The sequence below is a fragment of the Deinococcus wulumuqiensis R12 genome (assembly GCF_011067105.1).
GTDB classification, from domain to species: domain Bacteria; phylum Deinococcota; class Deinococci; order Deinococcales; family Deinococcaceae; genus Deinococcus; species Deinococcus wulumuqiensis.
In genome coordinates this window covers 1030886-1145006 of record NZ_CP049357.1, presented here as the reverse complement: position 1 = coordinate 1145006, position 114121 = coordinate 1030886, and the positions used below count along the sequence as shown (strand labels likewise).

Here is a 114121-nt window from a genome sequence, read left to right as displayed (position 1 = left end):
CTGACCGAGCGCGGGGTCAAACTCGGCGTGAGCAGCATCCGTGCCGACACGGTGGACGAGGAACTCGCCGAGATTCTCAAGGCGGGCGGCCTGCGAACCTTTACCGTCGCCAGTGACGCGCCCAGCGAACGCCTGCGCCGCTGGCTGAAGAAGGGCATCACCACCGAGGACCTGCTCAAGACCGCGCAGATCAGCCGCGACCTGGGCTTTTCGGGCCTCAAGGTCTACATGATGATCGGCCTCGGCCCGGAAAACGACGACGACATCTCCGAGCTGATTTCGTTCACGAAGGAACTGAGCCAGATCAACCGCATCGCGCTCGGCATCAGCCCCTTCGTGCCCAAGCGCCACACGCCGCACTTCGCCGACCCCTTCGCGGGCGTCCAGACCATCGAAAAGCGCCTCAAGCGCATCCAGAAGGAACTGCGGACCACCGCCGAGCTGCGCAACGTGTCGGCGAAGTGGGCCTGGGTGGAGAGCGTCATCGCCCGGGGCGGCCCCGAAGTGGGCATGGCCGCCTACCAGATTTACCGCAACGAAAGCATCGGCGCCTGGAAAAAAGCCCTGGACGAGGTGGGCTGGAAGGACGATTTCGAGGCCAACACCCCCAGCATCGGCCTGCCGCCCGGTCAGTACGAGAGCAAGGACGTGAGCGCCCACGCGCAGGGTCTGGCTGTTTAATACGGATTCCGATTGAATCTGGTAGTTTCAGATTCAATCCGACTTGCAAAGCTGCGCAGCAGAGCGGATGCGAGTAGGAAAAAATACGGATTCCGCAATATGGATGCACAGGCGGCGCTTTCCCGACTGTGCAGGAATTAAGCGGAATCCGTATAAGGAAAGGAGGAGGGCGGGACGCGGTGAACCTCTCTGCGTCCCGCCCTCCTTCCTCTGTGCTCAGCGTCCGAAGAGTTGCTTGAAGACCGCGTAGCTGACGAAATACAGCGCCGCGTACAGGGCCACCCCTGCGAGCAGCGCGAAATACCAGGGCCAGGCCAGCCCCAGCCAGCAGCCGAGGACGGCGGCGACGGCGAGGTAGGCGGCGACCAGGGTGGCGAGGCGGCGGGCCTTGTCGGTGGGGGTCCAGGAATCGAGGTTCACGGTTACACCTTGAGCCACTCGGGCATCACGTTGAAAAAGAAAGTGGCGAGCCGGGTAAACTGCCCGGTCAGCATCATCACGCCGACGACGACCAGCACGGCGCCGCCGACCTTTTCGAAGACTCCGGCGTAGCGGTTGAGCCGCCGCAGGTTCAGCCGGTCCCACAGCAGCGCGGCGAGCAGGAAGGGAAAGGCCAGCCCCAGCGTGTAGGCGGCGAGCAACTGCACCCCGCTGCCCAGGCTGGCGCTGCTGGCGGCCAGCCCCAGAATGCTTCCCAGCGTCGGCCCCAGGCAAGGACTCCACCCGAAGGCGAAGGCGGCCCCCAGCGCGACCGGGCCGTAGCCCCCTGCGTCGGCGAGCTGCCGGGTGTCGCGCATGAGCAGGGGCAGCCGGACCACGCCCAGCATCACCAGCCCGAAAAAGACGATGAGCACGGCGGCGACCTGCCCCAGCAGCAGCTTGTGCGGCGCGAGAAAGGCCCCCAGCGTGCTGGCGGTGGCCCCCAGCGCGACAAACACCAGCCCGAACCCCGCGATAAACCCCAGGGCGCGGCCCAGCGGGGCCTGGGCGCCCCCCAGCACGCCGAGGTAACTGGGCACCAGTGGCAGCACACAGGGACTCAGAAAGGAAATCAGCCCCGCCAGAAACGCGACGGTCAGGGAGGGGGCGGCACTCACGTTCACGCCCGGCAGCATAGCGGGTGCGGGGGAGGCGGGTTGTCCCTCATACGGATTCCGATTGAATCTGGTAGTTTCAGATTCAATCCGAGCGGATGCGAGTAGGAAAAAATACGGATTCTGCGATATGGATGCACAGGCGGCGCTTTCCCGACTGTGCAGGAATTAAGCGGAATCCGTATCAGCTTTCCTTTCTGCCTCCCCCGCGCGCAACGGGAAGCGGTTCTCCCAGCTTGACGGGCTGAAACTTCTGGCGCAGGTAGTGGCCCTGCGTGAGCAGCTGGTCGGCAGCGGCGGTGTCACGCCCGAGCGCTTCCTCCACCCCGCGTGAAATGAGTTCGAGTTGTTCGCGCAGCACTTCCTCGGGCAGCTGCCCCTGCGCGGCGAGGCGCTGGCGGGCGGCGGGCGTCAGGTTCAGGTAGCCGCGCAGGGTGGCGGGCAAGTCCTGCTGCCGGGCCTGCGTGACCAGGTAACGGGCGCGGGCGTCGAGGCCCGACAGAGGCGCGTCCTCCAGGCGGCAGAGCAGCGCGAGCGCGTACAGGCGGTGCGGCTCGGGCAGGCGCAGGGCCAGAGCGGGGGCGTCGTCCAGATTGGGCACATCAGGGGCGGGCTGGGACGCTTGCAGGGCACGCTCCTCGCGCAGCCGCTCCATGCGGTGACGGTGGTTCATCTCCCGCCGAACCAGCGGAAACCCGAAAACGATGGCGAAAAATCCCAGCGGCAAGATGATGTCTTCCATAGGTCCCCCAGACAGCCTAGTCCCTGAACGTGAGCGGCGCCCGCCCGCCGGAAGGGTTGGACGGAAACACCCTAGAATCGGCAGCGTGAAGAAGAACGACACCAAGCGGAGGGCGGGCCGATAACCGGCGTCGTCTTCAAGGGCAAGCGCACCCGCGAACTGTCGGCAGACGCCGCCGTGAGCGTGGTGGACGTGTTCAAGAGCTACCGGAACGCGGCGGGCGGCGAAACTCCGGTGCTGCACGACATTGACCTCGATATCCGGCGGGGGGAGTTTTTCAGCCTGCTCGGGCCTTCGGGCTGCGGCAAGACCACGCTGCTGCGGCTGCTGGCGGGCTTCGAGCAACCCGACGCCGGGCAAATCGTCATCGGCGGGCGCGACATGACCGGGATTCCGGCGCACCAGCGGCCCGTGAACACCGTGTTTCAGAGCTACGCGCTCTTTCCGCACCTGAGTGTCGCGGACAACGTGGCGTTCGGCCTGAGGCAAAAGGGCGTGCGCGGCGCGGACCTGAACACGCGGGTCGAGCGGGCGATGGAGACGGTGCAAATCGGGGCGTTCGGGAACCGCAAGCCCGACCAGCTTTCGGGCGGGCAGCGGCAACGGGTGGCCCTGGCCCGCGCCATCGTCAACCAGCCGGAGGTGCTGCTGCTGGACGAACCGCTCTCGGCCCTGGACCTCAAACTTCGCAAGCAGCTTCAGGTCGAACTGTCGAATTTGCAGGAAGAACTCGGCATGACCTTCGTCTTCGTCACCCACGACCAGGAGGAGGCACTGGTCATGAGTGACCGCATCGCCGTGATGAATAAAGGGCGCATCGAGCAACTGGGCCGCGCCGAGGAACTCTACGAGCGCCCGCGCACCGCCTTTGTCGCCAACTTCCTGGGGAGCAGCAACCTGATCGCGGGTCAGGTGACCGAAATACACGGGGGCGAAGCCGTCATCCAGACCGGATTCGGCCCGCTGCGAACCCTGCACGGCGCGGGCCTGAGCGTGGGCCAGAACGTCACCCTCAGCATTCGCCCCGAAAAACTCCGGATGGAGCGCGACATTGATACCGAGGGCAACGAGGTTCGCGCCCGCGTGGACGACATCGTGTACACCGGGGCCGAGAACCAGTACCTGCTCGAAGCGCACGGCGAGCGCCTGGTCGCCTTCCAGCTCAACGCCGACATCGGGGCCGACGAGGACTTCGACTACGAGGAAGAAGTGGCGCTGTACCTGCCGCCCGCGAGTCTGGTGGTGCTGGAGGAGGGGGAATGAGGCGCGTTGCGCCGTTGATGGTTGATGGTTAATGGTTGATGGAAAAAAGCAGTTCTCTATCTACCATCAACTCTCAACGATCATCATGCCGGAGGCATCCATGAAACGCTTCCCCCTCCCCATCCTCCCCGCCACCCTGTGGCTGCTGGCGTTTCTGGTCGTGCCGTCGGCCATCATGTTCGGGTACTCGCTGCTCACGCGCACCGACCTCGCGCAGGTGGGCCTGCCCTGGACGCTGGAAAACTGGGGGCGGGTCTTCGGGTACGACGCGCTGTTTCAGGAATGGGTGCCCGACAACCTGCGGGTGCTGTGGCGCTCGCTGCTGGTCGCGGCGGGCACCACGCTGCTGTGCGTGCTGATGGGCTACCCGCTGGCCTTCTACATCGCCCGGCAGGACGAGCGGCGCAAGAACCTACTTTTGCTGCTGCTCATCATCCCGTTCTGGACGAACTTCCTGATTCGGGTCTATGCCTGGATTCTGATTCTGCGGCCCTTCGACCTCGTGCCCAGCCTGACCGCCACCTTTCTGGGCATGGTCTACGCGCTGCTGCCGTTTTTCGTGCTGCCGGTGTATTCGAGCGTGGAAAAGGTGGACTGGCGGCTGCTCGAAGCGGCGCAGGACCTCGGCGCGTCCCCGGCGCGGGCGTTCCTGGCGGGCGTGTTTCCGCAAACCCTGCCGGGCCTGGTCGCGGGCGTGCTGCTGACCTTCATTCCGGCGCTGGGCATGTTCGTGGTGTCCGACATCCTGGGCGGCGCGAAAACCGCCCTCATCGGCAACCTGATTCAGAACCAGTTTGGGCAGGCGGGCGACTGGCCCTACGGCTCGGCCCTGAGCTTCCTGCTGATGGGCGTGGTGCTGCTGGGCCTGTGGCTCTACGCGCGGTCGGCGGGGCAAAAAGGGCTGGAGGAACTGATATGAGGGGCTTCGCTTTGCAGATGGCGGATAGCCGATGGCCGATGGCAAAAGCAGCTTTGGCCCAGGCTCAAGCTGGCCTTCTGCCTTCGGCCATCTTCCATCCGCTCTGCCGGAGGCAGCCATGAGGCGCTCCCACCCCCTCCTCTCCGCGTGGGCGTGGCTGACCTACGCCTTCCTGTACCTGCCGATTCTCGTGCTCATCGTCTTTTCGTTCAACGATTCCAAGTTCGGGGCGACGTGGCAGGGCTTCACGACGAAGTGGTACTCGGTGCTGTTCGCCCGCTCGGACGTGCGGGAAGCCGTCACGAACACGCTGCTGGTCGCGCTGAGCAGCACGCTGGTGGCGACTGTGCTGGGCACCCTCATCGGCTTCGGGCTGTGGCGGTACTCGCTGCGCTGGCGCACGCCGCTGACCTTTTTGCTGGTCATGCCGATTGTCATTCCCGACGTGGTGATGGGCGTCATGCTGCTGATGTTCTATGCCCTGGTGCGCGGCGGCATGGAACTGACCGGCTGGACCTTCGAAAACGGCTTCTGGACGGTCATGCTGGCGCACGTCACCTTTCAGATCAGCTACGTGTCGCTCACCGTCCGTTCGCGGCTGGCAGGCTACGGGCAGGATTTGATGGAAGCCGCCGCCGACCTGGGGGCCAACACCTGGCAGGGGTTCCGGCAGGTGATTTTGCCGCTGGCCCTGCCGGGCGTGCTGTCGGGGGCGTTGCTGGCCTTTACGCTGTCGCTGGACGACTTCGTGGTGACGTACTTCACCAGTGGCTCGGGCTTCAAGACGCTGCCGGTGCTGATCTACACCTCGGTCAAGAAGGGCGTGACCCCCGACATCAACGCGCTTTCGGCCCTGCTGGTTCTCGCCACTGTCCTGCTGCTGGTGGCAGGCAACGCGCTGACGCGGCCCCGGCGGGTGGAAAGATGAAACGCCATCTGCCTTCCGCCATCTGCCTGCTGCTGCTGCTCACCGCCTGCCACCGCGTCGAGCCGAAGGACACCGCCGCCGAGGGCAACGGCACCACCACCCCGGCCCCCCAGAGCCGCAACGACGGGCGGACGCTGCGGCTGTTCATGTGGTCGGAATACATTGACCCCGAGGTGGTGCGGGCCTTCGAGAAGCAGAACAATGTGAAGGTCGTCATCGACACCTTCGAGAGCAACGAGGCGATGCTGGCGAAGTTGCAGGGCGGCGGCGCGAGCTATGACCTCGCCACCCCGAGCAACTATGTGATTGCGACCATGTTGCGGGCCAAGCTGCTGCAACCGATGGACAAGGCGCAACTGAAGAACTTCGGCAATGTGGCCGCCGGGTTCGTCGATCCGCCGTTCGACCCCGGCAACACCTACACCGTGCCGTACCAGTTCGCGGCGACGGGACTGGCGTACAACTCCGGTCGTTATACCCCCAAGCAGGAAGACTGGTCGCTGATTTTCGGCCCCGAGGACACGGTCAAATTTGCCCTGCTCGACGACCCCCGCGAAGTCATCGGCGCGGCGCTGAAATACCTGGGCTACTCGGTCAACACGCAGAAAGTCGAGGAACTGCGTGAAGCCCGCAATCTCCTGCGGCGCACGGTGCAGAAGCAGGGTTTCGAGTCCTTTGCGGGCGGGCCGGAAATCCGCAACAAGCTGCTGGCCGGGACCATCGACCTGGGGCAGATTTACGTGGGCGACCTGCTCAGCGGGGCCGCCGAGGACGAGCGCCTCAAGGTCTTTTTGCCGACGCCCGGCACCACCATCTCCACCGACCTGCTCGTGCTGCTGCGCGGCAGCCCGAACCCGGCGCTGGCCCGCAGTTTCGTGGACTTCGTGCTGGACGGGGAAAACAGCGCCGCCATTTCCAACTACACCTACTACGGCAACCCCAACCGCGCCGCGCAGCCGCTGCTCGACCCCTTCCTGAAGTCGCAAAAGGCCTTCAGCCCCACCGACGAGGACTTCCAGGCGGGCCGCGTCGAGTTCATCAACGAACTGCCGCAGGGCCGCGTGCCCAGGCTCTACGACCGCATCTGGACGGAACTCAAGAGCCGGTAGCCGTCAGCAAAAACCGCCCCACTCATTCAAGGTGGGGCGGTTTTTCATGCTCTCTCAGTTCTTGCCGACGCTGCCCGCAAAGAGCTGGGTGTCACGGAAGATAAGTTCGCCAGCTGGAAGGGTGGTCATCTTGTAGGCGGTGACCGCGTTGTCGCCTGCGCCGATGGTTTCTTCGACGGCGTTCCAGCCTGCCTTGAGGTCGAGGTCTGCCGAGATAGGGCAGGTGTCGCTGGGCTTGATGCTCACTTTGGCGTCCTGCTTGGCGAACACGCGCATGGTCTTGACCGAAGCCTCGCCTTCCTTGCCACTGTCGGTCTTGTGGAAGTAGTCGCGGCCATTGTTGACCCCGTGGACGTAGCGCACGGCAAAGAACTGGTTGCCCGCCGGAGCCGTCACCGCCGCCGGGTCGAAGCAGCCGAAGGTTTCGCCCGCGCCTTGCAGGTCCTCGAAGCCGTTCATGGTGGCCGCGTCGGGCAGGGTCAGGGCAAAGCGGCCTTCGGCGTCTACCGGAGCCTTCAGGTCGCGCAGGGCGGGCACATCGCTCTGGGCGAGCGCCTGCACATTCACTGCCGAGGGCAGGTCCTGATTGGGGTCGATGTTGCCCAGGATGATACGGGGGTCGCCTACGGCGGGCTGCTCAGGCTCGGGCTGCGGCGCTTCCCCACCTCCACACGAGGCGAGGAACAAAGCCCCACTCAGGAACGCGGCACCGAGGGTCCAGGTCTTGGATGAAGTCATATCTCGATGCTGCCCGCTCCCCACCCCTGGCGGTCGGCGTTTTCCTTGAGCGGCCCGGCCCACTTTTCTCACCTATCGTCAGAACAGTGCGGGCGAGGCTGGCGGGTGTACCCTCGCCTGCGTGACTGCCGCGCCGCCTGCCCCCGCCCCCACGCCCTTTCGTCTCTCCGCCGCGCAGTTTGGCCTGATTGCCGTCACCACGCTGATGTGGGGCGGGTTTTTTCTGGTGATTCCGCTGGTGACGGTGCATTTCGTGGGCGACCTGAAGTGGGCGGCGGCGAGCGTGGGGCTGGTGCTGGGCCTGCGGCAGCTCACGCAGCAGGGGCTGACGGTGTTCGGGGGCGCCTGGGCCGACCGCCTTGGCCCCAGGCCGCTGATTCTGGCCGGGTGCCTGATTCGCACGCTGGGCTTCGGGTGGATGGGCTTTGCGGGCAGCCTCCCCGAACTGCTCGCGGCGTCGGTGCTGGCAGGCATCGGGGGCGGGCTGTTCGACGCGCCCAAGAGCGCGGCCATCACGGCGGTGACGGCGCCCGAGCACCGGCCCCGGATGTTCAGCCTGATCAGCATCGCCGGAAACCTCGGTATGGTGACCGGGCCTCTGCTGGGGGCGTGGCTCATCGTGTTGGGGTTTCAGCGGGCGTCCCTCATCGCGGCGAGTGCCTACGTCGTCGCCTTCGTGCTGCTCGCGCTGACCCTGCCGCGCCTGAAGCCGGCCCAGGTGCCCGCCGATACGTTTTCCGGCTTGAAAGTCGCGCTGCACGACCGGGTGTTTCGCAATTTCACCCTGGTGCTGTGCGGGTATTTCCTGCTGAGCACGCAGCTCAACGTGGCCGTGACCCTCCGGGCCGTCGAACTCGCGGGGCCGGGGGCGACGGGGCCGCTCTACGGCCTCTCGGCGGGGCTGGCGGTGGTGCTCCAGTACCCGCTGCTGCGATTCACCGAGCGGCACCTGCGGGTGCGAACCGTGCTGGTGGGCGCGGTGCTGACCGTGGCGGTGGCCCTGGGGCTGATGGGGCTGGCGCAGACCTTCGCGCAACTGCTCGCCTGCGTCGCCCTCTACAGCCTGGGCACCATGCTCGTCTTTCCCATGCAGCAGACCCTGACGGCGCGGCTGGCGCCCGAAGGACTGGTGGGCAGCTATTTCGGCTTTTCCGCCATCAGTCTGGGACTGGGCGGCGCCGTGGGCAACTTCGTGGGCGGGGCGCTGGTGGACGCCGGGCACCGTTTGGACTTTCACCTGCTGCCCTGGCTCACGCTGCTGCTGGTGGGGCTGGTGACGGCGGCGGGCCTTACGAGGGTGCTGCGCGAGATTCCCACCCGGGAGCAGATGGAAGCGCGGCAGCGTCAGGCTGGCTAGGGCCTGTCTTGGCTAGCGGTTGTCTCGGCTAGGGTCTGTCTCCGTCCACCGCCAGCGTCGGCGCCGTCGTCAGGGCGTCAAGGCCCGCCCGCAGCAACACGTCGTCGCCCTGACTCAGCAACCGCAGCTCGGCCTCGCTCTCAGGCAGCTGCCGGTCGGGGGTCACGCGCACCGGGTAGGCCTCTCCTCCGGGCTTGACATAGTGCGTGATGGTGAGCTGCAGGGCGGCCTCCTCGCCCACCGGAAAGACGCGGGTGGCCGTGTTGCCCACGCCCGCCGTCTGCTCTCCGATGACCGGGCCGCGCCGGGCATACTGCACCTCGTAGGCGAAAAACTCGCTGCACGACGCGCTGACCTCATTGACCAGCACGGCCAGCGGGCCGGTCCAAAGCTGCGGGTTGCGGACGCTGCCACGCAGTTGTCCGTCTTCCAGGCGCCTGCCGCGCTGCACGGTGGTGCGGCTCTGGCCGTCCGCGCTCTGGGCCACCCGCGTGAAGGTGGGCACGAACGCCCCCACCGCGCTGTCGCACTCATTGAGGCTGCCGCCCGTGTTGCCGCGCAGGTCCACGACGATGCCCCGCGCCCCTGCCTTTCGCGCCTGTCCCACCAGGTCATGAACGCGCTGCCCCACGCCGCCCCCGGTCAGAAAGGTCGGAATGCGGATGAGGGCCACGTCGCCCTGCGGCCCCACGTAGCTCAGGCGCGGCAGGTCGCGGGTGCTGCTCTCACGGGCCTGCAAGGTGAGGTCCAGCAGTTGCCCTTGCCGCTCCAGCCCCAGCCGAATCGGGCGCCCCTCACGCCGCGCGGTCTGAAGGTCGGTGTACAGGTAAGGCTTGCCGTCAATGGTGCGCAGCACGTCCCCGCGCCGCAGTCCGGCGGTCTCGGCAGCCCCCTGCGGCACCACCTCGAGGACCAGCCGGTTTTCGCCGTCGAGCGGCGCGAGTTTGACCCCGAACTGCTGGCGGCTGCCGCCCGTGGCACTGGTCACGAAGTCCCGGTAGTCCTCGGGCGTCTGGAAAAAGCTGTGTTCGTCGCCCAGCGCCGTCAGCTCGGCTTCGAGCACCGGGTACGCCTTTTCCTCGGAACAGGTCCGGGGCTGCGGCGCACATACCGCGTTCAGCCGCTCCTGGTACTCGCGGGTGAGTGCCTGGCGGTCTGTCTTGGACAGGCCCCCGTAACGCTCGACAAGCAGGTCGTTGACCTCGTCGAATATCCGCTGGGCCGGGGCGGTGGCCGCCAGCGCCGGGGCAGAGGCCGTTCCCTGGGCGTGGGCGGGCGCCACCAGAGACGCGGTAGGTACGGCCAGCGCGACGAGCAGGCCCAGACGGGTCAGGGAACGCAGGGGGGCGGGTTGCATGGTACGCCCCATTCTGCGCGGCCCAGATGGGAAGAAGGTGGGACGCGAAGGCTGGCCGGGTCACATTCCAGGCAACAAAAACCCGCCCCCCGGGTGGGGAGGCGGGCCGGTCCCTGAAACCGGGGCTTATACGGATTCCGATTGAATCCAGAAATCTGCTGGATTCAATCCGACTGAAAGGAGTAGGAAAAGATACGGATTTCGCGATATGGATGCACAGGCGGTGTAGTTCCGACTGTGCAGGAATTTAGCGGAATCCGTATTACGCCTGCTGCGCGGCCTTGGCCTTGTTGATGGCCTTGGCGAGGCGGCTCTTCTTGCGGGCGGCGGCGTTCTTGTGCAGGGTGCTGCCCTTGGCGGCCTTGTCGATCAGGCTCTCGGCACGCTGCTGCAGGGCGGCGGCGTCCTCGGCAGCGCCCTGTGCGGCGGCGACGGCCTTCTTGCTGAAGGTCTTGATGGTGCTCTTCTTGGCGCGGTTCAGGGCGCGGCGCTTGAGGCTCTGACGGTGACGCTTCTGGGCGGACTTGTGACGCAAGGCCATGGTTGACTCTCCTTTTTCTCCCGCTCTTGCGGGGCGGTTCCCTGCGGGGAACACGAGCGTCCGACGCTGACTTCTGCCAGGTGGCGCGTCCGGCGACGCTGTCACGTCGGGCCGGAGCTGCCCACCACTGGAGGTAGGCAACTTTGCCAGTATGCGTGACAGTGCCCAGCGGGGTCAAGCGTCATACTGCCTGCCATGTACCGCCCCCGCCGCCAGCCGTCCCTCCCCGCACCGGACGCGGAGGCCGAAGCCAGGCCCCGCCGCCCCAAGACCCGCGAGGAGCAGCGCGAGGCCCTGCTCGCCTACGCTTTCCGGGCGCTGGGTGCCCGCGCCGTCACCGAGGCCGAGTTGCGCGGCAAACTGGAGCGGCGTTCGGAAGACCCCGAACTGATTGAGGACGTGCTCCGGCGCGTGCAGGAACTCGGTTACCAGAACGACGCGGAGGTCGCCCGCGCCGAAAACAAGCGCCGGGGTGTGGGCGGCATGCGGGTGCGCCAGACCCTGCGCCGCCGGGGGGTGGGGGCCGAACTCATCGAAGAGACCCTCCAGGCCCGCGACCCCGAGCAGGAGCAGCAGCAGGCCACCGAACTGCTTCTCAGGCGCTGGCCCGCCCTGAGCCGCAAGCGTGACCCCAGGGCCAGTGCCTACGCCTTTCTCGCCCGGCGCGGTTTCGGCGGCAACGTGATCTGGCCGGCCATCCGGGAAGTGGCCGAGCTGTTTCCACCAGACGAAACGGAAGACGAGCAGGGGGCCGGGCGCGGGGCCAGCCCCCGTTGACCCGGCCCCGGCCCTGCGTTACCATCCGCTACGCTGCCCAAGCGCAGTGCAGCGCTCCGCGCCGATATGGCGGAATTGGTAGACGCACTCGACTCAAAATCGAGCGGGAAACCGTAAGGGTTCGAGTCCCTTTATCGGCACCACAGAGAAATCCCCTGTCCTGTACGGGGGATTTTGTTTTCTTTTTGAACGGCTTCGTGGGTCATGACACGGACTTCCGTCTGATGGCGCTGCCCACACTTCGGCTGGCTTTTCGGGTATAGGAACCCGGCGCTCTGTTCCTCGCTTTTCCCCAGCACTCGGCGCAGTTGCACGGCTCGGTTGAGGCGGCCTGCGTCGTAGTGAGTCTGCGTGGTTGCCTGGAAAAGGCCCCCGGCATGGGGAGATGTTGGGCGCCGGCTCATGGGCTACCCTCATCCCGAAAGGGTGATGATGACGGTAGACCTGATACGGATTCACCTCGGGTGCGGCGGCAAATGAGTGTTCAACCGAGGCGCAAACCATGTTGTGGGGGACCTTTTGCTCGGCGCTGTGGAAAGCGATCGGAAGTGAAATCCATCCGGCGAGGGGGGAAATCCACGCGATGACGAGGGCAGGACTGGAAGGCGGAGACCGCTCCCGCGCTCTGCACGGCATTTTTACCTTCCCACTACCGCGAATCTCGCCGCACCCGAGGTGATTCCGATTGAATCTGGTCGTTTCAGATTCAATCGGAATCCGTATTACAAGTGTCGCACTCGCCTCTCCCCACCCACCGGGCGGGTTTGGTGGCGGCGTAAGCCGTGTCAGGCTGGACGCCGGCCCGAATCAGAGGGTCAGCACGTCATAGCCCCGGGGAGTCACGACCAGCGTGTGCTCGAACTGGGCGCTCGGCTGCTTGTCCGCCGTAATGACCGTCCAGCCGTCTTCGAGCAGCCGCGTTTCGGGCGTCCCGAGGTTGATCATCGGTTCGATGGTAAAGACCATGCCCGGCTGCAGCTTCAGGCCCGTGTAGCGCACGCCCTTGTGCCGCACGGTGGGTTCCTCGTGCAGCCGCTTGCCGATGCCGTGCCCGGTGTATTCCTCGACCACGCCGTAGCCGCGCCCTTCCGCGAGGCTCTGAATGGCGTAACCGATGTCGCCCAGCCGCGCTCCGGGCCGCACCACGTCCAGCGCCGCGTTCAGGCAGTCGCGGGTGGTGTCCACCAGCCGGCGCACCTCTTCGCTGACGGTGCCGACGGTGTAGGTCGTGCAGGCGTCGCCGTAGTACCCGTCCAGCAGCACGCCGATGTCCATGCCCAGGATGTCGCCTTCTTTCAGCTCACGTCCGTCGGGAATCCCGTGACAGATCACCTCGTTCACGCTGGCGCAGATGGTGCCGGGAAAGGGATTGTGGCGCGGGCCGTAGCCCAGGTAGGCGGGTTTGGCCCCCTTGCTGCGAATAAATTCCTCGGCCCGCCGGTCGAGTTCCTTGAGGGTCACGCCGGGTTTGACATACGGCTCAAGCACCCGGAAGGTCTCGGCCACCAGACCCCCGGCGCGGCGCATGATTTCGATTTCACGGGCAGACTTCAGCGGGATGCGGCTCATAACGTCCGAGCCTAACACGCCTCCCGTAGTCCAAAAGCCACCTGCCGACCGTTGGTACGTCCTCTGATACGGATTCCGCTTAATTCCTGCACAGTCGGGAAAGCGCCGCCTGTGCATCCATATCGCGGAATCCGTATTTTTTCCTACTCGCATCCGCTCGGATTGAATCTGAAACGACCAGATTCAATCGGAATCCGTATGATTGAATCTCCCGGCAGGGGAGAGGAAATCCGACTGGAAGGAAGAGCGTATACGTTTCCTGCGGTGGGCGTTGGCCCTGAAGTCCTGGCCTACTCCCGCTCCTGCTTGATGCTCAGCACCCGGCTCGCCCCGGTCTGGTCGGTGGTCACGCCCCACAGGGCGGTCGCCACTTCCATCGTCGCCTTCTGGTGGGTGACGAGCAGAAACTGGGTGCCACGTTCGGCAAAGCGCGTCAGGAAGGCGGTAAAGCGGCGAATGTTCGCCTCGTCAAGCGGCGCGTCCACCTCGTCGAGCACGGCCAGCGGCAGGCCGCCCATCCCTTCTTCGCCTCCCGCGTGGTTCAGGGCGAACAGAAAGCCCAGCCCCGCCATCGTCCGCTCGCCTGCCGAGAGCAGGGTCATGGAGCGGGTGCGCTTGCCTCTGGGCTGCACGGCGAGTCGCAGTCCGATGAGGTGGCCCGCGTCGTCCTGCTCGGGTTCGAGTTCGCCCACGCCGCCGAGAAGTTCGGCGCTGTACTTGCGGAAGGCAGCATTCACCCGGTCAAAGGCCTGCCGGGTGGCCCCGCGCTCGGCGTGTTCGAGTTCGCTCAGGTGGGCGCGGAGTTCGGCGGCGGCGGCCTGGGCGTCGGCGGCCTCGCGGCGCTGGGCCTCCAGCACCTCGACTTCGGCGCGGTGGTCGGCCTCGGCGCGGGCATTGACGGGGCCGATTCGGTCCAGTTCGGCGCGGGCGCGGGAGAGTTCGCTGGCCCAGTCCTTCGGGGTGCCGGGCGGTGAGCAGCCGTCGGGCACGGGTTCGGCGCTGCCCTCGCGCCGGGCAATCAGCACGCGCAGGTCGTCCAGCCGCGCCCGGACCCGGTTCTGCTCGCCGATGAGGTTGGCGTAGGCGAGCGCGGCGGCCTCGCGCTCGGCTTCGGCGCGGGGGAATTCCTGCTCGTCCAGCGTGCCGAGGGCGGCTTCGCGGCGGGCGACCTCGGCGGCGGCGCTGTCCAGCCCCCCCTGCTGCGCGGCGGCGGCCTCGGCGTTGATCCGCAGGCGCTCACGCAGGGCGGCGGCGCGGGTCTGCGCGGCGCGGTAGGTGGTCCAGGCGGCCTCAAGCTCGCGGGCCAGCGCCAGGGCTTCCAGCGCTTCACGCTCGGCGGCGCGGCCCGTTTCGGCCTGCTGCCGGGCGGTCCAGACCTGGGCTTCGAGTTCGGCGGGGTCGGCGGTTTCTTCGGCGGGAACAGGCGAGCGGGCGGCGTCGCGTTCCAGCCGGGCCGCGAGTTCGTCGCGGTGGGCACGCAGGCTGCGGGTCTGGGCCGACAGTTCGGTGACGCGCTTTTCGGCCTCGCGTTCGGCCCGCAGGGTTTCGTCACGCAGCCGCAGCAGGCTGTCCCATCCGGCATCGGGCGCCTGCCCCTCCAGTTCGCCCAGTTGCTTTTGAAAGGTGGCCGCCTGCCGCTCGGCCTGTTCCAGTTCCTCGTCGAGTTCCTGAAACCGGCGCTGGTCGGCGAGGACGGCGCCGCCGCTGTCGCGCAGGCGTCCCCCGGTGATGGCTCCGCCGGGTTCGACCACTTCGCCCCCCAGCGTCACGAGGCGCGGGCGGCTCTGGTGGGTGCGGGCCAGCCGGTTGGCGGTGGTCAGGTCCTGCACCAGCAGCGTGTCGGCCAGCACCGCCTCGCCCACCAGCGGCGGGTCGGTGGGGCAGAGGTCGGCGAGGTTGCCGACGACCCCGGCCTCGCGCAGCAGCGGGCCGTCGCGCCGGGGCCGGGGCCGAATCAGGTCGAGCGGCAAAAAAGTGGCGCGGCCCCCCACACGCTTGAGTTCCTCGATAATGTCGCGGGCGTCCTTGCCAGTGTGGACGACCACCTGTTCCAGCCGCCGCCCGAGGGCCGCCGTAATCGCCGTTTCGTACTCGGCAGGCACGGTCAGCACGTCCGCCACGCTGCCCACGATGCCGGGGTGGTCCTGCCGCAGCGCGTTGCGCGCGCCTTCGCCGTAGCGGGCGTAGGAGTTGAGCGCCGTTTCCAGCCGCTCACGTTCGCGCCGCAGTGGAGCGAGCGCCGCCGACACCCGGGCGAGTTCGGCGTGGAGGTGACTGGCCCTGGCCTGCGCCGCCTCGCGCTGCTCGGCCTGGGTGCGGTAACGGGTTTCGGCGTCCTGGCGGGCGGCAGTGGCGGCGGTCAGCGCTTCCTGGGCGCCGTCCAGTCGGGACTGGGCCGTCTCCAGATTGCCCCCGGCGCGTTCCAACTCGGCCCGCAACGTGGTCAGGCTCGCGTCGCTGCGGGCGTGGGCTTCGGCAGCGCGGGCGGCCCCCTCACGGGCGCGGGTCAGGTCGGCGTCCAGGCGGCGGGCCTCGCGCTCGGCGGCCTCGGCTTCGGCGCGGCGGGCAGCGGCGTCGGCCTGGAGCGCGGCCAGGTCGGGGGCGGCCTCGGCAGGCGCAGTCTGCGGCAGCGCGGCCAGGTCACGTTCCAGGCCCTCGCGTTCCTGCGTCAGGTGCTGGCGGTAGCGCTCGGCCTGGTCGCGGGCTTCGCGGGCGGCGCGGAGGGTGTCGAGCGCCCCGGCGTAGGCGTCGCGGCGGGCGCGGGCTTCCTGCGCGGCTTCGCGGGCCTGCTCCACCCGGGCGGCGGCAGCGGTGACTTCACGGGCAAGCGCCGCCGAGCGGGTGTCCAGGGTGTCCGCCTCGGCCCGCGCCCCGGCGATGTCACGCAGCAGGGCGAGCTGCTTTTCCCGCGCCAGGGCGTCTTCCAGCAGCCGGGCACGCGCACTCAGGCGGCGATGCTGCTCGGCGTCCTGTGCGGCGCGGGCGAGGCGGGAGAGCGCCGCTTCGCGCTCACCCAGCAGCAGGTGCAGCCCCTCCAGGTGGGCGTCGGCGTCTTTGAGCCGCGCTTCGGTGTCTTGCCGGGTCGACACGGCGCGCGAGAGGCCCGCAGCTTCCTGCAGGTAGCCGAGCAGGGTCCTCCCCTCGGCCTGCACCACCCCGCTGACCTCGCCCTGCCCGATGACCGCCAGTCCCCCCGGTCCCAGCCCGGTGCCGCGCAGCGCCGCCTGAATGTCCCTGGCCCGCACCGCCCGCCCGCCGAGGTCCTGTTCGCCGGTGCCGTCGCGGTAAATGCGGCGGGTGACGTTGAGCCGCTCGCCCGCCGGGGTCTGAAGCTCAAGTTGCACCTCGGCCAGCCCCAGCGGCGCCTTGCCGCCCGAGCCGTGAAAAATCAGCTCCGAGCCGCGTCCGGCCCGCAGTTCCCGCGCCCGCGCCCCGTGTGTGGCCCAGCGGATGGCTTCCACCACGTTGCTTTTGCCGCTGCCGTTGGGACCGATGACCGCGCAGACGCCGCCCGCCCCGCTCGACGGCGAAAATTCCAGGCGGGTGCGGTCAGCAAAGGATTTGAACCCCTGAAGGGTGATGGCATGAATCATGGTGAGTGGTGGGGGGAGGGTGGAGGGGGGAGAGGAGGCGGGCGCTCTTGACCCTTCCCCCTTCACCCTCAGCGCCCCCGGGCCTCAGTCCGCGCAGTCCGCCCGGGTAAAGGCCCGGCGCAGGTCGATGTGACCCAGGGTGTCCACCGCCTTGCCGTTCAGGAGAAAGGTCACGTCGTCGCCGCCGCGCTCCAGCAGCGTGCGGGTCATGGTGCACAGCAGCATGCGCTCGCCGGAGCTGCCGTAGTTCAGCTTGGCGTAGGCGGGCAGCAGGTCCACGTAGTAGTGCTTGCCGCGCACGTAGACGCGCGGGGCGGCGGTTCCGGCAGGCACCACGGCGAGCGCCTCACCCTGCTGCGGCCCCTGTGCCCAGGCGTTGAGCGCGGCCTGCGCCAGACTGGTGGGGTTTTCTTCCACCACCTGCACGGTGCGGCTGACCGCCTTCATGGTCCTGACCTGCTGGTCGGAGTAGTAGACCTTGAGCTTGACGCCGTGGCGCTCGAGCAGTTCCAGCTTGGGCAGCGTGGGCAGGTCGGCGGGGCGCTGCACGACCTGATAGGCGTAGGCGGCGGCGGCCAGCGCCAGCAGCGAGAGGACGTTGAAAAGAGAGAGCAGGCGCCGGGTCACGCTCACGGCTGCCCCCCGGCGCGGGTCAGGCCACCGGTCAGGATGGTCTGCGTGATGCTGGCGCTGCTGCTCGCCTGCGAGGCGTTGGCGGCGCGGGCGGTCAGGTAGTTCGCCACGCTGCGGGCCACCGCCACCGACAGCGCCTGCAAGCGGGCCTCGGTGGCGAGGTTGGCGCGGTCCTGGGCGCTCCCGGTCCAGCCGAGTTCGAGCAGCAGCGCGGCCTGCGGCGCCTCGCTCAGGGTCAGCATCCGGCGCAGGGTGTCCTGCTCGGCGGTGACGCCCCCGCTCCTGAGTTCGCCGCGCAGCAGTTCGCTCAGGCGGCGGCTGCCCCCGGTGTCGCTGATGACCAGCGGGCTGTAGGGCGCCGCCTGCCCCCCGCGCACTGCATTAATGAGCTTGGAGGGACTGCTGCCGCTGCCCTCGTAGACGGTCACGCCGCCCCGGGAGGTCTGGGTGAAGCGGCCCATGTCGAGCGCGAGGTACACGTCGCTTTGCCGGGCAAGTTGCAGTTTCTGGTTTTGCCCCAGGGCAGTGCCCTGGTCACGGGTCATGCGCACCTGCCAGCCCGCCTTGGACAGCAGCTCCGCCGAGCGGCGGGCGACTTCGAGCGTCACGTCGCGGCCCATGTCCTGAACCCGCGTGGGGTCGAGGACGATCAGCGGCTTGCCCACCCGTTCGAGCACCGCCGGAAAGTCCTGCGGAATGCCGGGGCCGGCGTCGGCCACGATCCGGGTGCCGCCGGAGCGCACCACTGGGTAGACGCGGTAGCCGCTGTTTTGCGGCAGGGTAAAACTCACGATGAGGTCCGACGCCTGCTGCTTCACCTCGGCGCTGGGAATAAAGGCGCCCCGGGTGGTGTAGCGCTGCGCCTTGCCCGTCGTGTTTTTCAGGATGATGCGGACCTGGGCGCCGCGCAGCTCGACCTTGGCGGTCACGTCGCGGTTGAGGTCGAGCACCAGCCGGTCACTCGCGCTGCCCGCGCGGCTGCTCACGCTCTGGAGCTGCGGGGCGGCCAGCTTGAAGTTGCCGGGGCGGTATTCGGCCCCCAGCCCGCGCGCCAGCGTGTCGAGCGGAAAGTGAACCACGCCGTTGACCCAGGTCGCCGTCCGCGCCTTGACGCGCTCGGTGTCGAGCTGCACGGTGTTGAAGTCGGTGGTGGCCCGCACCTGGTCGGTGTCGATGGGCAGCAGCATGGTGTGTCCCATGCCGATGACCCGCATCACGTCGCCCTGACGCTCGATGTCGAGCAGACCTTCGAGCGCCGCGCGGCTGGCGTACTCGGCGCCGTAGAGGTTGACGCTCTGCACTTCCTTGCCTGCGAGGTTGAGTTTGCCGAGGGTGATCTGTGCCCCGGCAAGCCCGGCGGCAAGCAGCCCCGCCGAGAGCAGCAGGGGCCGCGCCCAGCGGCGCTGACCGCAAAGAGGGGATGGGTTCATAGTTCGCGCAGCTCCCGTGCGACTGTGCGCTCGGCGTCGGCGCGGCGCTTGTCGTGGAGTTTCTTGCCCCGGGCCAGGGCGACTTCGACCTTGAAAAAGCGGCCTTTCTGGTACAGGCGGGTCGGCACCAGCGTCAGGCCCTTTTGCTCCAGCCCCCGGCGCAGCTTCTCGATTTCCTCACGCCGGAGCAGCAGGCGGCGCTTTCGCCGAGGCTCGTGGTTGTTGTAGGTGGCTTCCTTGTACACGGGAATGTACAGCCCTTCGAGGTCCACGTCCGAGCCGTTGAGGCGGGCGAAAGCGTCACGGAAATCCACGCCCCCCGCCCGCACGCTCTTGACCTCGCTGCCCGTCAGACTGATGCCCGCCTCGAACCGCTCCAGCAGTTCGTATTCATGGTGGGCGCGGCGGTTGGTATACACGCGGGGCATTATGGCAGATGGCTGAAGGCAGAAGGCTTATGGCGGATGGCTGAAGGCTCATGGCAGATGGCAAAAGGCAGATGGCTTTTTTGCTCTCTGCCATCTGCCTTCTGCTTACTTTTTCGGCTTCCTGTCCGGGCGGCTCGGGCGCACTTCCACACGGCTGGGCAGCGTGCGGGCGGGCATCTTCAGGAGGTCCACCGTGAGCTGCGCGAGGTCCTCGGGCTGAATCTTCCAGAAGTCGTCCTCGTTCGGGGTGTGGTCGTTGAAATGGGTCGCCACGCTGCCAGGCATGATCTGCGTGGTCTTGATGTCGTACTTGCGCAGGTCGAGGTTGACGACTTCGCTCAGACCGTTGAGGCCGAACTTGCTGGCGTTGTAGGCGCTGCCGCCCTCGAAGGGGTTTTTACCGGCGAGGCTGGAGAGGGTGAAGATGTACCCGCCCCGCTCCTTCATGGCCGGAATCGCCGCCTTGATGGTGTAGAAGGCGCCCGACAGGTTGGTGTCGATCACGTCCTGCCACTGCTCGATGCTGAGCTGCTCGATGTTGGCGAAGTGCCCGACGCCCGCGTTGACGAACAGCACGTCCAGCCCACCGAAGGCGGCAACGTGGGCGTCCACCTCGCGCTGCACGGCGGCGGCGTCCTTCACGTCACAGACCACGCCGCGCACGTGTTCGCCGATGTTCTTCGCCGTCTGCTCGATTTCGTCCTGCTTGCGGCTGGTGATGGTCACGCGGTAGCCCTCGGCGGCCAGGGCCTGCGCCACGGCGTACCCGATGCCCTTGCTCGCCCCCGTCACGAAGGCCGATTTCCCGGCCCCGAACGCGCCTGCGCCGGACGTGTCGCTCTGCTTTTCAAACTGCTTTGCTTCCTGAGTCATGCGCCGAGGCTAACACGGCGGCTGGTCGGGGGCAGAGCACCTTTAAGGGGAAATGAGCGGGACGGGCATTCAGTACGGCGAGGGCAGGTCCGCCGCGTGACGCCGCCACGACGACACGGCGATGGAGAGCGCGCTGAGCAGCAGCCCGGCCAAGGCCAGTGCAGCGGCAGACCACAGCGGCCAGTCCAGCAGCCACCCCGCGAGACCACCGAGTAATGCGAACAGCAGCGGCCAGGGCCAGCGTTTGAGCAGGCTGATGCGCACGCAGCGGCGCAGGTAAGCCGTGCGGGAAGGGGTGGGAGGGGAGACTGAACCCATACAAGCCGCTCCTGGGGTGCCGTGTGAGAAGTCGGGAAGCTTGCAGATAGTTTCTCCCGGTCCTGTGAAGGGGATGCCATACGGATTCCGCTTAATTCCTGCACAGTCGGGAAAGCGCCGCCTGTGCATCCATATCGCAGAATCCGTATTTTTTCCTACTCGCATCCGCTCGGATTGAATCTGGTCGTTTCAGATTCAATCGGGATCCGTATCAGAAGCAGCCCGGATGAACCCGTGTCGAAACCACGCTGAACTCCGACGAAAGGGGAGAAAAAGTTGCCTCGGCCCGGGTCCAGCCCTCAGAACGAGGTGCTGAGCCTGGGCCGGGACAGGACCGGGGGCGTTCAGGGGAGACGCTTGGCGAGCACGTCGAAGGCGTAGTTGGCGGCCTCGGCGCCCTGTTGCCAGAGGGTGAGCAGGCCGAAGCTCTCGCTCAGCGACGCCTTGTTGCCGCTGGGCAGGTCGAGGTCGAGCCGCACCGTCAGCTTGGCCCAGGGCACCAGGGCGCTGGGCGCAACGATGGCCGGGGTGACCCGGACCGCGCCAGGGGTGCCGACCGGCACGAAGGTCGCCTGGGGATAACGCCGCTTGAGCGCCCCCTCCGAATCGCGCCGCAGGGCGCTGACGATGCCGCTGCGCTGCTCGGCACTCACCAGCGCCGCGTTGCCTTCCCACACCGGCTCCGCGATGGCGTAGCTCGCGCTGCCGAGGGTCTGCGGGTTCCACTCGGCGGCGCTGGGCACGCCGGGTTTGCTCTGGCCCGGTGCCTGCTGCGCCGCCGAAGCCGGGGCAGCGGGGGTGGCCGGGGTCACCGGCTGAGCGAAAGCAGCGCCGAGCAGCAGCGCGGCCAGGACCGGGGTCTGGGAATAGTTGAAGGTCTGGGAGAACTTGAACATGGCGGCAGTGGACCACACCTTTTCTGACGCCTTATGAAAAGGCCCTGAGCCGGGGCGTGTGCTTGCCACCCGCAGTTCATCTGGCCCCGCCTCCCAGGGTTCAGGAGGGGGGACGCGGATTGTCGGTGGTGGAGTCGTCCGGGGCGAGGGGTTCGCTGGGTGCGGGCGCTTTCTCGCCGGGCGTGGGGACTTCGCCCTCCGGTGGCATGGGGCTGACCTGCGGGGCGGCGGTGATGACCAGGGTGCGGTCGGCGCGTTCGCTGTCTATGGTTTCGCTGACTGCGGTTTCGCTAACTGCGGTTTCGGTGGTCGGGGTTCCGGCGCTCAGGGATTCAGCCGCAGGGACTTCGGCAGCGGCCACTGGGGAGGGTGCTACCACCGCTCGCTTGCCCCGCAGCCAGCGGGGGCTGCGGGCCGCAGCGGGGGGCGGCGCGGGGGCACCGGCTGGCCCTGTTCCGAACGGGCCTGGGGTGGGCACCGGCTGACCAGGGACCGGCTGACCAGGGACCGGCTGGCTGGGCACTGGTTGGCCGGGCACTGGTTGGCCGGGCCGCCACGCGCTCGCCACGAAGTAGCTCACGCCGCCCGCGCCCGCGCCGAGCACCAGAAAAATCAGCAGCCGCCCCAGCACGCCCGCCGCGCCGGTCAGCAGGGCGCCGAGGGCGACCAGCACCTGCCCGGCGGCCCACAAGGCCGCGAGCGCCGCCGCGCACAGCAGCAGCACGCCCAGAACGAAGAGCAGCACTCGCGACATGCCACGAGGATAGGCGAAATCCTCCGCCGGGCGGGGCCGCTCGCCGGGCTGTTATGCTGGCGGCATGGCTTCACGTCATTCTGTTTGGGATTCGGTGGGGGATGGCCGCTGGGCGCGTCCCCGGCGCCGGTCGCGGGGCGGAGCGTTCTGGCTGCTGCTGATTCTAGCGGTAGGCGCACTCGGCGGCATCGCTGTGGCGTCGCGCTACCTGCACGCGCAGGACCGTCAGGCCGAAGACCCCGACGCGCCGCTGTTCATCTGACCGCCCGGCCAGGGAGGCTGGACGGGGGAGGATGGGAAGAAAGTGAGCCTGCGGCGTCACCCCCTCATCTTCTGGCCCCTACAATGCTCGGGCTGATGGCCCCTTTCGCCTCGTTCCGCCTCTGTCAACGCTGTGTCCTCCTGCGGGGGGGCACAGTTTTCAGCGGTGATGTGAGCGGCGGAGCGGGCGCCAGGGAAGGCCGGGCGTGAGCGGAAAAGGAAAAGGCACCGGCACGGGCCGGGACAGGGGAACGCGGCTCAGGGAGGCGGCAGCTCCATCCCCCCGCCGCGCCCCGCGCTGGCCCTGGTGGGTGCTGGGCGGCGGCCTGCTGCTGGGAGCGGTGGCCTACGCGCCGCTTCTAATCGGCGGTCAGGTGCTTTCGCGCTACGGCGACGACCTCGGCCTGAGTGCCGGGGGCGTGTCGGGGCCGCTGTGGTCGCCCAAACTCTCGCAGGTGGCGTTCAAGCAGCCGGGCGTGCAGGTCACGGCGGGGCAGGCGGGGGTCAACGTCGCCGGGGTGGACTGGCGCACCCGCACCGTGCGGGTCAATGTCGTGGTGGCCGACGCCGAGGTCGCGCTGCGCCTGCGGGACCTGGTGGGCGGGGCGGGGGGCGGAAACGGCGCGTCCGGCGGCTGGCAGGTCGTCCTCGGCTCGGTGGACGTGCGCCGCAGTCGCCTGACGGTGGACGGCGACGGCATCAACGTGCCCGACGCCCGGCTCAGCCTCAGTCCCGGTCCGGACGGCGCGGTGGCGTTCGCGGGCCGCACGCCCGACGGTCAGCTCTCGGGCCAGCTCCGGGTCACGGAGCGCGGCGGTGCCAACGTCTATGCCGTCACCTTCGACGCCGACGCCCGCATCCTGCGCCACTACTGGGGCGGGGTGGAGGCCGGGCGGCTTCAGGGCCGCTACGTCTTCGGGCCTGGGCCGGTCGAGGGCGACGTGAAACTGACCGGCGGCCTGCTGCGGGTGCCGGACGCCGAGTTCGTGACCGTGCGCCAGGTGTCGGGCCGCGCCCTGCACCGGGGCGACGACGTGACCCTCAAGCTCTCGGGGCGGGCCTGGGACGGGCCGGTCACCGCTCGCGGCGGGGCAGACCTGCGGGCCGAGCACTGGACCGTGACCCTGGACGCCGACCCCACGGTGGCGGGTCTGGCCCGCTCGCTGCGCACCACCGGGCAGGGCGACCTCAAGCTGCGGGTCACGGCGGGCGGCTGGAGCACCGTGCGCGTCAAGGGCTACGTCAAGGCGGGCGACGGCGCAGACGGGGCCACCTTCGCCGGGGTGCCGCTGCGCCGGGCGCGGGCCGAGTACACCTTCCTGAACCGCGACGGCGACGCGGCCCCGCAGACCAACGACCTCGCCTTCAGCGCCCTGACGCAGCTCGCCGGAAATCAGGAACTCGGGGGCCGCTGGGCCTTCGGGCGGGCGGGCACGGCGGCCTGGAAGGGGGACTTCGCCGGAAAACCGCTCGACCTCGCGGCGCGGATCAACGCGGCCAACATCGCCAAACTGAGCGGCATGGCCCTGGGCGGGGCGGCCCAGGGGAGCTACGACCTCGGCAGCGGCCAGCTCAGCGCCGTGCTGAATCCCGACTACGGCGCGGCGCGGGCGCGGGTGGTCCTCGGTGGCCGGGCCGACGACCTGCGGGCCGAGGTGACGCAGGGCCGCGCCGGGCCGCTCGGCCTGACCGGAACGGCGCGCCTGAGCAGTGCGGGGCTAAGGGCCGACCTGAACACGGGCGGGGACGGCGCGGGCGAACGCGGCCAGCTTTCCCTGGACCTCGACCCGGCCTTCCGGGGCCGCTGGAAAGCGCGCAACGTGCAGGCGTCCGACCTGTCGCTGGGCGGCCTCACGCTGGGCGGGCAGGGCACGCTGGACCTGACGGAAGGCGACCTCGCGGGCGACCTGACGGCGCGGGTGCCGGGGGTGGATACGCCGCTCAGCGGCCCGGTGAAGCTCAACTATTTGCGCGAGGAGGGCCGCTTCGTGGCGGGCGAGCAGCGCCTGACCTGGGAGGGGGACTCGTTCGGCCTGCGGCTGCGTGACCTGGCCGTGCTCGGCGGCGTGAAGGTGGGCGGCGACGTGTTGCTCACGCCCCCCGGCGCAGCGGGCGACCTGCGGGCCACCGGGCAGCTCACGGCGCGGGGGCAGGGCTACGACCTCGCCGCCGACCTGCGCGGCAACGCTGCGAGCCTGCGGGGAACGGCGGGCGGTGTCACCGTGCTGGCCGACAGCGACCTGAATGCGCCTTACCGCACGACCGCGCGGCTGTCGGGCAGCGACGTGAGCGGAGTGCTGAGCCTGGAGGGGGGCGAGCAGCCCGGCGTCCGCTTCACCCTGCGCACCGCAAACGACGCGGCCAGCGGCGTGCTGCGCGGCCAGAGCTGGGACGCGGCGGGCCGGGTCAATCTGGCGGCGCTGCGGCCCCTGCTGCCCGGCGCAGACCTCGGCGGCACCCTGGACCTGAATCTGCGCGGCCTGGGCGGAGGAGCGCGGGCGAATGCCCGAGTCGGCGGCGCAGACGTGACCGGCACCCTGACCCGGCAGCCGGGGGCACAGGCCGGGGGCGTGGTGGTGGCCGACCTGACGGCGGGGCTGGGGCTGGGCGGCGAGAAGCTCTCGGCCCGGCTGCGGGGCCGGGTGTTTCCCGACGTGCAGGTGGGCGGCGCGGCGAGTTACCTGGGGCAGACCTTGCAGGCGGCGGTCAGCGGGCCGTACGGCAATCTCGGCGCCAGCCTGCGCGGGCGCACCGGGGAACTGTCCTTCGGCGGGGTCACGCTGCCCGCACAGACGGTGGACCTGGGCGGCACCCTCACCCCTGAACTGGCGCTCAGCGGGCGCTGGGGCGACCTGAACGCCTCCTATCACGGCTCTTCGGGGCTGCTGCGGGTCAGCGGGGCGCAAACCCTGTCCGCCTTCGGGCAGACCGGGCGCGTGCAGGGACAGGCGAGCTGGGGACCGGGCGCGGCGGGGGAGCCGTTCCGGGGCGCGGTGGACGCCCGGGGGCAGCTCGACCAGTACGCGGTCACACTGCGCGGCCCCTGGCGCGACCTCAACGTGCTGCTCACCGACGCCGAGGGCCTGCGGGCGAGCGGCACCGCCTCGCTTCCCGCCGGGCGCTACGACCTCGACGTGAGCGGGCCGCTGACCCTGCCCGGCCAGGGCACCCTCATCGTGGACGGGCGCATTCAGGGCACCGGCACCCGGCCACGCGGCACCCTCAGCGTGACCGACCCCCAGGGGGGACAGGGCCGCCTGCGGCTGGACGGCTTCGACGACCTCGACCTCGACCTCGGCGGCCTGACCCTGGCGGGGCAACGCCTCAGCGGGACCCTCAGCGCCCGGGGCGGGGTGCTCGCCGGGCGACTGCGGGCCGGGCCGCTCGACCTCGTGGCGGCGGGGGGACAGGTGCGGGCGGCGGGCACCTTCGGCGGGCAGCGCGTGCAGGCCAGCGCCCGGCTCACCCTGCCCGCCACCCTCAGCGACCTGCGCGTGGTGTCGGACGGGCCTTACTTCAACGCGCAGGCGAGCGGCGATCCCAGCAACCTGCGCGGCTCGCTGACGCTGCGGGCGCAGACCTTCGGAACCGGCGCGGCGCGGCTGAGCGTCCCGGCGCAGACCTTTCCCCTCAGCGCCTCGCTGACCGGGGCGCGGGCGCGGGTGGGCGGCCTGCTGTTTCAGGGCGGGCGCTGGTCGGGCGGGCTGAACGCCGCCTACGCGCTGCAGACCGGCGACCTCCGGCAGCCGGGCCGGGTGCGGCTGGTCGGGCAGGGCGACGTGCTCGCGGCCCTGCCGTCCGGCCCCCTGCGCGGGCGGGTCGGCCTGCTGCCCGACTTTGGCGGCGAGGTGTCCACGTCGCTGGCGCCCTGGCTGGCGGCGCTGCCCCCCGACCTGCGGGCGACCATCCGTCCGGGCGAGCTGGTGGCGCGGGTCACGGAAACTGGGGCCGAGGTGCGGCTGCGGCAGACCCTCTACCAGAACGAGCCGCTCAGTCTGACCGCGCGGGCAAGCTGGCAGGGCGGCCTGCGGGCTTCGGGCTTGCTGTCGCGGCGGGGACTGCGGCTGCCGGTCACGTACGACGGCCAGGACCTGCGGGTGCGCGGGGCGCGGCTGGACGCGCGGCTGCTCTCGCCGCTGCTTCCAGGTGTTTCCGGCGAGGTGGGCCTGGACCTGAGCGTGCCGGGTCTGGACTGGCAGCGGGCCGACGGCGCGGCGCGGGTCAACGTGTGGGCGCAGGGGGAGCAGGTCACGGGCACGCTGGGGCTGCGCGGTGGGGCGCTGAACGGCAACCTTCAGGCCGGGCCACTGCGGGTCACGGCCAGCGGGGGACAGGTGCAGGCGACGGGCGAATTCGCCGGGCATACGGTCAAGGCCAGTGGGCGCGTAACGCTGCCGGGCGACTTCAGCGGCCTGCGCGTCAACGTGTCGGGGCCGTATGTCACCGCCTCGGCACAGGGCGATCTGAAGGCCATGACTGGCACCCTGCGCCTGCGCGAACAGGAGTTCGGCGGCCCCCCGGCCCGCGTCGTTGTTCCGGCCCAGAGCTTTCCCCTGCGACTGCGGCCCGGGGGAGCGAGTGTGACCGCCGGCGGCCTGACCTACGCGGGCGGGCGCTGGTCGGGGGGGCTGGACGCGGCCTACGCGCTGTACACGGGCGAATGGAAACGGGCCGGTCGGGTGCGGCTGGCAGGCGGCGGAAACGTGCTGGCGGCGTTGCCTTCGGGTCCACTCAACGGGCGTGTCGGCCTGCTGCCCACCCTCGGCGGTGAGGTGTCCACCGATATTTCGCCCCTGTTGACCGCGCTGCCAGCCGAGGTGCGCTCGGCCATTCGGCCCGGCGAACTCTTTGCCAAAGTCACGGCGAGCGGGGCAGAGCTGCGTCTGAACCGGACCCTCTACCAGAATGAACCGCTGAATCTGAGCGCCGCCGTGAACTGGCAGGGCCGCGTCCGCGCCTCGGGCCTGCTCTCCCATCCGGCGATTCGGGCACCGCTGAGCTATGACCGCCGGGGCCTGCGGGTGGACGGAGCGCGGCTGACCGGACGCGCACTTTCGCCGCTGCTGCCCGGCGTGACCGGCGCGGCCAGCCTCAGCCTGAACGTTCCCGGCGAGGCGCTGGACTGGGCGCGGGCCAGCGGGCACCTGCGGGCCGACCTGACCGCGCAGGGCCAGCGCGTGGCGGGCGACCTGCGCCTGCGTGGGGGCGACCTCAATGGCGACCTTCAGGCCGGGCCGCTGCGGGTCACGGCGAACCGGGGAGAGGTGCAGGCGACGGGCGAGTTCGCCGGGCACACCCTCAGGGCCAATGGACGCCTGACACTGCCGGGCGACTTCAGCGGCCTGCGCGTCAACGTGGCGGGGCCATATGTCGCCGCCTCGGCGCAGGGCGACCTGAGTGGCCTGCGCGGCACGCTCACCCTGCGGGAGCAGGGCTTCGGCGGTGGCCCCGCCCGGCTGGTCGTGCCCGCGCAGAGCTTTCCCCTGCGGGCCTCGGTCACGGCGGGCCGGGTGCAGGTGTCGGACCTCCGCTACGTGGGCGGGCGCTGGTCGGGGGGCTTGGACGCGGCCTACGCGCTGTATACGGGCGAACTGAAAAGGACGGGCCGGGTCCGGCTGGCGGGCGGCGGAAACGTGCTGGCGGCGCTGCCTTCCGGTCCTCTGAAGGGACGCGTCGGCCTGCTGCCCACCCTCGGCGGCGAGGTGTCCACCAATATTTCGCCCCTGTTGACCGCGCTGCCAGCCGAGGTGCGCTCGGCCATCCGGCCCGGAGAGCTGTTCGCCAAAGTCACGGCGAGCGGGGCAGAGCTGCGTCTGAACCGGACCCTCTATCAGAACGAACCGCTCAACCTCACTGCCGCCGTGAACTGGCAGGGCGGTGTCCGGGCCTCGGGCCTGCTCACGCACCCCGGCACCCGCCTGCCGCTGGAGTACGACGGGCGCGACCTGCGGGTGACGGGCGCGGTGCTCTCGGGCCGGGCGCTGCGGCCCGTGTTGCCGGGCGCGGCGGGGCAGGCGCGGCTGGACCTGACGCTGCCGGGGCTGGACTGGCAGCGGGCCAGCGGCGCGGCGCAGCTCGGCCTCACCGCGCCGGGGCAGCGGGCCGAGGGCCTCGTCACCCTGCGGGCCGGGCAGCTCGTCGCCGACCTCGCCAGCACCCTCGGCGGGCAGGACCTGCGTCTTTCCGGGCCGCTCTACCCGCAGGCCGACGCGGTGCTGACCCTGCGCGGCGTCTCGGGCACCCTGACCGGCGACGCGGCGCGGGCGCTGACGCTGCGGGCGCGGGGCCGTTTTGAGGAGCGCGACCTCGACCTGGTGGTCACCGGCCAGGGGCTGACGGGCGCGGCGGCCCGGGCAGAAGTGCAGGCGACGCTGGACGGTGCGGCCCTCACCGCCTCGCTGCGGCGCGGGGCGGGGGAGGGACTGGCGGCGTGGTCGGCCTCCGGGCAGGTGCAGGTGCCCGACCTCCGTGCCCTGACCGGCGCGGCGGGCCGACTGAACGCGACCTTCCAGGGCACCCTGGCCGACCTGCGCGGGGAGGCGGCGGGGGAGGTGTCGGGCATTCGCTTCACGGCACCGGCCCACTTTTCTGCGGGGGCGCTGCGGGTCAGTGGCCTGCGGGCCACGCTGCCGGCGGGTCAGGGCGGCGGCGCGGTGCAGGCGTCGGGCACCGTGTGGCCTGAGCTGGCCCTCAGCGCCCGCACCCGGCTCACCGACACTCTGCCCGGCGAGTACGCGGCGCAGGTGGGCGGCACCCTCAATCGGCCCGACGTGCAGCTCAGCGGGCGGCTGGACGCGGCGCCCAGTGGCCTGGACGCGGCGGGCACCCGTCTGGACGGCCACCTGCTCGGCCCGGACTGGCGCCTGACCCTCGGCGGCGAGCGGCTGAGCGGCACGCTGCGCGGACAGTTCGGCAGCGGCGCGGCGGGCGGCCTCCTGACCGCCGACCTGCGCCTGAACACCCGTTACCGGGGCGGCGCGGTGGACGTGGGCCTGACCGGGCCGCTGGCCTGGAACGCCCGCCAGGGCTGGAAAGGCAGCGTCCGCGCGGTGGGCGACGTGCCGGGCGGACCGCTGGACGCCATGCTGGACGGACGCGGCCCCCTCGCGCTGGCGGGCACCCTCGGCAGTGGCGAGCGGCAGGCGGCGTTCACGGGCACCCTCCCCGCCGCCCTGCCGCTCAAACCCGGCGGCGAGTTGACCCTTGAGCAGGTGGACGCGGGCGCCTTCTGGAACCGGCCCGGACAACTGCGGGCCAGTGGCCGGGCGACCCTCGGCGGCGCCTCTTGGTCGGGCCTCACGGTGGCCTTTGCCGGGCGACTGGACGACGCGGCGGGCGAACTGTCCGGCGACGTGCAGGCGAGGGTCGGGGGCGCCGGGGCCGAGCTGCGGCTGACCGGGCCGGCGGTGCAGGGCGCGGCCTCGCTGCGTGGCGGGCAGTACGCGGCGACCCTGAAGACGCAGGGCGCCCGCTCCGTCGCGCTGGCGCGGCTGCTCCCGGCCAACCTCGGCCTGAGTGCCCTGAGTTTTGGCGGCACGCTGGACGCGGCGGGCACGCTGGCGGGCGGTCCCGAACGGCTGCGGCTGCGCGGCGCCCGGCTGCGCGGCGAACACGCCCAGGCCGGTCCCTTTTCCCTTTCCGGGTCGGCGGAGTACGACCCGCGCTCGGAGGTGCTCACCGCCGACCTGCGCGGCAGCCTGCGCGGGGGCCACCTGAGTGCGTCCGGGGCGCTGCCGGGCGGCCTGAATGTCACGCTGCGGGACGTGGCGGCGGCGTACCCCGGCGCGGCGTCGTTCGGGCAGGGTACGCTCGGCGGGGCGCTGACGCTGCGCGGCGGTCTGCGTGACCCGCTGGTGGCGGGGCAACTCGGCGGCGTCGTCCGAACCGAGCAGGGCAGCTTCGACACCCGCCTGACCCTGGCCGGACCCCTGCGCCGCCCCGACGTGACCGCCCGCGTGCAGGCGTCCGGGCAGGCGAGCGGCACCCTCTACGCCGAGGCGCGAAACCTCGACCCGGCGCGGCCTGCGGGCGGCAGCGTGCGGGTCTACGGCACCCTCCGCAGCGGCACCGGACCCGGCGCGGCCCGCGTGCAGGCCGACCTGCGCGGGCCGTGGCCCCGGCTCGGCGGCGAGCTGAGTGTCTTTGCGCCCTCGCTTCCCGACGCCCTGACCCTGCGCGGCGACGGTCAGGGAGCCTACGCCCTGAGCGCGGGCAAGCTCGGGCGCGGGCAGCTCACCCTCACGCCGGACGCGGGCGGTGGGCTGGTGCCCCGGCTGGCCGGACGGCTCGACCTCACCCCGCTCGCGCTCGTGGAGGGGGCCGAGGGGGAGGCGAAGGCCGGCGCTGTCCTGGGCGGCACGCTGGCGGCCCCCACCGTGCAGGCCGACCTGACCACCCGCAACGTCCGGGCGAGCGGCGCCGAGGTGCCCGACCTGCGGGGCACGGTCAGCGGCACGCTCAGTCGCCTCGCGTCCCTGAGCGGCACCTTCACGCAGGCGGGAACGGTGGACCCGGTGGCCCGCTGGCAGGGGCAGACGCTCACCCTCAGCGGCCTGAACGTGCGCGTGGCGGGCAGCGCGGTGGCGGCCAGCGGCACGGCGGCCCTCGGGAACGGTGGAAGCGCCGACCTTACCCTGGCGACCAGCGGCGCCCTGACCGGGCAACTGCGGGCGCGGTACGCGGCGGGCACCCTCAGCGCGGCAGGCACCCTGCGTACAGCTGCCCTCGGCGGCGACGCGGTGCAGACGGCGCTGGACGTGCGGCGCTCGGCAGCGTCGGGGTGGAGCGGCAGCGCCCGCGTGACCGGCGGACCCGGCGGCGTGCTGACCGAACCGCTCGACCTGCGCGTGACCGGCGACGCCGCGCACCCCCTGCTGACCGGCGAGGGCGGGCTGCTCGGGGCGCGGGCGCGGGTGGTGGCGAACGTGCGGGGCGTGCAACTGCGGCTGGTGGACGGTCCGGGGGCGACGGCCAACGGCCTCGTCGAACTTCGCCCGGGCGCCCAGGGCGAGTGGACGTGGTCCGGCGCGGCGAGCCTGACCCGTCCCGAACTCGCCTTCAGCGTCACCCCTTCCGGTCCGCTGGCCGACCCGCAGGCGCTGCTCACCCTGCGCCGGGGCGAGTGGCGGGCGAGCGGCACCGCCAGCCTGAGCGCCGCCGACCTGACGGTCAGTGACGGCGAGCGCGAAGGCCGAGTGACCTGGGACGGCGAGCAGGCGCGGGCCGACCTGCCGGGCCTGGACCTGACCCGGCTGGGCGTGGGGGGCGTCAGCGGGCGCGTGACGGCGAGCGGCGAGGTCAGCCGTGACCAGAACGGTGCGGTGCGCTTCGAGGTCACGGGCATGACCGCGCCGCAGGCCCTGCCGCTGCTCGGCCTGACCCCGGCAGGCGACCTGAGCGGCACGCTGACCCTCAGCGGGGGCCGCCCCAGCGTGCAGGCCCTCGCCCGCCTGAACGCCGGGACGCTGAGCCTCGACCTCGCGCAGCGGCCCGGCGAGGGCGGCGCACCGGCCCGCTGGCAGGGGCGACTCGGCGGCACGCTGCGCCGGGGCGACGGGCAGCTCGACCTGGACGTGCGCACGGCGGCCACCGGGCTGAGCGGCGGCGCCGAGCTGCGGGCCTACCCGCTCGACGTGTCGGGACAGACGGTCACGGCGAGCGGCCAGCTGACCCTGGACGGCCAGAGCTTCACGGCGGCCCTGACCGCCGCCAACGGGGTGGGCCGCGCCCGCCTGAGTGCCGAAGGGGGCATCGGGGACGCGCTGCCCGCCGCCGAGAAGCTGCTCGGGGTGTCGCCCACCGGGGAGGGCTACAGCGCCCGCGCTGTTCTCGACGCGGTGGAACTCGGTGACCTGAAGCTGGCCCCCGACCTGTCGGGCAAGGTCTACGGCGAGGCCAACCTCAGCGACGGCGGCGGCACCTTCTTCCTTGCCTCCGACGCCCTTGAGGTCGGTGAGCGGCAGCTTCCCCTGCGCATCGAGGGCAGCCAGGTGGCCGGAAGCTGGCGTCTGCGCGGCTTTCTGGACCGCTCCGACTTCACCGCCGGTCTGAGTGGGGGGGAGGTCTTCGGTCAGGGCACCCTTCAGGCGCTGCCGCTCGGCGCGGTGCTGTCGGCGTTCGCCGGGTCCACGCCGGGCGAGGGGGTCGTGACCGGCGTCGCCCGTTTCCGCTTTCCGCTCGCCGACCCGCTCGCAGGCACGGCCTCGGTGGTGGCCGAGCGCATCCGGGTCAGCGCCCGCCGCACCGAAAACGGGCAGACCGTGACCGAGACGCTGACCGGCAGCGGCAGCCTCGACTACGCCGCCCGCGAGTTGCGCAGCGTCAACGTGCAGCTTGCCGGAGCCGGAACCTGGGACGTGCGCGGGCAGTACACCCGCGACCGGGTGGACGTGAACGCCCGCTTTACCGACACCACCTTTACCCCGGTGCTGCAACTCGTGCCGGGGCTGGCCGACCTCGACCCCAGTCTGCGCGGCACGGTGGTCCTGAGTGCGGCGGGCACCTACGACCGGCCCCGGGGCCTGCTGCGGGCCGAGAACGTGTCCGGGCGCGTGGCCGGACTGACGGTGCAGGTGCCGTCGTTCGCCGGAGACCTGCCCGACAGCGGCGCGTTCACGGCGGGCGGGCGCGTGCTGACCGGCGGCAGCGTGGGCAGCGACGGAAAGCTGGACGTGCGCGGGCAGCTCACCCTGGGAAGGCTCAGCGGCACGGTGGCGACCTTCAGCGGCCTGTTCGCACCCGAGGCGCTCGGCCCGCTGCCGAACACCACCGCCACGCTGCGCCAGCAGAGCGAACGGGAATGGACGCTGGACGCCGTGAGCCGCAGCACCAACCCCGTGACCGGCGCGGGCACCCTGACCCTCGCCGGACAACTCACCCCGCGCTGGGACCTGAACTTGCAGGCCCGCAACTACAACCTGCCGGTGTCGGCCATCTACGCCCGCGAGAGTGCGCTGACCGGCGACTTTCAACTGCGCGACGGCGGCGACTTCGTGCGGGTCAGCGGCGAGGGCGATTTCGCCCGGCTGGTGCTGGGCCGGGTGGACGCGCCCGACACGCTGCCGGAGGCGCCCGGCACACCGGCACAGACCCCCGGGGAGGACTTCGCCAGTCCGCTGCCCGAGGAGTACACCACCTTCCCCAAACCCCAGCCGCCGGGCGGGGACGCCGCGCCGGGCACTGGCCCCGCCACGCCGGGCACTGGCCCCGCCACGCCGCTGCTCGAGCGCTTCCTGTTCGAGGACGTGCGGCTGCGGGCGTCGGGCGGCATTCGGCTCGACGAGAACCTGGCGCGGGCCGAATTCAGCACGCCGGGGCTGGTGGTGTCGGGCACGGCGGCGCGGCCCCAGGTGCGCGGGCAGATCGTCTCGCAGCGCGGCAGCGTGTTCCTGCGCGAAAACGAGTTCGTCATCACCCGGAGTGACGTCACCTTCAGCGGCGCGGGGCTGTACCCCACCTTCACCCTGACGGCGCGCGGCACCGTGCCTTCGCCCACCACCCGGCAGCGGGTGCCGGTGGCGCTGGACGTGACCGGGCGTTTCCGCACCACTGACGGCCTTCAGGGGGTGCTCGACCTCGACACCCGCCTGAGCTGCGCCGAACCCGGCCCGCAGTGCCGTGACCCCGAAACCGGCACCGAGTACGGCCAGGCCGAGCTGTACGCCCTGGTCGCCACCGGGGTGCCGGACCTGAACAACCTGGGCAGCAACCTCGCCGGGCTGGGCAGCAGCGCCCTGCAGACGGCGCTCAACGTCTTTTTCCTCGGCGAACTGGAGCGGACCCTGGCGCGGGGGCTGGGGGTGGACGTGCTGCGCCTGACCCCGGCGCTGGGCACCGACGGCAACGTGAACGCCACCCTCACTGTCGGGTCGTACCTCACCCGCGAGCTGTTCGTGCAGTATCAGGTGGACCTCAGCGGCAACGGCCTGATCGACGCGACCTATTCCACGCCCGATGGCCGCTTCACCTTCCGCGTGAGCACGCCGCTCAACGGCCTCGACCTGCAAAGCGTGCGCCCCAATTTCAACGTCGCCTACAACGTCAACCCGCGCGTGAGTTTCAGCGTGGGCCTGCAAAACACCGCCGGGCGCTCGGCCTCGGCGGGGGTCGCCGCGCAGCCCGAGAGCACCCAGCTCCGGTTCGGCGTGACCTACCGCATCGGGGGCCGCTGAGGCCAGCTTCCTCGGCTCAGACCCCGGACTGACGCTCGCCTGACCCGCCCTCAAGGTGTCCTCATTCACCCTTCAGGGGAAGTCATGCCGGGGCGGGTAGCGTAGGGCCATGCGTAAGTCAAAGAAACTCCTGACCCTGCTCGGCGCGGCCCTGGCCCTGAGCGGCGCGTCGCAGGCGAGTGCCGGTAGCCTCTCTCCCACGCTGCTGCAAAAAGCGCGGGCCGGGGACCAGACGCCCATCGGCGTGATCGTGCGCTTCAACGTCGCTAATACGGCGCAGGGCCGCGCCCTGTTCAAGAACCTGCGCGGGCAGCTCAACAGCCAGATTGCCAAGCTCGGGCCGAGTGCCGGCTTTCTCAAGCAGGCTGTCAACTCGCAGCAGGCCACGCAGCTCTGGCTCGACCAGAGTGTCTACCTGCCCATGACCCCCGTGCAGGCGCGCGCCGTGTCGCAGTTGCCCTTCGTCGCCGCCGTCTTCGAGAACTTCAAGGTGCAGATTCCGCGCGTGGTCGCCATGAGCAACGCGTCGGCGCCCGCCGGCACCCCCACCCACCTCCAGCAGATCGGCGCTCCGGCTGCCTGGGCCGCAGGCTTCAAGGGCCAGAACATTCGCATCGGGCACCTCGACAGCGGGATTGACCCCTCTCACCCGGAACTGGCGGGCAAGGTGGCGGCCTTCCAGGAATTCAACGGTGAGGGGGACCGCGTGAGCAGCCAGCCGCACGACACCACCGACCACGGCACCCACACGGCGGGCCTGCTGGTCGGCTCCAAGGTCGGCGTGGCCCCGAGCGCCAAGGTCATCAGCGCCCTGGTGCTCCCCAACAACGAGGGCACCTTCGCGCAGGTGATCGCCGGGATGCAGTACGTCCTCGACCCCGACAACAACGCCGACACCGACGACGGCGCCGACGTGGTCAACATGAGCCTGGGGATTCCCGGCACCTGGAACGAATTCATCGTCCCGGTCAACAACATGCTCAAGGCGGGCGTGGTTCCGGTCTTCGCCATCGGCAACTTCGGCCCGGCGTCGGGCAGCACCGGCAGCCCCGGCAACCTGCCGCAGGCCATCGGCGTGGGCGCGGTGGACTCGAACGGTCAGGTGGCGTCGTTCAGCAGCCGTGGCCCCGTCGCGTGGCAGGGCGAAATCAGCGGCGTCTTCACCAAGCCCGACATCGCCGCACCCGGCGTCAACATCACCAGCACCGTGCGCAACGGAGGCTACGCGGCCATGAGCGGCTCCTCGCAGGCCAGCCCCATCACGGCGGGCGCGGTGGCGGTCCTGCTGTCCGCCAAGCCCGGCACCAGCGTGGACGGCATCAAGAACGCCCTCTACACCAGTGCCAGCAACGCGGGTGCCAAGAACAATAACGTCGGCTTCGGCCAGATCAGCGTGCCCGCTGCCCTCGGGAAACTCGGGGTGAATGCGGCTCCGGCGCCCAAACCTGCCCCTGCGCCGACCCCCGCACCCACGCCCGCCCCGGCACCCACGCCCGCCCCTGCCCCCAAGCCGACCCCGGCCCCTGCGCCCGCACCGACCCCCACGCCGCCCGCCGCCAAGCCCACCGCTCCTGCCGGGTACGCGCTGTGCGCGGTGGAAGGGGGACGCTGCTCCGGCGCCCGCCAGAAGGAAGTCGCCTTCGGGACCGATGGCCGCTGGATTTTCGGCACCAGCACCGACGACACGTTCGCCTGCACGGTGGCCGAGTGGGGCCAGGACCCCTACCCCAACAAGACCAAGGGCTGCTTTATCAAGTCGAGCACAGCGGCGCCTGCGCCTGCCCCCACGCCTGCTCCGGCACCTGCCCCCACGCCCGCGAAGCCGGTCGCTCCGGCGGGCTACACGCTGTGCGCGGTCCTGGGCGGCACCTGCAAGGACGCCACCAACCGTGAAGCCGCCTTCGGTGGCGCGGGCCGCTATGTCTTCGGCCGCAGCACCGACGCGACCTTCAACTGCACCGTGGCCGAGTGGGGTTCGGACCCGGCCCCCGGCGTGCTCAAGGGCTGCTTCCTGAAAAACCGCTGAATAGTCGCCCGCTGCGTCGCCCGGAGGAGTCTTGCCGGGCGGCGCTTCCCTTTTGCCCTAGAGCATTTGACAAAAGAATGTTTGCCCCGTTTGACCCTCTCCCCTTGCGGGGGAGGGCGTTGCGAAGCAACGGGTGGGGGGCGTCCAGACCAGCTTTTTTTGTCAAATGCTGTAGAGCAGTTCTCCGAATTACGCATGCGCCCTGACAGCACCGCCACCTGCTTCATTCTCTCCTGCGGAGCTGTACCAGTCTGCTTCACAGATTTGCAAGTCGGACAGAAACGCTCCGCTTTTTCTGTCAAATGCCCTAACAACTTGTTCGGCGCCGTGTCATACGGATTCCGCTTAATTCCTGCACAGTCGGGAAAGCGCCGCCTGTGCATCCATATCGCGTAACCCGTATTTTTTCCTACTCGCATCCGCTCTGCTGCGCAGCTTTGCAAGTCGGATTGAATCTGAAACTACCAGATTCAATCGGAATCCGTATCAGCCCGTCCCGGGGTCGGCAAAGGCCCGCGCCGCCGCCTGCACCCGTTCGTCGGGGTCACGTTCCAGCCGGGCAAGTTCGGTCCACTTCTCCCAGCGCGACAAGGCCCAGGCCGCCGCCTCGCGCACCTCCCAGGCGGGGTCCCCGGCGCCCGCGAGCAGCAGCGGCCAGCCCTCGGGGGCGCGGCCATTGCCCAGCACCGTCAGGGCGTTGCGGGCCATTCCCTTACGGCGCGGGCGCAGGAAGGCGGTGCCGGCCCACTCGCGCTCGAAGTGCCGCTCGCTGACGCCGAAAAAGCGGGAGAGGTCCGGGTGCGCCAGTTCGGGCCGTGGCCCAAGCAGCCGGGCAAGTGGTCCCGCCCGGACCGACCAGGGGCATACCGCGCTGCAGATGTCGCAACCGAAGAGCCAGTCGCCCACGCCGGGCCGCAGTTCGACCGGCAGCGGTCCCCGGTGCTCGATGGTCAGGTACGACACGCAGCGCCGCGCGTCTATCGCCCGGTCCGGCCCGATGGCAGCGGTGGGGCAGGCGCCGACGCAGCGGACGCAGCGGCCACAGCGGTCCGGGTGCGGCGCACCGTCACCCAGGTACGGCAGGTCGGTCAGCACAGCGGCCAGCGTGGTAAAAGCCCCCAGTTCGGTGCTCAGCAGCATCCCCGACTTGCCGCGCCAGCCGGGAAAGGCCTGCGCCGCCAGCAGCCGCTCCATCACCGGGCCGTGGTCCACGTAGCCGCGTGCCCGGACGCCCTGAGACGCCGCTTCCTGTTCCAGCCGCGTCAGCAGCGGTTGAAGCTGCTCGTGGTAGTCGGGGGTCCAGGCGTAGCGGGCGACCCGGCCCACCCGCACGCCCCCCGCCGGGCGCTCCGGCAGGGTCATCGCGTGCGACACGCCCAGCATCAGCACGCTGGCGGCGCCGTCCAGCCGTGAGCCGGGGTCGGCGCGGGCGGGCAATTGCCGTTCCAGATAGGTCATGCCCGCGTGCCGCCCCGCCGCCAGCCACCCGGCGTACTCCTGCACCGCCGCCGCCGGAATCTGCGCGGGCGCCCAGCCCACCACGTCCGCGCCGAGGTCGAGCGCGAGCGCCGCGAGCGACTCGGCGGCGTTCACCCTTCACTCCGGGGCAGCGCGGCCAAAGTCGCCCGGGCCACCTCTTCCGGGTGCGTCCAGTGAAGCTGGTGTCCGCCGTCGCTGAAGGTGAGCAGTTCGGCCCCCGGCACCTGCCCACTCAGCGCCTGCGCCTGCTGGGGGTAGGGCGCCAGCCGGTCATGCACGCCGCCCAGCACCGTCACCGGGCAGCGCAGGGACGGGTAAAGCGCACGCAGCGCCCCCAGTTCGCGGCCCAGCGTGCGGTTTTCCCAGGCCAGCGCGTGAACCTGCTCGCGGCGGCGGGAAAAGGCGAGCATCATCTGCTGCCACGCGGCGTGCACCGGCGCCGGGTAAAAGGCGTTGCCGCCCTCAATATGGGCGACCACCCGGCCCAGCGGCAGCAGCAGCACCCGCGTCAGCAGCGTTTCGAGCAGCGGCACCTGCGGCACGTAGGCCAGGGGCCGGGTCAGCCCCCTGGCCGGAAGCGCCAGCGGTGAAATCAGCACCAGCGCCCGCACCCGCTCGGGGCGGCGCAGCGCCAGCGCGAGGGCCACCGCCGCTCCGTAGGAATGGCCGACCACCGTGACCTGTTCCAGCCCCAGCGCGTCGAGCAGTTCCAGGCAGCGTTCCACGTTCTTTTCCACGGTCACCGCTTCGCCGGGCCGCGCCGGGGTGTAGCCGTGTCCGGGCCGGTCCAGGGCAATCAGCCGCGCGTGCGGGGCGAGCTTTTCCCACAGCGGACTCAGCGGCCAGTCGAGCGCCACCCCGTCGCTGCCGTGAATCAGCAGCAGCGGCGGCGCGTCCGGGGAGCCACCCTCAATGACATGCGTGGTCCCCGACGGCAGCCCCCAGACCTCACCGCGCGGCGGGTAGAGCTGCCGGTGCCGGTCGCGCCGCGCCCAGGTCAGCCCCGCGGCCAGGGCGAGCGCCGCCAGCAGCCCCCAGCGCCGGTTGGGGCGTTTCCTTTTGCCTTCTTTTTCCACGTCTCGCTCGGCTCACTCCCGCTTGGTGGGCACCCGCAGGGTGATGTACCACAGGCCGAACAGCGCGACCAGTCCCCACGCCACCTGCCCGGCCAGCACCGTAATCCGGGTCAGGCTAAAACTCACCGCCACCACGATGCACGCGCACGCGATCCACTTGGCGCGCAGCGGCATGCCTTTGCCCTCGCGGTAGTCCTGCACCATCTGGCCCACGACCGGGCGCGACAGCAGCCACGTTTCCCAGCGCGGGTCGCCCTTGGCGAAGGCAGCGGCGGCCAGCACGAAAAACACCGTGCCGGGGAGTCCAGGCAAAATCAGCCCCAGAAACCCCAGCCCGGTCAGGACGAAGCCCACCGCCACCCACAGCGGGTTGGTGCGGTGGGGCTGGGCGCGTTGGGGAGGCGGCGTCATGTCGCGCAGCATAGTTCAGGCAGGCGGGCAGACAAAGGGCAAAAGCCTACGAACAGAGTCTACAAAGAGGCCGCCGAAAACGGGAAGCAGGCCCCCGGCTGGACCCGCTTCCCGCTGACTTCCCAGGTCGTCTCATACGGATTCCGCTTCATTCCTGCACAGTCGGGCCTATACAGTTGGGAAGGCGCCGCCTGTGCATCCATATCGCGGAATCCGTATTTTTTCCTACTCGCATCCGCTCTGCTGCGCAGCTTTGCAAGTCGGATTGAATCTGGGAGTTTCAGATTCAATCGGAATCCGTCTCAGGTAAACAGCGTGCTGACCGAAGCGCCGGTGTGGATGTTGGCAATCGCGCTGGCAAAGAGCGGCGCCACGTCCAGCACCGCGAGCTTGCCGCCCGCGCCGTCCACCTTGCTCTGCGGCACGTGCACGGTGTTGCAGCTTGCCACCTGCGTCACGTCCAGCGCGGCGATACGCTCGATGGCCGGGCCGGAGTACACCCCGTGGGTGACGGCCACGTACACGTCCTTGGCGCCCATGCTGCGGGCGATGTTCACGGTTTCCACCAGCGACCCGGCGGTGCTGATTTCGTCGTCCACGATAAACACGGTCTTGCCGTTCACGTCACCGATCAGGGCGCGGGGGCGCACCTCGGTGTCCGAGAGCCGCTCCTTGTCGATCATGGCCAGGCCCGAATCCAGGCGGCGGGCAATCTGCGAGGCCCGCTTGATGCTGCCCGCGTCGGGGGCGAGGACCACGCCGTTGTGGGCGTCGGGCACGCATTTCTTGAAGTGCTGGCTGAGCACCACGTCCGCCGAAAGGTGGTCCACCGGCACCTTGAAAAAGCCGTGGACCTGCGGCGCGTGCAGCGTCATGGTGAGCACGCGGTCGGCCCCGGCTTCCTGAAGCAGGTCGGCCACCAGCCGCCCGGCGATGGAGATGCGCGGGCTGTCCTTCTTGTCGCTGCGGGCGTAGGAGTAGTACGGAATCACGGCGGTCACGCGTCCGGCGCTGGCCGACTTGGCCGCGTCGATCATCAGCATCAGTTCCATGATCGCGTCGCTCACCGGGGTGGAAAACGACTGGACGATAAACACGTCCCCCTCACGCAGCGACTCCTCGTAATGCACGATCAGGTTGTCGTTGGTGAACTTCTCGGTGCGGCTGCGCCCGAGCGGCACCCCCAGACTGTCGCAGATGGCCTGCGCCAGCGGGCGGTTGCTCTGGCCGGAAAACACCAGCAGCGGCGAGCGGCGGGAAGTCATGAAGCTCTCGGGGGTCGTGGACGTGGGCAGGGACAAGGCGGGATTCCTCCGGGATGAGGGGGGGGTGACGAAACTGAAACTGACCCGAACGCGGCGAAGCTCAGGGAGCGGCGGGCAGCAAAACTGGCAGCAAAAAGAGCAGGCGGCTCTCAGGCCCCGCTGCTGCTGATATTGCGGCCCCAGCATACTCCGCTCCCCGGCCTGCGCCGCCGCGTACCGCCGGGGGGACAAGGAAGGGCGCGGGCGCCGCAGTCCGTCAACGCTGGACGGGCCTGGAAGCGGTGCAAAGGCGCAGGTCCGGGGTGCGCCCGCTCTCCTTATTGAGAACGCGGTATGGCCGTGTCACCTGCTAAGAAGCCACATTCCCTTTGCCATGAGCTATAGGCCATGAGCCATGAAGAGGCTGTTCAGAGCTTATGGCCCAGAGCTCATACGGATTCCGCTTAATTCCTGCACAGTCGGGAAAGCGCCGCCTGTGCATCCATATCGCGAAATCCGTATCTTTTCCTACTCCTTTCAGTCGGATTGAATCCAGAAATCTGCTGGATTCAATCGGAATCCGTATGAGCAATGGTGCGGACAGTTTCGAGGGGATAGAGGGGAGGTCTCCGGTACGGTGAGGTTGAAATGACTTCATGCACAGGAGACCTGCTTCGATGTTACTGATTCTGCTGACCCTTTTGGCGCTGCCCGCCCATCAACATCGTTTTTTTGCTGCACTCATTCCGCTTTGGCAAGCCATTCCCGGTCGGATCAACGCCAGGAATTTCAGCCGCTATAGCGGCTGGAACGAACGGACGCTCCGCCGCTGGTTTCAGAAGACCTTGCCGTGGGCGGAGCTGCACTGGGGCCTGCTGCAACTCCTGGTGCGACTGGGCGTGTTGGAAGGGCGCTTCATCTTGGCACTGGATGCCAGCTTCGTTCCCAAGTCGGGCAAGCACACCGCAGGGTTGGGGGCCTTCTGGAACGGTGCATCGCACCGTTCCGAAACCGGCTTGGAGCTGTCGTGTCTGGCGCTGCTGAGCTGGTCGGGCCATCATGCCTTCCCTGTCCATGTGCAACAAACTCAACCACGTGGACAAAAGGCTGACCGCCTCGAACAGTACCTGGATCAACTGGTGTCTTTCCTCAAGCAGCGCCGCGCCTGGTTAGCTCAGCATCTCCGGGTGGTGGTCGCCGATGGTCAGTACGCCAAGACGATGTTCATGGACGCCGTGAGTCGCGAAGGCTACGCCTTCGTGACCAAAATGCAGTGCAACGCCAACCTGCTTTACCCCTTTACCGGCGCACATCCCAAGCGGCGAGGAGGCCGACAGAAATGGGCTGGAAAGGTTGATTTCATCCACTTCGATGGGTGGGCCAGTGTGCCTGGTGAGGACCGAGAACGGGTGTGGACGCGCGTCGTGTGGGCCCCCCACTATACGCGGTTCCTCCGAGTTGTGGTCATCCAAAATTTGGACCGACGCGGCAAGGTGAAGGGGCATGTGGTGCTCTGTAGCACGGACCCGACTCTGCCAGCGGAGCAGATTCGGGCGCTCTACAGCGCCCGGTTCAGGCTGGAATTCGTGTTCCGGGATGCCAAGCAGTTCGCGGGGTTGAACACGTGTCAGCTTCGCCGCACCATCGCGTTGGAAAACCACTGGAATGCCGCCTTCTTTGCGCTGAGTCTGGGACGGGCAGAGGTCTTGCTCGAAGAGGCAGGACGCCTGCAGCGTCCTGCCTCCCGGATGGTGTTCTCCTATGAAGACATCAAAAGGCGGGCCTACAACCAGCTTTTTGCCCGCCGAATTCTTCGCAATCTCGGTCTTGAGGCGCGATTTCACGAGTTGGAAAAACATCCGACTAGGCCGCTTGAACTCGGCGTCAAAGCCGCCTAAAACTGTCCGCACCATTGATGAGACCAACTTTGCACGTTATCAATAGATTTGTTCAGGGTGGGGTGACCTGTTCCTGACAGGCGACATGGTAACCTCCGGGCAAGTTGAAACGTTCGCCTGTCTCTTTTGCTGTCGGTCGTCCCGGGTGGGGTGCTGTTCTGCCCGCCGGGCCGGGCCGGGTGCCGGGCGAGCGCGAAAACGACATTGACTTATTTCTGTGTGGGGCTGCCGTCTGGTGGCCCCACGCGCGTTTTGAGCGGGTGGCCTGGCCCCCGTTCGGAAAGGAGACCCGGTCATGACCCTAGCCAGTCAGTTCGACAACCTGCCCAAGCTCCTCAAGGTCAGTGAGGTAGCCGACTTTACCGGCACCCACGAGCGCACCGTGCGCCGCTGGATCAAGGATGGCCGTCTGGGCGCCGTCGAGCATCCCAGTGGGCTGCGTGTGCCCCGGCGCTCGCTGTGGCGCTTTCTCGGCCTGGATTTTGCACTGAGCGCCTGATACGGATTCCGCTTAATTCCTGCACAGTCGGGAAAGCGCCGCCTGTGCATCCATATCGCAGAATCCGTATTTTTTCCTACTCGCATCCGCTCGGATTGAATCTGAAACTACCAGATTCAATCGGAATCCGTATGAGACTGCCCCCACCGCCGCGCCCGCTATGCTGCGGCGCGTGCCTGACCTGACTGCCCTGGAACTGCTGCTGCGCGCAGCGCACAGGCCCGCTGTCCAGGACGTGCAGCGGCTGTGGCAGGCCCTGCCCCCTGACGAACAGGAAGTGGCGGCGGCCCGCGCCCTTAGCCTGGGGCACCCCCGCCTCGCGCTGGCCTGGAGCGAGTCGCCCTGGATTCACGCCCCGGCATGGCTGCGGCTGGGAGAGGCGAAAGCGGCGCGGGCGGCCCTGGTGACCCTGCCCGATTCGGCCCGCCGCGCGGTGTTGTGGGCACGGGCAGGGGCGCAACTCGGAGAGGCCCAGGCGCTCATGCTGGCGCAGGCGGCCCGGTCCCAGGCGAGGCGCGAGGGAGACGCCGCTGCCCTGATTGCCGCCGCGGCGCTGCTGGGCGAACTCGAACAGGCCCAGGGCGCCCCCCGGCAGGCGCTGAGGTCACTGGCCGAGGGGCTGAAGGTGGCCGAGCTGACCGGCGAAAGTGCCGACCCCCACCTGCTCGCGGTGCTGGCGCACGTGCAGGCGGGGGTCGGCTCCGCCGCCAAAGCGCGGCAAACGGCGCAGCGGGCGCTGGAGCGCTCCGGCCCCCGCGGTCCGGCGCGGGTGCTCGCCCTGTTCGCGCTGGGACGAGGCGACGAGGCCCGGCAGGAAGCGCAGGCGGGAGAACTGGCCCCGGTGTGGTGGACCTTCGTGGGCAGCGTGGACCGGCAGGAAGGCTAAACAAACAGGCCGGGAGGCCGGAACTTTAGAGCATTTGACAGAAAAAGCGCAGCGTTTCTGTCCGACTTGTAAAGCTGCGAAGCAGAGCGGAGCGAGTGAATTTTAATGAGCAGAACGGACTTGCAAAGCTGCGCAGCAGGGAATGGAGCGGGTGGCGGTGCTGTCAGGGCGCACGCGTAATTCGGAGAACTGCTCTAGGTGCCTCCCGGCTCCTACCCGCGCCGGGTCTCCAGCGCCCGCGCCAGGCGTTCGAGCGCCTCGGTCAGCAGGGCGCGGCTGGTGGCGAAGTTGAGGCGAACGAAGCCCTGGTACTCCGCGCCTTGCTGGTCAGGGGCGAAGGTGGGGCCGTTGTGGACGGCGACCCGCGCCTCTTCCAGCAGAAAGTCCTGAATCCGCCCGGCCTCGGGGTGCCCGCGCAGGTCCAGCCACGCGAGGTAGGTGGCCTCGGGAACAGTCAAGCGGACCCAGGGCAGGCGCTCCCGCAGGAAACTGACCAGAAAGTCGCGGTTGCCGCGCAGGTACTCCACCGCACCACTGAGCCAGGGTTGGCCTTCTTCCAGCGCTGCTCGCCACATCACGAAGCTCAGGGCGGAAGGGTGCCCGCCCAGGCCCGTGACCCGGCGCCGGACCTGAGCCAGCAGCTCGGGGTCGTGCGTGAACATCACGCCGATGCCCAGGCCCGCCGTATTGAACGCCTTGCACGGTCCGGTGACGGTCAGGGTCCGGTCACGCACGCGCGGGTCGGCGGCGAAGGACTCGAACGGGCCGCCGGTAAAGCTCAGGTCGGCGTGCAGCTCGTCCGAGATGACCCGGAGGTCGTGGGCGAGCACCAGGTCACGCAGCCGCCGCAGCTCCTCGGCGTCCCAGACGCGTCCGCAGGGGTTATGGGGGTGGCAGAGCATCAGCAGCTTCGCGCCCTGTGCGGCCTGTTCCAGGGCGTCCCAGTCGATTTCCCAGCGGGCCTCGCCCTCGCGCAGCCGCGCGGCGGCCACCTCGCGCCCGAGTTCCTGAATGGCGAGGTGAAAGGGGTGGTAGATGGGCGTCATCGTGACCACCCGGTCGCCGGGGTCGGTCAGGCCGTGAATCCCGGCGTACAGGGCCGGCACCACGCTGGGCGTGAAATGAATGCCGTCAGCGGGGACTTCATCCAGGCCCTGTCCCTTCCACTTGGCCTGAAGTCCGGTGATCAGACGGGTGTCGGTGGTGGGGTACCCCAGGGGATGGGTCAGGCGGTCTTCCAGCGCCCGCAGAATCGGCGGCGCCACCGGAAAATCCATGTCGGCAATCCACATGGGAATCACGCCCTCGCCGTACTGCTGCCACTTGACGGACTCGGGGTGCGCGAGCGACTGCGCGTCCAGGGCACCGAAAAACTCGTCGGAAAGGTCGTCGGGAGAGGTGCCGTGAGGAAGCGACATGCGGCGATCATAGCCCCGCAAGGCGCCGAAGCGGCTATGCTCCGCCCCATGCTAGCGATCATCGGCGCGATGGACGAAGAAATCGAGTTGTTGCTGCAAGACCTCGAGCAGCGCGAGGACCTGACGCTGCCCGGCGCCACGCTGCACCGGGGCGTGCTCGGCGGGGTGCCGGTGCTGCTCACGCGGGGGGGCATCGGCAAGGTCAACGCGGCGCTGACCACCGCGTGGCTGCTGAGCCAGGGGGCGACGCAGGTCGTCTTTACCGGCGTGGCGGGCGGCGTGCACCCCGACCTGCGGGTGGGCGACATCGTGGTGAGCACCGACCTCGTGCAGCACGACGTGGACGTGACCGCGCTGGGCTACGAGGTCGGCACCGTGCCGGGGGAGTCTCCCGCCTGGGCCGCCGACCCGCGGCTGCGTGCCCTGGCCCTCGAAGCCGCGCAGGAGGTCGGCGGCGTGCGGGTGATCGAGGGAAGAATCGCCAGCGGGGACCAGTTCATCGCCTCCCGTGAGGGGGTCAGCCGGTTGTGGAAGGCGTTCGGGGCCGCCTGCGCCGAGATGGAGGGGGCCGCCGTCGCGCAGGTGTGCGCCAAGGCGGGGGTGCCCTTCGTCGTCATCCGTTCGGTGAGCGACACCGCCGACCACGACGCGCAGGTGGACTACCGCACCTTCATGCCGCTGGTGGCCCTCCATGCCAAACAGGTCGTGCGCGGGCTGCTGGCCCGGCTGGGGTCCGGCGCCGCAGGAACAGAAGGGAGAGGGGAGGCCGGGGCGTGACCTCTGCTCCTGCGGCGGGCAGCGTCACGCAGGCGCTCCCGGCCCCGGTGCGTTTCGTGCTGGGCCTCGGCATCCTGTGGAGTTTCGCGGCGCTGGGTCTCGCGCTGACCCGCGTGCTGCACCTGCCGCTGCCGGGGCCGGTGGTCGGCATGGTGCTGCTGTGGCTGGGGCTGTCGCTGGGGCTGGTCCGGCTGCACTGGATTCAGGCTGCCGCCGACGGGCTGCTGGGCGTTCTGGGGCTGCTGTTCGTTCCGGCCACCGTGGGCTTCGTGGACTACCTCTCGGCGGGCGCGGCCTGGGGTCTGTGGCTGCTGGTGATGACGGCGGGGCTGCTGCTCGGCGCAGGCACGGCGGGGCTGCTCGCCTCGCGCCTGATTCGCCCGACAGGAGAAGGCGCGTGATCTGGCTGCCGCTCACGCTGCTGGCCTTTGCCGCCGGGGTGCTGCTGCAACTGCGGGTGCGCTCGCCGCTCGCCAACCCCACATTGATCGCCACGCTGGTGGCGGCGGCGGGGCTGCTGCTGACGCGCACGGGCTACCCGCAGTACCAGGAGCAGGTCCGGCCACTGACCGCGCTGCTCGCTCCGGCGGTGGTGGCCCTCGCCGTGCCGCTGTATCAGCAGCGTGCCCTGCTCGCCCGGCAGTGGCAGGCGCTGCTGGTGGGGGGCCTGCTCGGCACGGCGGTGGGGGTGACCACCGACACCCTGCTGTCCCGCGCCCTGAACCTCGGCCCCGACGCAGAGCGTTCGCTGATCACCGCCCCGGCGACCAGTCCCGTAGCGCTGCAACTCGCGCAGTTCACCGGGGCGCCCGCCGAACTCGCGGCGACGCTGGCGGTGCTCTCGGGACTGATGGGGGCGCTGCTGCTGCCGCCTTTCCTGACGCTCATCGGCGTCCGGCACCCGCTGGCCCGGGGCATTGCCATCGGCAGTATGGCCCACGGGGTCGGCACCGCCCGCGCCCGAGAGGAAGGCAGCACCACCGGGGCCGCCAGCAGCATCGGCATGGGTCTGGCCGCCGTGCTGGTGACACTGGTGGTCGCGCTGCTGTCGGGCCAGGGCTGACCCGATTCAGGGCTGACCCGATTTGGGGCTGACCAGATTTGGGGAAAGGCCGGGCGAGAGGCGCAGGCGGGAAACTCAAAGGAAGCGAGGGGGGGGGAGGAACAGGGGTCGCCTGCTCAGCTGCTCTGCCAGGGACGGACGCGCAGTGTATGATTTTCTACAGTGAACACCTTACCTTCCTCATCTTCTTCGCGCCCCCGCAAGGCCCTCTCCCGCGCCGCCCTGCTGCTCGCGCTGCTTTCGAGCGGCGCCGCGCTGGCCCAGCCGCAGTCGGCCACCCAGCCTGCCGGACAGAGCACCACCGGGGGCATTCTGCCGCTGGTGTCGGTGGGCAACACCTGGCCGCAGGCGCAGGAGTCGTACAACATCGTGGTGACGCCGGCCAACGCGGGTAAGCCCCTGGGCCTGGAGGTCTACAGCCCCACCACCAACCTCGCCGACTACGCCGATTTTACCGCCAGCAGCAAGCGCGGCCCCAACTACTTTGGCGACGAAATCTACAGCGCCCAGAAGACCTTCGAGACGAGCTTCGTCCTCGCTGGCGCTGGGGGCACGGTGGTCAGCCGCCAGTACGCCACCAACCGTGAACACACCTGGGACAGCCTCTTTGCCGGGGGCCTGCCTGCCGGGACCTACACCCTCAAGGTCACCAGCCGGGGCAACGGCAAGAACGCCTTCGCGCTGCGGGTCAACGCGCCCTTCGCCCTGGAAACGAGCGACTTCAGCGTCAACGCCCGGTCCACCACCCCCGAGCCGCTGCTCGCCGCCCGCCTGAGCATTCCCGCCGAGTGGGTCGGCAAGACGGTCAGCGTCATCAACTACGACATCGACGGGCCGCAGGAAGCCGAGTCGTGGCTGGTGCTGCCCGGCAACGTGCGGGCCAACCTCACCACCTCCGAAAACGGCAAGTCGGCCACCAACCGCTTTACCATCACCCCGCAGCAGGTGGGCGAGTGGCAGGTCTTTATCCGCGTGCTGCCGACCACCAAGCAGTACTCCAACGCCATCCGTTACTCCTTCCGCATCGGTGACCAGCCCACCCAGGCCCGCGTCGGCGGCTTCGAGACGCCCAAGGACGCCCTGATCGCCAACCGCCTGGTGGTGGACGTGGTGGACACCCAGGGCAACCCGATCCCGGGGTCGAGCTACGTGCTGGTCGGTGAAAACACCGTCAAGCCCTCGCTGCCGCAGGGCTACACGCCCGTCAGCTCTTCCTTGATCGAGGGCAAGGGCACCGTGGTGTCGCCCACCGAAGTGCGCTTCCAGCCCGGCAACAACCGCGTGCGCTTCGTCGCCCGCCGCCCCAGCGTGCTGGTGGACGTGGTGGACCCGCAGGGCAACCCCATTCCCGGCGCGACGGCCACCGCTGAAGGCGGCGTGGCCCGCCCGGTGCTGCCGCAGGGCTACGTGCCGGTGAGCTGCACCATTCTGGAAGGCCGGGGCAACGTGGTCTCGCCCAGCGAGGTGCGCTACCAGCCGGGTGACACCCGCATCCGCTGCGTGGCCCGCCAGCCGCGCCTGACCGTGACTGTGGTGGACACCGAAGGCCGGCCCATCCCCGGCTCGGACTACATCGCGCAGGGCGGCGTCGCCACGCCCGAGCTGCCCGGCAGCTACGTGCCCGTCAGCGCCAACCTGCTCGAGGGCCGGGGCACCGTCGGTTCGCCCACCGAAGTGCGCTACCAGCCGAATGAAGACACCACCATCCGTTTCGTCGCTCGCCTCCAGCGCCTCGCGGTGGACGTGGTGGATACCCAGGGCCGCCCGATTCCCGGTGCCAACTTCACCGTGCAGGGCAACCTGGTGCGCCCCACGCTGCCGCAGGGCTGGGTGCCGGTCAGCTCGACCATCCTCGAAGGCCAGGGCACCACGCCCAGCCCCACCGAAGTGCAGTTCCAGCCCGGCGACACCCGCATCCGCTTCGTCGCCCGTCAGCCCGAAGGCGGCCTCGCGGTGGACGCCGTCGCCATCTTCGGTGACCGCCGCATTCCGCTGAACGGCATTCCCTTCCAGGTGAACGGTCAGACGCTCAACACCCCCGCCACCATTCCGCTGACCCCCGGCGACTACCCGGTGACGCCCACCGCCATTCCCGACAGCACCTTCGTCACCCCGCAGCCGGGCCGCGTGGTGGACGGACAGACCGGGCGCGTGACCATCGAGTACCGCGTGCTCACCTCGCTCTCGCTGAGCGTGGCCCCCGACCTGCTCGCCGCCTGCGACGTGTCGCAGCTTTCGGTGGTCGCCAAGACCAACTTCCCCTACCGCCTCCCCGCCAACGTGCGCGTGAATCTGCCCAGCGGCTGGAGCACCGACTACCCGCTGCAACTCTCGGGTGACTTCGGCGGCGGTCAGGCCCTGCGCCTCAAGGCCCCGGTGCGCATCTGCCGCAGCGACGCGGCCCAGGCGGTCCTTGAACCCACCGGGCTGACCACCAGCGGCCAGGCGACCGTCCGCGCTCCTGGCGGCGCCAACGCCAGCCGCGTGGTCGAAAACGGTGCCCAGGCCGCGCTGACCAAGACGGTGGAAGCCACCGCCAACGGCTACGCGGTGAGCATGGTGCTGACCGTCAACGGCACCATCGACAACCTGCGCATCATCGACCCGCTGCCCCAGGGCACCAACCCCGGCGTCCGCAGCGGCGTGAGCGTGGGCGGCGCCGCCACCGTGGGCGCGTCCACCGACGGCGAGGCCATCGTGCTGGGCCGCGTGACCACCGGCACCTACCGCCTGAGCTACACGCTCTTTACCGACGCCCCCGCCGACCGCGTGGTGACGGCGCCTGAACTGAGCTGGTAAACGTCCCCGCCCTGCCCGCCTCCTGCTCGGGGGCGGGTTTTTTTGTGGGCCAGGCGCCGTATACTGGGTCTATGAAGCGTCTGTTCCCCCTGCTGTGTGCGCTGCTCGTGGCGTGTGGCTCACTGCCCGCCGCGCCCACGACAGGGCAACTGCTCGGGGCGCCGACCACCCTGAACATGACGGGCCGTGCCCTGACTGCGCAGGCCGCGCCCCGGGTCGAGGGCGACGTGTTCCGCGTGCGCCTGACCCTGCAAACGCCGCGTGCCCAGCGACTGCCGCCCGTCCGGGTCACGGACCTGTACGTGGTCACCCGCGACGGGGTCTGGAGTACGCCGGTCGGCAAGGCGGCGGCCCAGGGCTGCGGCAAAGGTTGCCTCACCACCCAGGTGGCCGGGCCTGCGCGTGGATTGCAGCGCGGCGCCGTGCAGGTGGTCGTCGGCCTGCGCGACGCCCAGGGCCGCAGTTACCTGCTGCGCGACCAGACCGTCAGCGTGCGCTGAGGCGGCCTGGTCCCTCCCTCTCTCATACGGATTCCGCTTCATTCCTGCACAGTCGGGCCTGTACAGTTGGGAAGGCGCCGCCTGTGCATCCATATCGCGGAATCCGTATTTTTTCCTACTCGCATCCGCTCTGCTGCGCAGCTTTGCAAGTCGGATTGAATCTGAAACTACCAGATTCAATCGGAATCCGTATCAGGTCAGGCCGGAGTCGGCAGGCGCCGTCAGCTCGCGCAGCCGGGCAATGAGGGGCCGCAGACGCTCGCGCCGCAGCTTGAGGGCGGCGCGGTTGACGATGAGGCGGGCCGAGGAGTGGAACAGCACGTCCACTTCTTCGAGGTGGTTGGCCCGCAGGGTGCCCCCGGTCTGCACGAGGTCAATGACGGCGTCGGCAAGGCCGGTCAGCGCGGCGAGTTCGATGTTGCCGCTGAGCTTGACCACCTCGGCGGGAATGCCGCGTTCCTCGAGATAGGCGCGGGCGGCGCGGGGGTACTTGGTGCCGACGCGGGCAACAGGGCCGCTGGCCCCGATTTCACGAATCAGCGACAGGCGGCACTCGGCAAAATGCAGGTCCACCGGCTCGTACACCGGGCGCCCGGCTTCGAGCAGCACGTCCTTGCCGACGATACCCGCGTCGGCCACGCCGAGGTCCACGTACACCGGCACGTCCTGGTTGCGCAGTTCGAGCACCGTCACGCCGGGGAACTCGTGGCGCAGGGCGCGGCTCGCTTCCGGGCGGGTCAGCGGCAGTCCGGCCTGCGAAAGCAGCGCGATGGCGTCGTCCATGATTCGGCCCTTGGGCAGGGCCAGGGTCAGGTGGTCGGGGCGGCGTTCGGGGACCGAGGTCATGCGCGGGCCTCCGCGCCGGACGTAAGGGCGTGAGGGGTCACGTCCCGCAGGTCCGCGCCCTGCACCCAGCGCCGCAGCCCGCGTGCCTGGGCGAAGTGCCGCAGCTCGGCCCCGTCGTCTGTCCAGGCGAGTTCGGCCCGCAGGCCCGCCGCCCGCGCCGCCGCCGCCCCCGCGAAGTCGAGCGCGAGCACCGTTTCGGGTTCGCTCGGCACCCCGGCGGGCAGTACCGCCGCCAGCCGCTCCAGCCCGATGGCGAAGCCCGCCCCCGGCAATCCCCCCGGCAGCGCGTAGCGTCCGCCGCCCAGCACCGGCTGATTGATGCCCTCCACGTAGGCGCGGAAGGTCAGGCCGGTGTAGTACCCGTAACGGCGGCTGACCCCGAGGTCGAACAGCAGGTCCACCTCCGCGCCCCGCGCCGCCGCGTGCACCGCGCCCAGGTGCGCCACTGCCTGCTCGGCCCGCACGCCGCGCGCCAGGGCCTGCGCCGCCGCCAGCACCTCGGGGCCGCCGTAGAGTTCGGTCAGGCTGTGCAGCGTGCGGGTCACGTCCGCCGGGACGCCGTGCCGCCGGGCCAGCAGGTCGAGGTCGGCTCCGCTTTTGCGGTCAATCGCGTCGTGCAGCGCCGCCCGCACCGGCTCCGTCAGCCCGGCGTCGGTGAGCACCGCGTCCACGAAACCGGGAAACCCGACTTCGAGTTGCGCCTGCACGCCTGCCTGCCCCAGCGCGGCGTGGGCCAGCGCGAGCAGCTCGGTGTCGGCCTGCACGCCGGTCACGCCGATGAGTTCGGCGCCCACCTGATTGAACTCGCGCAGGCGCCCGAGTTCGCTGGTCTGGGTGCGCAGCCACAGCCGCCCGCCGTAGTGCAGCCGCAGCGGAAAGGGGCCGGACGGAAAGTGGGTGCCCACCAGCCGCCCCAGCGCGGTGGTGTACTCGCTGCGCAGCGCCAGCACCTGCCCCCCGGAATCGATCAGCTTGAAGGCGTGGTCGCCCTGCGGATGGGCGGGGTCGGCCAGTTCCAGCGCGGGGAGGTCCACCCCCTCGTACCCCCAGGAACGCAGCAGGCTGGACAGGTGCTGGCGCAGATGTTCGCGCCTTTTCCACTCGGCGGGCAGCACGTCGCGGACTCCGGCAGGCAGGGCCGTCGCCCTGGGGCTGCCGGGGGAAAGCGTTTCGTCGGGCGAAACGGGAGAGCAGGAGGGAAGGTCGGGCGCACTCACGCGGCGCATTGTACGGGGCGCTATGAAGGCCGGGCGTCAGCGGTCTACGCAGTCCGGGACAGCGCGGCCAGGGCAGGCAACCCGGGAAGCGTCGGGTGACGCCGAACCCGCAGTGCGTCCCGGCCCCAGGGACTCAGTTTCAGGGACTCGGCTCCAGGGAATCAGCTCCAGGGAATCAGCCGCGCTCGCTGCCCACGTTCAGGTTGGCGGCCACCGCTTCGGCCACTCGCTTTTGCGTGTCCTGCACTTCGGCAGTGACCTGCTCGCCGGTGTCGAGGTCCATCACGAACTGGTCGCCTTCCAGCCGCACCCGCGACAGAATCGGTTCCTCGCCGCCGTCGCCGCGCATACTCGCCCGCAACTCCACGTAGGGCCGCAGCGGCGTGCGGATCACCTTGGGCGCCAGCACCTCCTCCACCTGAAAGATGCCGCCCGAGTTGTTCATGGTCACGTCGATGCGCACGGGCCGCTCGCGTCCGGGCCGGATGACCACCTGGTCCACCGCCAGCGCACTGATGGAGTGGATGTCCACGCTGCCGAGGGAAAAGGCCTTGCGCCCGCGCCCCTTGGTGATGTCGGTGCCGTCGGCCAGCGCCGTGATGCCGCCCTCGATGGTCAGCGGCGCCGGGTTGAGGTCGTGGCAGTTGATGGCCCCCAGAATGAACGAGCGGACCTTGGTGCGCTTGAAGGGGTCGGGATAGATGGGCGTCAGAATCCGTTCCAGAATCGGCAGCGCCAGCGCGACGCCGTGCTGCTCGTGCGCGGTGCGGTGAATCTGGTTGCCGATGTCGTGCAGCATCGTGCCCAGGATGACGGTCAGGAACACGTCGTCGGCGTCGCCCACCCCGCTTTCCATCAGGTCGGGCCTGACCCCAGCGTCCAGCAGCAGTTCGGTAATCGCCATGCTCGCCGCTCCGGTGATAAAGGCGTGGACCCGCCCGTGGTCGTTGTACCCGAGCTTGCGCATGGTCACGTAGTTCGCCATGTCCCAGTGCGCCCGCGCCTCCGGGTCGCCGCGCAGCGCGTCGTAGGCGGCCAGGGCGCGGGGGTAGCCCTCCAGGTCGCCCCGAATCGCCTGGTTCGCTTCCTCGATCAACTTGGCGCGGGGGGTGGTGAAGGTCGCGTCGGACAAGCTGCTCGCGCTGGCCTTGCCCTCGATGTCCTGCGCCTTGCCGCCCGCCACGCTGAGGCGGAAGTGCGCCCCGGCATCTGCCCGTTGCTGCCCTCCTGCTTCCTGACTGGCTCCCTCCCGACTGGCCGGGGCCTTCTCGCTTTCGGGGGTGCGCTGATTCGGTCTGGTCATGTGTTCACTCTGGCAGATGCCGTGTCAGGACAGGGCAAAGGAGACACAGTTGGCAGGGTCGGCGGCCCCTACTCCGCGCCGAACACCTGCACCCAGTACGTCGCGAACAGCGTTTTGGTCGTGCCGTTGTTGACCGCCGCGCCGAACAGTTTCCACTCCGGGCGCATCAGGTTCTCGCAGTGGCCGGGGCTGGTCAGCAGGTGCTTGACGGCTTCTCCGGCGGTGATGGAGCCGTACTGGATGTTCTCGCCCACGCTCCCGCGAAAGCCGTAGCCCTGCGCCCGTTCCAGGGGGCTGCTGCCGTCTCTGGGGTTGGTGTGCCCCCGGAAATCCAGTTTCACCATGTCGGTCGCGTGCCGGGCCGCCGCCGCTTCCAGGCGAGTGTCCCACTTCAGCGGCCCTACGGCGTTCATCAGCTTGCTCCCGCACTTCTGGCCCTGGGCGCGTGCCCGGTTGGTGGCGCTCAGAAAGTCGTTCAGCCAGCGCCGCGACTGCGTGAGGTCCACCCGCGCGGGCGTGCCCAGCACCAGGGCCATGCGCGTGCCGTCGGTGGCGAGGCCGTACTCGGCGTAGTCCTGCCACTTGCCGCACTGCTCCCCGAGTTTCCGGCCCACCCAGGCGAGGTCGCCGTGATAGGTGCTGCTCCAGCCCTGCGCCCGGTGCGCCCGGTAGCTGTGGCGCGGCAGGGCCTGCTCCAGGGCGTAGCCCGCCATCAGGTCGGCGGCGGCTTCGCCCAGGTCGCCGCTGAGTCGGGGCCGCACGCCGCAGCTGCCGAGTGCGGCCTGCACCGCCTTGTTGAGTTGTTCGGGATGGGCCGGAGCCGCCGCTGGCGCGTGGGCGCTGAGCAGGCCCCCCAGACTCAGCGCCAGGGCAAAGGGTGCGGGTTTCACGCGCTCAGGGTAGAGGCGAACGGCTGACCCGGCTCTGACGGCTCATACGGATTCCGCTTCATTCCTGCACAGTCGGGCCTGTACAGTTGGGAAGGCGCCGCCTGTGCATCCATATCGCGGAATCCGTATTTTTTCCTACTCGCATCCGCTCTGCTGCGCAGCTTTGCAAGTCGGATTGAATCTGAAACGACCAGATTCAATCGGAATCCGTATCAGCCGAAGATGCTCCTGGCCGGGTCCCACAGCCGCCACAGCTCGTACAGGCCCACGATGAGGTGCAGCACCACCTTCGCCGCGATGCCTGCCAGCAGCCCGACCAGCGTGCCCCAGGCCGAGCGCAGCGCGTCCTGAAAGGGCCTGCGGGCAAAGACCAGCTCGGCCACCAGCGCCCCGGCCAGCGGCCCCACGATCAGCCCCAGCGGGATGAAGATGCCGAGCAGGCCGCCGACCAGAGCGCCCCACATCGCCTCCTTGCCGCCGCCGTACTTGCGGGCACCCCAGGCCGAGGCCACGTTGTCGATACTCATGATCAGCAGGGTGATGACGCCGAACACCAGCAAAAAAGGCAGGTCGCGCCCGGCCTGGAAACCGTCGAGCAGCGCCGCCGCCACACTGCCCAGAAAGATGATCAGCGTGGCGGGCACCGCCGGAATGAAGGTGCAGACCATGCCGACCAGCCAGGCGAGCAAAAACACCAGAAAAGGAAGACTCATCTCGGGCCACACTACGCGGGCAAGGGCGCCAGGGTTGCACGGACCTCCGGGCGTCTCCGGCCCTGGCCTTTTTCCGATCTCTCCGCCCGGCTTTCTCCGTTGAGTTTATAGGGGCGAAAGCGTAGAATCACTTATTGAGAATCTTTCCTATTAAGCCCTCACCCCTCAAGGAGTTTTCATGACCAGTCCTTCCCCTGCTGCGGCCCAGGCCCGCGCCGAAGCGCCCGGCAGCAAGAAATTCGTGATTCCGCCCGACCTGCGCTGGGCGGTCCTGTTTACGTTTCTGACCCTGCTCGGCCTTGTCGTCGGCCTGCTCGGGGAACACGTCCTGCACAGCGACGCGGTGATGTGGGGCGGCTTCGGCCTCGCCTACCTCGCGGGCGGCATCCCGGCGGGGCGCGAGGCGCTGCACAGCCTGTTCGTCGAAAGGAAGCTGGACGTGGACCTGCTGATGGTACTGGCGGCCCTGGGCGCCGCAAGCATCGGTCAGGCCGCCGACGGCGCCATTCTGCTGTTTCTGTTCAGCCTGTCCAACACCCTGCAGGACTGGGCGATGGGCCGCACCAAACGCGCCATCGAAGCCCTGATGGACCTCAACCCCGAGGGTGCCACCGTGCGCCGTGACGGGGAGGAAAAATGGTGCGAACTCGGTGACATCCGCATCGGCGACCTGCTGGTGGTCAGGCCGGGCGAGCGCGTCGCCGCCGACGCCCGGGTGGTGACGGGCAATACCTCCGTGGACGAGTCGCCCATCACGGGGGAGAGCCGCCCCATCGACAAGGCCCCCGGCGCCGAACTCGCTTCGGGCACCGTCAACCTCAACGGCAGCGTGGAGGCCGAGGTGATTCGTCCGGCAGGCGAAAGCACCCTGGCCCGCCTGGTCGCGCTGATGGAAGACGCCCAGACCCAGAAAAGCCGCACCGAAACCCTCAGTGAGCGCTGGGAAAGCCCCTACGCCACGCTGGTGCTGCTCGCGGTGCCGCTGGTCTACGCCGGGCTGCACTCTCTGGGCGGGCTGAGCACCGCCGACGCGTGGTACCGCGCCATGACGTTCATGGTGGTCGCTTCTCCCTGCGCCGTCGTGATTTCGACCCCCGCCGTGATGCTCTCGGCGATGGCGGCGGCGGCCCGGGGAGGGGTGCTGTTCAAGAGCAGCGCCGCGCTCGACGCGCTGGCGGGCGTGAACACCATCGCCTTCGACAAGACCGGCACCCTCACCCAGGCCAGGATGACGCTCAGCCACACCTACGCCGACGACGAGCGCGGCGCACTGGCGCTGGCCACCGGTCTGGAAGCCCACAGTGAGCACCCCATCGCCCAGGCCATCGTGCAGGCGGCGCAGGCGCAGGGGGTTGCGCCGACACTGGTGCAGGGCGCCCAGGCCATTCCGGGGCACGGCATCGAGGCCCGCCTGGAGAGCGGCGAACTCGCCTGGGCCGGAAATCTGCGCCTCGCGCAGCGGGAAGGCGCCGCGCTGACCCCGGCGCAGCAGCAGGCGGTCGACACCCTCAGCCGTGAGGGAAGCAGCACCGTCATCGTGGGTGTGGGGCCGCGCGTGGTCGGGGTCATGGGCGTCGCCGACACGTTGCGTCCCGGCATTGCTGAGGCCATACAGGCCATTCGGGCGGCGGGCGTGGCGCACCCGGTGATGCTGACCGGCGACAAGCGAGAGGTGGCCGAAACGGTGGCGAAACAGGTCGGCCTGACCGAGTTCCGCGCCGAACTGCTCCCCGAGGACAAGCTGCGCATCATCGGCGAGTTGCCCGGCCCGGTGGCGATGGTGGGCGACGGCGTGAACGACGCCCCGGCGCTGGCCCGCGCCGACCTCGGCGTGGCGGTGGCGAGCGGCACCGACGTCGCCATCGAGTCCGCCGACGTGGTGCTGATGCAAAACGACATGGGCAAACTCGCCGGGGCGGTGCGCCTCGCCAAGGACGCCAGCCGCACGGTGCGCTTCAACCTGCTCTTTGCCTTCGGCATCATTCTGCTCGTCGCGCCGCTCGCCATCATGGGCCGCGTGCCGCTGCCGCTGGGCGTGGTCGCGCACGAGGGCGGCACGGTGTTCGTGGTGTTCATGGGCCTGCGCCTGCTGCGGTGGCGCCTCTGACGTGGCCCGCCGCTCCCTCACCCTGACTGCGCTGGAGGTTTCGTCATGACCCGTTCTCCCCAAACTGTTTCTGTCCGCCGCCTTCGTCCTCGCGCAGCTCGTGCCCTATGGCCGCGCCCACGCCAACCCGCCCGCGCAGGCCGGGCCGCAGTGGGACAGCCCGCAGACCCAGGCCCTCTTTGACCGCGCCTGCGCCGATTGCCACAGCAACCAGACCCGGTGGCCCTGGTACTCCAGCGTCGCCCCGGTGTCGTGGCTGGTGCAAAAGCATGTGGACGAGGGCCGCAGCAAATTCAACGTCAACGTGCCCGGTTTTGGCCGCGAGGCCGACGAAGCCGCCGGGCAGGTCCGCAGCGGCGAGATGCCGGAAAAGACCTATCTGCCCCTGCACCCCGAGGCCCGGCTGACGGCGACCGAGCGCGACCAGTTGGTGCGTGGACTGGCGGCGACCTTCGGCGCTGAAGGCGGCACAGAAAGGGGAGACGGCGACGGCGATTGAGACGGAGAGCTTGACAGCGGGCACCTGAACGAACTTCGGGTGCCTGTTTTGCTGTCCTGACCAGCCGAGTCTGTCCCACGGCTCACCGTTTTCATCCCCAGTCTGCACTGCCTGAATCGTTTCAGTTGCCGGAGAATCGTATTTTTGCGTACTGGACGGTACTTTCTCGGCCTGACGGAGAATTGACACCCCTGTGCCTGAGGTGTAGCCTGCATTAACCAAAGATTTTGCACCGGGTTGGAACCGCTTCCGATTTCTTGGAGGAAAGAGGCGCGGGCCCCTGCCTCAAGGAGAACTATGAACAAGATTGCTGCCATTCTCGGTCTGACTGTCACCCTCGCCGCCGCTTCTCAGGCCGGCGCCGCGACCCTGACCTTTGCCTGTGACTCGGTGGGGCAGGGCTTCAACGAGTGCAAGAAGGGCGCCGACGCCTGGGCCAAAAAGACGGGCAACACCGTCAAGCTGATTCAGGTGCCCAAGGAAACCGACCAACGTCTGGCCCTGTACCAGCAGCAGCTCGGTGCCAAGTCCGCCGACGTGGATGTGTACATGATCGACGTGGTGTGGCCCGGCCTGATCGGTCAGCACCTCGCCGACCTGAGCAAGACCATTCCCGCCGCCGAAGTCAAGGCGCACTTCCCGGCCATCGTGCAGAACAACACCGTGAACGGCAAGCTCATCGCCATGCCCTGGTTCACCGACGCGGGCGTGCTGTACTACCGCACCGACCTGCTCAAGAAGTACGGCTACAAGTCGGCCCCCAAGACCTGGAACGAACTGGCGACCATGGCCCAGAAAATCCAGGCGGGCGAGCGCAAGAAGAATCCCAAATTCGTGGGCTTCGTCTTTCAGGGCAAGAACTACGAGGGCCTGACCTGTGACGCGCTGGAGTGGATCAGCTCCTTCGGCGGCGGTTCCATCGTGGACAGCAGTGGCAAAATCACCGTGAACAACCCCAAGGCGGTCGAGGCCCTGCGCACCATTCAGGGACTGGTGGGCACCGTCGCCCCCGCCGCCGTGACCACCTACGGCGAGGAAGAAGCCCGCAACGTGTGGCAGGCGGGCAACGCGGCGTTCATGCGCAACTGGCCCTACGCCTACGCGGCGGGGCAGGCCAAGGGCAGCGCGGTGGCGGGCAAAATCGGCGTCGCGGCGCTGCCTGCGGGCACCGGCGGCAAGCCCGCCGCGACGCTGGGCGGCTGGCAGCTGGCAGTCAACGCCTACTCGAAAAACCAGAAGGAAGCCGCCGACCTCGTGCGTTACCTGACCGGCCTGCAGGAGCAAAAGCGCCGCGCGGTGCAGGCGAGCTACAACCCCACCATCGCCTCGCTGTACAAGGACAAGGACGTACTCAAGGCCGTGCCCTTCTTCGGCAGCCTCTACAACGTCTTCACCAACGCGGTGGCCCGCCCCGCCACCGTCACGGGCAGCAAGTACAACCAGGTCAGTGACGCCTTTTCCAGCGCCGTCTACAGCGTGCTGACCAAGAAGAGCGCCCCTGGCCCCGCCCTCAAGACCCTCGAAGGCCAGCTCGCCCGCATCAAGGGACGCGGCTGGTAAGCGGCCAGGGGAGAGCCTGCGCTCTCTTCCGTTCCCGAGCGCCCCTGCCCCCCGGCGGCGGGCGCTTTTTTCCTCAACCCACGGAGACCCGGATGACCACGACCCCCCCCCGCCCACCCGTCAAGATGCGCGGCCTGGAAAAGTCCCGCTCGCGCACCGCCGTGCTGATGCTCATTCCCATGCTGCTGGTGCTCGCCGCCGTCGCCGGGTATCCGCTGCTGCGGACCATCTACCTTTCGTTTACCGAATTCAACTTCATCAGCGACGAGGCGCCGAAGTGGATCGGTCTGGGCAACTACTGGTTCACCACCGAGGAAGGTGTAGGCCTGGGCCTGCTTCAGACCCCCGAGTGGTGGCAGTCGGTCTGGAACACCGTCAAATTCACGCTGCTGAGCGTGTCGCTCGAAACCGTGCTGGGCCTCGCCTTCGCGCTCGTCATCAACTCCAACTTCAGGGGCAAGGGCCTGATGCGCACCGCCATTCTGGTGCCCTGGGCGATTCCCACCGTCGTTTCCGCGCAGATGTGGAACTGGATGTACAACGACTCCTTCGGCATCATCAGCCAGTGGGGGCAGAGCCTGGGCTTCCTGCAAGCGGGCGAGTCGTTCCTGAGCAACCCCGATACGGCGCTGGCCGCGCTGGTGGCGGTGGACGTGTGGAAAACCACGCCGTTTATGGCGCTGCTGCTGCTGGCGGGGTTGCAGACCATCCCCAGCGACATGTACGAAGCCGCCGACGTGGACGGCGCCTCGGCCTGGACGAAATTCTGGCGGCTGACCCTGCCGCTGCTGACCCCGGCGCTGCTCGTCGCGCTGATTTTCCGCACGCTCGATTCGCTGCGCGTGTTCGACATGCCGTTTATCGTCAAGGGCAACGCCCCCGAGACCATGACCATGAGCATCTACGCCCGCCAGGAACTGATCGCCAACTCTCAGTTCGGCTACGGCAGCGCCGTGAGCGTGCTGATTTTCCTGATCATCATGGTGTTCACGGCCATCTACGTCACCAGCCTGCGCGTCAAGTTCGATTGAGGAGGTCTGCGAATGAATTCGAAAAATCCTATGGTTCGCGGCCTGTCGTGGGCAGCCTTCTGGGTCGTGGTCGCCGTCGTGCTGTTTTACGTCCTGTTTCCGTTCTACTGGGCCATCAAGACCAGCCTGACCGGTTCGGGCGAGCTGTCGCGTGAAGCGCTGCTGTGGTGGCCCACCCAGGCCAGCCTGAACAACTTCACCGAGGTCCTGACCAACGGCGGCTTTCTGCGCAACCTGCTGAACTCGGTGGTGGTGGCGACCGGCACGGTCATCCTGAGCCTGATCCTGTCGCTGCTCGCCGCCTACGCGCTGGGCAAGTTCCGCTTCAAGGGCAAGACGGTGCTGATGTACATCATCCTGGCGGTCAGCGTGTTTCCGCAGATTGCGGTGCTCTCAGGCCTGTACACCATGGTCAAAGGCTTTGGCCTGTACAACACGTGGTGGGGCCTGATTCTGAGCTACATGATTTTCACGCTGCCGTTCACGGTCTGGACCCTGACCAGTTTCGTGCGTGAGATTCCTACCGAACTCGAAGAAGCCGCCTACGTGGACGGCGCCACGCCGATGCAGACGCTGTTTCAGGTGCTGCTGCCTGTGATGACCCCGGCCATCGTGACCACCGGGCTGCTCGCCTTCATCAACGCCTGGAACGAATACCTGTTCGCGCTGACCTTCACCTCGGACAACGCCGCCATCACCGTGCCGGTGTCCATCGCCAACTTCTCGGGGGCCTCGCAGTACGAAACGCCCTTTGGCCTGACGATGGCCGCCAGCGTCATCGTGACCGTTCCGCTGCTGCTGCTGGTGCTGTTTTTCCAGCGCAACATCGTGAGCGGCCTGACGGCGGGGGCGGTCAAGGGTTAATACGGATTCCGATTGAATCTGGTCGTTTCAGATTCAATCCGAGCGGATGCGAGTAGGAAAAAATACGGGTTACGCGATATGGATGCACAGGCGGCGCTTTCCCGACTGTGCAGGAATTAAGCGGAATCCGTATGAGCCTTCAGCGTCTTCCTTCCTGCCATGTCGGAGACCTTCCGGCATGGTTTTTTAGAGCATTTGACAGAAAAAGCGCAGCGTTTCTGTCCGACTTGCAAAGCTGCGAAGCAGAGCGGAGCGAGTGAATTTCGATGAGCAGAACGGAGAATGGAGCGGGTAGCGGTGCTGTTTCCGACGCACGCGTAATTCGGAGAACTGCTCTAGGGCTGCCGCGACTCTTCGCCCTGCCCCGACAGGTTGAAACGTCGCCCGCCGTCCCAGAGTTGCACCAGCGCCTCGGCGAGTTTTCTCGGGTGGTGCCGGGCGGTGCCGCTGCGGACCAGCGAAGCGAAGCGCACCCGGCCCCGCAGGTCGCGTCCGGCGTCCCGGAGGGTCAGGGTCTGGGCACCGTCGCCCTGGTAACGGGCCAGCACCTCGGGGTCGAGGGCGTCGCTGTTCATCAGCACCCAGTCGGGGGTGCGCCCCAGGTGCCGGGTGATGGCGTCCACATGCCCGCTGAGACTCAGGCCGTCGGTTTCGCCGGGTTCGGTCATCAGGGAAGCGACGTAGACGACGGGCGCCGGGGACTCGCGTACGGCGCGGGCGATGTCGGGGATCAGCAGGGCAGGGATGATGGACGTAAACAGGCTGCCCGGCCCCAGCACGATCATTTCGCCGTCACGGACCGCTTCGAGCACCTGCGTGAGCGCCGAGGGGTTTTCGGGTTCCAGCCGCACCCGCTTGATATGCGAGGGAGCAATCTGCGCGGCAAACTTGCTCTCGCCGCGCACGGTGCGTCCGTCGGCGAGTTCGGCCACCAGTGTGACCGGGCGCGTGGTCGCCGGGTAGACCCGCCCGCGCACCTTGAGCACCTCGTGAATGTCCTGCATGGCGCTGCCCAGCCCGCCCTGCTCCTCGCTGAGGGTCGCCAGCATCAGGTTGCCGAAGGTGTGCCCCTCCAGCCCCTCGCCGCGCCCGAAGCGGTGCAGCAGCAGCCGGGCGAGCACCGGGCTGTCGGACAGGGCCGCGTAGCAGTCGGTGAGGTCGCCGGGCGCCACCATGTCGAGCGCCTCGCGCAGCCGCCCGCTGGAGCCGCCGTCGTCGGCCACCGTGACCACCGCCGTGATGTTGCTGGTGTGGGCCTTGAGACCGGTCAGCAGGTTCGACAGCCCGGTCCCGCCCCCCACTGCCACCACCCGCATCCCGCGTGAGAGGGTCTTGCGCTCGTAGAGCACGTTCACCGCCGTCTCGGGGGCGGTGCCAGTGCCGCGCAGCATCGCCCGGCTGATCATGGCGATGGAGTACAGCGCTCCCCCCAGCGCCAGCAGCATCACCGCGATGCCGGTGGCGTAGAGCGGTAGCATCCCCGGGCGGGTGAACTGGTTGAGCCACAAAATCCACTTGGTCGCCAGCGGGTGCAGCGGCCCGGTCCAGGTGAAGTGCAAGAAGGCCACCGCGCCGAGCAGGGTGCAAAAGACGAACAGGGTAATCCAGCGTTTGACCCCCAGGCCCGGCTCCAGCCACATCCGGGCGCGGCGCGGCGTGGGCGGGTGGCCGGGGTCTTCGCCTTTGTCCTCCAGAGCGTGGGGGGTGACCGGGGTGAGAGGGGCAGGCCGGGGGAGCGGGTCCGGGTCAGGGGGCGGGGAAGAGGGGGTCGGCCCGCTCACGCGGATTCGCCGCCCTCTTTCATGTCGCGGTGGTCCATCAGGTCGGTGTCCAGGCCACTTTCGCGCAGCTCGTGCAGCAGCCGCTCGGCCACCGCCACGCTGCGGTGCTGCCCGCCCGTGCAGCCGATGCCCACCGTGTAGCTGTGGCGCCCGCTGGCCCGCGCCCGCTCCGCCGCCGTCTGCACGAAATGGCGCACCTCGGCGTAGAAGGCCTCGGCCTCGGGGTCGCGGAAGACGTAGGCGGCCACGTCCGGCTGTCGCCCCGAGAGCGGACGCAGCGCCGGGTCGTAGTACGGGTTGGGCAGCGAGCGCACGTCGAGCACCAGATCAGCGTCACGCGGCGGCGCGTGCTTGAAGCCGAAACTCAGCAGCCGCAGCGTAAAAGCGTGTTCGAGCCTGAAGAGGCGCATGATGCGTTCGGACAGTTGCGCCGCGCTGAGGCTGGTGGTGTCGATGACCGTGTCGGCAATGGCCCGCAACGGAGCGAGCAGCTCGCGCTCGCGGGCGAAATCCACCATCAGCGTCTCGCCTAGAGGATGCTCGCGGCGGCTGAGGTTGTAGCGCCCGAGCAGCACCTCGGCGTTGGCTTCCAGAAAAATCACCCGCAGGTTCTCGTGGCGGCGCGACAGCCGGACATAACTCGAGTCCAGCGCCGCCAGAAACTCGCGGGTGCGGGTGTCGGTGCTGACCGCCACGTTCTCGATGCCCCGCGCGCTGACGAGGTCGTGCATGGCGCCCCACAGTTCGGGCGGCAGGTTGTCGGTGATGAAAAACCCCGCGTCTTCGAGGGTCCGCAGCGCCGTGCTTTTGCCGCTGCCCGAGAGGCCGGAAACGATGACGAAAGGCATGGGGGCAGTGTAGAGGGTGAAGGGGGAAGGGAGGATGGTAGATGGTTGATGGTTGATGGTTGATAGAGAAAGGCCCCGGCGTTTGCCAGGGGCCTTTGCTTCATGGGTGACTTTTCATCACCCAGCATCTATCGATTAACGCACTTTGGTGCCGCTCGGCAGGTCCAGCCCGGTGCCCACCAGGTCGAGGTTTCCGGCGTCGTCCTCGGCGGCCAGAATCATCCCCTGCGACTCGATGCCGCGCAGCTTGGCGGGCTTGAGGTTAGCGACGAGAACCACTTTGCGGCCCACCAGCGCCCCGGGTTCGTACCACTTGCGGATGCCGCTGACCACGGTGCGGGTTTCGTCACCGAGCTTCACGGTCAGTTTGAGCAGCTTGTCGGCCTTTTCCACCGCTTCGCAGGCCACCACTTCGGCAATCCGCAGGTCGATGCGGGCAAAGTCGTCGATGGAAATCAGGCCGTCTTGCTGGGCGGGCGCGGCGGCTTCGGGCTTCTTCCCGGGGGTGGTGTTGTCGGTGGGTGCAGCGTCGGTCATGGTCCTTTTCTCTTTTCTGGCTTGGGGCTGGGGGGTGGCAGCGGCGGCGGCAGAGTCCTGGGCTTTCGGCTCAGGCTTGGGAAACAGCACGGGGCCGCCCGGCACGTGGGTTCCGGCGGGGGTCAGGCCCCAGGCGGGGGCCAGCGGGTAACTCTGGCGGCCCAGGCCGAGCTGCTCGCGCAGTTCTTTCGCCTTGGTGGGAATCACGGCCTCGAGGGCCACGCTCGCCACGCGCAGCCCCTCGGCGGCGGTGTAGAGCACGGTGTCGAGCCGGGCCTGGGTGTCGGGCGACTTGGCGAGGGTCCAGGGTGCGGACTCGGCGATGTAGCGGTTGAGGTCGCGCACGAAGCCCATCGCGGCGTCGATCGCCATGTTGATTTTCAGCTCGTCCACCAGCCGCAGCACCTCGCCGGGCAGGGCGCGGGCCGCCGCCTCGATGTCGCGTTCGCGTTCGCCGGGTTCGCCTGCCGCCGGGAGTGCGCCGCCCCGGTACTTCTGAATCATGCTCACCGTGCGCGAGAGCAGGTTGCCCAGGTCGTTGGCGAGGTCGGAGTTCAGGCGGCTGACGATGACCCCCTCGCCGAAAGGACTGTCGGCCCCCAGCGACGCCTCGCGCAGCAGCGCGTAACGGATGACGTCCACCGGCCACGCGGCCACCAGCGCCTCGGGGTCAATGGCGTTGCCCAGGCTCTTGCCCATCTTGCGCCCGTCCTCGGCCAGGATGTGGCTGTGGACCACCAGGCGGCGGTACATGGGCAGTCCGGCGGCGCGCAGCATGGTCGGCCAGAACACCGCGTGCGGCTTGAGGATGTCCTTGCCGATGACGTGCCACACCTGCCCGCTCACGTTGGGGTTCTGGCCTTGGCTCACCACCGGCGTCAGGTAGCTCAGCAGCGCGTCGAACCACACGTAGGTGACGTGGTCAGTGTCCCAGGGCAGCTCGATGCCCCACGGCACCCGCGCCTTGGGGCGGCTGATGCTCAGCGGACCGATGTCCTCCCGCAGCATCTCCAGCACCTCGTTGCGGTAGCCGGCGGGCTGAATCAGGTCGGGGTTGCGTTGCAGGGTGTTCAGCAGCCAGGGCTGGTACTTCTGCATGTTGAAAAAGTAATTGGCCTCACGCCGCAGCTCGGGCGGGTCCTTGTCGCCGGGAAAGCGGCGCACGCCGTCCGGCCCTTCCACCAGTTCCTTCTCGGTGACGTAGCGCTCGGCGCCCACCGAGTACAGGCCCTCGTACTCGGCAAAATAGATGTCGCCCGCGTCGTAGACCCGTTGCAGCACGTCCTGCACGTGTTTCTTGTGCTTGGGCGAGGTCGTGCGGATAAAGTGGTCGTAGCTGATGCCGAGTTTTTTCCACAGGCCCTGAAAGGCCCGCTCGGAGAGGTCGTCCACCAGTTCCTGCGGGGTCACGCCACTTTTCGCCGCCGCCTTGCTGATTTTTTCGCCGTGCTCGTCGGTGCCCATGACAAAGGTCACGTCGCGCCCGGCGAGGCGCTGGTAGCGGGCCAGGGCGTCGGTCAGAATCTTTTCGTAGACGTGCCCGATGTGCGGGGCGCCGTTGGCGTAGTCGATGGCGGCGGTGATGAAGAACCCACGGTTCCCAGACGCCTGGTTCTGCTGGGGCGCCTGGTTCTGCTGGGACTCCTGTTTCTGAGGGGACTCCTGGTTCTGGGGGGGATTTTGCACGGTTCACTCTCCTTGCGGCGCATACCCTGATGAGAGGCAGGCTGCACAAACGGCGGTCAGCATAAACGAAAACGCCAGAGAAAAAGGGCAACCGGCGCAGGCTGCCCCCAGGTTCTCCGCTGTCGGTCCAGGCAATCAGCCGTTCTCTGTCTCGCCATCGGACACCGACTGCGCCCGTCCGTCGTCGGCCCCGCTGCCCGTGTCCACCAGAGCGCCGGGGTTGACGGCCACCGCCGGGGTGCCGGTCTGGTTGGCGTTGGGAATCGCGGGGACCACCAGCGCCTCAGCGGTTTCGCGCTGGCGCATGGTTTCGCCTTCCACCGGCGAGTTCACGAGGTTGCCGCTTTCCTGCTCCACCTGTTCCACGCTCTTGCCCAGGGGTTCGTCACCGTAACGGTTGGTCATGCCCCAGTCTGACGGCAAGGGCAGGCCCGAGGGATGAGGCCCCCTTTAGCCCGGCTTGCTTCCCAGCCCGATGCGGAAGCCGATGTCGCGCCGCAGTTGTGCGCCCTCGAACCCGACGCGGTCAGCCAGCGCGTAGGCCCGCTCCAGGGCTTCTTCGCGGTTCTCGCCCAGGCCCGTGACCGCCAGCACGCGCCCGCCGCTGCTCACCAGCCGGCCGTCCTTCTCGGCGGTTCCGGCGTGAAACACTTTCGCTTCCTCCGAGTCGGCGGGCAGGTCCAGCGCAATCCCCTTGCGCGGCTCGGCGGGGTAGCCGGGAGCGGCGAGGATGACCACCGCGCTCGCCCCGTCGCGAAAGCGCACCTGTGCCGGGTCGAGTTGCCCCCGCGCCGCGTCCAGCGCGTGCTGCGCGAGGTCGCTCTCCAGCAGCGGCAGCACCGCCTCGGCCTCGGGGTCACCGAAGCGGGCGTTGAACTCCACCACTTTCGGTCCCTGCGGGGTGAGCATCAGGCCCGCGTACAGCACGCCCCGGAAGGGCAGGCCCTCGGCCCGCATCCCGGCGAGCGTCTTTTCCACGATGTCGCGGCGGATGACCTGCATCTGCTCCTCGCTGACCGGAAAGGGGCAGATGACGCCCATGCCGCCGGTCATCGGGCCAGTGTCGCCCTCATGGATGGTCTTGTGGTCCTGGCTGGGCGGGGTCAGGGCGTAGCGCTCGCCGTCGGTCAGCGCGAGGATGCTGACTTCCTGCCCGGTCATGAAGTCCTCGATGACCGCCTGCGCGCCGCCTTGCGTAAAAATCTCGCGCAGCGCGGCTTCGGCCTCGCTGGGGGTGTGGGCGATGGTCACGCCCTTGCCTGCCTTCAGGCCCGCGTCCTTGACCACGATGGGCGGGGTCAGGGTCGCCGCGTGGCCCAGCGCCGCGTCCAGGTGGTCGAAGGAGCGGTGCTCCGCCGTGGGAATGCCGCGCCGCACCATGAACGCCTTGCTCCACGCCTTGTCGCCCTCCAGCCGACTCGCCGCCTGCGTGGGGCCGAAGGCGGGCACCCCCCGGCGCTCACACTCGTCCACCACGCCCGCCGCGAGGTACGCCTCGGGGCCGACGATAACCACATCGGCGCCTTCACGCACCGCCAGCTCCGCCAGCGCGGGCGCGTCCTGCGCCGAGGCGAGCAGCCGGGCCTGCGCCGCGATGCCGGGGTTGCCGGGGGTACACAGCACCTCATGACCCGCGCGGGCACAGGCGTCCACGATGGCGTGCTCGCGCCCGCCGCTTCCGATGACCAGAACTTTCATCGCGGCCCATTGTACGGGTCAGAAAAAGCCCCACCTTTGACGGTGGGGGAAGGTCTTTGGGCGGGTGCCACTCAGCCGGACGTGCCGGGCCGCGCCGCCCTGCGCGTCCAGTAGCGCATCAGCCCCTGCACGCTCATCCAGGGGGGACAGGCGAACTCGTAGCGGGCGGGCAGCTCGGCCCCCTCCTGCGCGAGTTCGTCCAGCAGCCGCTCGGTGACTTCTTCGGAGATGGACTCGAAGCCGCGTCCCGCTTCCAGGCCACCCCGCACCCAGCCGGCGTCCACGTCCATCTTCTCCAGCAGGCCGTCCCAGTGCCGCGCTTCCTGCGGATAGGAGCCGAAGTGCGCGAGGTGCAGCGTCCGGGCGTCGAGGTCGCGCAGGGTCGCCACGCTCTCCCGCCAGCGTTCCAGGTCAATGTCCGGCGGCGGCGTCGGGGCGCGGGGGGTCTGCGCCGCCGCCAGACGAACGCCGCCCACGTCGCCCACGAACAGTTCGTCGCCCACGTGGTAGGCGAGGTGGTGGACGGCGTGGCCGGGCGTGTACAGCGCCCGCATCTCCGCGCTGCCGGTGCGCCAGAACTCGCCCCCCGAAAGCACCTGCATGCGCTCGGGGTCAATCGGGCGCATCTCGCCCCACAGCCGCTCCATCTGGTCGCCGTAAATCTGCGTGGCGCTCGCCACCAGCTTTTCGGGGCGGGCCAGGTGAGGAGCGCCGCGCTCGTGGACATACACCCTGGCCCTGGGCACCCGCGAGAGCAATGTGCCCGCCGCGCCCGCGTGGTCGAAGTGAATGTGTGTGAGCAGAATGTGGCGCAGGTCGCGCAGCTCGGCCCCGAAGCGGTGCAGGCCCTCCTCCAGCGCCGGCAGGGTGGAGGTCGGCCCGCTGTCTATGAGCGCGAGGCCGTCGCCCGTGTCGAAGACAGACGCGGCGATGACGCCCGGTGTGTCCTGAAAGTTCAGGTCGATGGTGTGTACGTCGGTCATCCCTTTGTCCTCCTGTCCGGTTTCAGGCCCCGTACAGTCTCAGGCCCATTTCAGGTTCAGGCTCTGTCCAGTCTCAGGCCTTCCCCAGCAGCCGCGCCCCGGCCAGAATCGCGGCGCAGAGGTACTGCACGGCGGCAAACGCCCGCAAGGTGTTCACGTTGGCCGCCGTTTTGAGTGGGCCGAGGGTGAGGTACAGGACCCCGCTGGCACTGACGAGAATAAAAGCCACCACAAGCCAAAGCAGCATGGGGGTGAGGATAGCGGGTCTGCGCCCTCCGCCCCCGGCGTGGCCCCGGTTCAGAGCACTTCGAACAGCCCCGCCGCGCCCATGCCGCCGCCCACGCACATGGTCACGACGACATGCTTGGCCCCCCGGCGCTGGCCCTCCAGCAGAATGTGCCCGGTCAGGCGGGCGCCGCTCATGCCGTAGGGGTGCCCGACCGAGATGGCGCCGCCGTTGACGTTGAACTTTTCGGGGTCGATGCCGAGTTGGTCGCGGCAATACAGCGTCTGTACGGCAAACGCTTCGTTCAGTTCCCACAGGTCGATATCGTCCACCGTCAGGCCGTGGCGCCTGAGCAGCTTGGGCACCGCAAACACCGGGCCGATGCCCATTTCGTCGGGTTCGCAGCCCGCGACGGCAAAGCCCTTGAACACGCCCAGGGGCTTCAGCCCCCGCTCGCGGGCGAGGTCGCCGCTCATGACCACCACCGCCGCCGCGCCGTCGGAAAGTTGCGAGGCGTTGCCCGCCGTGATGACGCCGCCTTCCACCACCGGCTTGAGCTTGGACAGGCCTTCCAGCGTGGTGTCGGGGCGGTTGCCCTCGTCGAGCTTACGGGTGACTTCCTGCTCGCTGATGTCGCCGGTGGCCTTGTCCTGCACTTTCATGGTGGCGGTCATCGGCACGATTTCGTGGTCGAACTTGCCCGCCTGCTGCGCGGCGGCGGTGCGCCTCTGCGACTCGTAGGCGTACTCGTCCTGCGCCTGCCGCGAGATGCCGTAACGCTGCGCCACGATTTCGGCGGTCTGGAGCATGGGCATGTAGATTTCAGGTTTGTGCTCGGTCAACCACTCGCCGCGCAGCCGGTACTTGTTGGCGTGTTCGTTCTGGGTCAGGCTGATGCTTTCCAGCCCCCCGGCCACGAACACGTCGCCCTGTCCCGTCATCACGCTGTTCGCTGCGAGCGCGATGGTTTGCAGCCCGCTGGAGCAAAACCGGTTGACGGTCATGCCGCTCACGCCGACGGGCAGCCCGGCCCGCAGCGCGATCTGCCGGGCGATGTTGCTGCCGGTGGCGCCCTCGGGGTTGCCGGCGCCCATGATGACGTCCTCGATTTCCTCGGGCGAGACGCCTGCCCGCTCAATCGCGTGCCGGACGGCGTGGGCGCCGAGGTCGGAGCCGTGGGTGTCGTTCAGAAAGCCCCGGTAGGCCTTGCCGATGGGAGTGCGGGCGGTGGAGACGATGACAGCTTCGGACATAGACACCTCCGGGCCGGGAGCGGCCCTGAACGGAAAACGGAAACTGGGAAGACGAACGGTCGTCAGTGTAGTCGCCAGACCGTCCCGCTGTCCGTGACCCGTCTGGGTACGGCGGCGGAGCGCAACAAAAAAGCCGGCGCCGGGGCGCCAGCTTCTGCTGGTATGTGGGCCGGACGGTTCAGGGAGCGGTCTGGGCAGGCACCGCGCCGAAGCCCGCCGGACGGGTCAGCACGCGCCAGTTCAGTTCGTTCTGGCCCGAGAGTTCGCTTACCGTTTCCGCCGTGCAGTCGTACTTGACGTTGCTCTTGCGCATGATGGGCCACACGACGGCGGCGGCGCGGCCCGCGATGTCCCGCAGCGGTACGGGTCCGAACATGCGCGAGTCCTCCGAGCCGTTGACGGTGCGGTTGTCGCCCATCACGAAATAGGTGCCGGCGGGCACGGTGAATTCCGGCTGGTCGGGCAGCACCCCGGCGCGGCCCGAGGTGGCCTGGGTCGCCAGGTCGCTGCCCGTGTCCCAGCAGCCCTGCGCCTGCCAGTAGGCGGTGGTCCAGCTCGAGTCGAGCTTGGCGCCGTTGAGGTAGACCTCGCCGCCGGAAATGCGAATCCGGTCACCCGGCACGCCGATCAGCCGCTTGATGAGAAAGGGGCGGTAGGTCCACAGCCCGTAAAAACTGCGGTTGAGGTTGCCGATTTTCTGCGCGGCCTCGGCGGGCGGCTTGAAAATCAGGATGTCGCCGCGCTGAAAGCTGCCCACCCCGGCCTTGTGCAGCCAGGTTTCGTACTTGGGAACGAACACGCGCTCGCGGTTGCGCAGGCCCGGCAGCATCGAGTTGCCGTCCACGCCCACCAGGGTCGCCACGAACTGCGTAATCACCACCGCGAACACGATGGGTTCCAGCAGTTCCTTCCAGAGCTTTTCCAGCGTGCTGGGCGCGGGCTTGGCGGGCTTGTCGAGTCGAGTCATGCGGCAAAAAGCATACCCCACCGCCCATGAGAGCGGCGAGCAGCTCGGCGCGGGCGCCCGCTCAGCGCCCCAGCAGCGCCCGCGTCGCTCCCGCCAGGTCCCCGCTGCCCGCCAGCGAGGTGCCCACCAGCACGGCGTCGGCCAGGCCGGAGACCCCCCTCAGGTCGGCGGGCGTGCGGTAGCCGCTTTCGGCCACCAGCACCCCGCCGAACCCGGCGGCGCGGGCGTGGGCCATCAGGCGCGGGCTGACGGCGAGGTCGATGTGGAGGGTGGTCAGGTCGCGGTTGTTGATGCCGAGGATGCGCGGCCCGGCAGCGAGGGCCATGTCCAGCTCGCGCTCGTCGTGGACCTCCACCAGCGCGTCCAGACCCAGATGCTCGGCCATGTCCAGAAACTCGGGCAAGCGCTCGCCCACCACGCTGACCATCAGCAGCGCCGCGCTCGCGCCCCACTCGGCGGCCTCGCGCAGCATGGCGGGGTGAACGACGAAGTCCTTGCGCAGCACCGGCAACTCGGTGGCAGCGACCACCGCCCGCAGCGCTTCCGGGCTGCCCCCGAAGTGACGCGGCTCAGTCAGGCAACTGATGGCCGAGGCCCCCCCCTCGGCGTAGGCCCGCGCCGCCTGCGCCGGGTCGAGCGCGGCAATCGCGCCCTGGCTGGGGCTGGCCTGCTTGACCTCGGCAATCAGCGCCAGCGTTTCGACAGTGCTGCCGGCGGCGCCGGGCCGCAGCGCCGCCTCGAAGCGCCGGTGCGCGGGCCGGGCCGGGCCGAGGTGCGGGTCTGCGTCCCGGTAATCCGCGGCCCGCTCGGTCACGATGCGCCCCAGGACGCCGGGCACCCGGCTCAGATTCAGAGGAAGGAAAGTCACGGCCCGAGTATAGAAAGCATGCCGGGTACGCCCTGGGTTGCCGCCTAGCGCAGCGTCGCCGCCACGAACACCGGCAGGGCGGTCGGTCCCTCGAAGCCGGGCTGGTAGGCCCGCAGCGTCACCAGCACGCGGTTGCCGCGCAGGTCCACCCGCTCCAGCAGGTACCGGGCCGCGCAGGGGGCCGCTGGAGCGCCCGGAGCCGAGACGACCTGTCCGTTCACGCTCAGGGTGTACCGGGCGGGCCGCTCACCGCCGGGCAGCAGGTCAGGGAAGGCACACGCCGCCGCCGTGCGCTGCACTTTCAGCACGAACGGGACCGGGCGCGACCACAGAAACACCGGCTGTGTCCGGCTCTCTCCCGCTTTCAGCGCGTCCGACCACCGGGGCAAGGTCGGTGCGGGAGCAACGTAACGCGGCCTGCTGGCCCGCGCCGGGTCGATACCTGCGGCCTGAAGCCGGGCTGACTGTGTCCGCAGCAGGCGCCCGAGCAGGTCGCTCGGCGTCACGGCCGGGTCCTGACTCGTGAGGCTTTGCCGGGAAAGGGTGCGGCCCGTGCCGGTGTCGAGCAGGTGCAGCGTCGCCTCCGGAAAACCCGACCCGTCCTGAACGTGCCCGGTCAGCACCAGCACGCGGCGGCTGTCGGCGGAAAAGCTCACCTGACGCACCACCGGCCAGTCTCCGGCCAGGGCCGTTTCCCCCAGCAGTGCCCCCGTGACGAGCGCGGCGGTCCAGCGCAGCAGTGAACGCATGGCCCCAGCGTAGAGCAGCGCGGCATGAGGGACATGGAAGGGGCATGGACCTACCACACCCGCGCCACTTTTCTTGAGTGTCCCCGTGTTAACCTGAATCTGGAGGCCGGGGCTGACCCGGCGAAGAAACGCTATGGACTATTACGAACTGCTGGGCGTGTCGCGGACGGCGAGCGCCGACGAAATCAAGAGTGCTTACCGCAAGCTCGCCCTCAAGCTGCACCCCGACCGCAACAAGGAAGAAGGGGCCGCCGAGAAGTTCGCGCAGGTCAGCGAGGCCTACTCGGTCCTGAGCGACGCCGAAAAACGCGCCCACTACGACCGCTTCGGCTCGGCGCCTGGGGCGAGTATGCCCGGCGGCGACCCCTTTGGCGGCATGGGGGGCATGGGCGGCGTGGGCTTCGACCCGATGGACATTTTCGAGCAGCTCTTCGGCGGCGCGGCGGGCATGGGCGGGCGCGGGCGGCGCGGCCCGGCCCGGGGCGACGACCTCGAAACCGAGGTGCGCGTCACCCTGGAACAGGCCCGCGCCGGAGAAGAAGTCGAGGTCACGGTGGACCGCCTGACCGAGTGCGACCACTGCCACGGCAGCCGTACCGAACCCGGCGGCAAGCCTCCCGTCACCTGCTCGACCTGTCAGGGTGCGGGCGCGGTGCGCGGTCAGGCCCGCACGATTTTCGGTGTGGTCGAGACCCAGCAGGTCTGCCCCACCTGCCGGGGCGAAGGCAAGATGGTGGTGGACCCCTGCACCGTCTGTCAGGGGCGCGGGCGCACCCTCAAGTCGGCGCCGGTCAAGGTCAAGCTGCCCAAAGGGATCGACGAGGGCTACCGCATCCGCGTGGCGGGGCAGGGCAACGAGGGACCGGGCGGCAACGGCGACCTCTACGTCCACATCGAGATGGAACCCCACCCCACCTTGCAGCGCCAGGAAGAAAACCTGATTTTCCCCGCCCGCATCGGCTTTGCGACGGCGGCGCTCGGCGGGCGCATCCAGGTGCCCACCCTCGACGGCCCGCAGGAAGTGGAAGTCAAGCCCGGCACCCAGCACGGCGAACTGCACCGGCTGCGCGGCCAGGGGATGCCCCGCCTCCAGGGGTCGGGGAGCGGCGACCTGATCGTGGATTACGAGGTCGTGGTGCCCAAAAACCTGAACGCCGAGGCGCGGGAAGCCCTGCGCGCCTACGCCCGCGCCGTGGGCGACGAAGTGCACGAGGAACACGAAGGGCTGTTCGGCAAAATCGGCAAGCTGTTCGGGCGCGACTGATACGGCTTTGAAAAATAGTTTGGGTATCCAAACTGTTTTTCCGAGCAGAGCGAACCGCGCAGGGCCGATAGAACCGCTTCGGAGGCCCGCTTTCAGCGCGGGGAGTAGAAGAAAAAACGGGGCTGGGCGACGCGGACTTGCAAAGCTGCGAAGCAGAGCACATTCGGGCGCTTTCCTCGGATGTGCGGAGTAAAGCCCAGCCCCGTATGACAAAAAATAGCCGTCCGAACTCTGCTGTTCAGAGCGGGCATGAAGTGCGCCGTTCGGGACAGGGGTGGGGGAATGTTCCCCGTCCTGTCCCGAATGGCCTGAACGAAATGCTCCCCGCCTCTACACCTTGACGAAATCCTCGACCCCAAGGACGAAAATCACCGCGCCGCCCACCGGCACCTCGACGGGTTCCTGGGCGACGCCGCCTTCGTTTTCGCTGGTCAGGCCGCGTGCGGGAACCAGCCGGGTGCGGCTGCGGCAGGTCTGGCCGATCAGGGCCTGAAGGGCCGCGAGGCGCCCGTCGTCCACCCCGATCATCAGGGTGGTGTTGCCCTCGCGCAGAAAGCCGCCGGTACTGGCGAGCTTGGTGGCTTCGAACTGTTGGTCGGACAGGGCACGCATCAGCGCCGCCGCGTCGGCGTCCTGAATAACGGCCAGCACAAGTTTCATGAGACGCAGCATAGCAGCCGGGCTGTCAGCTTCCCGTCGCCCCTGACCAGCAAAACCCCCGGCAGGCCACGTTCGGCGCCGCCGGGGGAGGATGGAATGGCCTTCATACGGATTTCGCTAAATTCCTGCACAGTCGGAACTACACCGCCTGTGCATCCATATCGCGAAATCCGTATCTTTTCCTACTCCTTTCAGTCGGATTGAATCCAGAAATCTGCTGGATTCAATCGGAATCCGTATCAGGCCATCTGCTTCTTGACCGAGCTGCGCCCGCCTTTGGCCGGCACTTCGGGTTCGGAAACGGTGCCGGGCGCTTCCTTGAGGCGGAAGATGACCAGGCTGCCCACGAAGGTGCAGGTGATCATGCCGTGCGCGTTGAGCAGCGACAGCGCGGCCATGACTTCCTCACGGGTCAGGCGCAGCTGGTCGCTCATGTACAGCGCGGAGTCGGCGCGGCCTTCGAGGTAGTCGCGGACCTTTTTGGCGTTCTCGGTCAGCGGGCCAGCGGGCACGTCGGCCAGACCGGGGTCGGCCAGACCGTACACGGCGCGGGTGCCGGTGCCGGGCAGGCGGCGCACCCGTCCCTGGTCGAGCAGGCTGGCCAGCGCGGCCCGCAGGTGCGAGAGCGCCAGCCCGGTGGTCTTGGCCAGCTCGGTTTCGACCCATTCGGGCTTGCTTTCCAGGGCGGCGAGCACCAGTTTTTCGTTGGCGCGCCGGGTTTCTCGCAGGTCTTCGAGGGTGGGGGGGTTGAACATGCTCTCTCCTCCGTCCTTTGACTGAAACGTGTGCCTGAGCGCGTTGGGCTGGTGGCCGTCCTCGGGACGCAGGCACGGTTCAGGGGGAACAGTCCGAAATCAGCCGGGCCAAAGGGGTTCTCTGGAGCGGCAGTGCACCTGTCGGCGCAACTTTCCTATTGTTACAGAAAAGCTCTCATGTTGGATGAGTCTGGGCCGCACGAAGCTGCTGTAGTACGGGGCTTGCGCGCGGGGGCACTCTAGAGCATTTGACAGAAAGACGTAACGTCTTTTTGGCGAGCGGAGCGAGTGCAAAACACTGAGCAGGGCGGAGAATGGAGTGATGCGGGGTGCTGTTCCGCGCATCACGTAATTCGGAGAACTGCTCTAGCCGAACAGCGGCCCCAGGTCGGTCCATTCTCCGGTCGCCACCGGCTCCCGGAAGCGGTAGGCCCCGAAAATCTCCCCGAAGGCTGCCCGCGTCAGCTGCCGCGTCTGCCCACTGGGGCCGGTCGCCTGTACGCTCTCGCCGCGCACCGTAAAGCGGTATTCGCCCACGTCCCGGCAGACCGCCGCCTTGCCCCGGCCCGCCGGAAGGGTCGCGGCGGCGCGGTACTCCTGTCCGCCGCGTCTGGAAAGAAAGTCGAGCAGGTCGGGGGCGCTGAGCATGGCAGGGGAGAGTGTAGCCGAGGAACTCAGGAAACGACGGTCCCCGCGCCGGACAGCGCCGCCGAGATGGGCTTTCCGGCGCGGGCGTCGCCAAAGACCACGCGGCCCACGCCCCCGGCCACCGCTTCGGCGGCGCCGAGCACCTTCTTCTTCATGCGGTCCTGGGCAAACTCCAGGTAACGCTCCACGTCGTTGGCCGGAATGTCACGAATCAGGCTGCTCTCGTCGGGAAAGTCGCGCAGCAGCCCCGGCACGTTGGACAGCAGCAGCAGGGCTTCGGCCCTGAGCGCGACGGCCAGCTGCGCGGCGGCGCGGTCGCCGTCCACGTTGATCGCCACGCCTTCGTAGCTGGCGGCGGGGGGCGTCAGGACCGGCAGGTATCCGGCCCCGAGCAGCAGCTCGATCAGCCCGGTGTTGACCCGTTCCACCGTGCCGGTGTGGTCGCCGCGCAGCACCTTGACCTTGCCGCCCTCCACCGAGCGCACGCTGTCCTTGTGTTTGCCCTCGAAGATGCGCCCGTCGAGTCCGCTCAGGCCCACCGCGTTGACGCCGAGGCGTTGCAGGCGCTCGACCAGCCCCTTGTTCATCTTGCCGCAGTACACCATCTCGAAGATTTCGAGCGTCTGGCGGTCGGTAAAGCGCGAGGTGTACCCGCTCGGACTCGTCACGAACTTCGGCGGATGCCCCAGCGCCTCGGCCACCCGGTTGGTTTCGCCGCTGCCGCCATGCACCAGAATCAGTCGTTCGCCCGCCTTCCAGCGCCCCGCGAGGTCCACACACACCGCGTCGTAATCGATGCCACTGCTGCCGCCCACCTTCACCACAATCATGCCGGGTATCCTAATGCATTCCCCTGGGGAGAATAGGCTTCCGAATGCAAGCTAGAGTCTTTCCTCGGGAGGCAAACGGAAACATGAGGTCTTTCCAGGGGTGACGCCGTGCCAATTTGGTCAGAGGGCTTGCATTAGGGTGATTCGAATGCGCCCTCCTATTGTCTGGATCAACGGCCCCTTCAGCGTGGGAAAGACCCAAGCGGCCCACGCCCTGCACGAGCGTTTGCCGGGCAGCTTCGTCTTTGAACCCGGGGAGATGGGGCAGGCGCTGCGAAAGTTGACCCCCCGGTTCAGCGGCGACCCGCAGGAGCATCCCATGTGGATTCCGCTGATGCTCGACGCCTTGCAGTACGCGAGCCGGGAGGCGGACGGGCCGCTCATCGTGCCCGTGTCCATCAGCGACACGGCGCGGCACCGCCGACTGATGAGCGGTCTGAAGGACCGGGGCCTGAGCGTGCACCACTTCACCCTGACCGCGCCGCTGGGCGTGGTGCTCGAACGGCTGCGGCGCGACGGTCAGACCCAGGTGCATGTGGGCATGGTCGAGGACCGCCTGCGCGAGCTGCGCGGCGAACAGTTCCGGACCCACATCGACACCGCGCAACTCAGCACGCAGCAGGTGGCCGAGCTGATCGCGGCGGAGGTGGGGCTGACGCTGGCGCCGCCGCCGCAGGGCGCCCTGCACTGGCTGCGCGGCGCGCTGGCACGGCGGCGCGACGGCTGATACTTCTTGTGGCCTATGCGCCTGCGTTGCCCCGGCCTCGGCGCGGCAGGTATCATGGCGGTTATGGCGTATACCATTCTCGTCGCCGATGACGAGCCGGCCATCCGGACCATGCTGGAAGTCATTCTCTCGGCGGACGGGCACGAAATCGTAGCGGTGCAGGACGGCCGCGCCGCTCTGGCCTACCTGCAAAGCCACACCCCCGACGCGCTGCTGCTCGACGTGAAGATGCCCTACATGGACGGCTTCGAAATCTGCTCGCGGGTCAAGCGCATCAAGCGGCTGCGCATCTGCGCGGTGCTGCTGCTTTCGCCGGTGGACGACGACCAGACCCGCGACCAGGCCAAGCTGGTCGGCGCCGACGACATCGTGGTCAAGCCGGTGTCGGGCAAGGTGCTGCGCAGCCGGGTCAACCAGCTCATCGAGGCGCGGCGGCACCCTCACCCCGCTGTAGTCTGCCCCCCCGCTGGAGTCCGGTATTTCGCGTTTCTTCCTCCGGCACGGGACCAACGGAGCGCCCCTCGCTTCCCGAGTCTGCCCGTATGCTTGAGCCTGTCTGTGACGGTTCGTTCGACTGTCTGCTCCCCGCGCCCTTTGTGCGCTTCGTGTGCTCGCCCCAGGAGGCCCGGCGTTGATTTTCTTCCTGCGTTTTCTCAAATTTCTGTCGTCTCTGGTGATCGCCGCGCTGATCGCCGGTGCCGGGGTGGCGGCCACCTACGCGACCCAGTGGGGCCGGGAGCTGCCGGACTACCGCGAACTCGACAACCTGACGCGCTCGCTGGGGGCCGAAACCCGCGTGTACGCCCGCGACAACACCCCGCTGGGCACACTGATTCCGCGTATCGGTGACCAGGCGGTCAGCCGCACCATCGTCCGGCTCGACGAGGTCAGCCCGTTCATGGTCGGTGCCCTGATCGCCAACGAGGACCGGCGGTTTTTCGAGCACTACGGCCTCGACCCCATCGGTCTGGCGCGGCAGTTTCAGCGGCTGGCACGCGGCGAGGAGGTTCAGGGCGGCTCCACGCTCACCAACCAGCTTGTCAAGAACACCCTGCTGCTGGAGGAATACAACCAGGCCCGCACGCCGGACCGCAAGGTCAAGGAATGGATTCTCTCGGCGCAGATCGAGCGCTCGTTTACCAAGTCCGAGATTTTGCAGGACTACTTCAACGCCATCTACTGGGGCGACGGCGGCCCGGTGGAACTCTACGGCGTGTACGCGGCGGCGCAGGCGTATTTCCGCAAGGCCCCCAAGGACCTGACGCTGGCCGAGAGCGCCTACCTGACCGCGCTGATTCCCAACCCGCGCCTGCGCTACGAGAACTACGCCGAGCAGGTGCGCCCGGCTGTCAAGGCGATGCTGGCCCGCATGGTCAAGGACGGCTGGGTCACGCAGCAGCAAGCCGACAACGCCTGGCGCGAGAAGTTGCAGCCGCGCGGCTGGACGGTCAGCTACGACGACGCGGGCAACGTGAAGTCGGCCAAACTCACCGACCCCAGTGCCAAGGAACTCAAGGCGGTGACCTCGACCCGCGCTCCGCACTTCGTCCGGCAGGTGGAGGGCGAACTCGTGCGGCGCTTCGGGCGCGACAAGGTCTACGGCTCCGGTGGCCTGCGCGTGTACACCACGCTGGACCCCAAAATCCAGAACGCGGTGGAAACCGCCAGCCGCGAGGCGCGGGGCCTGCCCTACGGCGCCACGCTCGCCGCCGTGGTGATTGACCCCAAGTCGTCCGAAGTGCTGGGCATGATCGGCCAGAAGCTCTACGGCAACCAGCCGCCCGCCGACTGGAACAACGCCGCGCAGGGCCAGCGCCAGATCGGTTCGACCATCAAGCCGCTGCTGTACACGACGGCCATCGCCGAGGGCATGAACCAGGCCCACCGCGAGTTCGACGGCCCGATCAGCTTTCCCGACCCCTCCTCGCCGACGGGCCGCTACGAGCCGAAAAACTTCGAGGGCAACACCACCTACCGCAGCATGACCATCCGCGAGGCCCTCGACCGCTCGCTCAACCTCGTCACGGTGCGGCTGGCCGACCGGGTGGGCCTCAAGACCTTTTTCGCCAAATTGCAGCAGCTCGACATTCCGCCCAACGAGGGCACCAGCTACGCGGCGGCACTGGGCGCGGTGGAAACCACCCCGGTCAAGATGGCGGCGTCCTACGCGCCCTTCGTCAACGGTGGGCTGTACCGCCCCCCCCGGTACGTCTCGCGTGTGACCACCGCCCGGGGCGAGGTGCTGTACGACGCGGCGACCGAAACCCAGTTGCCCACCCGGGTCTGGACCCCACAGGTCGCCTACGTGGGCCTGGACATGATTCGGGGCGTGGTCAACGACATGACCGAGCAGCAGGGGGGCCTGGCGACCCGCGCCAAATTCGGTGACTGGCCCATCGGCGGCAAGACCGGGACCAGCAACGGCCCCAAGGACCTGTGGTTCGTCGGCACCACGCCCGTCTACACCGGGGCCGTGTGGGTCGGCAAGCAGCAGGGCGGCTACATGCCGGTCAACTCCTACTCGGGCTGGATCAGCGCCCCCATCTGGCGCCGCATGATGGAACTTTCGCACAAGGGCCTGACGCCCAGAAAGTTCGACGTGCCGCAGGGCATCGTGTACGGCGGCTCGCCCGACCCGGCCTGGCTGCCCACCGTCAACATGGCGACCATCGACCCGCGCTTTCGCAAGAATGCCCCCGAGGCCACCATCGAGGACATCCCCGAGGGTCCCAAGTACGCCGAAACGTCCTTCGACCCCGGTTCCAGCGACCCGAACACCGTGGTCGTGGACATCGACCGGACCACGGGCCGCATCGCCACCGAGTTCACGCCCCCGGAAAACGTGGTGCAGCGCCGGGTGGACATCCGGCAGCTTCCCGGCTACGCGCCCGCCGCCAACCCCGCGCCGCTGGCCGACCAGGAGCCTGACCCCGCCGCGCTCAAGCAGGTCAAGCCGCAGGCGCCGCTGCCCGTCGCACCCCCTGCTCCCAAACCCGCGCAGCCCTGACCCCGCGCCTCTCCGTCACACAAGAGAGCCGCCCGCGCCCCGTGCCGGGCGGCTCTCTTGTGTGGGCCGTTCTTCTCACTTGGCCGTCATCCGGCCTTCCGGGGGCGCTGGCATAGTCGGGGGATATGGCAGACCTTCCCGGCCCGGACTGCGTTCCACGACCCGCCCTGTCGGTTTCCCGGCCCGGGCGAATGCGGGCGCCGCTGCTCTCGCTGCTGCTGGCGCTCGGCGCAGGGCAGGCCGACGCCCGCGTGCGCCTGGGCGAGCCGCTTCCGCCCCACCCCTGGCCCAGTGCCGGGCGCGAGGTGGTCGTCATCTACACCCACGACTGCGGCGACCTGGGCGAGCTGTGGGGCGCCGTGATGGAAAGCGGCCTGCCGGTGCGGGCGGTCAACGTGCAGGGCGTGAGCACCCCCGCCCCCGCTGGCCTGACCCCCTGGCGTGGCGCAGACGCCGAACAGTTTGCCCGCCAGCTCAAGGTCGGTACGTACCCGGCGGTGCTGCTGGTGCGCGAAGGGCGCATCCTCAACGCCTGGGAAGGCACCTTCCAGGGCACGGGGCTGACCAGGGGCGAATAGGGCAGGGCGCAGGAGGGACGCCCCCGGCTCTGGCACAATGCTGGGGTGACTTCCCCTGCCCCTGCTTCCGCCGAGCGCCCCACCCGGCCTGTCGCGGGCAAGCCTGCCGGGTACGTGGGACTGGCGACCTACTCCAGCCTGGGGCGGCTGTGGCAACTGCTCGCCGGGGCGTCGCGGGCCGGGCGGCAGGTCAACGCAGTGCGCGGCGACTCGCCCGACACGGCCCGCCGCCGCATCGCCGGATACGAGCTGCCCGGCGCCGGACTGCTGCTCGACCCCGCGCCGCTGCTGCGTGACCTGGAAGACGGCTTCGCGCCCCACCCGGCCCTCGTCGCCCTGCTCGCCGGGGACGCGGGGCCGCTGCGCGACGTGCTGAACAGCGACTACGTGCTGCGGCTCGATTTCGTCGTCGCCCTGACCAGCGGGCGCGAACTGATTGCCCGGCCCGAGTTCCGCTATCTGCCGCGCCCGGACCGGCCCGCCGCGCTTCCCTCCGGCCTGACCCTGCGCCCCCGCCGGCTGGGACGGGACGAGCTTCACCTGCTGCTTCAGCGGGCGTGTGGGCTGGCGTAAAACGAAGCTTGGGGAAACAGCGAACGCCTTATACGGATTCCGCTTAATTCCTGCACAGTCGGGAAAGCGCCGCCTGTGCATCCATATCGCGGAATCCGTATCAGATTCAATCGGAATCCGTATTACCCGTCGCTCGGCGTGCGCTTTTTCGGTTTGCTGGCCGCGAACTGCGCGAGTTTGAGGGTGACTGGCGCGGGCGTGTTGGTCAGCAGGTGGCGCGAGGACGGGTTGAGCTGCGCGAAGCGTTCCACCCGGTCCATCAGCTCGGTAAAGACCTCCTGCGGCATGTCGAGCGCGGGGGAGAGGCGCACCACCCGCTTGCTGCTCAGGCTGAGGTTCGCCATCACGCGGGCGGCGTGAAGTTCGCGCAGGGCCAGAATCGCCGTGCCTTCGTAGACCAGTTCGCGAATCGCGCCCGGCAGCGCCAGCCCGACCACCGGCTGAAACTGCATGGCGAGCAGCAGGCCCTGACCGCGCACCTCCTGAAACAGCTTGGGAAAGCGGCGCTGCAAGTCGCGCAGGCGCGTCAGGCCCTCGGCGCCCAGGGCGCGGCTGCGGGCAGGCATGTCGTGTTCCAGCAGGTATTCCAGGGATTTGAGGCCCACCGCCATGCTCAGCGCCCCGCCGCCGAAGGTGTTGGAGTGGCGCTTGCTGCTCAGGCCGCCCAGCATCTTCTTGTAGATCGCTTGCCGGACGATGGTGGCCCCCACCGGCACCAGCCCGCCGCCCAGCGGTTTGGCAAGGGTCACGATGTCGGGGTCCAGCCCCTGCGCCGCCGACTCGAACCAGTGCCCGGTGCGCCCCAGGCCAGTCTGAATCTCGTCGGCAATCACGACGATGCCGTGCGAGCGGCAGAACTCGCCCAGGCCGCGCAGGAAGCCGGGCGGCGGAATGTTGACCCCGCCTTCGCCCTGAATCGGCTCCACGACCACCGCGATGACCTTGTCCGGTCCGGCGCGGCGCACCAGTGCCTTCAGCGCGTCGAGGTCGCCGTAGGGCGAGGTCAGCGCACCGGGAACCAGCGGACGAAACACGTCCTGGTACTCGGGGTTGGGCGTCAGGCTGAGGCTGCCGTAGGTTTTGCCGTGGTAGCTGCTGCCGAAGGAAATGAAGTGCCGCGCTTCGGGGCGCCACGCCTTGGCGAACTTCATGGCGCCCTCGATGGCCTCGGTGCCGCTGGAGCAGAAAAAGACCTGGCTGTCACTGTGGCTGGGCAGCTCACGCGAGAGCAGCCGCACGAGGTTGGTTTGCAGCGCCGCCCGCCAGGGACTGCTCGACTGCTGCGGCAGCGTCATGGCGCGGTTGTGCTCCAGAAATTCCTGCATGAAGCCGGTGATGGCGGGCGGCATTTCCCCGAACGGCAGCGCGGCGTACCCGCAGGCGTTGATGCGCCGCACGCCGCGCTCGTCTTCCAGTTCCCAGGGCGAGACGCGGTAGAACGGCCCGGCCAGCCCCAGCACGTCCAGGCCGTAGAGCAGTTCCTCGTTGCCGTGCTGAAGGTCGAGGTGCCGTGCCCGCGCCGGGGTCAGGCCCCCTTGCAGCACGTCGGAAGCGCGGATAAAGCCGCTGGGCAGCTCGGGCGGCGATGAAAGACTCATGGGGCAGAGTCTAGCGGCACACCGGGCCGTCAAAAGGAAAACGGGGAAAGCGGAAAGGCGCATGGCAGCCTGCCCCTGTATGACCCTCCCCTGTGCACCCTCTCCCGGTGGGCGCGGGACGATGAATTTTCCCCCATCCCGGCCCCCCGACCAGACCCGGTATGCTGAGCCGCGATGAAGCGTGACGAGCACAGCGACGGGGGGCAAAGTGGTGAAGGTGAAGCCGCCGCCACGGGCATGACCTCCCAAACGATGCAGGACAGGGCGATGCAGGACCAGACGATGCAGGACAGGGCGATGCAGGACAGGGCGATGCAGGACCAGACCGATGAGGCTGTAAGCACTGAAGAAGCACAGACGCCTGCGGAAGACCGGCAGACAGGAGGCCAGCACATGAGTCAACGGGTGGAAGCGGTTCTGAACGCCAGCGGTCTGCGCGGCCCGGCCCTCGCCTCGCTGGAGGGCGGCTCGGGCCTGTTCGCTCTGACCGAGGAGCACCTGATCTTTCACGACAGCCACGGCACCCGCCGCGTGACCCTGCGTGACCTCGCACGCATCCACAGCGACGCCGAGGGCACCCTGCGCGTGGAAACCCCGGCGGGCGTGGCGATGAGTGCCAGCCTCATCGGGTTCGACGGCGACGCGGTGCAGCAGTTTTTCGGCCAGGTGCGGGACGTGACCGCCCGCATCAAGTCGCTCACCCCCCCACCGCTGACCCCGGCACCCTCCGCGCCCAGCCGCCCGGCGCCCCGGCCTGCCCCGGCTCAGGCCGCCGCAGCTCACACCACTGCGGCCCCGGCCCCCCCCGAACCGTCCCGTTCTGCGGCGCCGGCTCACAGTGTTGGCCCAGTTCCCAGTGTTGGCTTTCCCAGTGCTGACCCGGCCTCCGGCGCTGACCGGGGTGTGAGCGTGACCCCGGTGCGGCGCCCGGACACGGAAACGCAGCGGTTTTCCGGGCCTGCTCCGCGCATCACCGTCAACCGGGGCGGGCAGCGCGAGCAGCTTGCCGACGGCGCCCGAGGCCCCCGCGAAAACGGTCTGGGGCTGAGCGGCACCGTCGGCTCGGCGCTGGGGCGCAACCTGCCCCCGCCCGGCTCGGTGGAAATCCGCGCGGTGCGCCACACGGCTCCGGGCACACCCGCCGCGCCCGTCGCTCACGGGACCGGGCCGCACGTCACGGCGCCCCCGCTTCCCCTCCCGCCCGAGCAGGACGAAACGGCGGAGCGTGAGCCGGCAGAGCAGGAGCAGGCCCACCTCGCCTTTGCCGGGCCGCAGACGCACGCTCAGCCCCAGATACAGCAGCCACAGCCCCACCCGGCGGCACCCGAGCCGCTGCACTACACCCCTCAGGACCTCGGCACCCAGGCGGGGCGGGTGCGCGGCGTGCCGGGTCGCCTGCGGCTGCTCGCCGCCGTGCTGATTGTCGGGGCTGTCATCACCGCGCTGCTGATGTTCCTCAACGCCCAGCGCCTCTTTGCCCTCTGGGTGCTGATTGCCGGGGTGGTGGGCGCCGTCGCCCTGCTCAGCTTGGCCGAACTCACGCAGCTTCAGACCATTCAGGCGGCGGTGCTCGCCGGTCCGGACGCGCCAGAAGAGGACACGGAAGCGGACACAGAAGCGGAAGCCGACCCCAGCGAACCGGAGAGCGCAGAGCAGCCGGGCGAACCGGCCCCCCACCCCGAAGCAGCCCCGGAGCGCCAGGGGTGACCCCGACTTCCGGGCAGGACGCCGCCCGTGAGCTGGTCCGGCAGGCAGTCGCCATCCCCTCACTGTCGGGTGAGGAACAGGCCGTCGCCGCGTTTCTGCGCGACTGGATGGCCGCGCACGGCTTTGAGGCTCAGGTGGACGCGGCGGGCAACGCCGTCGGCGTGCGGGGAACGGGGCCGTTGACCGTCGCCCTGCTGGGCCACATGGACACCGTGCCCGGCGACATTCCGGTGCGGGTGGACGAGGCGGGGGTGCTGCACGGACGCGGCAGTGTGGACGCCAAGGGGAGCCTGTGCGCCTTTATCGCGGCGGTGGCGGCCCTGCCCGCCGAGGCCCTGACAGCGGCCCGTTTCGTCTGCATCGGCGCCACCGAGGAAGAAGCGCCGAGCAGCAAGGGGGCACGCTTCGCCATGCGTCAGCACCAGCCCGATTTCGTCCTGATTGGCGAACCGAGCGGCTGGGCCGGGCTGACCCTGGGGTACAAGGGCCGCCTCGTGGCGAAAGTTCAGGTGGAAAAGGACAACTTCCACACGGCGGGCGACGGCACCTCCGCCGCCGACGACCTGACTCTGGGCTGGCAGCGGGTGCGCGAGTGGGCGGCGGGCTTCGCGGCGGGCGGCGGCATCTTCGACCGGGTGCAGGTGACCTTGCAAGACCTCGGCAGCTCGGGCGACGGACTGACGCAGCGGGCCTGGGCCACCATCGGCCTGCGCCTGCCGCCCGCGCTGGCGCCGTACCAGGCGGAAGCGGCCATCACGGAGGCATTTGCCGGGACGGAGGCCGACCTCACCTTCACCGGGCACGAGTCGGCGGTGCGTCACCCCAAGGACAACGCCCTGTCCCGCGCCCTGCGCGTCGCCATCCGCGAGCAGGGCGGTACGCCGACCTTCAAGGTCAAGACCGGCACCAGCGACATGAACGTGGTGGCCGAACTCTGGTCGGTGCCGACCCTCGCCTACGGTCCCGGCGACTCGGCGCTGGACCACACGCCCGAGGAGCGCCTGGAACTGGCCGAATACGACCGGGCGGTGGCGGTGCTGACCTCGGCACTGACGCGACTGGTGGCCGAATAAGCTCCGCCGCGTGCGTCACCGCGAGCCAAGCTGAGGCCCCGGCTTCGGCTTTCCTTCTTTTCTCGCTCCCCCTGCTCTCCGCTGCTGCCCGAGTCCTCTCACCCCTCAAGGAGCCGTATGGACCCCGTCACCATCCTTCTCGTGCTGTTCGTGGCCGCGCTGGTGCTGTTCGCCACCGAGTGGCTGCCGGTGGACGTCACGGCGCTGGGGCTGCTCTCGGCGCTGCTGCTGTTCGGGCTGCTGGACCCCAAAAAGGCCTTCGCGGGCTTCGGCAGCGACACGGTGCTGACCCTCGCCGGGCTGTTCATCCTGACGCGGGTGCTGCTGCGGGCGGGGGTGATCGAGTGGATCGGCCACGCGCTCGCCCGCCGCGTCCGCAACGCCACCGTGATGCTGCGGGCCATGCTCGCGACGGTGGCGGGCGTCAGCTCGCTGACCTCCAACACGGCGACCACCGCCGTTTTTCTGCCGGTCGTCTCGGGGCTGTCGCGCCGCGCCGGGATTCCCGCCAGCCGCTCGCTGATGCCGCTGGCGTTTGCCAGCATCCTGGGCGGGACCATCACGGTCATCGGGACCAGCACCAACCTCGTGGTGTCCGGGGCGCTGCCGGCGACGGGGCTGCGGCCCCTGGGCTTTTTCGAACTCGCCTGGGTGGGGGTGCCGGTCGCCATCATCGGGATGCTCTACCTCTTTTTCGTGGCGCCGCGCCTGTTGCCTGCCCGTGAAGCCCAGCTTGAGGACACGCTGCGGGCCTACCTCGCCGACCTCACGGTGGCGCCGGGCAGCCCCCTGATCGGTCAGAGCCTGCGCGACTCGGGTCTGGGACGCGACCACGGCCTGACGGTGGTGGCCGTGCGCCGGGAAGAGCAGACCTGGTACGCGCCGGGGGCCGATTTCGTGATTCAGGAGGGCGACACCCTGGCCCTCGAAGGCCCCACCGAGCGGATTCTGGCGGGCAAGACCAACCTCGGCGTGGTCAGCCGCAGCGAGCAGAAGATGCTGGCCGCCGAGGGCGTCACGCCGGGGGCCAGCGTGCGCCTCGTCGAAGCGGTGGTGCTGCCCGGCTCGCCGCTGCTGGGCCGCACCCTGCGCGAGTCCCGCTTTCGCGAGCGCTACGGCCTGAGCGTGCTGGCCCTGCACCGCCGCGAGCGCACCACCGAGCGGCTGGGCCAGATGCGCGTGCGGGTGGGCGACGTGCTGCTGATTCAGGGTCAGGCCGAGAAGGTGGCGGGCCTGGGGGACCGCTTCGCCGTGCTGGGCGACCTGACCGACCAGCAGAGTGACCTGAAAAAGGCGCCGCTGGCGCTGCTGCTCTTTCTGGGCGCGGTGGGTCTAGGCGCCACCGGCGTGCTGCCGCTGGGCGTGGCGGTGGTGGTGGCGGTGGCGCTCAGCCTCGCCCTGCGCCTCATCAGCCCCGAGGAGGCCTACGGCAGCGTGGAATGGCCGGTCATCGTGCTGGTGGCCTGTATGCTCGCGTTCGGCACCGCCTTTGAAGAAACCGGCGCGGCAAGGGTACTGACCGGGGCGGTGTCCGGTGTGCTCGAACCCCTCGGCCCGTACGGTCTGCTCGGCGCTCTGTTCGTGGTCACGGTGGCGCTGACCCAGCCCATGAGCAACCAGGCCGCCGCGCTGGTCATGCTGCCGCTCGCCATCGGCACCGCCAAGGCGCTGGGCTACGACCCCCGGCCCTTCGTCATCGGCATCACGGTGGCGGCGAGCAACTCGTTCATCACCCCGCTGGAGCCGTCGTGCATGCTCGTCTACGGCCCCGGTCACTACACCTTCATGGACTTCGTGCGCGTCGGCGCGGGCCTGACGCTGCTCGCCTTCGCCGTGTCCATGCTGGTGATTCCGCTGGTCTGGCCGTTCTGAGGGTGGCCGATAAAAGGAAGGGCCAGGAGGGTTTTGTCCCCCTGGCCCTTCTCCCTTTCCTCTCAGCTCGACTTCTCTCAGCTCAGCTTGGCCTTGAATTCCTCGTACCCGAAGGTCTTGACGCGCTGGTAACTCCCGTCCGCCTTCAGGATGCCGATGTCGGGGTGCTTGACGCCGTTGAAAAAGGTCGTCTTGACCATCGTGTAGTGAATCATGTCGTCGAAGACCACGCGGCTGCCGGGCCGGAGTTCGTGCGGAAAGACGTACTCGCCCACCACGTCGCCCGCCAGACAGGTCGTGCCGCCGATGATGTAGGGGTGGCCCTCGCCCGTGTCCTGCGCCTCGCGGTGCTCGTCGCTGGGGGGGTCGCCCGCGCCCAGAATCCGGGGACGGTAGGGCATTTCCAGCACGTCGGGCATGTGGGCCGACACCGAAATGTCGAGCAGCGCGGCGTTTTTGACGTTATGCACCACGTCCAGCACGCTGCTTAATAGCCAGCCGGTCTGCCAGCCGAAGGCGCTGCCGGGTTCGAGAATGACGTGAACGCCGTGCTTTTCGCGGAAGGCCCTGACCACCCGAATCAGGCGGGGGAGGTCGTAGCCCTCGCGGGTCATCAGGTGGCCGCCGCCGAAGTTGACCCACTTCATGCGCGGCAGGAACTCGCCGAAGTTGCGCTCCACGACTTCCAGCGTGCGCTCCAGCGTGTCGGAGTCCTTTTCGCACAGGGTATGAAAGTGCAGCCCGTCCACGCCGTCCAGCAGGTCCTCGCGGAACTCGCGGCGGGTCACGCCCAGGCGCGAAAACGGCCCGGCGGGGTTGTACAGGTCGGTTTCGACCTCGGCGTATTCGGGGTTGATGCGGATGCCGACGTGGATTTCACGCCCGGCCTGCCGAGCGGCTTCGACCTGGGGCCGGAAGCGCTCCCACTGTGAAAAGGAGTTGAACACGAGGTGGTCGGCCAGCTCCAGAATCTTGGGGAATTCCTCGTCGGCGTAGGCGGGGGCGTACACATGCACCTCGCCCTGCATTTCCTCTTTCGCCAGAATCGCTTCGTTCAGGCTGCTGGCGGTGGCCCCGGTGATGCCGTACTCGCGCAGCATCGGAAAGGCCGACCACATCGCAAAGCCCTTGAAGGCGACGATAATCTGCGCCCCCGACTGCTTTTGCACGTAGTCGATCAGGGTCAGGTTGCGCCGCAGCCGGGTTTCGTCCAGCACGAAGGCGGGGCTGGGAATGCTGTCCCAGTCCACCGTCTGGGGGTCGGTCACGGCGGGAAGCTGAAGGTCGGAAGGCAACTTGGTCGCGGAGGCAGTCACCCGGCCAGTGTAATGCCCGCTCAGGAAAACAGGGGAGACGTTTTTCCGGGCGAAGTTCTGAACAGGGCACGGGGCAAGCGCAGAGGAAGGAGAAAACAGGAAAAGCTTATACGGATTCCGATTGAATCTGGTCGTTTCAGATTCAATCCGACTTGCAAAGCTGCGCAGCAGAGCGGATGCGAGTAGGAAAAAATACGGGTTACGCGATATGGATGCACAGGCGGCGCTTTCCCAACTGTATAGGCCCGACTGTGCAGGAATGAAGCGGAATCCGTATTACGCACCCCGGCGCAGGCGGCGGGCGGTGTCCGCGTGCCAGTCGCTTTCGTGGGCGGCGCGCAGGGCGTTCAGGGCGCCGGGGTGGTCCTCGGCGGCGGCGCGTTCGAGCAGGTGCCGGGCGTAGTCGAGGCTGCGCTGGGTGGGCGGCATGTTCATGGGGTACGGCACACCGTCTTCACCGAGACCCAGGGCGCCGGCCCGCAGCGCCTGCGCCAGCTCGAAGCGGGCGCCGTTGTGCCCGGCGTCGGCGGCCCGGAGCAGGTAACGCTCGCGCTGCCAGTGTTCGAGCCGGAACTGCTCGCGGTAGGGCGCGAAGTTCTGGTAGATGCGCCAGCACATCTCCGGGCTGCCGAGTTCGGCGGCGTGCCGCACGTCGGTGCGCTTGATGTTGCTTTCGCGCAGCGCGGCCCGCAGCCCCAGCCCCTCTTCCTGAAGCTGCACGATGGTTTCGGCGGCCTCGCGGCTGCCCTCGTCCCGCGCCCGCAGCAGCAGCGGCAGCGGGTCGGGCAGCGCCCAGTGACGAGCGAGCAGGTGCAGGCGGCCCAGAGCGACCGCGGCCCCCGCGTCGCCCGCGCCTCCCTGCGGTGTCCCGTTCGCCCAGCGCAGGAGCAGCGCTGTGACGCGCGGCAGCAGCGGTTCCAGAAAGCGGTCACTGTTGTACAGCGCCCAGGCGAACAGGGGGGGCAACCGCAGCGCCGGGTTGAATTCGGCCACGTCCAGAAAGCGTTCCAGCGCCCGCTGCCGCTCGTGGTCGGGGGCCAGGGCGCGGGTCAGGGCGGCGAACAGCCCCGCGCTGTGCGGTTCGTGCAGGTCGGCGGCCAGCCGCGCCCGCTCCACGCCCCCCACGAGGTCGCCCGCAAACTGCGCCGCGTGGTGTCCGGCGGCGGCGTGGTAGTCGGCCCACAGCCGGTGCCGGTCGCCCGCGCCCAGCTGCGCCTCCTGCTCCTGCTGCCGCACGAAGGTGAACATCTGCTCGTCGCTGCCGCCCCACTCGGGCCGCAGGTGCGCGAGCATCACCTGCCGCAGGGCGAGGCTGCGGGGGTTTTGCGCCAGGGGACGAACGTACCAGTCGGGGTAACGGCCCGAACGTACGTCGTCCAGGCTCAGTTGCCCACCGGCCAGGTTGCGGGCCTGCCCCACCAGCAGCCACGCGCTCAGCGGGTTGACGCTCAGGCGCAGGGCCTGACGAGCGACCGCCTCGGCCTCGCCCAGCAGGTGCAGCGTGCCGCGCCCGTCGAGGTCGGACAGGCGGCTGGCCGGCTGCTCCCCGCGCAGCGCCGCCGCCCTGGACAGCAGCCACTGCGCCCGCGCCACCCGCGCCGCGTAGGACACCGGAAACCGCCGCTCCCACTCGCTCAGCGCCTCTCCGAGTACCGGGTCGGGCCGGGCGAAGGCCAGAAAAGCCGCCGTCAGCTCGCTGCCCGCTGCCCTGCCGCGCTCGAATTCGGCCTGAAGCACCCCGAAGGTCCGTTGCAGTTCGGCGAGTCGCCCTCCTCTCAGGTCGCTCAGGGGGTCGGTGGGGCCAGTGCGGTACAGGGTCATGCACCCTCCATCTTAGAGCATTTGACAAAAAGACGTTGCGTCTTTTTGGCGAGCGGACTGGGACAGCTCGCAGAGAGCGAGTGCAAAACACTGAGCAGGGCAGAGAATGGAGTGATGCGGGGTGCCGTTCCGCGCATCACGTAATTCGGAGAACTGCTCTAGTGGTTCTCGCCCCCAGCGTCCTGCCCTGCTGCCTGCCGCCAGGTTTTTATCTCGACGGGGTACAAGGAAATGTAGAGGGGAATTTCATGCGCTTCTGACCCTCTACCCTGGTGGGAGAGGGCCTCGCATAGCGAGGGGTGAGGGGGCATCCGAGCAACAAAAACGCCCTATAGCCCAAGGAAAATCTTTTTGTACTGGGTGGAGATAAAAACCTGGCCTGCCGCTTCGCCTCTGGCTCCTCTGCCCCGGTTTCATCTGTCAGCCCCCGGCGTCACACGAGCCTTCATGCGCGGCGGCTAGACTGCGGCGTATGGCACAGCGACCTCTCCTTTCCGGCCTTTCCGGTCCCGGCGGGCGGCTGCTCGGCGCGGCGCTGCTGACGGCGCTGCTCGCCGGGTGCGGCTCGGTCTCGACCGGCAACGCGGGCAGCGGCACCCTGGGCACCTCGACCACCAGCCGCGCCGACGTGATGACCTTTCAGCCGGGCAGCCTGCCCGTGTCCTACGTGGGCGAGAGCTACCGCGTGGCGGTGGGCGTGACCGGGGGTGTGGGACCGTACGGCTACCGCCTCACGGCAGGCGCGCTGCCACCGGGCCTGAAGTTTTCGGGCGGCGTGCTTAGCGGAACCCCCACCAAGTCGGGCAGCTACACCTTTTCCATTCAGGCCACCGACGCCAACCTCAGCACCCGCGTGCAGGAGTACACCCTGAACGTGGACGCCCTGCCCCCGCTGGCGCTGCGGCCCACCTTGCCCCCCGGCGAGATTCGCGGCGAAACCCGCATTCCGCTCACCATTCAGGCCCCGCGCACCGTTCGCGCCGCCCGGCTGAGCTGGGACCTGGGCAAGGACGTGCAGGTCATCCGCGTGCAGCCCGCCGACCCCGGCAGCGTCCTGTTCTGGCAGCAGCGCGGCAGTGTCCTGACGGTGGACCTGGGTTTCCGCGCCGTGCCGCGCCCCGACGCCCGCATCGCCCTGATTACCGTCAAGCCCGCCGGGGCCGTGACGCTCAGGGCCGACGCCCTGGGCTACGAGGCGCGTGACGGCGCAGGCAAGGTGCTGGTGGACAAGAAGCGCCCCGGCAGCGAAGCCCCCAAGCCCGCCGGCGGACAGGCCAGCGAGAAGCAGCCGGTCAAGGACGAGCAAAAGCCCGCTGACCCGAAGGCGCAGACCGACCAGAAAAGCGTGGCCCCGAACGCCGCCGACACCAAAGTCACTGACCCCAAGACCACGGACCCCAAAACAGTCACCCCACCCGACACGGTGGAAGGCAGCCCCCTGCCCTCGCCCGCGCTGCCGACGCCGACGGTGCCGCCGACCCTGCCCCCGTCCTTGCCTCCCGTCACCCCGCCTGTAACGCCTGTAACGCCGCCCAGTGGCACGGGGGGCGCATGAAACGCCGCGCCCTGGCTCCCCTGCTCGTCGCGTGTGTGCTGGGCGTGACCACGCTTCCGGCCCAGGCGACCACCGCGCCGCCGCTGACCCTCGCGCAACAGGCGAACAGGGCCGAGGTCATCGTGCGGGTCACCCTGGGCAGCCCCAAGACGGTCAAGGACGGCGACGTGACCTATCAGGTCTACCCGCTCGACGTGGCCGAGGTGATTGCCGGCGACCCGGCGACCCTGCCGCAATACGAGGGCAAACCGGCACTGTTCGTGTTGCAGGGCACGCAGGACCTGCCAGCCTTCGCCGCTGGGCAGGAGGGCGTGGCCCTGCTCTACGCCCGGCGCCTGGACAGCCCGCTGGTGGGCTTTTCTCAGGGCTGGTATCCGGTGGTGGGCGGCAAGGTGACGGCGGGCGACCGTGAGAAGCCCATCACCGACCCGGCGGCGCTGCGTGACGCGATTCGTGCGGCCCGGGGAGCGCAGTGAAGCGCCTCATGAAAGGACATGCGATGAAAAAGACCCTGTTGCTCTCGGCCCTGCTGCCCGCGCTGCTCGGACATGCGGACGCGGTGGGCGTCAAGCTGCGGCCCCAGGGCGAACTGCTGACCCGCACGGTGCAGGCGGCCCTCGCCGAGCTGTCCACCAAGGACCTGCCCGTAACCCTCGACACTGCCAGCGGAAGCACGCTCACCCTGGGCGGCGTGGGCGTGAGTGCCGCGCCCTTCAATCCCGATGTGGCTGCCCGCGTGGTCACGGTGGGGGGCGAGCGCCGCATCGAGTTCAACCCCCAGGGGCCGCTGCCGCTGGCCGAGGCGGTGCGGGCCGAGTTGCAGCGTGAACTGGGGCTGAAGGCGTGGACCGCCGCCGCTGCCGCTGCCCGCTTCGGTGGGGCCGACCTCAACGGCGACGGCGCGGTGGACCTGTCCGATCTCGCCCTCCTGATGGAAAACCTGGGCAAGACCGGCACCCTGACCGGCGACCTCAACCAGGACCGCCGGGTGGACGACGCCGACCTGAAGCTGTTCAGCCGTCAGTACACGCTGCCCTGACCTGCGCCCATGCTCCAGTCCACCGACTTCACCCTCGACCTTCAGGGGCGCCGCGTCGCCGGGCGCTGGCTGCGGCACGCTTCGGCCCCGGCCCGCGCTCCGCTGGTCTTTCTGCACGACTCGCTGGGCTGCGTCGCCACCTGGCGCGACTTTCCGGCGGCCCTGGCCGAGCGGACCGGACGCGACGCCCTGATTTATGACCGCCTGGGGCACGGGCAATCCGGCCCGTTCGACCGCCCGCGCGAACGCGACTACCTGCTGCACGAGGCGGGCGAGGTGCTGCCCGCCGTTCTCGATGCCTGCGGGGTGAAGCGGGCGGCCCTGTTCGGCCACAGCGACGGCGGTTCCATCGCCCTGCTCGCGGCAGCGGCGCTTCCCGGGCGGGTCACGGCGGTGGTGGTCGAGGGAGCGCACATCTTCAACGAACCGGCGACGGTGGCGGGGGTGGAACAGGCGGTGCGCGACTACGCCAGCACCGACATCGCCGCCCGGCTGGTCAAGTACCACGGTGACAAGGTGGACGCGCTCTACCACGCCTGGACCGACACCTGGACCGCGCCCTGGTTCCGTGACTGGTCGGTGGCGGGCCACATGCCCGGGATCGTCTGCCCGCTGCTGGTGATTCAGGGAGAGGACGACGAATTCGGCACGCTGGCCCAGGTGCGCGGCATGGTGGAGGGTGCGTCGGGCCACGCCGAAGCCCTGATTCTGCCGGAGTGCGGCCACACCCCCCACCGCGAGGCGCGCGAGCAGGTCGAGGGGACCGTGGCGCGGTTTTTGCAGCAGGCCGACTGAGTATCCTGACTCATGGCCCAGAGCTTATGGCAAAGGGAATGTGGCTTCTCGGCAGGGGATACGGACAGACCGCGTTCTCAATAAATCGAACCTGGCTCACCTTTGTGCCGGGTTCAATTTTGTACTCGGCTGCCGTAGGATGGGGCCAACCATGGACTCTTCCTCTCTCCGGGAGCGGCAAAAGGAACGCCGCCGCGCCCGCATCTACAACGTCGCCATCGATCTGTTCAAACAGGGCGGCTTCCAGGCGACCACCGCCACCGATATCGCCCGCGCGAGCAACGTGTCGCGCGGCACCTTTTTCAACTACTACCCCTACAAGGAAGCGGTGCTGCTCGACTACGGCAGCGAGGTGATGGAACGTCTGCGCGACCTCGCCGAGCAGCGGCTGATGCAGGGCGCGGCCCCCATGACGGTGCTCTACGAGGTCTGGGACGCCCTGGCCGACGAGAATACCCGCGAGCGCGACCTGTTTCCTCCGCTGGCCTACGAGGTCATGAATCCCAACCCCGAGCGTGCCCGCACCGCGTATCAGGCGCTGCCGCTGAGCAAGGTCATCGAACTCATCCTGCGCCCGCTGCATCAGGAAGGCCGCGTCCGCACCGACCTGAGCCTTCAGCGCATCAGCAACCTGATTGCCGACACCTACCTGATGGTCGCGCTGCGCTGGTCGGCCTACGGCACCGAGCGCCCCCTGAAAGACGAGATGCGGCTGGCGCTGGGGCTGCTGCTCGAAGGGGCGCTGCGCCGCGACGGACGCTAGAGCATTTGACAAAAAGACGCAACGTCTTTTTGGCGAGCGGAGCGAGTGCAAAACACTGAGCAGGGCGGAGAATGGAGTGATGCGGGGTGCCGTTCCGCGCATCACGTAATTCGGAGAACTGCTCTAGTACCCAGCGTTATAGACTGAGCGGCGTGAGCTTCAATGCCGCTTCTCGCCCGGTCAAACTCGCCCCGAGCCTGCTCTCCTGCGATTTCGCGCGGCTGGGCGAGGAGTTACAGGCCATCGCCAGCGCCGACTGGGCACACGTGGACGTGATGGACGGCGACTTCGTGCCCAACATCTCCTTCGGAATGCCGATTCTGGCGGCGGCGCGGCGGGCCTCGGGCCTGTTCATGGACGTTCACCTGATGGTCGAGCGCCCCGAGCGTTACCTGCGCGACTTTGCAGAGGCCGGGGCAGACGGCATCACCGTGCATGTGGAGGCCACCGCGCACGTTCACCGCGCCGTGCAGCAGATCAAGGAACTCGGCAAGAAGGCGGGCGTGACCCTCAACCCCGGCACGCCGCTGGAAGCCGTGCGCCCCGTGCTGGCCGACGTGGACCTCGTGCTGGTGATGAGCGTGAACCCCGGTTTCGGCGGTCAGAAGTTCATCCCGGAGAGCGCCGAGCGGGTGCGGACCCTGCGCCGCTGGCTGGACGAGGTGAACCCGGACGCCGAGTTGCAGGTGGACGGTGGCGTCACCCCCGCCAATGCCCGGATGCTGGCCGAGGCCGGAGCCACCTGTCTGGTCGCTGGCAGCGCCGTGTACGGCCCGGACGGCGGTGCGGCGGGCCTGAAGCGGCTGCGCGACGCCCTGTCCTGAAGTTTTCCCGTCTCCCTCCCGCTCTGTTCCTGTCCCGCTGCGAGGCCCTGCCATGAAACTGCGTGTAGACCTGCTTCCCGACAGCCATTACCCCGACGTGGCGCTGGTCATCGACGTGCTGCGGGCGACCACCACCGCCGTCGCGCTGCTGGAGCGGGGGGCCGGTGGGCTGCTGCTCACCCGCACCGCCGAGGACGCGCTGGGGGTGCGGGCCGTGCGCCCGGAGGTGCTGCTGGCGGGCGAGCGCGGCGGACTGACCATTCCCGGCTTCGACCTGGGCAACAGCCCGGTGGAGGTGGGAGAAGCCGCCGTCGCCGGGCGACAGGTGGTGATGACCACCACCAACGGCACGGGAGCCGCCTGGCGCGCCGCGCAGTCGGCCCGGCACGTGGTGCTGGCCGCGCTCATCAACGCGCACGCGGTGGCCCGGCACGCCCTGGCCGTCGCCAGTGAAGAAATCGCCATCGTGTGTGCAGGCACCGACGGGCGGGTGGGCCTGGACGACGTGTACGCGGCGGGGGTCATCGCCGAGTACCTGCTCGCGCTGGGCGACTTTCAGGTGGACGACGGCGCCCGCATCGCCCTCACCATGCGCCGGGGCGGGGGCGACCCCGGCGAGGCCCTGCGCGGCAGCGGGCACGGCGCCACCCTGGAAAAACTCGGCCTGGGCGCCGACGTGGACTTCGCCGCGCAGCTCAGCACCAGCCGCCTGATTCCCACCCTGGTGCCCGGCGACGACGTGCCCGTGGGAGCCCTGCGCTTCCTGGCGGGCTGAATCTGGTCCCCGGCGAGGTGACAGCTTTGGTCCCCCCCTGACCCACCGAAAACGCCCTGGGCCAACATTCCCGCCGGTTCCCGACCTATCCTGGCGCCCATGCACGGCACCCAAACGCCCGACCAGGTTCGCGCCTTCTACGACGCCCACCGCACTGTCCGGCTGTACCAGACCCAGCCCGACGGCTCGCCCATCCGCATGACCGCCGATGAGCTAGGCGCCGTGCTGCACGCTGCCCAGCGAGCGCCCACCGACGCGACGGCGCAGCTCTACTCGTTTATTCATCTCACGACCCCCGACCTGCGGGCGCAGGTGGCCGAGCTGACTGGCAACCCCCACATCAAGACCGCGTCCGAGGCGTTCGTGGCCTGCTCCGACACCCGCCGGGTGGGCAAGATTCTGGAGGCCGCCGGGCACGAGCCGGGGCACTGGCCCGCCATCGCGGTGCATTTCGGCATCGGGGACATCGTGATGTCGGGCCAGAACCTGCTGACTGCCGCCGAGATGCTGGGCTACCAGGGCTGCTGGATCGGCGGCGTGGTGAACAACATGGACGCCCTGATTACCCTGCTCGGGCTGCCTGAAGGCGTCCTTCCTTTCGCCGCCATCACCGTGGGCCGCCCCGCCGAGAACGCCCCGCTGCGGCCCCGATTGCCGCGTGAACTCGTCGTTCACACCGACGCCTACCGCGACGGCACGCCCGAGGAACTGCGCCGGGGCACCGAAATCATGAATCCCATCGCAGACCGTCCCGGCAAGCCCGGCGACTGGGCGCGGCTGCTCAAGATGTACTTCGGGCAGGGCGGCGGCATGGAAGCCCGCGAACCGGGGCTGGTGGCGGCGCTGCGGCGTCAGGGGCTGTGGACGGACGGCGAATGAGGAGGGCGCAGGGGAGGGCGGTGCAGGGGAGGGCGGCGGGTGCCGGGCTGCTCCTGCTGGCCCTGACTGGCTGCGCTCCAGCGGTTCAGGTGCCTGTTCAGGCGCACCCCGTGCAGGTGTGGGAAGGCACGGGGCGGGTGCTGCTGCGCGAGCAGGGCTACCGCCTGACCTTCACCGCCGACCCCCGCACCCACCTGCTCAGCGGCACGCTGGAAAACCGCAGCAGCGGGGACCGCTTTCAGGCCACCGGCACCCTGCTCCCCGGTCCCGACGGCGCCGAACTCACCGCGCACATCACGGCTGGAAACGGCGCCCGGCTCAGCGCGAGTGTGCTGGGCCTGGGCGTCAGCGGCCTGGCGCTCAAGTCCGACGCGCTGCTCTCCGGGCGGGTCGCGGGCGAGGTGTTCAGGGGGGCGCTGCGGGTCAACGGGGTGGCCTACCCCGTGGAGTTGCGCCGGGTGCGGTAGTTCCGTGCCCGGGCCGGGAATGCTCTAGCCTCGGGCCATGCCTGACCGTGACGACCTGCTCGTACTGGCCCCGCACCCTTCCGGCCAGCTTCCCGCCGACGTGCTGCTCGCCATGCTGGGCGACGACGCCTTCGACACCGAAAAGCGCGAGGCCTTTTTGCGCCGCGTCTTTTTCGAGGGCGACCCCTACACCGACCTGATCTACGCGGTGCCGGGCGCCCGATTTGTGCAGGCGCCGTGGAGCCGTTTCGCCGTGGACCTCAACCGCGAGCGGGGCGACAGCGCCGACAACGGCGTGCTCAAGCAGATGGACTTTGCCCGCCAGCCCCTTTACCCGGCGGGTTTCGCTCTGACCCCCGAGATGCGCGAAACCCGCCTGCGCCGCCTCTGGGACAGCTTCGACGCCCAGGTAAGCCGTGAACTTGAGGGGGCGCGACTGATGATCGTGGGGCACTCCATGGCCGAGTTCGGCCCCGCGCTCGGCCCTGACCAGGGTGCTCCCCGTCCGGCGCTGACCCTGATGCTGGGCAGCGAGCAGGTGCCCACCGTGCCCCGCCAGCACTGGGACGCACTGCAAGCCGCCTGCGCCGAGGCGTTCGCGCCTGCCCTGACCGGCAAGTACACCCGCGTGGCGGTGGGCGACCCCTGGACCACCGACACCCTGAGTGCCGCGCACTCTGCCCGCACCGGCATTCCCGCCTTCGGCCTGGAAATCAACGTGGCGCTCTACTACGCCGAGTGGTCGGTGCTGCGGGGGGGCGCCCTGAAGGAGTTGCACGACTGCTTCGCGCAGTTCGCGGACCGGGCGCTGGACATCGTGGGTTAGTGGGGCGCCAGGGGCAACAGTGACTTGACCCTCGACCAGCGGGAGACTTGCAAAGCTGCGGCAGCAGGGGTGAGGGGTCAAGTTCTGCTCCCTCATACGGATTCCGCTTAATTCCTGCACAGTCGGGAAAGCGCCGCCCGTGCATCCATATCGCAGAATCCGTATTTTTTCCTACTCGCATCCGCTCGGATTGAATCTGAAACTACCAGATTCAATCGGAATCCGTATCACTTCTCCCGCGTCGCCAGTTCCCGCACGCTGGTGAGCAGCGCGGCGGCGGCCTGCGGGTCCGGCGCCCCGGCCAGCGCCCGCTCCAGCAGCTTCAGTCCCTCGGTGGCCTGGGCCTGGGCGTAGTCCTGGGCGTGCTGCACGCTGCCGCTGTCCAGCAGCCAGCGGTGAATCCGGTCAATCGCCGCCGGGTCCTTGTCGGCGCGGTCCCGGCGCATCTGGTCCAGAAAGGCGGCCTTCTGGCTCTCCGGGGCCGCCCCCAGCCAGTGCAGCACGATCAGCGTCCGCTTGCCTTCCAGCAGGTCGCCGCCGATTTCCTTGCCGTACTTCACCGGGTCGCCCGCGAGGTTGAGCACGTCGTCGCGAATCTGAAAGGCGGTGCCCAGCGCCAGGCCCGCCGGGGTCAGGGCCTCGCTGGGGATGACGCCCGCCGCCAGCGCCCCCAGCCGCAGCGGAACGATGACCGTGTAGTGCGCGGTTTTCAGCTCCACCATCTGCAGGTAATCGGCGGGGGCGAGGTTCCACTCGCGGCCCTCCACCCACGCGAGGTCGAGGTGCTGGCCCTCGGCGGTGCGGTGAATCATGGTCAGGAACTCCTCGAAGGCGCCGGGCACGTCCGCCCTTCCCACGGCGGCCCACATGTAGGCGTGCAGCGCGTCGCCCACGTTGATGGCGACCGGCACCCCGCACAGGCGGTGCAGCGCGGGCTGCCCCCGGCGTTCCTCCGAGTCGTCCTCGATGTCGTCGTGAATCAGCACCCAGTTCTGAAACAGTTCCAGCGCCGTCGCCAGCCACAGGGCGCGTTCCCAGCCGGGGTCAGTGTCGCGCAGCCCGTGGGCGCGGGCGCTGGCGAGCAGCAGCTCCGAACGGACGCCCTTGCCGCCGCGCTGCGGGTAGTCGCGCAGCAGCCCGTAGAAGCGGGCGAGTTCGGGCGTGGCGCTGCGCTCGGGCAGCAGCGACAGGGCGCGGGACAGCAGTTCGGGACGCATAGCGGGAGTCTAGAGGGCGGCGGGGGCTGCCGGGGGCCACTTCTCCGGTACACTTCGCTGCGAGATGATGGACAAAGACTTGGGCGCTGCTCCCGTTTCCGCCTACGAACGGGCCGGAGTCAGTATCGACGCCGGACACCGCGCCGTGGACCTGATGAAAGGGGCCGTGGCCCGCACCCACACCGCCAACGTGCTGGGGGGGCTGGGGGGCTTCGGCGGGCTGTTCCGCGCCGCCTTCGGAGACATGAGTGACCCTGTGCTCGTCGCCAGCACCGACGGCGTGGGGACCAAGACCAAGGTGGCGGTGAAGACCGGGCGCTTCGGCGGCCTGGGGCACGACATCGTGAACCACTGCGTGAACGACATTCTGGTGCAGGGCGCCCGCCCGCTGTTTTTCCTCGACTACGTGGCGATGGGCAAGCTGCGGCCCGAAGCGGTGGCCGAGGTCGTGACCGGCGCGGCGCAGGCGTGCGAGGCGCTCGGCGTGGCGCTGCTCGGCGGCGAAACGGCGGAAATGCCCGGCGTGTACGTGGAAGGCGAACTCGACATCGTGGGCACGATTGTCGGGGTGGTGGACCGGCCCCGGCTCATCGACGGTGGGCGCATCGAGGCCGGAGACGCCGTGATTGCCCTGCCCAGCAGCGGCCTGCACACCAACGGCTTTTCCCTGGCCCGCATGGCCCTCGACCCCCTGGACTGGCACGAGGCCCGCGCCGACCTGAACGGGCAGACGCTGGCCGAGGTGCTGCCCGTCCCGCACCGCTCCTACCTCCCCGCCTACGACGCGCTGGAACAGGCAGGTGTGGACGTTCGCGGCATGGCCCACATCACCGGGGGCGGGCTGGTGGACAATCCGCCCCGCGTGTTTCCCGCAGGCATCGGAATGCGGGTAGACACCGCGAGCTGGCAGGTGCCGCCCCTCTTTGAACTGATTGTCCGTGAGGCGGGCGTGGAGCGTCAGGAAGCGTTCCGGGCGCTGAACATGGGCGTGGGCTTCCTGTTTATCGTGCCCGCCGCGCAGCGCGAGCAGGCCATGCAGACCTTGCAGGCGGCGGGCGAGCGGCCCTGGGTCATCGGGGAGATGGTCGCCGGGCAGGGCGTGACCTTCAACGGGAACACAGGGGGCATCGGGGGCGGCAGGTCTTGACCCACCGCTCCTCCACGCCGCCTTCCAAGCGCCTCGCCCCCACCGGCTTTACGCCGCCGGACCGGGCCACCGCTGCCGAGTTCTGGGTGGTGCGTCACGGGGAAAGCACCTGGAACGCCGACGGGCGCTACCAGGGGCAGACCGACGTGCCGCTCTCGGCTCTGGGGGCGCTTCAGGCCGCCAGCCTCGCCGAGCGCCTGACCGGGCAGAGCTTCGACGCGGTGTATTCCAGCGACCTCGCCCGCGCCCGGCAGACCGCCGAGGTGGTGGCCGAGCGGCTGGAGGGCACGCCCGCCGTGCGGCTGTGCCCCGAGCTGCGCGAAATCAACGTGGGCGAACTGACCGGGCTGGTCGTGTCCGAAATCAAGGCGCGCTACGCCGATTACCTCACCGCGTTGCAGGCCGACCCCTGGGCCACCCGGCGCCCCGGCGGCGAGAGCATGGAAGACCTTTTCGCCCGCTGCGGCGCGGCGTTTCATGCCCTGCGGGCGGCGCATCCGGGCGGACGGGTGCTGGTCTTTACCCACGGCGGCGTGGTCCGGGTGGCGGTGGGGCTGGCCCTCGGCGGCGTGCCCAGCCACGCCTGGTCGCGCCTGAGCGTCACCAACACGTCGGTCACCCGCGTCCTGCTGGGCGAAAGCAGCGGCACCCTGCTCGGCTTCAACGACGAGGCGCACCTCGAAAGCCTGCTCGAAGCGACGGAGGCCGACGACGTGCTGGGTCAGGCGCCGTAGGGGACGGGGGGACGGGAGCTGGAGGGGACGGAGGCTGGAGGGGGACGGGCGCCCCCTTCCTCACAGCTCGTTGATTTCCGGTTTGAACCCCACGCGCCGAATGTAGTCCAGATACTCGCTTTCGCTCAGCGCCTCGCGTCTGCCGCTCAGGGCCACGAAAAAGGCTTCCAGCACGTTGGTGGCGAAGTTGCGCTTGCCCATGCGCGGCGTGGTGGTGATCAGCCGGGCGACGCCGCGCTCCTGCAGCCAGCTCCGGTCGGCCTCGGTGATGGTCTGGGTGAGCACCGTTTTGCCATGCAGGTCGCGGGGGGCGTAGCGCTTGACGTAGTGGGTGTCTCCGGCAATCACGTCGGCCCAGGCGTAGTAGCGGGTGCCTTTGCCTTCCACGCTGCGTTCCTGCTTCTCGCCGGTCGGATAAAACCAGTCCTGCGGCAGCCGGGTCAGCGCGGGCAGCGCGAGGTGTGCGACCCGGCGCAGCGCCGTGATGGTGCGGATGGGCCGGTTCACGTTCAGCCCGAAAATCAGGTCGCCGTACACCACGTCGGCGCCGTGTTCGGCCAGGGCCTCGGCCATGCCGAAGCGGTCCACCGCGCTGACCATCAGCACGCGCTGGGTGCGCCAGCCGAGCAGCGGGTCGAGTTGCGCCACCGCGTCGCGTTCCAGGGTGTTTTTCAGCCCCGAGCCGTCGAGGACCGGCGTGATTTTGGCGTTCGCCACCAGCTTGCGCACGTTTCCGAAGGTGTAACGCCGCCCGCCCGCAATCACGTACAGGTCGGCCCCGCCCAGGCCGAAGGCGTCCACCCGGCCGTCGAGTTCCCGGAACAGCCGCGCCGCCTGCGCGCTGTCGCCGTCGGTGCCGATGCGTTCGAGGATGAAGGGCTGGCCCAGCACGTTGATTTCCTCGCGGGCGTTGCGCCCCGAATTGCCCAGACTGATGCTCACCACGTGTTTGAAGCCTGCGGGGGCCGGGAGCCAGCCGCTCAGGGGATCGCTCATGGCGGGCATTGTAGGGGCAAAAGGTGATGAGGCACCCCGTCTTGGGCCTTATGCGTCACCCGCAGCGGTCCATCTGCCATGATGCCGCCATGACCGGACCCCTTTCCCGCGCTCCCCAGGGAGCCGCCGAAGCCCAGAACACCATCGACCTTCAGGATTTTCTCAAACTCCGGGGCGTCGTGGAAACCGGTGGCGAGGCCAAATTTCGCGTGCAGGGCGGCGAGGTGCGCGTCAACGGCGAAATCGAGACCCGCCGCCGCAAGAAACTGCGCCGGGGCGACGTGGTCGAGTACGCCGGGCACCGCCTGAAGGTGGAGTGGTGAGCGACCCGGTGAGTAACCCGATGAGCGACCCCATAAGCGACTATGCCGCTGCCGTGAGCGACTTTCGCCGCCGCAAGGACGAGCATTTCGCTGCCGGACGCGGCCCCATCGCCCCCGAGGCCCTGCCCGACTTCCGGGGGCTGAGTTACCACCCGCCCGACCCCGCCTGGCGCTTCGTGCTGCCGCTGGAGGAGGTCCAGGGGGACGCCGCCGCTGCCGAGTTCGTGCTGGACACCAACACCGGCACGCCGCGTTTCATGGCCCGGCTGGGCGAGGTCGCCGTGCCGCTGCCCGGCGGGGAACACCGCCTGACCGTGTTCGCTCCGCTGGGAGAGGAGCACCCTGCCCGGGCCTTCGTGCCTTTTCGTGACCGCACCAGTGGACAGACGACCTACGGTGCGGGCCGCTACATCGACGCCCCGCTGCGCCGTGAGGACGGCGAAACCTGGGTGGACCTCGACTTCAACCTCGCCTACCACCCCTACTGCGCCTACGGCGACGGCTGGACCTGCCCGCTGCCTCCTGCGGGGAACACCCTTCCTGTTCCTGTGGAAGCCGGAGAAAAGCTGCCCTGATAAGGATTCCGATTGAATCTGGTAGTTTCAGATTCAATCCGAGCGGATGCGAGTAGGAAAAAATACGGATTCTGCGATATGGATGCACAGGCGGCGCTTTCCCGACTGTGCAGGAATTAAGCGGAATCCGTATGAGCCGGGCGCGAGCGGCTAGCGTGCGACGACGGCGTATTTCAGGTCGCCCGCTCCGGCGGCGCTGAGGGCGTCGCGGCAGGCCTGCAATGTGTGTCCGGTGGTCAGCACGTCGTCTACCAGCAAAAGCGTCCCCGTTGGCAGCGGGCCGCGCACCCTGAAAGCCCCGGCCAGGTTCGCGCCGCGTTCGCTGGCGTGCAACTTGGCCTGCTGGGCGGTGGCGCGGGTGCGCAGCAGCACGGGCAGGCAGGGCACCCCCAGCTCGGCGGCGACGGCCTGCGCGAGCAGTTCGGCCTGGTTGTAGCCGCGCTGCCGCTGACGCGAGGAATGCAGCGGCACCGGCACGACTGCCGCCACCTGCCAGTCTGCCGGAACACCTCCCGCCAGAGCGCTGCCCAGCGCCCCGGCCACGTCCCGCGCCCCGCCGTATTTCAGCGCCCGGACCGCCCGGCGGAGCACGCCCTGATAGCGTCCCAGCGTGACCAGATGCGGGACGGGGGTGGGTGACAGCGGCGAGTGCTGCTCGGTCCGGGGCCGCAGCCCGGCGCGGCAGCGGGTGCACAGCCCGGCGGCGCGGCCCAGCTGTTCGCCGCAACCGGGGCAAGGGCGCGGGAGCAGGCGCCGCAACAGGTCGAGCATGGGGTGAAGTGTAACGGCCCCCAGCTCAGGTAATACGGATTCCGATTGAATCTGGTCGTTTCAGATTCAATCCGACTTGCAAAGCTGCGCAGCAGAGCGGATGCGAGGAGGAAAAAATACGGATTCTGCGATATGGATGCACAGGCGGCGCCTTCCCAACTGTATAGGCCCGACTGTGCAGGAATTAAGCGGAATCACCTCGGGTGCGGCGCAAGAAGGGGCGAAAAAAGCGAAGCTGGGGTTATGCGAACCAGCCAGCTTCTGGAATATTTTAGCCTGCCCGACCTCTTCACACTGGCCTACGTCCTTGTCGACGACCATCTCCAACTGCTCAGCGCCATGGGAAGCTACCAGCTTCCCATGGCCCGCAACCGTCAGGCCACTCCTTCTGAACTGATCACTATCGCCCTCGTGGGCGACCTTCTTGGTCAGAAGAACAGCGAGACCTGGTTCGCCCTCGTTCGTCAGCTTTACGCCGACCTCTTCCCACACCTCCCCGAACGCAGTCGCTACCACCGCCATTTACTCGCAGCCAGGCATCTCATCGCATCTTTCGGGCTGTCCCTCAGCCCGAAAGATGCAGACATCCTCATTATCGACAGTAAACCCCTCCCCATTGCTCAGGGTGCCCGAATGAAGCGGCCCAGACAGCAGTCAGAAGCAAAAATAGGCCCAGGGAGTATGGGCTGGGTGATGGGCTACAAGCTTCACGGCGTCGTCGACACGCAGGGCTACTTCACGAAGTTTGCCATTGTCGCTGCCAACGAATCCGAGCAGGGCGTGGCCCGTGAGCTGCTCTCTGAATACGAACGCAGCCGCACGCTTGGGGACAAAGGCTACGTCGGGAGTGGCGTGTACGCCAAGTCACGGGAGAACGCGAAGACACCGGTGGCATGGCCACCGGTGCTGGGGAAACTAAGAAAGCGCATAGAATCGGTCTTTTCCAGGTTAGCGAGATGCTGCTCTCTGGGTGAGGTGCAGCTGAATTCCTTCCAGGCCGTCGTAGCCCGCACGTGCCGTGCGGTTGCGGCCCACAACCTGATGCTGCACCTAGAGCGCTACGTGCGTTCAGCAGCTTAGATTCCGCCGCACCCGAGGTGAATCCGTATAAGGGACTACTTCAGGTAGGGGCTGAAGCGCGAGAGGTCGTTCGCTGTGGGTTTGCCGGTGACGCTGGTCAGGACATTTCCGGCGAAGGTGAGCAGCAGTCGGTCACCGGCCTGCCCGCGCGTCTGGCCCAGGCGGGTGCTGAGGTTATACGGCCCGCTGACCACCGCCTGCATGGTGCTGGGGTCGAAGACCAGCGTGGCGCCGCTGAGCGCAGGGCTGCTGGCCCGCACGCCCCCCCGCGCGACCACGAAGCCGCTGCGGACATGCACGGTGACCTGCGCGGCCTGGACATTTTTCATGCGGGCGTCGGAGTAGTTGACGTTGCCCGAAGCGGTGACGACGCCGCTTTTCAGGTCGTAGTTGATCTGGCTGGCGCTCAGGGTGCCGCCGAACTTGGTCTTGACGGTGGCCCCCTGCGCCTGAAGTTGCTCGCCGGGCCGCAGCTGCAAGCGGGCAGCGGTCATGGTCAGGCCGCCCTTGGGGTCGGTCACCGTGCCGCCCTGGGGCATCTCGGTGGCGCCGGTTTCCAGATTGAGGTTCTGGGCGCCTCGCGGGGTCACGTTCAGACCGCCAAACGTTACGGCGCCCGCAGGCAGCGTGCCCAGTGCCAGGGCAGCCACGGCGAACAGACGGGAAAAACGGGCAGAGACGAGATTCATCCTCCCACCCTAGGGGCCGCCCGGCTGAGGGGCGTGAGGCCGTCGGTCAGGTGCGCTTCAGCTTGCGCCCGGGTGCCCGGCCTGGAACTCTTGCCCAGAACCTTCCCATTCCCAGAACCTTCCTATCCGAACCCCTGGGCGAAGGTCTAGAGCAGTTCTCCGAATGACGTGATGCGCGGAACGGCACCCCGCATCACTCCATTCTCTGCTTCGCAGCTTTGCAAGTCCGCCCTGCTCCGTGTTTTGCACTCGCTCTCTTCGAGCTGTCCCAGTCCGCTCGCCAAAAAGACGTAATACGGATTCCGATTGAATCTGGTAGTTTCAGATTCAATCCGAGCGGATGCGAGTAGGAAAAAATACGGATTCCGCGATATGGATGCACAGGCGGCGCTTTCCCGACTGTGCAGGAATTAAGCGGAATCCGTATAACGTCTTTTTGTCAAATGTTCTAGACTCGGCCCCGTCGTGAATTGGCGTCTTTTTCTGTCGGTCGCAGTTGCCCTGTGGTTCTCGCTCGCTCTGGCGGCGCCCCGGGTGGGCACCCACCCTGGCTACACCCGGCTGGTGTTCGACCTGCCGGGTACGCCCGTCGTCCGGGTCCAGAGCAGGAAAGTCACTCTGCCTTACCTCACCCTGCGCCTGAACACCCTGCTGCGGGCCGAACGCGGCACCCTCAAGGCCCCCGGCGTGGTGGCGTACTCGGTGGCGGGCAGCGCCGTCAACGTGACGTTCGCGCCCGGCTACGGCAATCCCAAGATTCAGGTCGTGCCCCGCCAGGGCAGCCTGCCGCAGCGGCTGGTCATCGACGTGGTCCGGGTCGCTCCGCCCAAACCGGCCCCCAAGCCCGCCGCCAAACCGGCCCCCAAACCCAAACCGGCGCCCCGCCCCCGCGTGGTGATCGACCCGGGGCACGGCGGCATGGACCCCGGCATGGTCAGCAAGTACCTGCGCGAAAAGGACGTGACGCTGAGCGTGGGGCTGCGGGTGCGCGAGTTGCTGCGGGCCAAAGGGGTGGACGTGGTCATGACCCGCACCACCGACACCCACCTCAGCGCCAGCAAACGCACCGACCTCGACGCCCGGTCCAACCTGGCGCGGGCGGGCACAGTCAGCGCGTACATCAGTATTCACGTCAACGCGGGCAGCCCGGGGTCACGGGGCGTGGAAACCTACTACTTCGGTCAGCCCCTCAGCAGCGACAAACGCGCCCTCGCCATCCAGGAAAACGGGGCGGGCAGCATCGGCCAGGAGCTGACGCGCAAGGCGGCGGACACCGCTCAGAATCTGCTGGGCGACATTCTCTCGCAGGCCAAAGTCAGTTTTTCCAGAGACCTGGCGAGCAAGATTCAGGCCAGCTTGGTGCAGCAGACCGGGGCACCGAACCGGGGCGTACACACCAACACCTTCTACGTGATTCGCAACCCCAACACGGCGGCCATCCTGACCGAAATCGGCTTCGGAAACAGCGACAGGGAAGGGCCGCTGCTCGCCACCAAGGCCTACCAGGAGAAGGTGGCGCGTGGGATTGCCCAGGCGATTCTGGCCTTCCTGCATTTGAAGTAGGCCAGTTTCTATTGGGCAGCACAAAGGGGAAGGGGCGCTCCCGGCGTGATCGGGGCGCCCCTTTCTCCCGGCTGCATCTACATGTTGTGCAACACGTTCATGATGTCGCCGTCCTGCATCACGTAGTCCTTGCCTTCGGTGCGTACCCAGCCCTTGGCCTTGGCCGGTGCCCAGCCGCCCGCCTCGACCATCTTCTGCCACTCGATGACTTCGGCGCGGATAAAGCCGCGTTCGAGGTCCGAGTGGATTTCGCCTGCCGCTTCGGGGGCCTTTTCGCCCTTGCGAATCGTCCAGGCGCGAACCTCCTTCTCGCCGGAGGTGATGAAGGTGATCAGCCCCAGCGTCTCGTACCCGACCTTGACGAGCTGGTCGAGGCCGCTTTCCTCCACACCCAGGTCGTGCAGGAAGGCGGCGGCTTCGTCCTCGGGCATCTCGGCGAGTTCGCCCTCGATCTGGGCACTGATCTTGACGACCTGCGCTCCCTCGGCGGCGGCGTACTCGCGGACCTTTTGCACGTACTCGTTGTCGCCGGTCAGGTCGTCCTCGCCCACGTTGGCGACGTAGATGACGGGCTTGGTGGTAATCAGGCCGAAGTCCTTGGGAATCTTGCCCTCATACTGTCCGGCGCGGGCGGGCTTGCCTTCGTCCAGGACTTTCAGAATGGCTTCGGCGAGTTCGAGCTGCTCCCTGGCGTCCTTGTCGCCGCCCTTGGCCTTTTTCTGGAGGTTCTGCGCCCGCTTTTCCAGCCCGGCGAGGTCGGCCAGAATCAGTTCGGTGTTGATGGTCTCGATGTCGTCGAGGGGATCGACTCGGCCCGCGACGTGCACCACGTTGCCGTCCTCGAAGCAGCGCACGACGTGGGCGATGGCGTCCACCTCGCGGATGTTGGCGAGAAACTGGTTGCCCAGCCCTTCGCCCTGCGAGGCCCCCTTGACCAGTCCGGCGATGTCCACGAACTCGACGAAGGTGGGAACGATGGGCGGCACGCGCTCGCCCTTGGTAAAGACCCGGCTCAGGGCGCTGAGGCGCTCGTCGGGCACGGTCACGCGCCCCACGTTCGGCTCGATGGTGGCGAAAGGATAGTTGGCGGCCAGCGCCCCGGCGCGGGTGATGGCGTTGAACAGGGTGCTTTTCCCGACGTTGGGAAGACCGACGATTCCTACAGCTAATCCAGAACCCACAAAGATTCCTCCTTATTTCTGCGTGCGCTCTGGCACGGCAACCTCAGCAGTTTAAGGGATGTTCAGGCTCAGGCGCTCGGGGCCGTGTGGCCCGACGTACAGCCGCACGTCTAGTGCCGCCAGCAACTCCCGTCGCTGCGCGAACGTCAGCCCCCCACCGCGCAACGCCGACGCGAACTGTGCCGCCTGCACCGCGTAGTTGGGCGCAGGTCGGGCAGGCCGGGGACCGTACTCCGCCCGCAACTGCTCCAACTCGGCCACATAAGGCGCGGCGAGCCGCTCGGCCACCGACTGCGGAATCTTCCCGGCAGCGAAGGGTTCCCAGGCCCGGGCAATGGCGTCTTCCAGCTCGGAGACGCGGGCTGGTGGGGGAGAGACCGCAGGTTCAATCGGTGGCGCGACGATCTCGGCCAGCAACGCTGGGTCGGTCAGGTGCTCCACCAGGTAGAGCCACCAGAGGTCGTCGGCTTCGCCGGTCGGCCAGTTGCGACTGTTCGCGCACGGTTGCTCGAGGCCCTGCCGCGCTGCCTCACCCCGCCGGGAGCGCCAGCAGCGATAGTAGATGTACTGGCCGTACTTGGTCTTGTGCCCGTCCCGCCCGATAGACCCGCCACAGTCTGGGCAACGCACGTGCCCGGCCCACAGCAGCGAGGTGTCGCGCGGCCCTGGCTCGCGCTTGCGCAGGGCACGCTTGACCTGTACGCGCTCGAACTGCTCCTTGGTGATGATGGCCTCGTAGCGCACGGTGATGCCCTGAAACACGGCCTCGCCGGTGTAGCGACTGTTGCTGAGGATGTTGTTCAAGCTGGTGGTCGCCCACCTGCCGCCCTTCGCGGTGGGCAGGCCCTCGGCATTCAGCACCTGCTGCATCCTGGCTTGGCCCATCGTCTCCGCAAGGTCGAATACGCGGCGGATGATGGGTGCTACGGCGGGGTCCGGCGCAGGCAGCGTGGAGCGGCCCCGCTGGTCACGTTGCAGGACGTAGCCCCAGGGCACGTCGCCGTGCGGCCAGAGTCCGTGAATGGCCGCCTTCGCCCGTTTGCCGCTCACCAGCTGGTGGACGATGTTCTGGTAATCGCTCTCGGCGTCAGCAGCGTCGCGCAGGAAGTATTTCCAGTTCCGGGCATCTCGCAGGTTGCCAAGCCCCGCAACGTGGACGGTGCCGCCGCGCTGGTGGATGGTCCGGGCAATGCCGACGATGACCTCGACGTGTCGGCCCACGCGGTTTGGGTGGCTGAAGATGAAATTCAGGCCAGGCCGCTCGCGCAGCAGGGCGTAGTAGGCGTTCTCGGCAGCGCGGGCATGGTTGGCGCCGCTGACCGATTCCTCCAGCCAGTCGATGATGTCCAACCCTGCCCGCTCAGCCTCGCGTTCAATCTCCTGGCGTTGGCGATCCGGGCCGTATTGGTCCGCCTGCTGGTCGGTGCTGACGCGGATGCATCCAATGGCAGCAATGGAGGGAGTCACTGAGGAGTTACCTTGCCGGAGGGCAGGCGGCGCAGGCCGGGGGGGAGAGCAGGAGGAGGGCGAGGAAGAGGCGCCTCACTCGCAGTTCCCAATCGTCCGGAAGCCCTGCATGAAGCCCTTGACCGGGAAGGTGAGCGTCATAGAGGACATGCTGTTGCGGTTGACTCGGGCCACCACCTTCATTCGGGCCGTGGCGAAGGTCTGGAACAGCGCCGGGCTGTCGTACTTGAAGTCGAGCACGCTCAGTTTGCCGGTCTTGGTGTCCTCGCGCAGAGTGCCTTCTGCCGTTCGCAGCCTGTTGTCGTCGGCACGGTAGAAGAACAGCACCTGTTCACCGGCGCGGCTGCCGAGGCTGGTCTTGCTGTAGAAGCGGAAGGTGGCGTTCCCCAGGTCACAGACCAGCGCCATGTAGGTCTTGCCGCTGGTGTCCTCGGTGGCGTCTACGAAGACCATACTGGCGCTGCCGCCGGTCATGGCATCCTGGGCGATTTTGTACGACACCTTGGTGCCGGGAATGCTGCCCGCACCGGCAGAGGCGAAGAGGGACAGACAGGCGAGCAGCAGGGTCTTTTTCATAGTCAGCCTCACTTCACGCAGTAGTTGAGCCAGGGGGCCGCGCCGGGCTGCCCGCTGCGTTGCAGGTGAACGGCGGTGAAGAAGCTGCCGTCCTTGGTCACATTGCGAACAAAAGTGGCGTCCAGCGGCCCGAAGCTCTTGGTGGTGCTCCGCAGCAGCGTGCGGTTCTCGCGGGTGAGCCAGGCGGCCACCGCGTCCCCGCGCTCCTGGCTGATGTTGAAGCACTTGCTGGCGATGCGGGTGACGTTGGTGGCGAGCAGGTCCACCTCAGCGGCGCTCAGGCGGTCCTTGAACGCGAAGACGCCCACGCGGTTCAGTCGCCCCTGCGAGGTCTGACCCATCGCGGCCACGCCGAGCGGCAGGTAGGTCAGATCACGGGTGCGTTTGTTTACCACGACGATGCCGTCTTCGACCCGGAGCTTGCCGCCGCTGCCCTGCATGTACTCCTGAAGGGACGTGGCGGCCTGAGCCGAGCTGAGGGTGGCGAGGGCAAGCAGGGGCAGCAGCTTGTGCATCGGAAACTCCTTGGTCATCAGAGTTGGGGACTCCAATCAAAGGTCAGGTCGGTTGAAAAGTCCAGAAGACCGCTTCGTAAGATCCGCCAACTTGCTTTAGCGAGCATTTGGCGCCCAAGTAGTTGAAAGATCCGAGACCGCCTTCCTCATTGAGATCGCGCTCTGCTTCCTTGAGGCATGCGTTCATCTGGCTTAGGGAGTAGGTCGCTCCCATAGATTCCTTGATGAAGGACTGAACCACCTTGGCATACTCTGGGGGGAGCGGATACGCAGCAACACGGATACTTGTCATGTTGGCTTGGCCGTCTGGAGAACGAGTCAAGCTGATGATCGCCCCGGACTTTTTTAGACTTAGGTCAAAGTTGGTGACGTAAGCGTTGTGATACTCACTATATTCCCTAGTGGTTTTTTTCAGAGTACAGCCGTAGGTTTTACAAAAACCGAATTTCTGGATTTGCATTTTGCTTCCCAAGATAGTTGTTGCCCCAGCAAGACCAGATATGGCCACGGCAAAGATTGGTATCAGCAGCCTCTTCATTCTTATCCCTCCCATACCGCGAGAACCTGCGTCCAGTACTGAAAATCCGTCAAAAAACAGGGCAAAAAAATATGCCTTTTTGAATCCCGCCTAGGGCACCTCCCTCAGTTCCACCCTTTCCAGCCGACCTTCTCCCACGTCCGACCATCGGTGCTGTAGGCATAGACCCGCCCCAGGCGCCGAATGCCTGCTGAGAGCGGCAGCGGCTCATACGCCGGGTTGTCGCTGTGCATCGAGGGCCGCCCCTTGTGCAACCCGTAGCGCTTGGTGACCATCGTGCCGTCGTCCAACTGGAACGCTCCCAGGTGCCCGTCGTGGGTCAGGGGGTCCCGCGTGTCCACCAGTACCCAGCCGCCGTCCACCAGACCGCTGCCGTCCTCCCGGGTCATGCTGTCGCCCGTCACCCGGAACACCGCCATGCCGAACCGCCGCAACTGCACCGGAATCGGCATGCGCCGACGCGCCAGGAACGGTTCGGCCTCCAGAGGTCGCCCCGCGCTGACATACCCGCAGATGGGCGCGGTGCGGGGGAGGGGACGTTTTCTCAGGAAGTAGGTCTGGAACATGGTCGTCTCTCAGTTCAGGTTGGGGTCGTAGTCGCTGGCGACGGATACCACTCGGCCCACCACGCGGGCTTCGTCGGCGGGTATGTCCTCGAAAATGCGGTTCTCGGCGCGGAACACAGCGCCCAGCCGGGTCACGGTGTAGAGACGAACATGGGGGCCGTCCTCGTCGGTGATGACGTACACGCGCCCCTCGTCCAGTTCGGTGTCGTTGAGGTCAACGTGCAGGATGCTGCCGGGGCGAATGCTGGCCCGCGTGGTGCCCTGCATTTCCTCGGTGTCGGCCCGCAGCAGCAGCGGGCGCACGATGCCTGGGGCCACCGCGTCATGGTCCACTGGGGCGCCGGGGCGCGAGGGGTCCAGGGCCGCGTCGAGCGGGTAGACATCGGCGCTGCCTTCTCCCACCAGCTCCAGTTCAGCCAGGCCAAAGTCCACGCCGGTGGCCCGCTGCATGTCGAGCAGGGTCCAGTCGAGGGCGCGGGCGAGTCCAAGCAGCTTGCCAAGAGTCAGCCCCATCAGCTCTTTAGAGCCGCGCTCGATGTCCGAGTAATAGGACTGCGACATCTCAGCCCGCTCAGCGACGACCTCCTGCGAGAGCTGAAGCTGGGTGCGGCGCAGTTCGATTGCAAGCGCCCATTCCGGCTTTCTCTTCCTTAGAGGGGTGGGAGGTCTAGTCATCGGGATAGCCATAACCATGATGG

Annotated in this window: 101 protein-coding genes, 1 tRNA gene and 1 pseudogene (1 of these 103 only partly in view); 49 read left to right on the top strand and 54 right to left on the bottom strand. The window is 68.7% G+C overall.

Annotation, left to right across the window (positions count from 1 at the left end):
• Positions 1-681, top strand: partial view of a B12-binding domain-containing radical SAM protein gene (locus G6R31_RS05705; RefSeq protein WP_017869864.1) — the final stretch only. It extends 852 nt beyond the left edge of the window; 681 of the gene's 1533 nt are visible here — the last part of the coding sequence; its start codon lies off the left edge, out of view; its stop codon occupies positions 679-681.
• A 216-nt stretch (positions 682-897) separates the two neighbouring features.
• Here the strand turns inward: G6R31_RS05705 and G6R31_RS05700 are convergent, their stop codons facing one another.
• The 3 genes from G6R31_RS05700 to G6R31_RS05690 form a co-directional block, all read right to left on the bottom strand.
• Entirely contained in the window at positions 898-1101 is a 204-nt protein-coding gene (locus G6R31_RS05700) for a hypothetical protein (protein ID WP_017869863.1), read from the bottom strand.
• A gap of 2 nt (positions 1102-1103) precedes the next feature.
• Entirely contained in the window at positions 1104-1796 is a 693-nt protein-coding gene (locus G6R31_RS05695; RefSeq protein ID WP_017869862.1) for a cytochrome c biogenesis CcdA family protein, read from the bottom strand.
• A 163-nt stretch (positions 1797-1959) separates the two neighbouring features.
• A complete protein-coding gene (locus tag G6R31_RS05690) occupies positions 1960-2517 on the bottom strand; it encodes a hypothetical protein (RefSeq protein WP_017869861.1) in 558 nt (185 codons plus the stop codon).
• 177 nt (positions 2518-2694) lie between these two features.
• Here G6R31_RS05690 and G6R31_RS05685 point away from each other — a divergent pair, with 177 nt between their 5' ends.
• The 4 genes from G6R31_RS05685 to G6R31_RS05670 all read left to right on the top strand — a co-directional run bounded on the left by G6R31_RS05685 (position 2695) and on the right by G6R31_RS05670 (position 6736).
• Positions 2695-3780, top strand: coding sequence for an ABC transporter ATP-binding protein (locus tag G6R31_RS05685; RefSeq protein ID WP_017869860.1), 1086 nt, complete (start codon positions 2695-2697; stop codon positions 3778-3780).
• 100 nt (positions 3781-3880) lie between these two features.
• Positions 3881-4699, top strand: a complete 819-nt coding sequence (locus tag G6R31_RS05680) for an ABC transporter permease (RefSeq protein WP_017869859.1) — start codon at positions 3881-3883, stop codon at positions 4697-4699.
• 118 nt (positions 4700-4817) lie between these two features.
• Positions 4818-5627, top strand: a complete 810-nt coding sequence (locus G6R31_RS05675; protein ID WP_017869858.1) for an ABC transporter permease — start codon at positions 4818-4820, stop codon at positions 5625-5627.
• Positions 5624-6736 (top strand): polyamine ABC transporter substrate-binding protein, encoded by a 1113-nt coding sequence (locus G6R31_RS05670; RefSeq protein WP_017869857.1) that lies wholly within the window; start codon positions 5624-5626, stop codon positions 6734-6736. The genes G6R31_RS05675 and G6R31_RS05670 overlap by 4 nt, the downstream gene beginning before the upstream one ends.
• Positions 6737-6790: 54 nt before the next feature.
• Here G6R31_RS05670 and G6R31_RS05665 read toward each other — a convergent pair whose 3' ends face one another.
• On the bottom strand, positions 6791-7474 hold the full coding sequence (locus G6R31_RS05665; RefSeq protein ID WP_051056471.1) for a hypothetical protein: 684 nt from the start codon (positions 7472-7474) through the stop codon (positions 6791-6793).
• Between the two features lie 121 nt (positions 7475-7595).
• On the opposite strand from G6R31_RS05665, the gene G6R31_RS05660 reads away from it, so the two are divergent.
• A complete protein-coding gene (locus G6R31_RS05660; RefSeq protein ID WP_017869855.1) occupies positions 7596-8831 on the top strand; it encodes an MFS transporter in 1236 nt (411 codons plus the stop codon).
• Between the two features lie 28 nt (positions 8832-8859).
• Here G6R31_RS05660 and G6R31_RS05655 read toward each other — a convergent pair whose 3' ends face one another.
• Together G6R31_RS05655 and rpsT are read right to left on the bottom strand one after the other, a co-directional pair.
• Positions 8860-10188 carry a S41 family peptidase gene (locus tag G6R31_RS05655; RefSeq protein ID WP_017869854.1) on the bottom strand — a complete coding sequence of 443 codons (1329 nt, stop codon included), beginning with the start codon at positions 10186-10188 and terminating at the stop codon, positions 8860-8862.
• A 262-nt stretch (positions 10189-10450) separates the two neighbouring features.
• Positions 10451-10729, bottom strand: a complete 279-nt coding sequence (rpsT, locus tag G6R31_RS05650; RefSeq protein WP_017869853.1) for a 30S ribosomal protein S20 — start codon at positions 10727-10729, stop codon at positions 10451-10453.
• A 195-nt stretch (positions 10730-10924) separates the two neighbouring features.
• Here rpsT and recX point away from each other — a divergent pair, with 195 nt between their 5' ends.
• Positions 10925-11506 carry a recombination regulator RecX gene (gene recX, locus G6R31_RS05645; protein WP_017869852.1) on the top strand — a complete coding sequence of 194 codons (582 nt, stop codon included), beginning with the start codon at positions 10925-10927 and terminating at the stop codon, positions 11504-11506.
• Between the two features lie 60 nt (positions 11507-11566).
• A tRNA-Leu gene (locus G6R31_RS05640) sits at positions 11567-11649 on the top strand.
• A 664-nt stretch (positions 11650-12313) separates the two neighbouring features.
• On the opposite strand, the gene map is transcribed toward G6R31_RS05640, so the two are convergent.
• The 9 genes from map to G6R31_RS16770 all read right to left on the bottom strand — a co-directional run bounded on the left by map (position 12314) and on the right by G6R31_RS16770 (position 22000).
• The gene (gene map / locus G6R31_RS05635) at positions 12314-13075 is read right to left on the bottom strand and encodes a type I methionyl aminopeptidase (RefSeq protein WP_017872008.1); all 762 of its coding nucleotides are present in this window, start codon (positions 13073-13075) and stop codon (positions 12314-12316) included.
• Between the two features lie 290 nt (positions 13076-13365).
• Positions 13366-16668, bottom strand: coding sequence for an AAA family ATPase (locus G6R31_RS05630; RefSeq protein ID WP_017872007.1), 3303 nt, complete (start codon positions 16666-16668; stop codon positions 13366-13368).
• Between the two features lie 84 nt (positions 16669-16752).
• Positions 16753-17301: a GerMN domain-containing protein gene (locus tag G6R31_RS05625; protein WP_017871425.1), complete on the bottom strand. Its 549-nt coding sequence runs from the start codon at positions 17299-17301 to the stop codon at positions 16753-16755.
• The gene (locus G6R31_RS05620; protein WP_017871424.1) at positions 17298-18731 is read right to left on the bottom strand and encodes an N-acetylmuramoyl-L-alanine amidase; all 1434 of its coding nucleotides are present in this window, start codon (positions 18729-18731) and stop codon (positions 17298-17300) included. Before G6R31_RS05620 ends, G6R31_RS05625 begins: the two co-directional genes overlap by 4 nt.
• Positions 18728-19159 (bottom strand): SsrA-binding protein SmpB, encoded by a 432-nt coding sequence (gene smpB / locus G6R31_RS05615; protein ID WP_017871423.1) that lies wholly within the window; start codon positions 19157-19159, stop codon positions 18728-18730. Before smpB ends, G6R31_RS05620 begins: the two co-directional genes overlap by 4 nt.
• A gap of 105 nt (positions 19160-19264) precedes the next feature.
• Positions 19265-20032, bottom strand: a complete 768-nt coding sequence (locus tag G6R31_RS05610) for an SDR family oxidoreductase (protein ID WP_017871422.1) — start codon at positions 20030-20032, stop codon at positions 19265-19267.
• 69 nt (positions 20033-20101) lie between these two features.
• Positions 20102-20350 carry a hypothetical protein gene (locus G6R31_RS05605; RefSeq protein WP_017871421.1) on the bottom strand — a complete coding sequence of 83 codons (249 nt, stop codon included), beginning with the start codon at positions 20348-20350 and terminating at the stop codon, positions 20102-20104.
• Positions 20351-20694: 344 nt separating this feature from the next.
• Positions 20695-21246 carry a hypothetical protein gene (locus G6R31_RS05600; RefSeq protein WP_017871420.1) on the bottom strand — a complete coding sequence of 184 codons (552 nt, stop codon included), beginning with the start codon at positions 21244-21246 and terminating at the stop codon, positions 20695-20697.
• A 100-nt stretch (positions 21247-21346) separates the two neighbouring features.
• Complete coding sequence (locus G6R31_RS16770) at positions 21347-22000, bottom strand: hypothetical protein (RefSeq protein ID WP_025567621.1); 654 nt, start codon at positions 21998-22000, stop codon at positions 21347-21349.
• A gap of 64 nt (positions 22001-22064) precedes the next feature.
• Between G6R31_RS16770 and G6R31_RS05590 the strand changes: the two genes are divergently transcribed.
• The 3 genes from G6R31_RS05590 (at position 22065) to G6R31_RS05580 (ending at position 36457) form a co-directional block, all read left to right on the top strand.
• Entirely contained in the window at positions 22065-22262 is a 198-nt protein-coding gene (locus tag G6R31_RS05590; protein ID WP_161618020.1) for a hypothetical protein, read from the top strand.
• Positions 22263-22467: 205 nt separating this feature from the next.
• On the top strand, positions 22468-34431 hold the full coding sequence (locus G6R31_RS05585) for a translocation/assembly module TamB domain-containing protein (RefSeq protein ID WP_152423750.1): 11964 nt from the start codon (positions 22468-22470) through the stop codon (positions 34429-34431).
• A gap of 109 nt (positions 34432-34540) precedes the next feature.
• Entirely contained in the window at positions 34541-36457 is a 1917-nt protein-coding gene (locus G6R31_RS05580; protein ID WP_025567912.1) for a S8 family peptidase, read from the top strand.
• Between the two features lie 486 nt (positions 36458-36943).
• Here G6R31_RS05580 and queG read toward each other — a convergent pair whose 3' ends face one another.
• The 4 genes from queG to G6R31_RS05560 form a co-directional block, all read right to left on the bottom strand.
• Entirely contained in the window at positions 36944-38050 is a 1107-nt protein-coding gene (queG, locus tag G6R31_RS05575; protein ID WP_017871981.1) for a tRNA epoxyqueuosine(34) reductase QueG, read from the bottom strand.
• Positions 38047-39012: an alpha/beta fold hydrolase gene (locus G6R31_RS05570; RefSeq protein ID WP_017871982.1), complete on the bottom strand. Its 966-nt coding sequence runs from the start codon at positions 39010-39012 to the stop codon at positions 38047-38049. The genes queG and G6R31_RS05570 overlap by 4 nt, the downstream gene beginning before the upstream one ends.
• Positions 39013-39024: 12 nt before the next feature.
• Positions 39025-39423: a YbaN family protein gene (locus G6R31_RS05565; RefSeq protein WP_025568127.1), complete on the bottom strand. Its 399-nt coding sequence runs from the start codon at positions 39421-39423 to the stop codon at positions 39025-39027.
• A 302-nt stretch (positions 39424-39725) separates the two neighbouring features.
• Positions 39726-40724 carry a ribose-phosphate diphosphokinase gene (locus G6R31_RS05560; RefSeq protein WP_017871984.1) on the bottom strand — a complete coding sequence of 333 codons (999 nt, stop codon included), beginning with the start codon at positions 40722-40724 and terminating at the stop codon, positions 39726-39728.
• A 620-nt stretch (positions 40725-41344) separates the two neighbouring features.
• On the opposite strand from G6R31_RS05560, the gene G6R31_RS05555 reads away from it, so the two are divergent.
• The 3 genes from G6R31_RS05555 to G6R31_RS05545 all read left to right on the top strand — a co-directional run bounded on the left by G6R31_RS05555 (position 41345) and on the right by G6R31_RS05545 (position 43950).
• Complete coding sequence (locus G6R31_RS05555; protein WP_164993966.1) at positions 41345-42565, top strand: transposase; 1221 nt, start codon at positions 41345-41347, stop codon at positions 42563-42565.
• Between the two features lie 295 nt (positions 42566-42860).
• Entirely contained in the window at positions 42861-43064 is a 204-nt protein-coding gene (locus G6R31_RS05550; protein WP_017871580.1) for a helix-turn-helix domain-containing protein, read from the top strand.
• A 172-nt stretch (positions 43065-43236) separates the two neighbouring features.
• Positions 43237-43950 carry a hypothetical protein gene (locus G6R31_RS05545; RefSeq protein WP_229659276.1) on the top strand — a complete coding sequence of 238 codons (714 nt, stop codon included), beginning with the start codon at positions 43237-43239 and terminating at the stop codon, positions 43948-43950.
• Positions 43951-44162: 212 nt separating this feature from the next.
• Here G6R31_RS05545 and G6R31_RS05540 read toward each other — a convergent pair whose 3' ends face one another.
• A complete protein-coding gene (locus G6R31_RS05540; RefSeq protein WP_017871582.1) occupies positions 44163-45368 on the bottom strand; it encodes a MalY/PatB family protein in 1206 nt (401 codons plus the stop codon).
• A gap of 48 nt (positions 45369-45416) precedes the next feature.
• Here G6R31_RS05540 and G6R31_RS05535 point away from each other — a divergent pair, with 48 nt between their 5' ends.
• From G6R31_RS05535 to G6R31_RS05515, 5 genes are all read left to right on the top strand, one after another.
• Positions 45417-46145, top strand: a complete 729-nt coding sequence (locus tag G6R31_RS05535; protein WP_025567971.1) for a 5'-methylthioadenosine/adenosylhomocysteine nucleosidase — start codon at positions 45417-45419, stop codon at positions 46143-46145.
• Positions 46142-46546 (top strand): CidA/LrgA family protein, encoded by a 405-nt coding sequence (locus G6R31_RS05530; protein WP_017871584.1) that lies wholly within the window; start codon positions 46142-46144, stop codon positions 46544-46546. The genes G6R31_RS05535 and G6R31_RS05530 overlap by 4 nt, the downstream gene beginning before the upstream one ends.
• On the top strand, positions 46543-47208 hold the full coding sequence (locus G6R31_RS05525) for an LrgB family protein (RefSeq protein ID WP_017871585.1): 666 nt from the start codon (positions 46543-46545) through the stop codon (positions 47206-47208). The genes G6R31_RS05530 and G6R31_RS05525 overlap by 4 nt, the downstream gene beginning before the upstream one ends.
• A gap of 162 nt (positions 47209-47370) precedes the next feature.
• Positions 47371-50007 carry a hypothetical protein gene (locus G6R31_RS05520; RefSeq protein ID WP_017871586.1) on the top strand — a complete coding sequence of 879 codons (2637 nt, stop codon included), beginning with the start codon at positions 47371-47373 and terminating at the stop codon, positions 50005-50007.
• A gap of 71 nt (positions 50008-50078) precedes the next feature.
• A complete protein-coding gene (locus G6R31_RS05515) occupies positions 50079-50507 on the top strand; it encodes a hypothetical protein (protein WP_017871587.1) in 429 nt (142 codons plus the stop codon).
• A 192-nt stretch (positions 50508-50699) separates the two neighbouring features.
• Here the strand turns inward: G6R31_RS05515 and hisG are convergent, their stop codons facing one another.
• The 5 genes from hisG to G6R31_RS05490 all read right to left on the bottom strand — a co-directional run bounded on the left by hisG (position 50700) and on the right by G6R31_RS05490 (position 55476).
• The gene (gene hisG, locus G6R31_RS05510) at positions 50700-51353 is read right to left on the bottom strand and encodes an ATP phosphoribosyltransferase (protein ID WP_017871588.1); all 654 of its coding nucleotides are present in this window, start codon (positions 51351-51353) and stop codon (positions 50700-50702) included.
• Positions 51350-52579, bottom strand: a complete 1230-nt coding sequence (locus G6R31_RS05505; RefSeq protein ID WP_017871589.1) for an ATP phosphoribosyltransferase regulatory subunit — start codon at positions 52577-52579, stop codon at positions 51350-51352. The genes hisG and G6R31_RS05505 overlap by 4 nt, the downstream gene beginning before the upstream one ends.
• Positions 52580-52745: 166 nt before the next feature.
• Positions 52746-53873, bottom strand: a complete 1128-nt coding sequence (locus G6R31_RS05500) for a phosphohydrolase (RefSeq protein ID WP_017871590.1) — start codon at positions 53871-53873, stop codon at positions 52746-52748.
• Between the two features lie 68 nt (positions 53874-53941).
• Positions 53942-54763 (bottom strand): CAP domain-containing protein, encoded by an 822-nt coding sequence (locus G6R31_RS05495; RefSeq protein WP_017871591.1) that lies wholly within the window; start codon positions 54761-54763, stop codon positions 53942-53944.
• Positions 54764-54975: 212 nt separating this feature from the next.
• On the bottom strand, positions 54976-55476 hold the full coding sequence (locus tag G6R31_RS05490; protein WP_025568042.1) for a DUF456 domain-containing protein: 501 nt from the start codon (positions 55474-55476) through the stop codon (positions 54976-54978).
• A 178-nt stretch (positions 55477-55654) separates the two neighbouring features.
• Between G6R31_RS05490 and G6R31_RS05485 the strand changes: the two genes are divergently transcribed.
• From G6R31_RS05485 to G6R31_RS05465, 5 genes are all read left to right on the top strand, one after another.
• A complete protein-coding gene (locus G6R31_RS05485; protein ID WP_017871593.1) occupies positions 55655-57583 on the top strand; it encodes a heavy metal translocating P-type ATPase in 1929 nt (642 codons plus the stop codon).
• 64 nt (positions 57584-57647) lie between these two features.
• Positions 57648-58082: a heme-binding domain-containing protein gene (locus G6R31_RS05480; RefSeq protein WP_051056518.1), complete on the top strand. Its 435-nt coding sequence runs from the start codon at positions 57648-57650 to the stop codon at positions 58080-58082.
• 297 nt (positions 58083-58379) lie between these two features.
• Entirely contained in the window at positions 58380-59642 is a 1263-nt protein-coding gene (locus G6R31_RS05475) for an ABC transporter substrate-binding protein (RefSeq protein ID WP_017871595.1), read from the top strand.
• Positions 59643-59734: 92 nt separating this feature from the next.
• The gene (locus tag G6R31_RS05470) at positions 59735-60673 is read left to right on the top strand and encodes a carbohydrate ABC transporter permease (protein WP_025568044.1); all 939 of its coding nucleotides are present in this window, start codon (positions 59735-59737) and stop codon (positions 60671-60673) included.
• 12 nt (positions 60674-60685) lie between these two features.
• Positions 60686-61537 (top strand): carbohydrate ABC transporter permease, encoded by an 852-nt coding sequence (locus G6R31_RS05465; protein WP_025568046.1) that lies wholly within the window; start codon positions 60686-60688, stop codon positions 61535-61537.
• Positions 61538-61872: 335 nt separating this feature from the next.
• On the opposite strand, the gene G6R31_RS05460 is transcribed toward G6R31_RS05465, so the two are convergent.
• The 11 genes from G6R31_RS05460 to G6R31_RS05410 all read right to left on the bottom strand — a co-directional run bounded on the left by G6R31_RS05460 (position 61873) and on the right by G6R31_RS05410 (position 73133).
• Complete coding sequence (locus G6R31_RS05460) at positions 61873-63177, bottom strand: YvcK family protein (RefSeq protein WP_025566987.1); 1305 nt, start codon at positions 63175-63177, stop codon at positions 61873-61875.
• A 137-nt stretch (positions 63178-63314) separates the two neighbouring features.
• A complete protein-coding gene (gene rapZ / locus G6R31_RS05455; RefSeq protein WP_017870441.1) occupies positions 63315-64166 on the bottom strand; it encodes an RNase adapter RapZ in 852 nt (283 codons plus the stop codon).
• Between the two features lie 135 nt (positions 64167-64301).
• The gene (gene metG / locus G6R31_RS05450; RefSeq protein ID WP_229659277.1) at positions 64302-66287 is read right to left on the bottom strand and encodes a methionine--tRNA ligase; all 1986 of its coding nucleotides are present in this window, start codon (positions 66285-66287) and stop codon (positions 64302-64304) included.
• Between the two features lie 237 nt (positions 66288-66524).
• Positions 66525-66794, bottom strand: coding sequence for a hypothetical protein (locus G6R31_RS05445; RefSeq protein ID WP_017870439.1), 270 nt, complete (start codon positions 66792-66794; stop codon positions 66525-66527).
• A 45-nt stretch (positions 66795-66839) separates the two neighbouring features.
• Positions 66840-68087, bottom strand: coding sequence for a phosphoribosylamine--glycine ligase (gene purD, locus G6R31_RS05440; protein ID WP_017870438.1), 1248 nt, complete (start codon positions 68085-68087; stop codon positions 66840-66842).
• 71 nt (positions 68088-68158) lie between these two features.
• Positions 68159-69070 carry an MBL fold metallo-hydrolase gene (locus G6R31_RS05435; protein ID WP_017870437.1) on the bottom strand — a complete coding sequence of 304 codons (912 nt, stop codon included), beginning with the start codon at positions 69068-69070 and terminating at the stop codon, positions 68159-68161.
• 73 nt (positions 69071-69143) lie between these two features.
• On the bottom strand, positions 69144-69317 hold the full coding sequence (locus G6R31_RS05430; RefSeq protein ID WP_017870436.1) for a hypothetical protein: 174 nt from the start codon (positions 69315-69317) through the stop codon (positions 69144-69146).
• Positions 69318-69367: 50 nt separating this feature from the next.
• Positions 69368-70549, bottom strand: coding sequence for an acetyl-CoA C-acyltransferase (locus G6R31_RS05425; RefSeq protein ID WP_017870435.1), 1182 nt, complete (start codon positions 70547-70549; stop codon positions 69368-69370).
• 178 nt (positions 70550-70727) lie between these two features.
• Positions 70728-71516: a signal peptidase I gene (lepB, locus tag G6R31_RS05420; protein WP_017870434.1), complete on the bottom strand. Its 789-nt coding sequence runs from the start codon at positions 71514-71516 to the stop codon at positions 70728-70730.
• A gap of 61 nt (positions 71517-71577) precedes the next feature.
• Positions 71578-72384, bottom strand: coding sequence for an indole-3-glycerol phosphate synthase TrpC (trpC, locus tag G6R31_RS05415; protein WP_025566983.1), 807 nt, complete (start codon positions 72382-72384; stop codon positions 71578-71580).
• A 44-nt stretch (positions 72385-72428) separates the two neighbouring features.
• Positions 72429-73133, bottom strand: coding sequence for a DUF2259 domain-containing protein (locus tag G6R31_RS05410; RefSeq protein ID WP_017870432.1), 705 nt, complete (start codon positions 73131-73133; stop codon positions 72429-72431).
• Positions 73134-73266: 133 nt separating this feature from the next.
• On the opposite strand from G6R31_RS05410, the gene dnaJ reads away from it, so the two are divergent.
• On the top strand, positions 73267-74397 hold the full coding sequence (gene dnaJ, locus G6R31_RS05405) for a molecular chaperone DnaJ (RefSeq protein ID WP_017870431.1): 1131 nt from the start codon (positions 73267-73269) through the stop codon (positions 74395-74397).
• A gap of 330 nt (positions 74398-74727) precedes the next feature.
• Here the strand turns inward: dnaJ and G6R31_RS05400 are convergent, their stop codons facing one another.
• The 4 genes from G6R31_RS05400 to G6R31_RS05385 all read right to left on the bottom strand — a co-directional run bounded on the left by G6R31_RS05400 (position 74728) and on the right by G6R31_RS05385 (position 77290).
• Positions 74728-75057: a cyclic-di-AMP receptor gene (locus tag G6R31_RS05400; protein WP_025566981.1), complete on the bottom strand. Its 330-nt coding sequence runs from the start codon at positions 75055-75057 to the stop codon at positions 74728-74730.
• 239 nt (positions 75058-75296) lie between these two features.
• Complete coding sequence (locus G6R31_RS05395) at positions 75297-75812, bottom strand: transcription initiation factor IIE subunit alpha family protein (protein ID WP_164993965.1); 516 nt, start codon at positions 75810-75812, stop codon at positions 75297-75299.
• A 366-nt stretch (positions 75813-76178) separates the two neighbouring features.
• A complete protein-coding gene (locus G6R31_RS05390) occupies positions 76179-76460 on the bottom strand; it encodes a hypothetical protein (protein ID WP_017870428.1) in 282 nt (93 codons plus the stop codon).
• 26 nt (positions 76461-76486) lie between these two features.
• On the bottom strand, positions 76487-77290 hold the full coding sequence (locus tag G6R31_RS05385) for a [LysW]-aminoadipate kinase (RefSeq protein ID WP_017870427.1): 804 nt from the start codon (positions 77288-77290) through the stop codon (positions 76487-76489).
• Positions 77291-77429: 139 nt separating this feature from the next.
• Here G6R31_RS05385 and tmrD point away from each other — a divergent pair, with 139 nt between their 5' ends.
• The 5 genes and pseudogenes from tmrD (at position 77430) to G6R31_RS05360 (ending at position 82175) form a co-directional block, all read left to right on the top strand.
• Positions 77430-78017: a putative tunicamycin resistance ATP-binding protein TmrD gene (gene tmrD, locus G6R31_RS05380; protein WP_152423603.1), complete on the top strand. Its 588-nt coding sequence runs from the start codon at positions 77430-77432 to the stop codon at positions 78015-78017.
• Between the two features lie 54 nt (positions 78018-78071).
• Positions 78072-78452: pseudogene (locus G6R31_RS05375) on the top strand (response regulator); the annotation flags it as partial.
• A 196-nt stretch (positions 78453-78648) separates the two neighbouring features.
• On the top strand, positions 78649-81024 hold the full coding sequence (locus tag G6R31_RS05370) for a transglycosylase domain-containing protein (protein WP_017870424.1): 2376 nt from the start codon (positions 78649-78651) through the stop codon (positions 81022-81024).
• A 191-nt stretch (positions 81025-81215) separates the two neighbouring features.
• Positions 81216-81602 carry a hypothetical protein gene (locus G6R31_RS05365; protein WP_017870423.1) on the top strand — a complete coding sequence of 129 codons (387 nt, stop codon included), beginning with the start codon at positions 81216-81218 and terminating at the stop codon, positions 81600-81602.
• A gap of 45 nt (positions 81603-81647) precedes the next feature.
• Positions 81648-82175: a hypothetical protein gene (locus G6R31_RS05360; RefSeq protein ID WP_017870422.1), complete on the top strand. Its 528-nt coding sequence runs from the start codon at positions 81648-81650 to the stop codon at positions 82173-82175.
• Between the two features lie 122 nt (positions 82176-82297).
• Here the strand turns inward: G6R31_RS05360 and G6R31_RS05355 are convergent, their stop codons facing one another.
• Positions 82298-83773, bottom strand: a complete 1476-nt coding sequence (locus G6R31_RS05355; protein WP_017870421.1) for an aspartate aminotransferase family protein — start codon at positions 83771-83773, stop codon at positions 82298-82300.
• A 174-nt stretch (positions 83774-83947) separates the two neighbouring features.
• On the opposite strand from G6R31_RS05355, the gene G6R31_RS05350 reads away from it, so the two are divergent.
• The 3 genes from G6R31_RS05350 to G6R31_RS05340 all read left to right on the top strand — a co-directional run bounded on the left by G6R31_RS05350 (position 83948) and on the right by G6R31_RS05340 (position 88425).
• Entirely contained in the window at positions 83948-85480 is a 1533-nt protein-coding gene (locus G6R31_RS05350; protein ID WP_025566976.1) for a hypothetical protein, read from the top strand.
• Positions 85477-86553, top strand: coding sequence for a [LysW]-lysine hydrolase (locus tag G6R31_RS05345; protein WP_017870420.1), 1077 nt, complete (start codon positions 85477-85479; stop codon positions 86551-86553). Before G6R31_RS05350 ends, G6R31_RS05345 begins: the two co-directional genes overlap by 4 nt.
• 117 nt (positions 86554-86670) lie before the next feature.
• Positions 86671-88425 (top strand): SLC13 family permease, encoded by a 1755-nt coding sequence (locus G6R31_RS05340; protein ID WP_017870419.1) that lies wholly within the window; start codon positions 86671-86673, stop codon positions 88423-88425.
• Between the two features lie 77 nt (positions 88426-88502).
• Here G6R31_RS05340 and nspC read toward each other — a convergent pair whose 3' ends face one another.
• Together nspC and G6R31_RS05330 are read right to left on the bottom strand one after the other, a co-directional pair.
• Entirely contained in the window at positions 88503-89741 is a 1239-nt protein-coding gene (gene nspC / locus G6R31_RS05335; protein WP_017870418.1) for a carboxynorspermidine decarboxylase, read from the bottom strand.
• A gap of 276 nt (positions 89742-90017) precedes the next feature.
• Positions 90018-91562, bottom strand: a complete 1545-nt coding sequence (locus tag G6R31_RS05330; RefSeq protein ID WP_017870417.1) for a hypothetical protein — start codon at positions 91560-91562, stop codon at positions 90018-90020.
• 472 nt (positions 91563-92034) lie between these two features.
• Between G6R31_RS05330 and G6R31_RS05325 the strand changes: the two genes are divergently transcribed.
• The 10 genes from G6R31_RS05325 to G6R31_RS05280 all read left to right on the top strand — a co-directional run bounded on the left by G6R31_RS05325 (position 92035) and on the right by G6R31_RS05280 (position 99485).
• Positions 92035-93117 (top strand): Ig domain-containing protein, encoded by a 1083-nt coding sequence (locus G6R31_RS05325; protein ID WP_017870416.1) that lies wholly within the window; start codon positions 92035-92037, stop codon positions 93115-93117.
• Complete coding sequence (locus G6R31_RS05320; protein ID WP_017870415.1) at positions 93114-93593, top strand: hypothetical protein; 480 nt, start codon at positions 93114-93116, stop codon at positions 93591-93593. The genes G6R31_RS05325 and G6R31_RS05320 overlap by 4 nt, the downstream gene beginning before the upstream one ends.
• A gap of 23 nt (positions 93594-93616) precedes the next feature.
• Positions 93617-94156 carry a dockerin type I domain-containing protein gene (locus G6R31_RS05315; RefSeq protein ID WP_017870414.1) on the top strand — a complete coding sequence of 180 codons (540 nt, stop codon included), beginning with the start codon at positions 93617-93619 and terminating at the stop codon, positions 94154-94156.
• Positions 94157-94165: 9 nt separating this feature from the next.
• Positions 94166-94951: an alpha/beta fold hydrolase gene (locus G6R31_RS05310; RefSeq protein ID WP_017870413.1), complete on the top strand. Its 786-nt coding sequence runs from the start codon at positions 94166-94168 to the stop codon at positions 94949-94951.
• A gap of 151 nt (positions 94952-95102) precedes the next feature.
• On the top strand, positions 95103-95714 hold the full coding sequence (locus G6R31_RS05305; protein ID WP_017870412.1) for a TetR/AcrR family transcriptional regulator: 612 nt from the start codon (positions 95103-95105) through the stop codon (positions 95712-95714).
• Positions 95715-95866: 152 nt separating this feature from the next.
• Positions 95867-96538, top strand: coding sequence for a ribulose-phosphate 3-epimerase (gene rpe / locus G6R31_RS05300; protein WP_017870411.1), 672 nt, complete (start codon positions 95867-95869; stop codon positions 96536-96538).
• A gap of 52 nt (positions 96539-96590) precedes the next feature.
• Complete coding sequence (locus tag G6R31_RS05295) at positions 96591-97313, top strand: 2-phosphosulfolactate phosphatase (RefSeq protein ID WP_017870410.1); 723 nt, start codon at positions 96591-96593, stop codon at positions 97311-97313.
• A gap of 99 nt (positions 97314-97412) precedes the next feature.
• Positions 97413-98192, top strand: coding sequence for an NADPH-dependent oxidoreductase (locus G6R31_RS05290; RefSeq protein WP_017870409.1), 780 nt, complete (start codon positions 97413-97415; stop codon positions 98190-98192).
• On the top strand, positions 98189-98659 hold the full coding sequence (locus G6R31_RS05285; protein WP_051056483.1) for a hypothetical protein: 471 nt from the start codon (positions 98189-98191) through the stop codon (positions 98657-98659). The genes G6R31_RS05290 and G6R31_RS05285 overlap by 4 nt, the downstream gene beginning before the upstream one ends.
• Positions 98660-98696: 37 nt before the next feature.
• Positions 98697-99485, top strand: a complete 789-nt coding sequence (locus tag G6R31_RS05280; protein ID WP_017870407.1) for an N-formylglutamate amidohydrolase — start codon at positions 98697-98699, stop codon at positions 99483-99485.
• 227 nt (positions 99486-99712) lie between these two features.
• Here G6R31_RS05280 and G6R31_RS05275 read toward each other — a convergent pair whose 3' ends face one another.
• On the bottom strand, positions 99713-100702 hold the full coding sequence (locus G6R31_RS05275) for a polyprenyl synthetase family protein (RefSeq protein WP_017870406.1): 990 nt from the start codon (positions 100700-100702) through the stop codon (positions 99713-99715).
• A 64-nt stretch (positions 100703-100766) separates the two neighbouring features.
• Here G6R31_RS05275 and purM point away from each other — a divergent pair, with 64 nt between their 5' ends.
• Positions 100767-101849, top strand: a complete 1083-nt coding sequence (gene purM, locus G6R31_RS05270; RefSeq protein WP_025568117.1) for a phosphoribosylformylglycinamidine cyclo-ligase — start codon at positions 100767-100769, stop codon at positions 101847-101849.
• A complete protein-coding gene (locus tag G6R31_RS05265; RefSeq protein WP_017870404.1) occupies positions 101846-102583 on the top strand; it encodes a histidine phosphatase family protein in 738 nt (245 codons plus the stop codon). Before purM ends, G6R31_RS05265 begins: the two co-directional genes overlap by 4 nt.
• 60 nt (positions 102584-102643) lie before the next feature.
• Here the strand turns inward: G6R31_RS05265 and G6R31_RS05260 are convergent, their stop codons facing one another.
• Positions 102644-103579 carry a hypothetical protein gene (locus G6R31_RS05260; protein WP_017870403.1) on the bottom strand — a complete coding sequence of 312 codons (936 nt, stop codon included), beginning with the start codon at positions 103577-103579 and terminating at the stop codon, positions 102644-102646.
• An 89-nt stretch (positions 103580-103668) separates the two neighbouring features.
• Between G6R31_RS05260 and G6R31_RS05255 the strand changes: the two genes are divergently transcribed.
• Positions 103669-103902 (top strand): RNA-binding S4 domain-containing protein, encoded by a 234-nt coding sequence (locus tag G6R31_RS05255; protein WP_017870402.1) that lies wholly within the window; start codon positions 103669-103671, stop codon positions 103900-103902.
• Between the two features lie 20 nt (positions 103903-103922).
• Positions 103923-104477, top strand: a complete 555-nt coding sequence (locus G6R31_RS05250) for a DUF1684 domain-containing protein (protein WP_025568116.1) — start codon at positions 103923-103925, stop codon at positions 104475-104477.
• A 150-nt stretch (positions 104478-104627) separates the two neighbouring features.
• Here G6R31_RS05250 and G6R31_RS05245 read toward each other — a convergent pair whose 3' ends face one another.
• Positions 104628-105248, bottom strand: coding sequence for a ComF family protein (locus tag G6R31_RS05245; RefSeq protein WP_017870400.1), 621 nt, complete (start codon positions 105246-105248; stop codon positions 104628-104630).
• A gap of 243 nt (positions 105249-105491) precedes the next feature.
• Between G6R31_RS05245 and G6R31_RS05240 the strand changes: the two genes are divergently transcribed.
• On the top strand, positions 105492-106328 hold the full coding sequence (locus G6R31_RS05240) for a transposase (protein WP_114671024.1): 837 nt from the start codon (positions 105492-105494) through the stop codon (positions 106326-106328).
• A gap of 35 nt (positions 106329-106363) precedes the next feature.
• Here G6R31_RS05240 and G6R31_RS05235 read toward each other — a convergent pair whose 3' ends face one another.
• On the bottom strand, positions 106364-107017 hold the full coding sequence (locus G6R31_RS05235) for a hypothetical protein (RefSeq protein ID WP_017872085.1): 654 nt from the start codon (positions 107015-107017) through the stop codon (positions 106364-106366).
• 465 nt (positions 107018-107482) lie between these two features.
• Between G6R31_RS05235 and G6R31_RS05230 the strand changes: the two genes are divergently transcribed.
• Positions 107483-108580, top strand: coding sequence for an N-acetylmuramoyl-L-alanine amidase family protein (locus tag G6R31_RS05230; RefSeq protein WP_025566572.1), 1098 nt, complete (start codon positions 107483-107485; stop codon positions 108578-108580).
• A gap of 77 nt (positions 108581-108657) precedes the next feature.
• Here the strand turns inward: G6R31_RS05230 and ychF are convergent, their stop codons facing one another.
• From ychF to G6R31_RS05195, 7 genes are all read right to left on the bottom strand, one after another.
• Positions 108658-109761 (bottom strand): redox-regulated ATPase YchF, encoded by a 1104-nt coding sequence (gene ychF, locus G6R31_RS05225; protein ID WP_017869243.1) that lies wholly within the window; start codon positions 109759-109761, stop codon positions 108658-108660.
• Positions 109762-109812: 51 nt separating this feature from the next.
• Complete coding sequence (locus G6R31_RS05220; RefSeq protein WP_081608180.1) at positions 109813-111228, bottom strand: recombinase family protein; 1416 nt, start codon at positions 111226-111228, stop codon at positions 109813-109815.
• Positions 111229-111303: 75 nt separating this feature from the next.
• Positions 111304-111804, bottom strand: a complete 501-nt coding sequence (locus G6R31_RS05215; RefSeq protein WP_017869241.1) for a hypothetical protein — start codon at positions 111802-111804, stop codon at positions 111304-111306.
• Positions 111805-111812: 8 nt separating this feature from the next.
• Positions 111813-112337: a hypothetical protein gene (locus G6R31_RS05210; protein ID WP_017869240.1), complete on the bottom strand. Its 525-nt coding sequence runs from the start codon at positions 112335-112337 to the stop codon at positions 111813-111815.
• A gap of 25 nt (positions 112338-112362) precedes the next feature.
• Positions 112363-112857 carry a hypothetical protein gene (locus G6R31_RS05205; protein ID WP_017869239.1) on the bottom strand — a complete coding sequence of 165 codons (495 nt, stop codon included), beginning with the start codon at positions 112855-112857 and terminating at the stop codon, positions 112363-112365.
• A gap of 104 nt (positions 112858-112961) precedes the next feature.
• Positions 112962-113423: a LexA family protein gene (locus G6R31_RS05200; RefSeq protein ID WP_017869238.1), complete on the bottom strand. Its 462-nt coding sequence runs from the start codon at positions 113421-113423 to the stop codon at positions 112962-112964.
• A gap of 9 nt (positions 113424-113432) precedes the next feature.
• Complete coding sequence (locus G6R31_RS05195; RefSeq protein ID WP_161617816.1) at positions 113433-114098, bottom strand: XRE family transcriptional regulator; 666 nt, start codon at positions 114096-114098, stop codon at positions 113433-113435.
• Positions 114099-114121: the final 23 nt, after the last annotated feature.

What these genes read in the sequence shown, in the direction of transcription:
- G6R31_RS05695 (WP_017869862.1), bottom strand. Translation starts at nt 1,796, where the DNA reads ATGCTGCCGGGCGTGAACGTGAGTGCCGCCCCCTCCCTGACCGTCGCG.
- G6R31_RS05690 (WP_017869861.1), bottom strand. Translation starts at nt 2,517, where the DNA reads ATGGAAGACATCATCTTGCCGCTGGGATTTTTCGCCATCGTTTTCGGG.
- G6R31_RS05680 (WP_017869859.1), top strand. Translation starts at nt 3,881, where the DNA reads ATGAAACGCTTCCCCCTCCCCATCCTCCCCGCCACCCTGTGGCTGCTG.
- G6R31_RS05675 (WP_017869858.1), top strand. Translation starts at nt 4,818, where the DNA reads ATGAGGCGCTCCCACCCCCTCCTCTCCGCGTGGGCGTGGCTGACCTAC.
- G6R31_RS05670 (WP_017869857.1), top strand. Translation starts at nt 5,624, where the DNA reads ATGAAACGCCATCTGCCTTCCGCCATCTGCCTGCTGCTGCTGCTCACC.
- G6R31_RS05665 (WP_051056471.1), bottom strand. Translation starts at nt 7,474, where the DNA reads ATGACTTCATCCAAGACCTGGACCCTCGGTGCCGCGTTCCTGAGTGGG.
- G6R31_RS05655 (WP_017869854.1), bottom strand. Translation starts at nt 10,188, where the DNA reads ATGCAACCCGCCCCCCTGCGTTCCCTGACCCGTCTGGGCCTGCTCGTC.
- rpsT (WP_017869853.1), bottom strand. Translation starts at nt 10,729, where the DNA reads ATGGCCTTGCGTCACAAGTCCGCCCAGAAGCGTCACCGTCAGAGCCTC.
- recX (WP_017869852.1), top strand. Translation starts at nt 10,925, where the DNA reads ATGTACCGCCCCCGCCGCCAGCCGTCCCTCCCCGCACCGGACGCGGAG.
- map (WP_017872008.1), bottom strand. Translation starts at nt 13,075, where the DNA reads ATGAGCCGCATCCCGCTGAAGTCTGCCCGTGAAATCGAAATCATGCGC.
- G6R31_RS05630 (WP_017872007.1), bottom strand. Translation starts at nt 16,668, where the DNA reads ATGATTCATGCCATCACCCTTCAGGGGTTCAAATCCTTTGCTGACCGC.
- G6R31_RS05620 (WP_017871424.1), bottom strand. Translation starts at nt 18,731, where the DNA reads ATGAACCCATCCCCTCTTTGCGGTCAGCGCCGCTGGGCGCGGCCCCTG.
- smpB (WP_017871423.1), bottom strand. Translation starts at nt 19,159, where the DNA reads ATGCCCCGCGTGTATACCAACCGCCGCGCCCACCATGAATACGAACTG.
- G6R31_RS05610 (WP_017871422.1), bottom strand. Translation starts at nt 20,032, where the DNA reads ATGACTCAGGAAGCAAAGCAGTTTGAAAAGCAGAGCGACACGTCCGGC.
- G6R31_RS05605 (WP_017871421.1), bottom strand. Translation starts at nt 20,350, where the DNA reads ATGGGTTCAGTCTCCCCTCCCACCCCTTCCCGCACGGCTTACCTGCGC.
- G6R31_RS05600 (WP_017871420.1), bottom strand. Translation starts at nt 21,246, where the DNA reads ATGTTCAAGTTCTCCCAGACCTTCAACTATTCCCAGACCCCGGTCCTG.
- G6R31_RS16770 (WP_025567621.1), bottom strand. Translation starts at nt 22,000, where the DNA reads ATGTCGCGAGTGCTGCTCTTCGTTCTGGGCGTGCTGCTGCTGTGCGCG.
- G6R31_RS05590 (WP_161618020.1), top strand. Translation starts at nt 22,065, where the DNA reads ATGGCTTCACGTCATTCTGTTTGGGATTCGGTGGGGGATGGCCGCTGG.
- G6R31_RS05580 (WP_025567912.1), top strand. Translation starts at nt 34,541, where the DNA reads ATGCGTAAGTCAAAGAAACTCCTGACCCTGCTCGGCGCGGCCCTGGCC.
- G6R31_RS05565 (WP_025568127.1), bottom strand. Translation starts at nt 39,423, where the DNA reads ATGACGCCGCCTCCCCAACGCGCCCAGCCCCACCGCACCAACCCGCTG.
- G6R31_RS05555 (WP_164993966.1), top strand. Translation starts at nt 41,345, where the DNA reads ATGTTACTGATTCTGCTGACCCTTTTGGCGCTGCCCGCCCATCAACAT.
- G6R31_RS05550 (WP_017871580.1), top strand. Translation starts at nt 42,861, where the DNA reads ATGACCCTAGCCAGTCAGTTCGACAACCTGCCCAAGCTCCTCAAGGTC.
- G6R31_RS05540 (WP_017871582.1), bottom strand. Translation starts at nt 45,368, where the DNA reads ATGTCGCTTCCTCACGGCACCTCTCCCGACGACCTTTCCGACGAGTTT.
- G6R31_RS05535 (WP_025567971.1), top strand. Translation starts at nt 45,417, where the DNA reads ATGCTAGCGATCATCGGCGCGATGGACGAAGAAATCGAGTTGTTGCTG.
- G6R31_RS05515 (WP_017871587.1), top strand. Translation starts at nt 50,079, where the DNA reads ATGAAGCGTCTGTTCCCCCTGCTGTGTGCGCTGCTCGTGGCGTGTGGC.
- hisG (WP_017871588.1), bottom strand. Translation starts at nt 51,353, where the DNA reads ATGACCTCGGTCCCCGAACGCCGCCCCGACCACCTGACCCTGGCCCTG.
- G6R31_RS05505 (WP_017871589.1), bottom strand. Translation starts at nt 52,579, where the DNA reads ATGCGCCGCGTGAGTGCGCCCGACCTTCCCTCCTGCTCTCCCGTTTCG.
- G6R31_RS05500 (WP_017871590.1), bottom strand. Translation starts at nt 53,873, where the DNA reads ATGACCAGACCGAATCAGCGCACCCCCGAAAGCGAGAAGGCCCCGGCC.
- G6R31_RS05490 (WP_025568042.1), bottom strand. Translation starts at nt 55,476, where the DNA reads ATGAGTCTTCCTTTTCTGGTGTTTTTGCTCGCCTGGCTGGTCGGCATG.
- G6R31_RS05485 (WP_017871593.1), top strand. Translation starts at nt 55,655, where the DNA reads ATGACCAGTCCTTCCCCTGCTGCGGCCCAGGCCCGCGCCGAAGCGCCC.
- G6R31_RS05475 (WP_017871595.1), top strand. Translation starts at nt 58,380, where the DNA reads ATGAACAAGATTGCTGCCATTCTCGGTCTGACTGTCACCCTCGCCGCC.
- G6R31_RS05470 (WP_025568044.1), top strand. Translation starts at nt 59,735, where the DNA reads ATGACCACGACCCCCCCCCGCCCACCCGTCAAGATGCGCGGCCTGGAA.
- G6R31_RS05465 (WP_025568046.1), top strand. Translation starts at nt 60,686, where the DNA reads ATGAATTCGAAAAATCCTATGGTTCGCGGCCTGTCGTGGGCAGCCTTC.
- G6R31_RS05460 (WP_025566987.1), bottom strand. Translation starts at nt 63,177, where the DNA reads ATGTGGCTGGAGCCGGGCCTGGGGGTCAAACGCTGGATTACCCTGTTC.
- rapZ (WP_017870441.1), bottom strand. Translation starts at nt 64,166, where the DNA reads ATGCCTTTCGTCATCGTTTCCGGCCTCTCGGGCAGCGGCAAAAGCACG.
- G6R31_RS05445 (WP_017870439.1), bottom strand. Translation starts at nt 66,794, where the DNA reads ATGACCAACCGTTACGGTGACGAACCCCTGGGCAAGAGCGTGGAACAG.
- purD (WP_017870438.1), bottom strand. Translation starts at nt 68,087, where the DNA reads ATGAAAGTTCTGGTCATCGGAAGCGGCGGGCGCGAGCACGCCATCGTG.
- G6R31_RS05435 (WP_017870437.1), bottom strand. Translation starts at nt 69,070, where the DNA reads ATGACCGACGTACACACCATCGACCTGAACTTTCAGGACACACCGGGC.
- G6R31_RS05430 (WP_017870436.1), bottom strand. Translation starts at nt 69,317, where the DNA reads ATGCTGCTTTGGCTTGTGGTGGCTTTTATTCTCGTCAGTGCCAGCGGG.
- G6R31_RS05425 (WP_017870435.1), bottom strand. Translation starts at nt 70,549, where the DNA reads ATGTCCGAAGCTGTCATCGTCTCCACCGCCCGCACTCCCATCGGCAAG.
- lepB (WP_017870434.1), bottom strand. Translation starts at nt 71,516, where the DNA reads ATGACTCGACTCGACAAGCCCGCCAAGCCCGCGCCCAGCACGCTGGAA.
- G6R31_RS05410 (WP_017870432.1), bottom strand. Translation starts at nt 73,133, where the DNA reads ATGCGTTCACTGCTGCGCTGGACCGCCGCGCTCGTCACGGGGGCACTG.
- dnaJ (WP_017870431.1), top strand. Translation starts at nt 73,267, where the DNA reads ATGGACTATTACGAACTGCTGGGCGTGTCGCGGACGGCGAGCGCCGAC.
- G6R31_RS05400 (WP_025566981.1), bottom strand. Translation starts at nt 75,057, where the DNA reads ATGAAACTTGTGCTGGCCGTTATTCAGGACGCCGACGCGGCGGCGCTG.
- G6R31_RS05395 (WP_164993965.1), bottom strand. Translation starts at nt 75,812, where the DNA reads ATGTTCAACCCCCCCACCCTCGAAGACCTGCGAGAAACCCGGCGCGCC.
- G6R31_RS05390 (WP_017870428.1), bottom strand. Translation starts at nt 76,460, where the DNA reads ATGCTCAGCGCCCCCGACCTGCTCGACTTTCTTTCCAGACGCGGCGGA.
- G6R31_RS05385 (WP_017870427.1), bottom strand. Translation starts at nt 77,290, where the DNA reads ATGATTGTGGTGAAGGTGGGCGGCAGCAGTGGCATCGATTACGACGCG.
- G6R31_RS05365 (WP_017870423.1), top strand. Translation starts at nt 81,216, where the DNA reads ATGCGGGCGCCGCTGCTCTCGCTGCTGCTGGCGCTCGGCGCAGGGCAG.
- G6R31_RS05355 (WP_017870421.1), bottom strand. Translation starts at nt 83,773, where the DNA reads ATGAGTCTTTCATCGCCGCCCGAGCTGCCCAGCGGCTTTATCCGCGCT.
- G6R31_RS05350 (WP_025566976.1), top strand. Translation starts at nt 83,948, where the DNA reads ATGAAGCGTGACGAGCACAGCGACGGGGGGCAAAGTGGTGAAGGTGAA.
- G6R31_RS05340 (WP_017870419.1), top strand. Translation starts at nt 86,671, where the DNA reads ATGGACCCCGTCACCATCCTTCTCGTGCTGTTCGTGGCCGCGCTGGTG.
- G6R31_RS05330 (WP_017870417.1), bottom strand. Translation starts at nt 91,562, where the DNA reads ATGACCCTGTACCGCACTGGCCCCACCGACCCCCTGAGCGACCTGAGA.
- G6R31_RS05325 (WP_017870416.1), top strand. Translation starts at nt 92,035, where the DNA reads ATGGCACAGCGACCTCTCCTTTCCGGCCTTTCCGGTCCCGGCGGGCGG.
- G6R31_RS05320 (WP_017870415.1), top strand. Translation starts at nt 93,114, where the DNA reads ATGAAACGCCGCGCCCTGGCTCCCCTGCTCGTCGCGTGTGTGCTGGGC.
- G6R31_RS05315 (WP_017870414.1), top strand. Translation starts at nt 93,617, where the DNA reads ATGAAAAAGACCCTGTTGCTCTCGGCCCTGCTGCCCGCGCTGCTCGGA.
- G6R31_RS05310 (WP_017870413.1), top strand. Translation starts at nt 94,166, where the DNA reads ATGCTCCAGTCCACCGACTTCACCCTCGACCTTCAGGGGCGCCGCGTC.
- G6R31_RS05305 (WP_017870412.1), top strand. Translation starts at nt 95,103, where the DNA reads ATGGACTCTTCCTCTCTCCGGGAGCGGCAAAAGGAACGCCGCCGCGCC.
- G6R31_RS05295 (WP_017870410.1), top strand. Translation starts at nt 96,591, where the DNA reads ATGAAACTGCGTGTAGACCTGCTTCCCGACAGCCATTACCCCGACGTG.
- G6R31_RS05290 (WP_017870409.1), top strand. Translation starts at nt 97,413, where the DNA reads ATGCACGGCACCCAAACGCCCGACCAGGTTCGCGCCTTCTACGACGCC.
- G6R31_RS05285 (WP_051056483.1), top strand. Translation starts at nt 98,189, where the DNA reads ATGAGGAGGGCGCAGGGGAGGGCGGTGCAGGGGAGGGCGGCGGGTGCC.
- G6R31_RS05280 (WP_017870407.1), top strand. Translation starts at nt 98,697, where the DNA reads ATGCCTGACCGTGACGACCTGCTCGTACTGGCCCCGCACCCTTCCGGC.
- G6R31_RS05275 (WP_017870406.1), bottom strand. Translation starts at nt 100,702, where the DNA reads ATGCGTCCCGAACTGCTGTCCCGCGCCCTGTCGCTGCTGCCCGAGCGC.
- purM (WP_025568117.1), top strand. Translation starts at nt 100,767, where the DNA reads ATGATGGACAAAGACTTGGGCGCTGCTCCCGTTTCCGCCTACGAACGG.
- G6R31_RS05260 (WP_017870403.1), bottom strand. Translation starts at nt 103,579, where the DNA reads ATGAGCGATCCCCTGAGCGGCTGGCTCCCGGCCCCCGCAGGCTTCAAA.
- G6R31_RS05255 (WP_017870402.1), top strand. Translation starts at nt 103,669, where the DNA reads ATGACCGGACCCCTTTCCCGCGCTCCCCAGGGAGCCGCCGAAGCCCAG.
- G6R31_RS05250 (WP_025568116.1), top strand. Translation starts at nt 103,923, where the DNA reads ATGAGCGACCCCATAAGCGACTATGCCGCTGCCGTGAGCGACTTTCGC.
- G6R31_RS05245 (WP_017870400.1), bottom strand. Translation starts at nt 105,248, where the DNA reads ATGCTCGACCTGTTGCGGCGCCTGCTCCCGCGCCCTTGCCCCGGTTGC.
- G6R31_RS05240 (WP_114671024.1), top strand. Translation starts at nt 105,492, where the DNA reads ATGCGAACCAGCCAGCTTCTGGAATATTTTAGCCTGCCCGACCTCTTC.
- G6R31_RS05235 (WP_017872085.1), bottom strand. Translation starts at nt 107,017, where the DNA reads ATGAATCTCGTCTCTGCCCGTTTTTCCCGTCTGTTCGCCGTGGCTGCC.
- G6R31_RS05215 (WP_017869241.1), bottom strand. Translation starts at nt 111,804, where the DNA reads ATGAAAAAGACCCTGCTGCTCGCCTGTCTGTCCCTCTTCGCCTCTGCC.
- G6R31_RS05210 (WP_017869240.1), bottom strand. Translation starts at nt 112,337, where the DNA reads ATGACCAAGGAGTTTCCGATGCACAAGCTGCTGCCCCTGCTTGCCCTC.
- G6R31_RS05205 (WP_017869239.1), bottom strand. Translation starts at nt 112,857, where the DNA reads ATGAAGAGGCTGCTGATACCAATCTTTGCCGTGGCCATATCTGGTCTT.
- G6R31_RS05200 (WP_017869238.1), bottom strand. Translation starts at nt 113,423, where the DNA reads ATGTTCCAGACCTACTTCCTGAGAAAACGTCCCCTCCCCCGCACCGCG.
- G6R31_RS05195 (WP_161617816.1), bottom strand. Translation starts at nt 114,098, where the DNA reads ATGACTAGACCTCCCACCCCTCTAAGGAAGAGAAAGCCGGAATGGGCG.